Origin of the sequence: Candidatus Enterococcus wittei (assembly GCF_002140175.1) — a bacterium.
In the GTDB taxonomy this organism is placed as follows: Bacteria; Bacillota; Bacilli; order Lactobacillales; family Enterococcaceae; genus Enterococcus_B; species Enterococcus_B wittei.
The window spans coordinates 528,826-630,971 of the sequence record NZ_NGMO01000002.1 but is presented as its reverse complement, the minus strand read 5'-3'; the positions used below and the strand labels follow the sequence as shown (position 1 = coordinate 630,971).

The window sequence follows — 102,146 nt, the reverse complement described above, 5'->3', positions numbered from 1 at the left end:
GTTATTTATAATTTCGGAATGATTTTGATGAAAAAATCGATTTAATTCTTCTCTAACTAGATACTTGATATATGGAAGATACTTTTAATTAAGAAATAATAATAAAAAGAACTGATTTCTCATGAACTATTTTCACTTTATTACTGCGACTGTTTCTCATCCTCAGTGGTTAAATTCAAGAATTCATCTTTAACTTTACGCCCGTTTCTTTAATAAATCGGGAGGGTTTCAGTTTCCTTTCTCCTTTGAATTGAGGAACACACAAGTACAAACGATTTCTTGCTCTAGTCATTGCTACATAAAAAAGTCGTCGTTCTTCTTCAATCGTAGTTACCGGTTCTATTTTCAGTTCTTCTTCTTGAGTGTCTTTTTTAGATACTGCTCCACTGTAAGGAAGCATCCCTTCGTTACAACCAATAAGGAAAACATTTCTATAGCTTAATCCTTTACTTTTATGAATACTTTGAATACAAAGTGCATCTAACTTTCCTTTACGATAAGCGATCAGCCGAGTTTTAAGTTGTTGAGCAACTGCCTGTATTTCTTTTCTCAACTCATTCAGCTGTACCACAGAACTATACTGTTGAAGTGTTTCGAATAACCATTCTTTATCCCCTTGTTCCAATTCTTTAGCTGGTCTTGGAAGCTCACAATATGTTTCTATCAATTTATTTATAGGTTGATTCACTTGTGAAGCAAAAGGTTTTAAGGCTTCGACAAACGCTTTTATTTCTTTTTCTCGTGCTTTTAGATTAGGTCTTCTAGTAGTTATATAAGTAACAATATCCAATTCTTTATTTTGTTTTGAGAAAAATTGATCACATTCTGTTACCTTTAGATAACAATTGACCATCAACTGTCGAAGCAACTGTTGATACATCTGTTTTTTTTGATTGACTGGCGATTCATACCAACTAATAAATTTTTGATAGAACTGCTGAAAAACTTTTATCCCAAAAATTCCTTCATATTGTGTATCTGCTTCTAACACAAAGGGAATATCTGTCTGAAGCAACTGCTGAACTAATAGTTCTGTTTGGGAAAGAGAACGATATAACACGATGGATTCTTTATATTTTCCCTTTTCTTTGATTAATTGATTGATCTGCTGAATCAACCATTTACTTTCCTCTCGAGTATTTTTAAAAGTCAAGGCTTCTAATATACCTGCTTCTTTTTGTGCAGGAACCATTGCCTTAGGAATACGATCTTCTTTGTTAAAAGTGATCAAGCGATTTGCTCCCTGGACAATAGCTGCACGGGATCGATAATTTGTTAATAAAAAGAGAGTTTCTGTCGGATATATCAATTCAAAATGTTTGATATACGCTGGCTCTGAACCCCTAAAACCATAGATACTTTGATCATCGTCTCCGACGACGATCAGCTTCATTGCTGTATCTTTCGTCATCAAACGGACAATTTCCCATTGAAGTGGATTAGTATCTTGAAATTCATCGATAAATAAATAATCATATTTTTGTCCAACGTATTGTCTAATTTTCTCATTAGCTAAAACCAGTTTTAAATTTTGAAGAACATCATTGAACTCAAACAGATGCTGTAATTGTTTTTGTTCATATAATTCAGTCATCAAAGTGTCCATTCGTTCCGATATCGGTGTACGACCATTCTTTTCAATCTGATCAAATTTCTTTTTAATCAGTGCGATGATTTCTTTTTGAGACAGATTCATGTTCTGCCAATAATCTAACCGTTCTGCAATATTTTTTTCTCCGTATTGATCAAAAGAATATAACTGATATTTTCGAATCAGTTTTTGTAAGACTAAGTTGATTTTATAAGGGGTCTCTTTTGAAAAATCCCCTTGCACACCAACTGTGATCTCGGGAAATTTCCGACATATTTCATGATACAGGCGATAAAAAATACTATGAAATGTTCCTATATGAACGTTCGTTTTTCGTTGACTGAAGTTATCAACTCTTTTTTTTAGTTCATTCGCTGCATTTCGTGTAAAAGTAATCATCAGTATTCGTTCTTCATCTACCTCTTGCTCGGACATTAGATAAACTGCCTTGGCACAAATCGTCTGTGTTTTCCCACTACCCGCACCAGCAATTATTCGCAAATGTTTTTTCATGTCATAAATAATTGCTGCTTTTTGCTCATTATTAAAACGATTGTAGGAACGTTTCTCTAATTTTTTGAAAAACGAATGGTCTTGCTGCTTTTCTACTGGCCATTCTTCTTCTAACAATCCTGGAGCTTCCCCATATGCAGCTTCATAGCTAGCAATGATTTCCTCTTGCAACCGAAAAATTTGTTGAAGTTTTTTATACTTTTTTTCCCAATGGTCGATTTCTCTTTGCAATCGAAGAATCTCTTTTTCATTTTCTTGACTGATCATTTTCCCCATCTTTCTTTTTTATTTATTTTTTTACTCATATGATTTTTCTTAATACTAACAGACCTTTCATAAAAATAAAACGAGTTCCTACTTCATTTAGTTTTCAGAAACTTTCACATATATTTCAAAATTGTGCTAAGATAATAACGAAAAAATTTAAATTAGTTGAAGGTGAAAAAATGCGTACGTCATTTCATGAGGGTCGTACTGTAGGTTTATTATTGACATTTATTGGAGGAGCCATGGATAGCTATACGTATATCCAATACAATACATTTGCCTCTGCACAAACGGGAAACATTATTTTAGCTATTATTCAATCATTTGATCAGGATTGGGTAGGTGTAGGAAAAAAAGTAGCCGCTACTTTTTTCTTTTTCATAGGAATTCTATTGACTAAATTTCTAATTGATTACTTTAGGCGAAAAGAAAAACCATTTTGGCGCTTATTTGTCCTTTACTATGAAGCGCTGATCTTTTTCATTATTGGTTATACAAGCATCCACATACATCCAACCACTGTTACAATCTTAATTGCTTTTACTGCAGCAATCCAATGGGTAGCATTCGATAAAATCAACGGACGCGCTTATACGAATTTATTTACAACGGGGAACTTAAAAGGAGTGGCTACATCCTTATATGCTTATTTAGTTACAAAAGAAAAAAAAGATCTTGAGCATTTCTTTCATTACTTTTCTGTTGTCCTATCTTTTATTGCTGGGGCAATCACTTTAGTTTTTTTCCACTCATTACTCGGTCCACATTCTATTTTGTGTGTTTCTTTCCTATTCTTGATCATAGCAATTGTCCAAAGTATTAAATTATGGCGATTTTATAGTCATACTTCTTTTTTATAAAAATAAGAAAACGAAAAGAGACAGAACAAAATCATCCCGACTTTGGTCTATCTCTTTTCAGAAGCTCCCTTTTTCGATTATCTAGCAAGAAATTCTATTTTTTATGCCTGAAAGTCGGCTTAATAACTGTACTCTCTTACCGCACTTGATTTTCGAACGATAAGTTGCCAGTGCAAATTATCCGCCGTATCATTATCCTCAGCGGCACAATTCAGCACCCGAATCTTCATACTGTTTTCATATATCTTCTCAACTTCCCCTTTCACAGGAGAGTCAAATAAATCTGAAACAAATTCGTGAATTTCTCCTACTGCAAATAAATATTCATTTTCCATTAGATATCCTCCAGTATATTGTGATTTTAGCAATAACCGATCATTTTTTAGTTGTTGAAAGCAGCGTTCAGAAAAAATTGGTATGTTAAGAACTTACTTATTTTCAGTGTCTGCTTCGGACTTACGAAGAAAGTAATAAGTGGGGAAAATGTTTTATTACTTTCTTCTCAAAAATTATTTTTACTATAGTTGTTCCAGCATATACATATAAGAACGTGTCGCTTATAAGTATCTTTTCACCCTTCACAACCACACCTAATTTTTACCACAAAAAATCGAACATAACACAAAAAAATCATAAAAGGTTCTTTTTGCATCAAAACTGTTCATTAAAATAAATAGGGATAGCTGTTATTTCTATATAAATCTTTCCATTACATCTGAAAAATATACCAACACTCCAGAGAATACAAATAAATTGGTCTGTCTCTTATACACATCTAGATGTGTATAAGAGACAGGCGGAGAACAGGATGAAGAAGATATTACCTATATACAAGTCTCTTATACACATCTAGATGTGTATAAGAGACAGGGAGGTACGTATAGATGAAAAACAAAGTGGTCAATAAATTATTAGAAACCTTATTCAGCGGAGAACAGGATGAAGAAGATATTACCTATATACAAGTAAAATTCGCAATTGACGTGTTACTGAACAATCTAGGAAAATTAGCTGTCGTTTTGGTATTTTCTATTATTACCGGTTCATGGGTAGAAACAGGAATGACATTTTTGTCATATATCTGTGTCCGCAGATATGCTTATGGGCTACACTCCGGTTCTGAATTTGCCTGCTTGCTTTGGACATTGCTTTATTTGTGGGGCGTTCCCTTATTGATGAAACATTATCAATTGACTATTTCTTTTCCATGGATAGTCATCCTATTAATTAGTTGCTTTTTTCTATTGCTTCGCTATGGATCACGAGGCACAGCTCTTAATCCCATTGAGCCTGAAAAGCGCCCCCCTTTATTGAAAAAAGCAATCTTTATGTTTCTTTTGTTTGCTACCATTATTTTGTTTTTTTCTAATTCATATTTTTCTACTTACTTTCTTCTCGGGATTGTTTTAGAGATAATGATGTTACTTCCAGTTACGAATTACTTAATGAATATTGGAGGAATTTTTTATGAAAAAAACAATCGTTAAACAATTATCTAGTCTATCTGATTTCTTTGTATCTGGCTGTTGCTTCGGTATGCTCTCAGAGTTTAAAATACCAGAAAAATTAAAAAAATAGTGGATTAATTGTGCTATAATTTGGGAAAACTCAATGGGAGCTGTGCTTATGTTTTTATGGTCCATAGCCTTGCAATATTTAATTTTGACGATGTGTATTTTACTCATTAACCATCAAATAAAAAGTAAATTCTTCTTTTGTATAACTATTTCTTTATCAGCAATTTCACTAGGGTTACTTTATCCATTTATTGGAATTTTCTCTGTGCTTGTTGCAAGCGGTATGTTGACTTTGACATTTTATCTTTTTTCTACTTCACGTCATCGATTGATCTATGCACTACCTTGGGGATTATTGATCCCTCTTTTAGGAGACCATTTGGCAAGTATCGGTGATTTTTTAGTTTTAACATCTTCTGTGATCGAACCAGGCGATACATTACAATATTTCCACCTTGCTTTTTCAGCAATTTTGTCTTCTTTACTGGCATTTTGCTTTAAGAACGCTTTGGATCATTGGTCTCATGCAATCGATCGTCGAATGATCGGCATCAGCGGTTTTTTGATACTAGCAACTTACTATATCATTATTTTTTATACCCGATTTTCAGGTGAAACACCGCGGATCTTAGCTCTCAATACTAGTTTTTTTATGTTGTATTTATGTATAGGTCTTATTATTTTGACTTACTATTGGAAAATAACGAATAAAAAAATGGCTGACCAATTGTTGGAACAGCGCATCCAATTACAACAAGATTACATCAGAGATCTCGAAAAAAATTATCAAGAACTACGGGAATTTAAACATGACTATCAAAATCTACTCTTTTCCATGAATAGTTATATCTCTGAAGGCGATCTTGATGGGTTACGCAAATATTATGATCAAACGATTTTGCCTACACGTGAAATGATGAATCTCTTCCCCGCAAACCTTAGCTTGTTAGACAAAATAAATGTCCCAGAAATAAGAAGCCTTTTGTCATTGAAATTGATGATGGCTCAAGAAAAAGGGATCTCTGTCCAGATAACCATCCCGGATGAAGTGAAGTTAGAGAAAAAATACACTGTTAACTTAGTCAGGATGCTTGGAATCATCCTTGATAACGCAATTGAAGGAGCAGCCATTACTAAAAAGAAAAAAATGGAATTATTGATCTTTAAGAAAAATCGTTCATTAACGATTCGTATTATCAATACGACAACGAATACTTTGCCACTTAGCCAATTAAAACAAAAAGGATTCTCTACCAAACAAAATCCAAAAAACGAAGGGCTAGGTTTGTTCATTCTTGATGAATTAACGAAGGCCAACCCTTACCTTTTTCTTGAAACAGCGATTGAAAATCAGCGGTTCTCTCAAACACTTTATATACAAACCAATTAAAGGAGCATTTATATGATTCCAATTTATATTTGTGAAGATGATACGAAACAACTTGAAGTTATTTCTACAGTTATCAAGAATCGAATCATGATTGAAAATTTGGATAGTTATGTCCATGTCTCAACTTCTGATCCAATTGAACTATTGAATGCAGCTAAAATCCGAACCTCGTCCTTTGGCATTTATTTTCTAGATATCGAGCTCAAGGATAGTGAACTGGATGGTATTGCTATTGGAAAAAGAGTTCGTGATCTTGATCCATTAGGGAAGATCATTTATGTTACTTCACATACCGACCTCTCTATGGCCATCTTAAAAAGCAATATTGAGCCCACAGATTATATTGTGAAAGAAGATATTTTTGATTTAAAAGTGAATGTCGAACAGATTCTAAGTAAAATTTTTGAAGATTTTCAAACGGCTCCATTACAAAAAGACATTTTTAAAATTGAATTTAATGATGAAATCAAATTTTTACCAATCCGAGATATTCAATATTTCTCAACTTCTCCTGAAACCCCACATAAGCTAGAGGTACATTTGACCCATGCACAAATGCAGTTCTATGAAAAAATAAAAGAAATCGAGAAGAAGAACCAACATTTCATCCGCTGTCATAAATCCTACGTGATCAACACTCAAAACATCCGATCAATCAATAAAAAAACACGTGAAATTGTTCTTTCAAATGGTGAGACTATCCCTGCATCCGTCCGTGGATTAAAGAAATTGATTTTTTGACTTTGTATTTCTTCTTCCTATGAGCTATTTCAAAAAAGAAATCCTTCTAGATTTTCTAGGTTTCTTAAAATGAGTACAGTATATCTTCGTATTCAATTTCTAAAAATAAGCTAACGAATCTTAGAAATAGATTTTCCTATTTTCGATATTCGTTGGCTTATTTTTTATGACTTTCTCTGCTACTTTTTTGTCATTTGAGACCAATATTGTTCTAATAAAACGTTAGTTGATCACCTTGATTATTTTCTCCATTTTCCTTGCGTCTTTTTATCCTCTTTCCTTTCCGATCTCCCCATGATTATAAGCAGTTCTCTTACTTTTTATCGGATATAAAATCAGCATAGAATATATTTTATTGACTATTCAGTTGTTTCATTTTCTTTTTACCCCTTATTCCGATTATAATAACAAAAGGACTGTAATATACGTTCGTTTCAATCTACTAGAGTGGATAAACATTCCTTCATCACATTTTATACAATAAACTATAGAAAAGGAGAACTATCGTGGAAAAGAATACCAAAGACTCTTCTCGTTTGATTCAATTTTTAGGCGGGAAAACTTCTTATTATATACTAGGGTTGCTTATCATGATTGCTTTAGTCATTTATTTTTTCCAACAAATTGCTTTTATTTTTAATCCTTTGGTTGTGATTTTCGTTACTACCTTACCACCTGTACTTTTTGCATTGGTTTTGTATTATTTATTGGATCCGTTGATCCAGCGACTGAGTCAGAAACTTTCTCGAAATCTTTCAGTGATTTTAGTGTATGTTTTGATTCTCTTAGTCATCGGGTTAGGAAGTATCTGGTTGATCCCCTTCTTACAACATCAAACAACAACCTTGATCAATCAATTACCCGATTTATTACAAGACTTTCAAAATAGCGTGAAAGGATTCTTAGCACAAACCCCTTTTTCAAATGCATTCAATGACTTTTTTGCTTCAATTGATGATTTGACTTCAAATATCACCTCATTTATTGGAGAATACTGGCAAAGTGGTGCAAAAAGTTTAGGAAACCTTTTTTCAGCTGTCACGACAACTTTTATCACTTTATTTACTGGACCGATCATTGCTTTTTTCCTTTTAAAAAATCCACACAAATTTTATCAGTCTGTCTTAGGGATCATCCCACCAAAGTTTCGTACTGATTTTCGTACTTTGACTAAAATTGCCAATCAGCAACTAGGCGCTTTTTTAAAAGGGCAAATCATTGCTTCGTTCATTTTAGGCACTGTCTATTGGGTTACTTTTTTGTTGATTGGCTTAGAATTTGCAAGTATTCTTGCCATTGCCGCTGGTCTATTATGTATCATTCCTTATATCGGACCTTTTATCGCTTTCTTTCCCGGTTTGATTATTGCCTTTCAAGATTCGACTTTCATGGCGGTTAAATTTGTGATCGTCTGGTTTGTGGTCCAACTATTACATGGTGATTTAGTCATTCCACGTGTCATGGGTGATAGATTACAAATCCATCCGATCACGATTTTAATTGTCTTACTTGTGATGGGTGACCTTTTAGGACTTATGGGCGTGATTTTTGGTATTCCAATTTATACTTTACTCAAACTTTTCATTGTATTCACCTTCAGAAAGTTCAAACAACGCTATAACACCTACTATGGGGATCAAGGAATGTATCAAAAATCAGAGTTCTCGGAAAAAGATTACTTTGAACAAGACAAATAAATGATCATAAAAGTATTCTTGTAACAGAAGGAGGCTGGGACAAGCGTTTAACTCCGAGAAATAAGAAAGAATTCACGAAAATTGCTTTTCGAATTTTTGTGAATTTCAACTTATTTCCGAAGGCGTTGCTTATGCTCTTGCCATTTATATGTATTTAGAGCGTGGAACAAAAGTAAATAATGCTTGTTCCACGCTCGCTTTTTTATAGTTTAACATTTTTCTTATACCATTCGTAAGATTTTTAAGAGTTACCACTCCTAATAAATCAAGAAGTGAAGAGGCCTCTCTTTAACTTCCGGATAAGCTCAACTGAACGTTTTTCATACCTTTATATTCGAAACTGATTAACTTTTTCATAATTTCTGACAAACGGTATTCCCTTAGCTAATCTTCGGCACTAAGTTAATCGTAAAACATGGAAAGCTATTTTCCGATTGACTAACTTATGACTCCCTGTAAAAATACTGCTTTACATAACTTTAGTTTAGCAACAGTCCAAGCGACTGATAGGGTTGTAATTTCAACGTTTTTTGTATGTTTGTAGATGAATAATTATCGATTAATACTTCTGCTTCTAAAAATTCTTCTGGCAAATCGATCGTTGTTTCTGAAGCATAGAAATTAGTGAATACGAGTAACTTTTGTTTATCCAACTGTCTCATGTACGCATAAACTTGCGGATGTTCAGGTTGATAGGCGTGATAATCTCCCAAGGCTACGATTGGATAATTTTTACGTAGTTGGATCAGTTTTTTATAATAAGCTAGAATCGAGTCTTCTTGCATCAATTCATTTTCGACATTGATTTCTTCATGATTTGCTGCAAGTGTCAACCAAGGTTTTCCAGAAGTAAAACCTGATTGTGCTTCTTTCGTCCACTGCATTGGTGTGCGAGAGTTATCTCTTGATTTGGCTTTGATCCGACGAAATGCTTCTTCAGGAGATAGACCTTGTTCTTGCAGTAATTGATAAGCATTTAAACTTTCAACATCTTTGTACTCTGAAATCGAAGTGAAATCTGGGTCGATCATCCCGATTTCTTCTCCCATATAAATATATGGTGTTCCTCGATTTAAATGGATCATCGTCGCAAGCATCATCGCTCCTTGTTTCCGATAAGATCCAATTTCAACAAACCGATTCAATGCACGTGGTTGATCATGATTGTTTAAAAATAGTGCATTCCAACCATTGCCGACACTCATTTCTTCCCCCCATGTATGGAACAGGCGTTTTAATTCTTCAAAATCAAAGGCTGGTGTCGTCCACTTATAACCATTTTCATAGTCAACTTTCAAATGATGGAAATTAAATACCATAGACAATTCATGACGTTCAGGTGCGGTATACAAAATACAATTTTCAATTGTTGTTGAACTCATTTCTCCGACTGTAATAATTTCGGGATCTTGTCCGAATGTTTCTTTGTTTAGCCGCTGTAAATACGTATGTGTAATTGGTTTATCCGTATATTCAGCTTTTCCTTCATTTATTGCATTATTTTTAAGCTCTTCGTCTTTGCCAATTACATTGATGACATCGAATCGGAACCCTTTGACCCCTTTGTCCATCCAGAAACGTACGACTTTAAACAGCTCTTGTTGAACTGCTTCATTACGCCAGTTCAAGTCTGCTTGCGTTTTATCATACAAATGAAGATAATATTTACCTGTATCACCAAAAGGCGCCCAAGCATTTCCACCAAATTTGGATACCCAATCGGTTGGTTCATCTCTTAAAATAAAGAAGTCTTGATAATATTTATCTCCTGCTAACGCTTTTTGAAACCATTCATGCTCAATAGATACATGATTCAAAACCATATCCAACATGAGTTCAATGTTATATTTTTGTGCCTCTGCTACTAGTTCCTCAAAATCCTTCATAGTACCGAATCTTGGATCGATCGCTATGTAGTCGGAAATATCGTATCCATTATCTTTTTGTGGACTTGGGTAAAAGGGATTTAACCAAATCATGTCTACCCCTAGATCATGTAAATAAGGTAGTTTCTCTTTAATTCCTGGTAAATCGCCAACTCCATCTCCATTACTGTCACGAAAAGATTTTGGATAAATTTGATAAATGACTTTTTCCTTAAATGCCATAAGTTTATGCCTCCAGCTAATTTTGTTTTCTGGTTCAACTTATATATACAAGTTACAAATCCCATTATATCGAAAAGGTAAGCGTTTGTAAATCGAGGAGGTAGTCATTTAGGTTAGATCTGCCAAAACATGTCTTATTTAATTATGTTATATTTAAAGGAACCTACTTTTTATCAAGGTAAGTAAAACGCAAAATCGGAGGCCATTTTATGACTTTTTTAAAACGTTCCAAGTTGTTTGCTTCACTCGTTATACTAAGTTTGATCGGAATCACTATTTTTATTTTTTCAAACATCACCTTTATTTTTAAGCCTTTAGAGGCAATCATATCGAGTATTTTTTTACCTATTTTAATTTCTGTTTTTATCTTTTATATCTTTTTACCCATCTACAAACAACTGATTAAATGGGTTCAAACAAGAACACTTGCTGTTACGCTCATGATGTTACTGATCTTTCTATCGGTTTATCTAGTTATTCAGTTCATTCTGCCAATCATCATTTTAGAAGTAAGCAAATTTGTTGGTCAGATTCCACAACTTGTTTATATACTTGCAGAAAATATGGATGGCACCTTGATTGAAGAAAAATTATTACCTTTCATTGATACCTTAGAGTTGAATCAACTGACTCGTCTTATTTTACAACTCGTCTCAGGAGCGACTTCCAGTCTAGTGAATGTCTTTGAAGTCGTTTCACGTTCAGCGATCATCTTATTTACTATCCCATTATTACTTGTTTACATGTTTAAAGATGGAGAAAAAATTCCTGATAGCTTAAACAAAATCGTTCCCAAAAAATATAACCAACTCGTCAATGACTGGTGCCACGACTTTCATTTAGCTGCTTCTACTTACATCAGCGGAAAATTACTGGTTTGTCTATATGTCGGGATTGGTAGCTACTTGTCATTTAAAATACTCGGTCTTCCGAACGCTTTATTGTTAGCTTTGATTTGTGGATTAATGGATATCATTCCTTACTTTGGTCCATTTATTGGTGTGACACCTGCTTTGCTATATGCCATTAGTCAAGATATCAAAACAGCTTTGCTATTGATAATCTTTATCACAGTCATTCAATTTGGTGAATCCTATTTAGTTTCTCCATTAGTTATGAATAAAATGATTCACATTCACCCCATTGTCACTGTCTTTCTTTTACTTATCGCAGGCAACCTGTTTGGACTTTTAGGTATGATTCTTGTGTTACCTACCTATACGATCATCCGCGAAATGATTCGAAGCTTTATCCGTTTCAAACAATCAGAAAGTAAAGCGGCATTATAGTAGGATAGTTAGAAAAAACTAATGGATCAACTCTTAACCTTGAATCAAGCATATTCCAGAAGAGTGTTTCAAAAAAAGTCAGAGGATCTAGAAAATAGGTTTCCCTATTTTTAAGACCTTCTGACTTTTTTCTTAAAATTGAATCCATTGGCTCAATTTCAGATAACTAAATGTCTCTAAAGATGTTTGAGTACCTTTAGTGACTAATTTTCATTACCATTTACTCATTCGATTTCAACGCATCGATCATGTTGATATGCTTCAACTTGAAATGAGTGACGATCATCACGATCACCGTGAATAAGATCGTGAGAATAGCCGATAAAGCGTAAGCCTTCCAAGTGATAACTAATGGGAAAATAACCGTCTCCATAGATGCTTGCTGCAAGATAAAATCTGTTAGCACATAACCGATTCCAAATCCTCCTAAAATCCCTAATAATGTGAAAATGATATTTTCTCGGACGATATACATAGTGACCTCTTTATCAAAAAAGCCCAATACTTTAATCGTCGATAATTCTCGGACACGTTCTGAAATATTGATATTCGTCAAATTATACAAGACGATAAATGCCAGTAATCCCGATAACACAACAAAGATAAGGACTACAGCATCTAAATTTGAAATAGATTCTTCTTGATTAGAAATCTGTGTAGAGATGAAAGAAGTATTTGTTACCGAACCAGTTTTCAATAGCTCCTCCGAAAGTGTTGACTCTTCTTCTTTTGTCATATACTTAGTTTTTACTAAATATGCATTTACGCTAATTTTCTGCTCCGCAATTTTTTGGTAATAAGTTGGACTAATATAAACAAAATTACCTAAATAGTTTTGCAAAATAGTTTCAACTTCCCCAGTTAATTGTTGTTGATCGTCGTCGTATAATAAAATCTTATCGCCTACTGTTAAATCAAACAATTCAGCGGCTTTCTGAGTGATTGCTATCCCAGAATCAGGTAGTTCCAAGGATTGCCCTTCTATTGAAGTAAAGTGAATGAACTGTCCTAATTCTTGCGGTTTTTCTGGGATCATCATAGTCAGACTTTGAGAAGCCTGCCCTTTTTTGCGGAGTTCTACTGTTTGAGTCTCCACTGGTAAGTAATCGGTTATTTTAGACTGATTTGCCAAAACTTTTTCTATTTTATCCTTTGTTGTTTGATCTCCTTGGTTAAGGGATACAATCGCTTGGTAGTCAATGATTGGTCCAAATTGTTTTTTTGAAACTGAACTAAGCGAATCTTTTAGTCCTACCCCAGCGACCATCAAACCAGCGCACCCAGCAATCCCGATAATCGCCATAAACATCCGTGATTTATAACGGAACAAGTTGCGGTAACTGATTTTTTGATTAAAACTCAAGCGAGACCAAAGGGGTGTGATATATTCTAGCAGGATTCTTTTACCAGGCTTTGGTGCCTTTGGCTGTAATAATGCTGCTGGACGTTCTCGTAAATCATTGAATAAGACTAACATGGCTGCACCAAATGCTGCAATGAAAAAAGCACCTGCTGCTTGAATGATCGGTGACCAATCATAAAAAATCACTGCATCCCCAATATCGTAACGTTCATTGGATAGTTCATAAATGATCCTTGGCAGTAAATTTGTTCCTAATATTGTACCTAAAACAATACCAATACCAGAAGCAAGCGAGGCATAAATCGCATATTTTTTAGCGATTTCTAATTTCCCATACCCTAGCGCTTTGAGTGTCCCAATTTCTCTACGATTTTCTTCTACCATGCGAGTCATTGTCGTAAAAGTAATCAATGCAGCAATAAAGAAAAAGAAGACTGGAAATACATTGGCGATAGCAGCTATTCGTTCCGCTAGATCTCCAAATTCTTGAAAGCCAACATTTTCTGATCGTTCTTGGAAAAGATAGGTCGGTTTTTCTAAGCTTTGAAGTTGTTTTTCGCTCTTGGAAATTTTATTTTCCGCCTCAACTAGCGCTTGTTCTTGTTCTGTTAACTGATTTTCTTGTTCCGTTAGTTGGGTTTCTTGTGCTGTAAGAGCAGACATCGCTGCTATTCGTTGGGCTTCAGGTAATTGTAAAAGAGCTGTTTTTTGTTGGTCAATTTGTGTCCTTGCTTCTTCTAAACGACTTTTGGCTGATGTTAATTGTGCTTTTCCCTCGATGATTTCCTGTTTTGCTGGTTTTAATGCTTCTTGACCTTCTTCTTGTAGTTGATCGAGTCGCTGTTGCGGACGATCTTTAAAATCTTTCTCAACAGTCGCTCTATTTTCCTCCATCTGTTCTTGATAGTCGGAATGGTAAGTGTTCATTCCATCTACATTAGAAAAATCCAGATACAAGACTGTTTGAAGATCGGATTTAAAATTTTCCTCTGGTAAATAAACAAAATAGTCAATACTACCATTGCCAATGTTTGCATAACCACGCTCCAAATTATTGATAAATAGCGGGGAACGAACAAAGCCGGTAATCTTGTAATGAGTTTCTTTTAGCTCATCTGAATTGATCGTATAAGTATCACCGATTCGATAACCTTCATTTTTCGCTTTTTCATCTAATACGATGTCACTTTCAGATTTTGGCAATACTCCTTCAACCACAGTTAGTTGATTTTGACGCGCAACTGGATCATATGAAAAAACTTGTATGACCTCATTTTTATCTGCATTTGAATAATAGAGTTGTTTGCCTGTCTCAACCTTAGCATGTGGTATTTTTTGCGCAATATCCACATCTTCTGTTGTCAGTCCGCCAGTTGAAACCACTTGTAAATCTGAAAGATGGCCCTTGGTGACATATTGATCCATTGTCTCTTGCATGACTGGACCAGCTGTTTTTACGCCAACATATAATAAGGTCCCTAATAAGATGATTAATATGATCGCAATGAAGCGGCCTTTGGATTGACGAATCTCACGAAAGCCTGCCTTTAAGTATGTTTTATTTTTCATTGCTACCTCCTACCATACAAGTTCATCGATGGATGAAGGATGCTCATTCAATTCAACCGATCGGACTTTAGCATCGTTGATATGGATGACACGATCTGCAATAGGCGCCAATGCTGAATTATGTGTAATGATCAATACGGTATTGCCATGTACACGACTCGCATTTTGCAATAATTTCAATACTTGTTTCCCTGTTTCAAAATCTAATGCTCCTGTTGGTTCATCACATAATAACAACTTAGGATTTTTAGCAAGCGCTCTTGCAATAGATACTCTTTGTTGTTCCCCACCAGACAACTGTGAAGGGAAATTATTCAAACGGTGTGCTAAGCCAACTTGAGTCAACACTTCCACTGGATCTAAAGCATCTGGCGAAACTTCAGTGGCTAATTCGACATTTTCTTTCGCAGTCAGATTAGGAACTAAATTATAAAACTGAAAGACAAAGCCGACATCCGTTCGTCGATAGGCAGTTAATTGTTTATCGTTAAATGTGGCAATATCTGTTTGATCAATAATAATCTGCCCTTCATCTGGCGTATCCATTCCACCTAAGATATTAAGGACTGTAGATTTTCCTGCACCACTTGGTCCAAGAATAATTACTAATTCCCCTTTTTCGATTGTAAAAGAAATATCGTCATTCGCTGTAATTGTCGTTTCGCCCATTTGATAACGTTTGTATTCGTTTTTTACTTCTACATAGCTCATCTATTTCCCACCTTACGATATTTCTTAGTTTGATCTGTATGATTCATAAGTTCTATTTTACCATTGAATCGTTTTAGACTAAAGCGCTTGTGATCCAGTGCTATACAATGACGAGTCCACGAAATATTCATTTTATACAAGCAGAAATATGAACCAATAAAGGATAATTCCAGACATAAATATTAGTAGACATTGTCTATAAAAGAGCGTCAATCAATTTACTTCCTTGGGTTTTCATGGGAAAATAAAGGCAAGAATGAAATAGGAGTATATCTATGGGAAAGAAAAAAATCACGATTAAAGACGTTGCAAAACATTCAGGCGTTTCGATTGCAACCGTCTCACTCATTTTGAATGGTAATGAGGAGAAATTCAATCCATCAACTGTTCAAAAAGTACTGGCGGCTAAAGAAGAACTTGGGTATCAACCTGATTACTTTGCACGCCAGATGGTCACAAAGAAAACAAAAACGATTGGCGTTCTTGTACCGGACATCACTAATCCTTTTTTTAATACATTGATGCGTGGAATTGAGGACTGTTTATACCAACAACAATTCGTTACTATTTTATGCAATGCGAATTTCAATCACCAAAAAGAAATCGACTATTTGTCTGAGCTAGCCCATCGAGGAGTGGATGGATTTATTATTGCGACTTCTGCTGTCTCGACTAAAACTATTCATGAAAATTTGAAAAAACAAGGAAAACCTTTTATCGTCCTAGACCAAAAAAAAGCCAGTGGATATAGTGATGCCGTCTTGACAGATGATTATCATGGGGGTTATTTAGCAGGAAGTCATTTGCTGAATTTAGGTCATAAAGAAATTGCACTGATCTATCCAGAAAATCCTCCGCAAAATGTTCAGACACGAATGGACGGTTTTAAAGCAGCTTTAGATACTCAACAGATCTCTCATGATCACATTCATTTCTTTCCAACTCATTTTTCAAAACAAGGAGGATACATGATCGTTCCTGCATTACTTGAATCAAAATCAACTGCTGTCTTTGCTTTAAATGACGAATTAGCATTTGGTGTCTATCGAGGATTAGAAGAAAACGGGAAACTGATTCCTCAAGACTATAGTATCATCGGTTATGACAATATCGATATGTGCGAATATATGAAACCTAAGTTAACTACGATTGCTCAACCAATCTTTGAACTTGGTCAGGCTTGTGCAAAATTATTATTACAACGCATCAAGACACCAGATAAACAATGGGAAGAACAACTTCTACCAGTGAAATTAACAGAGCGCGCTTCAACTATGCCTCTACGTTGATAATGTTTCAGACAACCTCTTCATATTATTTATACGTTAAAATTTGCTTGTAGCCTTTTGAACCAGTTGCTCAGTTACCATAAAAAATATATTGTTAGATTTTTTACACACGTTATTTAATAAAACTTTTGAAGATTTTGTTGAACTTTGTTAAACTAAAATTAGTATGCATATTTCAACAATTTTCACCCCCCAAAAATGAAACATCATACGTTATTAATAATGAATGTAATGCTAAATGATTGCTCAATGCTTTTGTCCAAATGTCTTATTGATTGTTCATGGTCAAATAAATCCGATCCATTTTTATTTGTAAGCATAGCTTCGCTGACATGACCTAGTAGCTTTTATAGTTGCTAAGTGGAAAAAGAAAAAAGGAGTATTTCATTATGAAAAAAGCAAAAGCAATCCGCTTATTCGCAGCATCCTGGTTGATTGCACCCACAATTTTATCAACACAGTCTGTTTTTGCTACAACAAAAGCAACTCAGACATCTGAAAGTTCAATTGTTTCTGAAACCCCTTCATCAACAACGAGTTCAAGTGAGCCTACTTCGTCATCCGATTCATCCACTTCGGGCTCTTCTGCTCCAACAGAGGAATCAAATGAAGATACGACGACACGGACGCTCACCATTCATCCAGCACTACGTGGCAAGATCCAGTTACACATTGTGGATGAAACCATCCATCTTCAGACAAAAGAATTTTTAGAAAAAGAACCATTAAAAATTTCAAAAGACGGAAAAGTAGAAGAGCTCAAGGAAGGAACCAAGATAGCTTATACCATCACACCTTCAGCCAATGAGAAATTGATTTCTGTTGAGATCAATGGCGCTCAAGAGGTAGATTATCCCAAGCAAACATTCACTGTTGGGGTTGCTGATTTATCCATGACAGCCGTCTTTGAACCTATGACAAAACCTTCTGTACCGTCTGAACCTGAAGAAGAAACATCAGATTCTTCTGAGCCTTCAACACCAGACACAGAAAAACCAACAAAGCCGGATACCGGAAATAGTGGAAGCCCTGGAACGAATGAGTCAGGTAATTCTTCCAACCAATCAAAACCGCCAGGTTCGACTGGTAGCAGTAATCCAAATAATAACTCTCAAGGATCTTCATCAAGTTCAAATAATCAACATTCAACACCAAATAAAGCAAACAATACAAATCGACCAAATTCAACAAACAACCATTCAAACAAGATTGAAAATCCAAGGGCAGATTCTTCTAAGTTTGTCGTAAAAACACCAATTGAAGCAGATTTGCCAGTCAATACTACAAGTATGCAACGTGCGCTTGTCAAAGAAGCCTATAAATACCTTGGCCGTCCCTACGTTTGGGGTGCAAAAGGACCTTCTACCTTTGATTGTTCTGGATTATCTTATTATGTCTATATGAAAGCAGCAGGACATTATATCGGTGGTTGGACTGGCGAACAACAATATGCAGGTACACAAATCCCTGTGAGTCAAGCACAACCTGGAGATCTTCTTTTCTGGGGACCAGCTTCTGGTGTCACTCACCACGTGGGGATTTATATTGGGAATGGAAAGTTTATCCATGCTCCTCAACCTGGAGATCATGTTCGTATCACTTCTCTTACCAACTATCAGCCGGATTTTGCAGTTCGGGTAGATCTCGATGGTTTACCTATTGCAACTGATTCATTGAAGAATTCATCTATTTTAGATAACCTAAACGATTCATTCCATTTTTCGCAGAATCAGACAACCGATCAATTTTTAAAGAAAGTCGCTGATGATGCGCAAAAGATCGGTCAAAAAGAAGGTATTTATGCTTCTGTCATGATGGCACAAGCTATTTTAGAAAGTGGCTCAGGAAACAGCTTGCTTTCTAGAGAACCAAACTACAATCTTTTTGGAATCAAAGGTACTTATACAGGGAGAAGTATCTCTTTCAATACTTTGGAACAAACATTAAGTGGACAAAGCTACCAGATACGTGCCGCTTTCCGTAAATATCCATCCTATAAAGAAAGTTTGGAAGACTATGCTGAATTGATCAAAAAAGGGTTAGCCTATAATAAAGATTTTTACAAACCAACTTGGAAGTCTGAAACGAAGAACTACAAAGAGGCAACCAAATATCTAGAAGGTCGGTATGCGACAGATCGACAATATTCTAAAAAATTAAATGCCATCATCGAAGCTTATGATCTGACACAATACGATGAACCAAGGAAAGAAAAGAAATTGCAGACAAAAATGACAAAACAATCACTGTCGTTTAAAGTTCCGGTAAACTGGAAAAAGAATGATGTTTCTTTCAACCGTTTTGATTTTTCAAGTTTAACGAAAAGCAACTCCACATCGTTTTATATCTCAGAATTAAAATTCGCTTCTATTTGGGATTTATGGACCTATTTTTCTGCCGGAGAAATTCCACAGACGCTCTCGGTAACTGTAAAACCAACGAATCAGCCACTAGTCAGTACGTTAACGATCGATCGTGTCTTCTGGTTGGATCAATATCTAAATAAGCGCTAAAAGCAACTGGTTTCTCTATAAGTAAAGAAACTAAATATCCATAACTAAAAAAACAATAAGAAAATGCCAATCAAACGTCTCTTACGACATTTTGATTGGCGTTTCCTTTGTAATTTACCCTGAGACTGTTTCAATCCAGCTTCTTCTTCTCATTCACTTCATTGAATGGTCTCTAATCTTTTTTGTTCAATACGATACTTGTATATAACCATGTGGTTAACACATAATAGATAAAATATAAAACAAAGAAAATCAAGAATGGAATCCACAAATCATGGTATGGATCAGTCATCAAGACTTTGAACATTTGTAGCCCAAATAATACATGGATAGCTCCTAGAATACCTGGGGCTAAGAATAAAATACCGATTTCCCGACGAATCGATTGTTTTAAGATCGTTTGTCGCGCACCAATTTTTCCCAACATATCATAACGAATAATATCACTTTTACTTCCTGAAAGGATTTTGAACATCAAACAGCTAGCCAACATCGTCAAAAAGGCGATTCCTAAAAAGAAGCCCATGAATTCAAATCCTGAAAATACACTGTTTATGATTTGATACGAATTGTATTTTTGAGAAAAATCCAGTTCATCATTGTTCAACGAATCATTGTTTGCTTTATTTTCAGTGACTAACTCGCCAATTGGTTCCAAACTATCAGTAAAGTTCTTGACTTGGATCAACTGTAAGGAGGTTTGTGGAAGATCTAATTTTTCAAATTCTTCTTGTGGTAATAATTTGATCACTTTCCCTCTTTGTTCAGGTAGTTCATAGTTACGCAATTCATCTTGATATTCAAGTTGAGCAGCTAATTCTTCTGCAGTTACTTGTTTACTTTTCACTTTTTTCTCAGTAGCAGTCATTTGCTCCGTCACGATGAAAGGATTTGTTTCGAAGTCACTATAATTATAATAAATTGTTTGTTCATCTACTTTTTGATTGTAGACAGCATTCACCACTGGATTGAGTTTCTTTACTTTTTCTTGATCCACCATCTGTGAATTATTCAATACTAAATCATACCTGGAAACCGCATTGGTCAACTCTGAGATTTGATTTCTAAATCCTAATCCTACTGTTAAAGCGCCTAACGCTAAAGCAAATAGCATCGCAACCATGGAGAGCATTTGCGTATAATCACGAATTCGGAAACTTAATTGAGATAGCGTAAAATTATTCAATTTTTTTAGAGAGATTTTTTCACTTTTCTTTAATAGAGAAATGAAAAAAATAATGACAGAATGGAAAATAAAATAAGTTCCAAGGACGATCGTAATTAAGGCGACTACGATTGACAATATTTGATACTTCTCGATATTTGCCATCATATAGTAACCTAGACCGATACATACAATCCCCAAAACGACTTCCAGAAAAAATAAAAACTTGTGCTGCTTCATTTTTGCTGGTGTTTGGTCAGCACGAATCAGTGTTAATATTGGTTTCTTCACGATAGAAAATGCATTCACGAATGCCGCAAGCAAGAATAAAATCACAAAAAACAATAATGTAATCAACAACCCATGCAGATTGAATGGTGTAAAATGTGAGATTTTGATATCCAATTGAGCCACTAATAGTTGATGGACAATCTTTGTCAACCCTATCCCTAGAGCAGAACCAACAAATGTAGCTACGATTCCTACAATCAACGTTTCCGAGAAAATCATTTGAGCGATTTTCCTACCTTTTGCCCCTAACATCATAAACATCGCATAATCTTTTTGCCGCATGGTCATCAAAAATGAATTAGCATAAAGAATATATACAAAGGTGATGATTCCTAACAGAACGGTCCCAAATCTAAAAATCATAACTGTAGCAGCTAATGTTGAATTGTGTTTCAAAAATTCACTATTGCTTGCCATAGATTCAAACATATAAAAAATGGCTGACGCCATCACTAATCCTGAAAATAAAACCACGTAATCTCTTAAACGGCTTTTGATTCCAGTAAGCGATAATTTCCAAAGCATCTAAATCCCCCCTTACTGTTCCAGATTTCCTAGAATGGTCAATATTTCCCGATAAAAAGCTTCACGACTTTGTCCATTCCGTTTGACTCCTTGATGGATCACCCCATCTTTAATAAATAAGATTCGCTGACAATAGCTTGCTGAAAAGGCATCATGAGTGACTAATAGAATGGACACATGATCTTTTGTATTCAACTCTTCCATTGTATCTAACAAATCTTTGGCACTTTTTGAATCTAATGCTCCGGTCGGCTCATCTCCTAATAAAATGGTGGGTTGAGTCACTAATGCTCGTGCAGCTGCTACCCGTTGCTTTTGTCCACCTGAAATTTTAGCTGGATAACTATCTAAAATATGAGTGATCGATAAACGTTCCGCAATCTGGTGCACTTTTTGCTTAATTATTTTAGGCTTTACCCCTTGTAAGGAAAGTGGGACAGCAATGTTTTCTTGGGCAGTTAAATTTTCCAAAAGGTTGAAATCTTGGAAGATAAACCCGATTTCTTTTGCGCGAAAATCAGCTAATTGATTTCCTTTTAACTTTGTTACATCTTCTTGATTGATCTGAATCGTTCCACTTGTTGGTTTGTCTAATGTCGATAAAATATTCAACAATGTCGATTTTCCTGAACCAGATGCACCCATAATACCAATAAATTCACCTTTTTCCACACTGAAACTAATCCCATTCAATGCTTGGGTTTGTTTTTCATTACTTTTCCCATATATTTTTGTTACTTGATTGATTTCAACAATTTTATCCATGATTGATCGTTCCTTTACTTAATTTTTTTTGGGCCGGTTGTGGGATTTCTTTTTCCTTTACTTCTTCATAAGAAGTGACCCCTTTATTTTTATTCCAAATAACTTTCAAATAGGCATTTTTTCTCAATGGTCGATCTTGAAATCCATTAAAATCTATTTGTTTCTCATTGCCTTTTTCATCATAACCAGGCAAATCGTATCGATAGTTAATGATTTCTTGTCCGTTATCAGCTTTGTCGATTTGCTTTTCACCGTCTGTCGTGATCTGAATATAGTAAGGGTCGCCTCCCATGATCTTGTATTCAGCAAATCGATAACCACCAAAGGCAATAATCAAAAAAGCTCCCAATCCCAATAGTAGTTTTTTCATCTTCGTTCCTTCTTTCTTACTCTGATAAAGCCATTATAAAGAAGAAAAACAACAACTGCCTTGTATTCAACTATCAAGTTTCTTTCAATATTGTCATTCGACCTAACAACAAGCAAATAAACCAGTGAATATCCTCTTCATGTATTCTTTTACGTCTCTTTATTAAGTAGAAAAACAAAAAAACACCTATTCCTATATGTTAGGAATAGATGTAAAAAACGCTTTGAGCCAAAAAATAAGATAAAAACCATAAATACATCTGATACACCTTTTTATCTCAGTATCAAAAAACAACTTCTTGAATAACATTTATGAAGTTTATCAAATAGCTACGGACCTGAGCAACAAACAAAAAAATGCAGCTGACTTCCCCGATTTCCCCATCGAGTCTGTCATACTTCTTTTCATTTTATTTTTCTTTCACACTACCTGTGTTGATGATTGGTTGTGTTCCTTTATCGGTAATGATTGACACAAGTAAGTTATTGATCAACTGCACTTTTCGGTCATCCGTAAATGTGATCTCTTGACCGGCTTCGATTTGCTCCAATGCCATTTGCGTCATAGTCACCGCACCTTCGACAATCGTTTGTCTTGCAGAAAGAATCGCTTTTGCTTGTTGACGTTGCAACATGGCACTAGCAATCTCGGTGGCATAAGCTAAATGATTCAGTCTTGTTTCGATGACTTCCACTCCAGCCACTGATAACCGATCTTCTAATTCTTTGGCTAGTTCATCTGAAATAGCTGTAGTATTTCCTCTCAAAGTTAGATCTTCATCGTTAAAGGTGTCATATGGATATTGACTCGCAATATGCCTGATAGCTGTTTCACTTTGAATTTCTACAAAGTCTTGGTAATAGGCAACATCAAAGAGTGCTTTTGCAGTATCCACTACTTTAAAAACTACAACTGCCGAGATTTCGATAGGATTTCCATCTAAATCATTGACCTTTAAAACAGAACTATTGAAATTTCGTACTTTTAACGAGAGATTGATTTTTTGAGACAAAGGAACCGTCATGAACATACCACTTTCTCGTATTGTTCCTATATACTGTCCAAAAAATAAAATGACTTTTGCTTGATTTGGGCTAACAATTGTAATACCACTTGTCAGTAAAATAACTATCATCCATAACAAGATACCTACTACAGAAAGCCCAACCATAAATCTAGACATCCCTAAATAGAAACTATACGCTCCTATTGCCGTTAATATGACTAAGGCGATCACACCTAAATACCCATTCACATAAAAAGCTTTTTTTTCTTTCATTTCATAGGCTCCTAGTTTTTATTTTTCGATACCAATTTTCACTCGATTGTTTTTTTACGAATCCTAGCTAGCGCTCCCTCTAATTCCAATTCCTTATCTTCCGTGATATACCAGCCATTTAGATGCACACCACCGATAGCTTGCGGCAAATATTCCAGACGTGTACGCACCCATTGTTTCGTTTCTGTAAAATAATCTTCCACTAAAATCTCTAAATCCATGCCCGCAGATAGGACAATATTTTCACGAACTGACTTGAACACAAACCGTTCTTTTTCTTCGTCATATTTCAAGATCCCTGTATCTAGAATCGGCAAAGCATAATAATCCAACTCTTTTTTTACCTTTAACAAATGGCTGAATATTTCATTATACACTTGTTCTAATTGACGACCTTCTGAATTCGTTGGATATTCAATTTTTACTCTTTCTTTTTCTGGATCGTAATAACTCTGGCTAAGATCCGTAAGAAAAGTATGTAGTTTCCCCAGTTCATTTTTTAATGCTTCTCGTTTTTCTTCCTCTATTTTCATCCATTTTCTCCCCTATTTCCCCGCATGTGTATTTCTTTCCCACTCTTTTCATTTTACTATATTATGAAAGGTTAGGCGATCAAATTTGACGAGGAGAAGGAAAAAAGCGACTGAGAAAATGAGACCCAGTCGCTCAAAAAACGAATATACATGACACCAGAAGGAAATAATTTAGCAGTAAACCAAAGAAAAAAATTTATTCTAATCCTTCATTATTGCTTCCAAATGATCACTTACCTCAAATATCTTATAAACACTTGGGATACTCACTTTTACTCAACTTCTTCATAATCGTATTCGTTATATTCATCGTTCAACTCATACTCTTCTTCTGTCCCTAAGTAAACGGAACTATTTTGTCCTGTGATCTTGATATTCTTGTTTCCTTGGCTAAAAGAGGTACTTGCTGTTTCTCCGTCATTTTTGTTGATGTAAGAATCTCCGTCTAACTGAATATCTAAACCGATCTTTTCCATATCTTGAAGGGTTAGATGACTATTATTTAGAGCAATTGTAGCTTTTGTTTCATTTTGATCATCGAAATAAATGTTGCTGTCACTTGCTGTAATCGCCAATTGCTCAATCGTTAGTTCATTTAAATTGATATTACCTAACTTATCGTCAGCCTTTAATTGTTCACTCTTCACATCATTGAATGAAATCGAACCACCGTAAGTATTTGTAGTGATTTTTTTACTTGTAAATTCTTCTAAGTTGATGAAACTATTCTTTCCTTCGACTGTCAGCTCAGCTAACTCTAGATCTTGAGGGATCGTGATTGTCAGTCCTGATTCAGGACTATTGAAGTCTACCATTGCAGCAGGAGCCTGCCCATTCGTTGTAACGGTCAATGTTTGATTTTCTACTATAATTTTGGGCTTTTTTGTTTTATCATACGAAGTTTCTACTGAAAAGTTGAGACCACGTTTGATCGTAACGGATTGATTATCCGCTTGAACAATGATCTTATTGACCTTTTCCTCAGAAGAGATCTTCTTCGTTTCTTGAACCATTTCAATAATGCGAGGTCCATTTTCCCACGTAAGACTGGTTTGTGCCCCTAACGCATAACTCACACCAGCTAATAGCCCTCCAACGATCATCAATCCTAAGCCGATTCCTAATATATATTTTAATTTCATGTTTACACCCCGCTATTTGTCGTATGGATGGATCGTTTCGTAATAAAGCGTCTTCCTACCCATTTGACAAAATTCATCATGATCTGAAATAGCCACTTTGTACCCTTTAATAACAATGGGGAGAAAAATACCGCACTTCCAGTAGCTAATAATCCAAGTCCAACAAAAAATAATCCACTAGTAAGAGACTGATTCAAAACGGCAATTCCAGAAATCATTGAAAATAGTCCCGCACCTAAAATACTGATGCAAACAACATAAATACTGATGATCACTGCCACTAGTGCCACAAGAATTCCTATGATCACTGCTATAAATGCTAAAGCTAAAGGAATCAATAAAGGAGTCGCAAATAAACCTAAAACAATCATCCAAATCAAGCGAATTTGTCGTCTTGGATTTGGTCGATCGTCTATTTTCCCAGAATCATCTTGTTCTGAAAAATAGTTGATTTTCAACTTCAAAGCAAATTGTTTGGGTGTTCCATATTCTTCGACAACCTGATCTACAGTTTTATCAGCATCCAAAAAATATTCTTCGTAATATTGGATAATGTCAAAACGATCATCTTCAGGAATTTCTCGAAGCTCGTCGTTTAATTCATTCAAGTATTCATTCATGGGTATTATCCTCCAGTAATCGATTTAAGGAGTCTCGAAAGACGATCCATTCATCAATGATTTCTTCTAATTGTCGACGTCCTTCTTGAGTCAAACGGTAATAGCGGCGATTTCTTCCTTCAAATGGTTCATCATATGTGTCTAAAAAGCCTTCTTTTTTTAATCTTCGCAACACTGGATACATGGTCGATTCACTGACAGATAAACTTTCCTGTACAATTTTTGTCAATGCGTAACCATACATATCTTCTCTGCTCAAAGCCGCTAGAACTGTACCATCAAGTAAAACAGTCGGAACTTGGATATGCATTACTTCACCTTCTTTTGTATAGTGCAATATTTTTAATTCAGTAATATTATATCATATATAATATTACTTGCAATAAAAAAGTATGAATAATGATTGACTTCTTTCTATAAAGATAAATAAGCAAAAGCACTACATAAACGCAAAAGAAATAAGGCGAAGAACCTGAAAATAGAAAAACTATTTCCGCTTTCTCCACCTTATTCTCTAAAAGAAGTCATCTTAACTCTTGATCAACCCTATTTCAAAGCGTCCAAGATCACAACGTTTCTATTCCGATTCCAATTTTTCCAACTGGATAATCACTGTTGTTCCCACTGCTTTGATACTGTTATAGTTGATCTTTCCATTGTGTAGTTCCACTATCTTTTTGACAAGGGATAAGCCTAAGCCATTTCCTACAAATTGACGACTCGTCTCTCCTTGATAAAACTTTTCAAATAATCGTTTTTGAGTCTCTTTATCCATCCCAATACCCGAATCTGTGACTTCCAAAAAAACATGTGTGTGATTTTGGGTAAGGCGAACATCAATTGTTCCATAAGATTGGTTGTACTTTATTGCATTATCCATAATATTCAACCAGACTTGATATAAAAATTCCTCATTACCAAAATAGTTGATGGTATCAAGCTCAATCGTTAACTGAAGGTGTTCTTGTTCCCATTTTGGTTGCAAAAATACGATGACTTCACGAATCTGCTCATCTAAGCGAAACCATTTTTTCTCTAACTGGATACGCTGATTTTCCAACTTGTTTAGTTTGAGTGTATTTTCTGTCAAATGTGAAAGCTGAGTGATACTTTCAATGATTCGTTGCAAAAAAATTTGCCTTTCTTCTTCCGAGATATTCGGTGTTTGTAACAACTGGACGTACCCTTGTATCGTTGCAAGCGGTGTTTTAAATTCATGAGAGACATTTGAAACAAAATCATTTCTCAACGTTTCGATACTACTGAGTTCTTGTACCATCACATTAAAATCTTTATAGAGTTGTTGGACTTCTTCTACTTTTTGCTGTTCATCCATCCGAATCGAAAAATCCCCAGTAGCCACTTTACTCATATTCCTCCGTAAGTCACTGATAGGCTGTAAGATACGTCGCCCGACGAAAATCGAGATCCCCGTACCTACGATCATGCTAAATCCGGCAAATACTACTAATGGATACAAGGTGTGCTGTTCAGAAGGTGGCACTGCTTGGTGTGACAATAAAAATATAAAACCTAAGAAACAAAGCAAGGTGACTAGTATTGAGATAAAAACGATACTAGCAAAGTAGATCCATAACTGTGAAAAAATTTTCTTTCGCATTTATATCACCGCCTTATAGCCTAGTCCTCGAACCGTCATGATTTGAAAATCATCATTTTCAGCAAAACGAGATCTCAAACGTTTGATATGTACATCAATCGTACGCTCCTCTGTATTCGTATCCAATCCCCAGATATCATCCATCAATTGTTGCCGAGTAAAAATCTTATTGGGATATGAAAGTAATTTATACAAAAGCTGAAACTCTTTTTGCGGGAGCAACACCCCTTGACCATTTTCAATCACTTCATACGTTTCTTGATTCAAACAAGTAGTACCAATGACGAGCTGATGACTATGATTGATTTTTGCTCGTCTAAGTAGCGCTTCGACTCGCAAGACCATTTCATTGACATCCACTGGTTTTGTCATGTAATCATCAGTTCCTAGTTGAAATCCTTTCTTTTTATCTTCAAAATCTGCCCTCGCAGTGATGATCAACACAGGAATGTCGATTCCACTATTTCTAAGAGTCCCTAACAATTCATAGCCATCCATCAAAGGCATCATCAAATCAGTAATCATCAAGTCAACATTGATTGTTTCTAATTTCTTCAAAGCTTCTTTTCCATTGGTCACGGTAACGATCGAAAAACCCGCACGTTCTAAGATGGATTGATACAGTAACTTCAAGTGATCGTCATCTTCTACTACTAATATTCGATTCATATTTCCTACTCCTAAACAATCTCTGTTTTTTTAGTTGTTCATATTCCTGTCTCTTATACACATCTAGATGTGTATAAGAAATATCCACAATGATTTTCATGTAATTTTCATATTTTCTCTAATTTCTTGCCTCTATTTTCTTTAACCTATATGATAAGTTTAGTTATTCTAAGAAAAGGAGTTAGCAAATTGAAAAAATATGGCTCATATTTTGTGATATTTATTTTCGCAATTATTTTTATTCTACCAAATATCCTTACCCACAAATTGGTTATCGGAGCAGATGCTCCCTTTCACTACAATCGTTTTTATGATGCTGCACAACAAATCCTTCATGGAGACTTCCATTATTTCCCTTCCATGTATGGTTTTCAACAAAGTGGACGGATCGTCAATGCCGTTTACGGACCTTTATTTTCATATTTTCAAGGGCTAATTGTTTTAGTTGCGAGAAGTTGGTTCCATTATCAAATCCTTTCCAACTTCATCCTCTTTTTGATTTCTGGCTGGTCCATGTTGACCCTTTTAAAATATGTCAATGTCCGTAACTGGGTCAGTGTACCGATTTCTGTTTTATTCATGACTACTTATTCGATCCAATATTGGGCAGTCAATCAAGGCTTCACCAGTTGGGGTACGTGTTTTTATCCATTATGTATGATCCCGATTGTTGATTTTGTCGTTCACAAAAAATTCCCTGTTCTCAAAGTGACTGCTTCCATAGCATTGATGACACAAATCCATTTATTGTCATCTGTGATGTTGGTCTTAATGTACATTCCCTTCTATGGTTATTACTTCTTTACACAAACAGAAAAGGGAAAAGCCCTTATACAATTAGGAAAATCCATTTTGCTTTATTTCGTGTTGACTGCCAATATTTGGGTGGGCATGGCACTTGTTTATAGTGGAAATAAAATCTTGCCACCATTTATCAATAAAGAAATGAGCCAAAAAGCCATCAACCTTGATGGAAGTTATTGGCTGACTTATCCGAAGATTTTTCCTATTGTTTTATTCACTGGTTTTTTACTTTTTATCATGTGGCGTAAAAATGAAGATTTACTTTCAAAATTAGCGTTACGAACTAGTTTAGTCTTTTTTCTTTTATCAACCAGTTTGATTCCTTGGACAACACTCGTAGAAAAAGAAGTACCCTTTGTCAGTTTGATCCAGTTCCCATTTCGTTTTTTTGTACCATTCACTTTGCTTTTCTTACTCTATTTAGCATTGGTCCTCAATCGTTGGGAAGGAAAAAAAGAACTCCGAATGATGGGTGTCTTATTGATCCTGATTTGTTCTGTCCAAACGATCCAAAATCTATACAAGCATCTTGATAAATGGGAAAATGAAACCTTTGTCAGCCGTCATACTTATTTGTTCGATACTCCAGATGAGGCTAGAAAAACTTTTTATAGTAAAGATATGTCAAAAAGTCTTTTTGTTTTCCAAAAGACCACCCCTGACTATTTGCCGATCTACGAAGACACAACCGCAAATAAATATGATCGATACAATGAAGAAATTTTAGAAAATGAAACTACCTTTATCAAATCACATCCGGATGGTCGTTTAAGTATCAAGTGGAAAAATACTGGCGAAGCCACTGTTCATGTACCAGTAATTGTCTATGATCGAACCGTCTTGATGCAAAATGGACAAAAATTAACGAATTATGAATTAACCGATATTGGTACACCAATCATCAAACAACACAATGGAATTAATGAAGTGATTTTATATTACGATTTGCCATTGTATTTCGTCTTTGTTGTCGGTCTAACGATTATCGGCTGGCTTACGTTCTTAGGAATTTATCTCTATCAAAAATTTAGCCCTAAAATAAAGAAAGAACGATTGAACAATTAAAATCAAATGAATTTATCTTGATGGTACTTGAAGTTGCTCTATGCCCTAGAGTGACTTTAAGTACCTTATTTCATTTGATATTTTTTTGAAGAACAGTCGCATTTTTAACATCTACTTATTTTCTGTAACCTATCAAGCCAACCTATTTTTTGCTTTCTATCTTTTTAATTATACAGATTCAAAACAATTATCTTATAGACTTTCTTAGTATTGTGTGCTTACAATATAAGTGACAATAATAAAAAAGGAGGCGTCTTATTGACTGAGAGTATAGTCACCATCTTACATACTCTATCGTACTAAGACCAAATTTCCGGATGAATTACATAGTAATCTTTAACTTAATCGTTTGCTTACTTTTCTTGGTATTATACTTCGCTTTAAAAATCAAAAAAGGAAGGGATTTTGTAGTAAGGCATTCAACGATCAGAAAAACTCTATTTATTTTATTCATAGCTATCAACTTGATCTATCTCTTTGTTCATCTTATGAATCCCTAGATCTTTGTTCACTAAAAAAAGCATTCCACTGTATTTTGTAGTTCCCTCCAAAAAGCTAAATCAAAAATCTAACTTTTTGGGGTCGCTTCATTTCTCAGTGAAATGCTTTTTTAGCTTCTATCTTTTCATCGACCGTCTCTATCTATAAAACGGAGTGCCTTTTTCGTTACACTATCTTTTGGTCATTAGTCCTTATCTCAAAAAATAGAGAAAACTATCTTTTTTGTTTCCTACTTATTTTTTCAGAGTTTAACACAAAATAACCACTTAAGTATGTGAGAGCTACTATTGTCCTAGATATTTTCCAACAGCAATGATTTCCTTCGTACCAGCTGTTCTATCATTTGCTTCTAAAACGAACCCTGAACCATAATCAGCGTTATATACACCTGCACCAATCTTGTGCCCTGCTGAATTATAATCGATACGCTTCCAGTTTGTTCTACTTTCTGAAATATAACGATTCCAGAAATTGTCATAGAATAACTCTTTATTCCCGACCACATCTCCTAACCCATGGGTATATATTTTACCTTGTGCATCTTTCTTATATGGAACATCCGCACTGATGACTTCTTGCAAGTCAACTGAACCTGATGCTTGCCCAGTATAGAATACCCATTTTACCTCAACGGTATGTCCTGGCTTAACATTTATAGACTGTCCAGGAACTGACCAGCTTCTTTGAGTTTCTTTTGTGGTGGATGTAGTAGAACTAAAATCGTATCTAAGTTCTACACTCATATCTGCTCCAGCTAGCAGTGGTAATCCCACTTCAACACTAGTAGTTGTGGACACCCCAGCAGAATTAGTAGTGGAAGTGGTGATTGAGTCGGTATACGTCTCTGTATAAGAAGGCGTACTAAATGTTTGATCTTGATCTGTATTATTATGAAAAATACTTGAATTGACTGTTGTTGATGTGTGGGCCGAATCCATATCATTATTGAGCCCTACCGCATAATTTTCACTCACGAGATTTCTTGGTAAGCAATCATTACCAGAGAGGCTTTCAGAGTCTTCGATATCTCCCCAATGATACATTTGATACGATAGCGCATAGGACATTATCGATATCCGATCAATAATTGTTTGACTTATAGCTTTGCTACTACTTGCACTTGTTGTTACGTCCATTGGTTTTTGTTCGGCAGCTTCTACATTTGTTAGAACCGTGAAGCACGAAAACATTCCTAGTGCCGAACAAAGATAGACCCCCATTTTATTTAACCCTTTTTTCATCCTTTTCCTCCTGAGTCAATCAATATATGTTACTAGTGTAAGAAAATTCAATATCATGAGTAGTTAAATCCCATCTTTTTTTACTAAACCCAATCATAACCATACAATTGTCCCCTCTTGGTGACTAGTAAAGTAAACGAATGAAAGAGTAGAATAATTACTATATCATTTACAAACTACAAAATTATTGTTATTTTTAAATTTTTATAAGTCTTCTATAATTAATAAAAAATAACTTGTTTATAATCCTCAAAATAGGGATTCTCTTACTTTTTCAGTATAACTTATAATATTATCACCCTAAAAAAATTTCCTAAATGTTTGTTTTTTAATCTTTTTCGTCTATTGCTTCTTATTAACCTAACTTAGGTGGTACATCCTATAATTATCGTACTATCCAGTTGTGAAACCGATAAATTTAAAAAAATTAGTTATATTTCAATCTGTATCTTAGGAGAAAAAAAGATTGTAGATTTCTATATTTTATCAAAGTATTTCCATTGGCATAAAAAACATTTATTTGATTGCCCTAGTATTAGCTTTCAATATATATTTTGAATCATTCAATTAACCTAGTCTTAAGAATCCTCCAAGTAATCATTTGCTTCTTGAGTCAATCATTCCATAGTATTTAATCAGCTAACCCAACTAGTCAGAAAAACAACCAAAAGAATTAACCCTGTCTCTTATACACATCTAGATGTGTATAAGAGACAGAACCTATATGATAAGTTTAGTTATTCTAAGAAAAGGAGTTAGCAAATTGAAAAAATATGGCTCATATTTTGTGATATTTATTTTCGCAATTATTTTTATTCTACCAAATATCCTTACCCACAAATTGGTTATCGGAGCAGATGCTCCCTTTCACTACAATCGTTTTTATGATGCTGCACAACAAATCCTTCATGGAGACTTCCATTATTTCCCTTCCATGTATGGTTTTCAACAAAGTGGACGGATCGTCAATGCCGTTTACGGACCTTTATTTTCATATTTTCAAGGGCTAATTGTTTTAGTTGCGAGAAGTTGGTTCCATTATCAAATCCTTTCCAACTTCATCCTCTTTTTGATTTCTGGCTGGTCCATGTTGACCCTTTTAAAATATGTCAATGTCCGTAACTGGGTCAGTGTACCGATTTCTGTTTTATTCATGACTACTTATTCGATCCAATATTGGGCAGTCAATCAAGGCTTCACCAGTTGGGGTACGTGTTTTTATCCATTATGTATGATCCCGATTGTTGATTTTGTCGTTCACAAAAAATTCCCTGTTCTCAAAGTGACTGCTTCCATAGCATTGATGACACAAATCCATTTATTGTCATCTGTGATGTTGGTCTTAATGTACATTCCCTTCTATGGTTATTACTTCTTTACACAAACAGAAAAGGGAAAAGCCCTTATACAATTAGGAAAATCCATTTTGCTTTATTTCGTGTTGACTGCCAATATTTGGGTGGGCATGGCACTTGTTTATAGTGGAAATAAAATCTTGCCACCATTTATCAATAAAGAAATGAGCCAAAAAGCCATCAACCTTGATGGAAGTTATTGGCTGACTTATCCGAAGATTTTTCCTATTGTTTTATTCACTGGTTTTTTACTTTTTATCATGTGGCGTAAAAATGAAGATTTACTTTCAAAATTAGCGTTACGAACTAGTTTAGTCTTTTTTCTTTTATCAACCAGTTTGATTCCTTGGACAACACTCGTAGAAAAAGAAGTACCCTTTGTCAGTTTGATCCAGTTCCCATTTCGTTTTTTTGTACCATTCACTTTGCTTTTCTTACTCTATTTAGCATTGGTCCTCAATCGTTGGGAAGGAAAAAAAGAACTCCGAATGATGGGTGTCTTATTGATCCTGATTTGTTCTGTCCAAACGATCCAAAATCTATACAAGCATCTTGATAAATGGGAAAATGAAACCTTTGTCAGCCGTCATACTTATTTGTTCGATACTCCAGATGAGGCTAGAAAAACTTTTTATAGTAAAGATATGTCAAAAAGTCTTTTTGTTTTCCAAAAGACCACCCCTGACTATTTGCCGATCTACGAAGACACAACCGCAAATAAATATGATCGATACAATGAAGAAATTTTAGAAAATGAAACTACCTTTATCAAATCACATCCGGATGGTCGTTTAAGTATCAAGTGGAAAAATACTGGCGAAGCCACTGTTCATGTACCAGTAATTGTCTATGATCGAACCGTCTTGATGCAAAATGGACAAAAATTAACGAATTATGAATTAACCGATATTGGTACACCAATCATCAAACAACACAATGGAATTAATGAAGTGATTTTATATTACGATTTGCCATTGTATTTCGTCTTTGTTGTCGGTCTAACGATTATCGGCTGGCTTACGTTCTTAGGAATTTATCTCTATCAAAAATTTAGCCCTAAAATAAAGAAAGAACGATTGAACAATTAAAATCAAATGAATTTATCTTGATGGTACTTGAAGTTGCTCTATGCCCTAGAGTGACTTTAAGTACCTTATTTCATTTGATATTTTTTTGAAGAACAGTCGCATTTTTAACATCTACTTATTTTCTGTAACCTATCAAGCCAACCTATTTTTTGCTTTCTATCTTTTTAATTATACAGATTCAAAACAATTATCTTATAGACTTTCTTAGTATTGTGTGCTTACAATATAAGTGACAATAATAAAAAAGGAGGCGTCTTATTGACTGAGAGTATAGTCACCATCTTACATACTCTATCGTACTAAGACCAAATTTCCGGATGAATTACATAGTAATCTTTAACTTAATCGTTTGCTTACTTTTCTTGGTATTATACTTCGCTTTAAAAATCAAAAAAGGAAGGGATTTTGTAGTAAGGCATTCAACGATCAGAAAAACTCTATTTATTTTATTCATAGCTATCAACTTGATCTATCTCTTTGTTCATCTTATGAATCCCTAGATCTTTGTTCACTAAAAAAAGCATTCCACTGTATTTTGTAGTTCCCTCCAAAAAGCTAAATCAAAAATCTAACTTTTTGGGGTCGCTTCATTTCTCAGTGAAATGCTTTTTTAGCTTCTATCTTTTCATCGACCGTCTCTATCTATAAAACGGAGTGCCTTTTTCGTTACACTATCTTTTGGTCATTAGTCCTTATCTCAAAAAATAGAGAAAACTATCTTTTTTGTTTCCTACTTATTTTTTCAGAGTTTAACACAAAATAACCACTTAAGTATGTGAGAGCTACTATTGTCCTAGATATTTTCCAACAGCAATGATTTCCTTCGTACCAGCTGTTCTATCATTTGCTTCTAAAACGAACCCTGAACCATAATCAGCGTTATATACACCTGCACCAATCTTGTGCCCTGCTGAATTATAATCGATACGCTTCCAGTTTGTTCTACTTTCTGAAATATAACGATTCCAGAAATTGTCATAGAATAACTCTTTATTCCCGACCACATCTCCTAACCCATGGGTATATATTTTACCTTGTGCATCTTTCTTATATGGAACATCCGCACTGATGACTTCTTGCAAGTCAACTGAACCTGATGCTTGCCCAGTATAGAATACCCATTTTACCTCAACGGTATGTCCTGGCTTAACATTTATAGACTGTCCAGGAACTGACCAGCTTCTTTGAGTTTCTTTTGTGGTGGATGTAGTAGAACTAAAATCGTATCTAAGTTCTACACTCATATCTGCTCCAGCTAGCAGTGGTAATCCCACTTCAACACTAGTAGTTGTGGACACCCCAGCAGAATTAGTAGTGGAAGTGGTGATTGAGTCGGTATACGTCTCTGTATAAGAAGGCGTACTAAATGTTTGATCTTGATCTGTATTATTATGAAAAATACTTGAATTGACTGTTGTTGATGTGTGGGCCGAATCCATATCATTATTGAGCCCTACCGCATAATTTTCACTCACGAGATTTCTTGGTAAGCAATCATTACCAGAGAGGCTTTCAGAGTCTTCGATATCTCCCCAATGATACATTTGATACGATAGCGCATAGGACATTATCGATATCCGATCAATAATTGTTTGACTTATAGCTTTGCTACTACTTGCACTTGTTGTTACGTCCATTGGTTTTTGTTCGGCAGCTTCTACATTTGTTAGAACCGTGAAGCACGAAAACATTCCTAGTGCCGAACAAAGATAGACCCCCATTTTATTTAACCCTTTTTTCATCCTTTTCCTCCTGAGTCAATCAATATATGTTACTAGTGTAAGAAAATTCAATATCATGAGTAGTTAAATCCCATCTTTTTTTACTAAACCCAATCATAACCATACAATTGTCCCCTCTTGGTGACTAGTAAAGTAAACGAATGAAAGAGTAGAATAATTACTATATCATTTACAAACTACAAAATTATTGTTATTTTTAAATTTTTATAAGTCTTCTATAATTAATAAAAAATAACTTGTTTATAATCCTCAAAATAGGGATTCTCTTACTTTTTCAGTATAACTTATAATATTATCACCCTAAAAAAATTTCCTAAATGTTTGTTTTTTAATCTTTTTCGTCTATTGCTTCTTATTAACCTAACTTAGGTGGTACATCCTATAATTATCGTACTATCCAGTTGTGAAACCGATAAATTTAAAAAAATTAGTTATATTTCAATCTGTATCTTAGGAGAAAAAAAGATTGTAGATTTCTATATTTTATCAAAGTATTTCCATTGGCATAAAAAACATTTATTTGATTGCCCTAGTATTAGCTTTCAATATATATTTTGAATCATTCAATTAACCTAGTCTTAAGAATCCTCCAAGTAATCATTTGCTTCTTGAGTCAATCATTCCATAGTATTTAATCAGCTAACCCAACTAGTCAGAAAAACAACCAAAAGAATTAACCTAAACAAATTTTTGCTTAGATCAACTCTCCTACTATTATCCGTTACTGTGAGAATAAACTAATATAAACTAATTTTTCATCTCTCCTCTTTTAGAACTAAGTATTCTATTCATTCATAGTATTTATTTGATTACAAATATAAAATTCATCCACCCATGTTTAAAGAAAATAAAAACACATTTCTTTTTCCTAACAACGATCCAAAAGAAAGTAAATCTCGTGAATTATGATTACGAATGAATCTTTCTATACTCAACTTCATTAAAAAAAATCAAGTTTGCAAGAAGTGATTTACGTTAAGATAAAAGCATTTCTTTATATAACTAACATCAATTCTACTTCTACTCCAAAATGATCACTCACGATCGATTCGTTCTCCCCATCAAAAATCCGTTGATAAACCTTGACGTCACTAGTGGATGGCACATAGATATAATCAATCCTTAAGGCTTCGATATTATTTTCCCAACCGTCGATTTTTTTCTCAATGGTGGCTGCTGCTGCTTTTTGTTTTGCAGCAATAAATGCATCTTTGATGGGCCATTGACTCTTTTCAATCAGTTGATAGCCTTCACTATCCTCTGGATGATTAAAGTCACCTAATAAAAAGAGAGGTTCACGTGAAGAGGCTAAATAGTTTTGTAATTCTTGCCATTCATAAGCAAATCCTGATGTTGCACTTTTCCACCAAGAAAAATGACAACCAATTATCTGAATCTGTTGTTCATCAATCGTTGTTTTACCCACGATCATCTTGCGAGTCCGATAATTTTCTTTTTCTTTTGTTTCTGAAACCAGTACCGCTTGACTTTTAAGAGGAGTTTTTGACAAAATCGCATTTCCCTCTTGGTAAATATCATAGCCAATATGACTCATTTCCCAACTCCAATAATAAGTTTCTCCACCTTCTGCCAATAGTTGGACTAATTGATAGGCAAAGTTGTCTTCATGGATAGGTGTTTGATTTTCTACTGGACAAAAGAAAGCTAGTTCTTCTGTCAGTAATGTTTCAGATCCCATCAATTGATTGACTTCTTGTAAGGCAATTACATCATATTTTTCTTTCACTATTTTTCCAGCAATTTGTTTTAACTTTTCCAATGGCTCTGTTTCAAGCCAACTATGGGTATTCAATGTCATTAATTTCATAAGTCTCTCCTACTTCATCTCGTCTAAATAAATCAATCAGAGGTTGCGAAACATGTGTTTGATAAGGAGATTGCTTCCTCCTGACACACTGTTATCACAACCTCTGTTTCTACTTATTGATTATAACTTGATTTGACCGATTTCTGTATTCATTTCAGCCATTCCTAATTTCGTAATAGCTACTTCTTTCACTTTATCATCTGTGAAGAGAACCATAACTGTTGTTTCTTTTCCTTGTCTTTTGATTTCTTCAAGGTCCATGAAAGCAAGTTTAGTCCCTGGCATAACCTCTTGGCCTTCTCTGACTGAGATTTCAAATGCAGGCTGAGCCATTTTCACCGTATCGATCCCCATATGGATCAATACTTCCGCCCCTTCTGCTGTTTCCATACCAATTGCATGTTTCGTTGGAAAAATGCTGACGATTTTCCCGGCAATCGGTGCGACGATCGTGCCTTCTGCAGGAATCACTGCAAAACCGTCTCCCATCATCTTTTGTGAAAACACCGGATCATTGACTTGGGCCAATGCGATGACTTCCCCAGTTGCAACAGCATGTATTTCTTTTTCGATACCAAGTGCTTGAGTTGGAGTCTCTTTTTCGATGACCACTTCTTCAATTTGTGGTTCTGGGATCACTACTCCTGATTGAAGCAAATCTTCGATATCGGATTTCAAGACATCAGCTTTAGGTCCGTATACTGCTTGAACACCATTGTCTTTGACGATCAATCCCATTGCTCCTGCTCGTTTCCAAGCATCTTCAGAGCCTACTTTTTCACGATCCACTACACTTACCCGTAGACGTGTCATACACGCATCCACATCTTTGATATTTTCTTTTCCACCAAGCAAGTGGATAATTTGAATGATTTGTTGATCGACTGAGCCAGTATTCGTAGAACTAGTTGTTTCTTGCGTATCATCCGTGTAGTTGCCATTGCGTCCAGGTGTTGCAAAATTGAACTTTTTAATCAAAAAGTTTGCTAAGAAGTAAGTCACTACTCCAAAGAGAATGACACAGATCACAAAGTTGATCAAGTCTCCTCCAAGTCCCGCTTTAATTGCTAAAGGTGTTCGAGTCAACAATTCGATATTGCCAAAAGAATGGACACGTAGAGGCAAGATATCTGCCATCGCAAATGCAGCTCCTTGAATCACCGAATAGATGACATACAACGGCACTGCCGCAAACATAAACATGAATTCCAATGGTTCAGTAACTCCTGTTAAGAAAACGGCTAGAGCTGCTGAAAAATACATGGATTTATATTTTTCTTTTTTATCAGGGTCAACATTGCGATACATGGCATACGCCATCCCCATCAAAATACCAGAAGAACCAATCATTTGTCCGACTTTGAAACGTGCTGGCGTCCAATTATTTAAGACAAATTCATATTGTGAAATATCGCCGGCACCTTTTAGATTCACTAAATCAGTTGCCCAAGCTAACCACAGTGGATCTTGACCGAAGACTTGGGTTCCTGCTTGTGCTCCTGATAAAATCTCATATGTCCCTCCCAATTGGGTATAGTTGATCGGGATCGTCAACATATGATGTAGTCCGAAAGGTAAAAGCAAGCGTTCTAGCGTTCCATATAAGAAAGGAGCTAAAATTGGCGCACTATCTTGTGATTGAGCAATCCATAAACCAAAGTTGTTGATACCAGCTTGAATCACTGGCCAAATTAGTGCCAATAATAAAGCAACAATCGTTGACCATAAAATGACAACAAATGGCACAAAACGTTTTCCATTAAAGAACGAAAGTGCATCAGGTAATTTTCGATAATTATAGTATTTGTTGAACGCCATCGCACCGACAAAACCAGCGATGATCCCTACAAATACCCCCATATTCAATGCTGGCGCTTCCAACACACTAGTAAAGAATCCTTTGACCATGATCTTGGTACCAAACAAGGTGTGCGTAAAGGCATCTTCATTCGCCAACATGTCTGAAGTAACGCCAAAAATTGCTCCTGTGATCCGATTGATCAAGATAAAAGCAATCCCGGCTGCAAATGCACCACCTGCACGTTCTTTTGCCCAACTGCCCCCTATTGCTAATGCAAATAAAAGATGTAAATTCCCAATAATAGCCCAACCAATATTTTCAATCACACCACCTGTAGTAACAAGTGCCGCTAAATCTGGATTGATCAATGGGATCGATTTCCCGATACTGATCATCAACCCTGCCGCTGGCATCACTGCTACCACGACCATTAAAGCCTTTCCAAATTTTTGCCAAAACTCAAAACTAAATAATTTCTTCAACTTCATTCTCTCCTTTACGCAATCGGTTTCGTTAATTAGCATTATAGCTGTAGATTCTTTTTTTGTAAATGCTTTATTTTTGTTTTGTAAAAATAATCCAACGAAATAAACAAATATAAAATCTTCTTAAACAGTGCTTATATAAGAAGTAACTTTTTATTTAAAGTTCACTCAAAAGAAATCTGTATTTTAAAAAATATATTCCTAACTTTTCTATTGACTTGCGCAATCGGTTGCGTTTATTATGAACGTAAGTATTAAATCACTTAGGAGGAGAACAATGAAACAAATCAAACGCTTATTCCAGATTGATCCTTGGAAAATCAGCACCACAACCTTAGATAAAGAAAATTTACGTTTACAAGAATCTTTGACAAGTATCGGTAACGGTTATATGGGGATGCGAGGAAATTTTGAAGAATCTTACTCTGGCGATCACCATCAAGGCACCTATCTTGCAGGGATCTGGTATCCTGATAAGACACGTGTCGGCTGGTGGAAAAATGGCTATCCAGAATATTTCGGTAAAGTCATCAATGCAGTCAATTTCATCGCTATGGATCTATTCATCAACGACCAATTAATTGATCTAGCCTCTTTAGACCCTGAAGACTTCTATTGGGAATTAAACATGAAAAACGGTGTATTGTCTCGTAGTTTTACTATTACAACCGCTTCAAACAAAATCCGTCTATCATTCGAGCGTTTCTTAAGCATCGTCAAAAGTGAAGCCGCTTATATTCGTGTCACCATCGAACTATTGGAAGGTACAGGAACAGTGAAAGTAGTTTCTAAATTAGACGGCAATGTACAAAATGAAGACAGTAACTATGATGAACACTTTTGGAATCAAATCGATCGAGGGACAGCACAAGAAATCGGCTATTTGATGACCCAAACAATTCCCAATCCTTTTGGTATTGAACAATTCACTGTAAGTACAGCGATGCGCCACTTCATCAACGGTGAACGTCTGCTCCCTACTTACGAAGAAGGAACCCTTGCGTTACATGCTGTTTTTTCTAAAGAACTATCCCTGAACGAACCTTTAATCATCGACAAAGAAGTTTTAGTGTTAACAAGTCGTGATGTACCTGAAGCACAACAAATCAGCCAAATCACCTCTGATTTCCAAACATTGAATGCACATTTCGACAAAGCTAAAGAAGAACAAACTAACGCTTGGGCAAAACGTTGGGAACTAGCAGATGTTGTAATTGAAGGAGACGATGAAGCACAACAAGGAATCCGGTTCAATCTTTTCCAATTATTCTCCACCTATTATGGCGAAGATGAACGTTTGAATATCGGACCAAAAGGCTTTACTGGTGAAAAATACGGTGGTGCGACCTACTGGGATACCGAAGCTTACGCCGTTCCTTTATATTTAGCATTAGCAGATCCTAAAGTAACCAAAAACTTATTGAAGTATCGTCATAACCAATTACCACAAGCCATTCATAACGCCCAACAACAAGGGTTAAGAGGGGCTTTGTATCCAATGGTTACTTTCACTGGCGTTGAATGTCATAACGAATGGGAAATCACATTTGAAGAAATCCACCGAAATGGCGCAATCGCTTATGCCATCTATAACTATACCAATTATACAGGTGATACTACTTACTTGAAACAAGAAGGACTGGAAGTCTTGACCGAAATCGCTCGCTTTTGGGCAGATCGTGTCCATTTCTCTAAACGCCACAACAAATACATGATCCATGGTGTCACTGGACCAAATGAATATGAAAATAATATCAATAATAACTGGTACACTAATACGATTGCTACTTGGGTATTACGCTACACTCGTGAAAACTATTTGGCTTTCAAAGAAGAAACAACTGTGGAAATCAGTGATGAAGAATTGGCAAAATGGGCAGATATCACAGAGAACATGTATCTTCCTGTAGATGAAGAGCTAGGTATTTTTGTCCAGCACGATACGTTTTTAGATAAAGACTTGAAGCCAGTTTCTGAACTTCCAGCCAATGAATTACCTTTGAATCAAAAATGGTCTTGGGATAAAATTTTGCGTTCTTGCTTTATCAAACAAGCAGATGTTTTACAAGGTATTTATTTCTTCAACGATTCCTTTACAAAAGAAGAAAAACAACGCAACTTCGATTTCTATGAGCCAATGACCGTTCATGAATCTTCCCTTTCCCCAAGTATCCACGCCATTTTAGCTGCTGAACTCGGCATGGAAGAAAAAGCGGTCGAAATGTATCAGCGAACTGCTCGTCTAGATCTTGATAACTATAATAATGATACAGAAGATGGCTTACACATCACCTCGATGACTGGAAGCTGGTTAGCCATCGTCCAAGGTTTTGCTCAAATGAAAACGGCCCATGAAGAACTTTCCTTTGCACCATTCTTACCAAAAACATGGCAAGCTTATTCCTTCCATATCAACTATCGAGGAAGATTGATCTTCGTTTCTGTATCCAATGAACAAGTAACGTTCAGTTTACTAAACGGCGAAACTTTATCCTTAACGATTTATGGAAATACCGAAGAATTAGCGGATCATCTAGAAATCCCATTGAGAAAGGAAGAGGCGAATGTTTAAAGGTGTCTTATTCGATTTAGATGGTGTAATTACAGATACAGCCGAATTCCATTATCGTGCTTGGAAAAAACTAGGAGAAGAAATCGGTATCTCTATTGATCGTACATTCAACGAACAACTTAAAGGAGTGAGTCGCGAAGATTCGTTAGCTCTCCTCCTTGCATACGGTCATAAAGAAAATGACTATTCAAAAGAAGAATTCACCACATTAGCAAAACAAAAAAATGAGTACTATCTTGAAATGATCCAAGAAATCACCCCAAAAGATGTTTTTCCTGGGATCGTAGAGTTACTCACCGAATTAAAAGAAGCTGGGATCAAAATCGCACTTGCTTCTGCCAGTAAGAACGGTCCGCTTCTCCTATCCAAAATGGCTTTGACTTCCTACTTTGATGCTATTGCTGATCCTGCAAAAGTAGCAAAAGGCAAACCAGCTCCCGATATCTTTTTATTAGCTGCAAAAGAGATCGATGAAGAGGCTTCAGATTGTATTGGTATTGAAGATGCAAAAGCTGGGATACAAGCAATCATCGCAAGTGGGGCTTATCCCGTAGGCGTAGGACGTAAGGAAGATCTAGGGGAGGATGTTCCGATCGTAGCCGATACGACCTCTTTGACACTTGATTTTTTAAAGCAGGTATGGCGAAAAAATGTCTGAACCCAGCATTACTGTCCTCCCCATTTATCAAACAAATTTAAAGAAAATCATACTGAAGAACGACGAGCTAGAAGTCGTTCTTCTCAATTATGGCGCTCGCTTGCATCAAATATTCGCTCCAGATAAACATGGCCATATGGAAAATGTTTTGCTGTCTTATGACAAACTAGAGGATGTGTTGACAGACCAGAGTTATTTTGGTGCCACGGTAGGACCAGTAGCAGGCAGGATCCGTGATGGACTATGGAATGAACAACAGTTAGAAAAAAACAGTGGAAAACATCATATCCATGGTGGTACAAACGGTTGGTCCTTTCAATTTTGGGATGTAGAGATTTTCAAGACACCACAATCTGTGGGAGTCGTCTTCTACCTAAAAGATACCTCTTCTGGATATCCAGGCCCTATCATTACAACAGTAACGTATCGTTTGATAAAAAATAAATTAGAAATGACGACTACAGCCAACAGTCCTGTTGAAACAATCTGTAACCCGACCAATCATGCCTATTTTAATCTCTCTGGTGATGGAAAACGTGATATCGAAACACACCAGTTACAAGTTCAATTAGACAGCATGTTAGAACTAGATCATGAACACTTACCTACTGGTGAACGCATCAAAAGAAAAGCTTTGCCCCTTGATTTCTACAAACCACGTACATTGTCTGAAATTTTGTCTCATTATCCAAAAGGACTTGACGATGTTTTTCTGTTAAGTAATCCTAAACTATCAAAAAACATATTAACGCTGTCAGAAGAAATATCTGGACGTCAACTAGCTATAGCAACTACGAATAAAAGTGTGGTATTATTTTCTACGACTGGATTCGATGCTGATTTTTCGATCAACGGCAAGAAAATGCATTCAAACTACGGCTTAGCCATCGAACCACAAGAAATACCCGATATCGTTCATTTTCCAGCATTTGGCTCAATCAACCTACACCCTGGACAAGAACGAATCAGCCAAACCAATTATGAATTCAGCCAATTATAAAAAAAATGTAGAATCAGGATTTTTCGCTGAATCATAAAAATAGAAAATAACTACTATTTGAACGAGTTTATCCAGTGGATCGTTACATGTCGTGAAAGAAAAGAAAGGTGATTTAAAACTATGGCTATTACAGTGAAAGATGTGGCAAAAAAAGCAGGAGTTGCGACATCGACTGTTTCTCGTGTCATCAATGACCATCCAAGCATTTCAGAAAACACTAAAAAGAAAGTTCGAAGAATCATGGATGAACTTGGCTATGTCCCAAATATCACGGCAAGAAATCTAGGAAAGCGAGTTTCGAGTGCTGTGGGAGTGATTTTGCCACCACTAGATTCAAAAGAGAGAATCGGCAATCCTTTTTATTTAGAAATCATGGAAGCAATCAATGAAGAAGCTCGTCACCATGGAATGACTACCGCCATCGCGACAGCAAAAAATTTTGATGTTTTATTAGAAAACGTCGAACGGATGCACTTACAAAAACAAGTTGACGGCTTTATTCTTGTCTACTCAGATAGTGACGATCCCGTCATTGATTATCTCTATAAAAACAAGATCCCCTTCACTTTGATCGGTCAGCCTTATCATCACGAAAACGAAATTATTTATATCGATAACGATAACCAATTGTTAGGAAAACAAGCAACCGAGTTTTTAATCGAAAACGGCCATGAGAATATCCTCTTCGTTACCAATACGACACATGAAAGCTTGTACTTTGAACGCTATTTTGGCTATCAAAAAGCAATGATGTTAGCAGGACTAGAAGCACACCCTAGCGTGAACCTAGAACAAGCTGAAGATTATCTGATCTTTGATACGACATTGAAAGAAACAAAAGCCACTGCACTAGTCGTCATTGATGATATTTTTGCTTTACGAACTATGCAGCTTGCACAAATGTACGGATACATCATTCCAGATACATTATCCGTCGTCAGTTTCAATAACTCGATTTTTTCAACTTTGACCCATCCTTATTTAACGAGCATCGATATCGATATCTCTGAACTAGGACGAGTCGCTATGCAAAAATTACAAGAATTGATTAATGACGAAGTAAGTAACGGCGTTCGCCTAGTCATCCCCCACCGCTTGATCAAACGAGAAACTGTAGTGGAAAAGAGGTTGTGACAGCAGCCTTTTACTCTAAGCGATAAGAAAGAAAATCAGCTGATAGAACACCATTAGCCAGGTTGTGAAGAAGACGTTCAGCTTCGATTATTAAGACGGAATTTGAGACAATAGACCAGAAAATGCTTCTTCACATCTATTAACCTGCGCTACCATTGTTCGAAGTTGATCTATCTATTCTTTTTTTAATAGTACGCCTTTTGAAAATAAGCCGAAGAATCTCGAAAATATGAAAAAGTATTTTCAGAGTCTCCGACTTATTTTTTATTTTTTTTTGGCAGGTTATATTTAACACTAGATAATGCAATTACATAATAAAACAAAAGTCCATAGATGCCATTAGCAACAAAATTCTTATTCACTATATATTCTATAGTAATCCAAAATGTACTCGCAATTAATCCGAAGATAATTATACTCAAATAAGGGTGCTTTTTTATGATTTTTTTACGATTCATAGTTTGTGAAGTGCTATATAGCAGCAACGATTTTCTCAACATTCAGTCTGTCATTCCCTCACTAGAGCCCACTTTGTAACCATTGTATCGCTCCCACAGGTATTTTACAGAACCTCGCTGAACCAACAACACTTTCATTCACTCCTTTTTAAGTGGATTATAAGTATTACTATAGCATCTAATATAGATTGCTTTTTAAAGGAATCGTAAAATGTCTTTTTGAGATCATAATCGTCTATGTACTATTTATGTTCGCCTACAGCTAAAAGCTTAGATTTTTCCGAAATAAATTTTTATTATTATTAGGAAATTATTGAGAGTACAAAACAACAGGGTATACTTTATTGCTTGCTATAAGCAACAAAAAGTCCCTACTAATAAAAGGAACTTTGAAGTTATTTATTTTTTTTGGATTTCCTGTAAATTGAAAAAGCTTCAAGAAGACTTAAAAACAAAACCGTATAGAAACCAGAACCTATAAAGTCATTATTGAGTAAATATTCAACAGAAATTCCGATAATACTACCTAGCAACAAATTGATCAAAAGGACGAGATAAGGATGTTTTTCGTAGAATAAATCTATTTTAGCTTTCATAGGTTCTCCTTTTGTATTATTTACTCTGTTTTATAAGCAGTGGCCACAGCCCTTCCCGCTCCATTATAACCAGTTCGTTTGTAAAAGCCTACCCAACCATTATGATTTTTATCCCATAGGCGAGCGACTGCATTTCCTGGAGAATTACCATAATTTGTCCAACCAGCTGCAGTTAGAAGATTTCCTATTGCCCAGCCAGGCAAACCAAAGATACCTAAAACAGAACCAATTCCTTTAGAGTAGGCAGTATTTATAGCTCCAGCTGTTACGCCAGTACTTAAAGCAATATGAGTATATTGCCATGCTCCCCATCTTGCAACATTAGCACGAGCTTTTGTTTCCATTTTTACTACCATAAGGTCACCATTCTCGTCTTTTTGTATAGATACATCCAAATTATCGTTGTTAGAATAACTTGTTGTTGTTTTGAGGGTATAATCGTCACCTATTGTCATTTGAAGTTTTAGGAAACAGAATGTATTGCCCAGAAATTATCCTTTAAACGAAAGAGATACAAATCAGCAGTGTCTCTTCGTTTATCAAGCTACGACCAACCAACACTAGCAATCCCAATATCTAAACCAATACTGTATTTAGGCATATGTTTATCCTCTTTTTTTATTTTTATTATCTCATATTTAGCCAATTATACGAAAATATTTTTTAGATTCAATTTCATCTTTTTTCATTTTTTATATTTGTTTGTATTATTTATTATCAACTTATATTTGTTGCTGAAAATTTTTAGCACATTCAAAAAAGGGACAGGCACCATTCTGCCTATCCCTTTAAACAAAAGTAATCAATTTTTCCTCTGCTGATTTTTTGCAGTAAGTAAAACTTTCAAAAAAGTGGAGAATCTCCAAATTGAGACACACAGTCCCCACTCACTTCTTCGATTGATTCTGTGATATTCTCTATTTCTTTTTAAAAAAAAGAGAGTTTCTATTAAATGACTTATTGGAAAATCACAACCAACCGTCTAATCGATGACTTTCGCTAAGAAGTAGCGTTTCTTCCCTTTTCTGATGACCACGAATTTCCCATCAAATTCTTCAGATGGATCGATAACAAAATCCAGATCAGTTATACGTTCCCCATTGATACTGATTGCGCCATTTTTAACATCTTCACGTGCTTGACGTTTCGATGGTTCAATTTTTGTAGCAACGAGTAATTCCACGATGTTTTCAGGAGTACTTGAAATTTCAACATTTGGCATGTTTCCAAACCCTTGTGCAATCTCTGTTGCATTTAGTTCTTTGATATTTCCTGAGAACAAGGCAGCGGTGATTCTTTGTGCTTCTTGTAAAGCTTCTTCACTATGGACAAAACGTGTGACTTCTTCTGCTAGACGACGTTGCGCTTCCCGTTTTTCTGGTTCTGTTTCAACTTTTTGCGCTAATTCATTGATTTCATCTTGGGTTAAGAAAGTGAAGAATTTCAAGTATTTTACCACATCACGGTCATCTTGGTTCAACCAGAATTGGTAAAATTCATAAGGTGAAGTTTTTTCAGGATCTAACCAAATCGCCCCTCCAGCTGTTTTCCCAAATTTCGTTCCATCTGCTTTCAACATCAAAGGAATCGTTAGTCCAAAGGCTTCAGCTTCTGGTCCCACTAACTTGCGGATCAAGTCTAACCCAGCGGTGATATTGCCCCATTGGTCAGCCCCACCAATTTGTAATTGGACATCATAAGTTTTGTGTAAATGTAAAAAGTCGATCGATTGTAAGATTTGGTAAGTAAATTCTGTAAATGAAATCCCAACTTCTAAACGACTTGCAACGATGTCTTTTGCCAACATCGTATTGATATTGAAGTTTTTCCCATAGTCTCGTAAAAATTCCAATAAAGAGATTTTGGATAGCCAGTCGTAGTTATTGACAAAAGTGATATTCGCATCTTTGCCAAAAAGTTTGCGCATTTGATTGGAAAGTGCATCAACATTGTGTTGTACTTGTTCCATTGTTTGCAACACACGTTCTGTGATACGACCACTTGGATCACCGATTGTTCCAGTTCCTCCACCGATCAGAATATAAGGATGATGTCCAGCTAACTGAAATCTTTTCATCATCATAAATGGGATCAAATGTCCGATATGCATGGAGTCACCTGTAGGGTCAACGCCACAATAAAGGGAGATGCTCTTTTCTTCGACTAGTTCACGTAGTCGTTCTTCATTTGTTTGTTGATTAATAGCATCACGCCATGTTAACTCATCAATAATATTCATTCCATTGTCCTCCGTATCTTTTTTATGAAAGCAGGAATCTGCTAGCATGCCTCTTTAATTTTAAAACTAAAACAAAAAAAGTCCCTTGACGATCTTGTCAAGGGACGAATTTACTCGCGGTACCACCCAGTTTATATGTTTCCTAAAAAACATATCACTCAAACATGTAACGCTGTCGCGTGGCTGTGTGCCATAGACTCCTAAAATGTAATTCATGCAAAAGCTTGTACTAGTTCGCAGCATCCACTAGCTTCCTGAAACATTGGCTTCGTCACTACTTCGTTTTATTCCCTGTCTATTTATAATATATAGATGTATCTTCTATCTTAAAGGGCTATTTTTTCTTTGTCAATAAGTATTTCACCCTTTCCCCACCTAAGGTAACAAGAAAATCAGATATCATAACTAAAAGCCAACTAATCAAAAATAAAACAAAAATGCTTTTATCTCCGTATGCTTTCCAATCAAAGTCGAAAAACTTTCTTTTTATCTTTATCTCATGTTTTCTAACATTGTCATGAATAAGATCGCACTGGAAGCCGCACCTGGATCAATATGCCCTTCTGAGCGTTCACCTAAGTAAGAAGCTCGTCCTTTTTTAGCAATCAACCCGCTCGTGTGTTCCTTCGCTTGTTCAATGACTTCTTCCGTTAATCCTTCTTTTTCTAGAGCATCTGCCACGGGGAACCAGACATCTAACATCGTCTTATCCTCTTTTTCTGCTTTACCTCTCGTTTGAATGGCATTTGCGCCTTCACGAATGATTGCTCCTAATTGCGTTTGCGAATCAATGCGTTCAAGTCCTTTTGTTGCTTTCATCATATTCATAAATGCAGAACCATAGAGCGGACCCGAAGCACCTCCAACTTTAGAGATCATTGCCATGGATAGAGTTTTAAAGGTATCGCTGATCGTTTCAGGTTCTTCTTTCTTCATAGCTTCTTCGTAAGCTGTAACTCCTCTTCCCATGTTATTCCCATGATCACCATCACCAATTGGTGTGTCTAAGTCACTGAGATAGGCTTTGTTTTCTTTAATTGCTTCTGTAAAATCAGTCAACCATGCTTGTACTTTCTCTGTTGTCCATTCCATTGTCATTCCATCCTTCACCATGAGATTGTTTCTACGTCGCTTGTCAAAGCGGCTTTCCAAGCAGTATTCGTTAAATCGATAACCGTCAAAGAGATGCCTTGCATATCTAAAGAGGTCATAAAATCACCCACTTTATGGAACGTTACCTCTATACTCTCTTTTTCTAATAACATCAATATGTCATTGATAAAGACAAACTGTTCCATCAAAGGTGTTCCACCCATGCCATTGACTAATACACCGACTTCTTTAGGCTTTTCTGGATATTCACTTAAGATTTTCGTCACTAATTCTTTGGCTAGCATTTTTGATGGATGTAGCTTTTCTCGACGATACCCTGGTTCACCATGTATCCCCACGCCGTATTCAATTTCATCTTCAGCTAACTCAAATCCTGGTTTACCAACTTCCGGTACAGTCGCTGCTCTGAGGGCTACCCCAATCGTTTTGATTTTCGCTACTACTCGATCACCTAATTCTTTTAATTCGGAAAGACTAGCCCCATTCCTAGCAGCGTCTCCAAGGATTTTATGGACGAGGACTGTTCCTGCTACTCCCCTTTTCCCGGCAGTATAGGTACTATTTTCGACTGCAATATCATCATCTACTACTACTTCTTCTACGTCGATTCCATCCATCATTGCCATATCTTTCGCCATTTCAAAGTTCAAGATATCACCAGTATAATTCTTGATGATCAATAGGACACCTTCACCTTTATCCGCTTCTTTGATGGCAGTTTGAATCTGATCAGGGGTTGGCGAAGTAAAGACATCTCCTAAGACAGCCACACTTAACATACCTGTTCCCACAAAGCCAGCATGTGCGGGTTCGTGGCCACTGCCGCCACCAGAAACGAGTCCCACTTGTTCACGTTGATGATTTTTCGCAATAACTCGTGAATCGCCTACCTGATGCACGAGTTCTGGATAACTTTTAACAATACCTGCTAACATTTCTTCAACGATAGTTCCGGGATCATTCATGATTTTTTTCATTTTACTTCCACCCTTCCTTTCCTGCTTGTTGCGCTTCGTCTATGATTTGTTGAGGATTATCCGTATTACCTGCAGTAATAGCTGCCGCAAAAGCGCCTTCAACGATTGGCGCATCAACTAGATAATAATTTTTTTGTTGTTCCTCCGTTAAAAATTCTTTTGCTAACTCTGAATTCATCACCGCACTACCAATATCTGCAAAAACAAAATAGGCAGAAGAATCTGTTTGATTGATCGCATCCACGATTTTCATCGGATCAGAACCCAGACGCCCTTCTTCAATCCCTCCTAGAGATAAAATCTCAACCTCTTCGGATTGTTGCATTTGCTCAATCATCTCTTTAATCCCATCTGTCACTTTTTGACTATGAGAAAGCAACAAAATACTTTTTTTCATCTAGCTTCTCCCCTTGCTTTTAGGAATATTTGTTTTGGTTGCGTTTTCATTTTCGTGTTATACAAATATGATTTTTTCTAAGGTACATTTCCAGTATATAACAACTCATTGGTTTAGTGGAAACAATGCGCTGATATTGTCTATAGTTTTTATTACAAGTCACTGTAAATTGACTATTGGTTAAAGAAATTTGCTATACTTTTCTTAAAGAAAGGAGTGATCAAAATGATCATTACAACTACAAACAATGTAGAGAATCAGACAGTGGCAGCTTACCAAGGAATTGTTTTTGGAGAGGTAATCACTGGTATCAACGTTTTAAAGGATTTGGGTGCTGGATTACGAAATGTATTCGGCGGTAGATCTAAAAGCTATGAAGATGAATTAATGGTTGCTAGAGAAGAAGCCCTAGAAGAAATGACAAAACGCGCACAAGGACTAGGTGCTGATGCAATCATTGGAATGAAGATGGATTATGAAGTTTTAGGTAGTGACAATGGCATGTTGATGGTCACTTGCAGTGGGACAGCTGTCAAATTAGTATAGAGTCAAGGGGCTGGGACAAGCGGTTAACTCCTTCGATTCCGCCATTTATCCGTATTTAGAGCGTGAAACAAGAGTAAATCATACTTTTGTTTCACGCTCCTCTAAAAAAGGGAAGATGTGACTTCACTGACCTTCTTCCCTTTTTAAATAACGATAGTTTCTCCGATCGATTACTTCACTTCACCGATCCTTTCGTTTGCCTTTACGAAAGGATTTGCTTGAATCGTTAATTGTTCTACTGCATCCCCGTTTGTAAACACAACGATCATATCTGTTTTTTTCTCTGCTTTTTCCAACAAAGAAAGGTCCACCTCGGCAATCAATTGCCCTCGGTTGATTTGCTGACCTTCCTTCACGTAAAGTGTGAATGGTTCTCCCATTAACTCTACCGTATTGATCCCCATATGCAACAAGACTTCGATCCCGGTATCCGTTTTTATCCCTAAGGCATGCTTCGTTGGGAAGATATTCATAATCGTCCCGCTGATTGGTGCAAAAATCTCGTTTGTTTCAGGAATGACTGCGTAGCCATCTCCCATCATTTTTTCTGCAAATACTGGATCAGAAACTTCGGTAATTGGAATGAGTCGACCATTTACTGGTGCGTAAAGTGCTAACTCTTTCTTAGACGGATGATTCTCTGATTGATTTTTTACTTCTTTGATCGGAGATTGCATACTTTCTTTTTCATTAGCTATTGAGTATTGCGTTCCTTGATAAAGCTTGATCATTTCATCTGCTACAAATTGAACTTGTGTACCTACGATGACTTGAATATTCGTTTGGTCAATGACCTTGACACCTGGAACACCTGTCCTTTTGATCTTTTCTTGATCAACCAAAGCTGTATCCTTGACTTGCAAACGCAAACGAGTCGTGCAATTATCGATTGTTTGGATATTTTCTTTACCCCCAAGCGCTTCATAAATAGTGGCAGCCATTTGTGAAAAATCACTATTATCAACCGCCACATCCGGCGTTTCTTCCCCATCTACTGTTTCTCTTCCTGGTGTCAGCAAATTGAATTTCTTGATGGCAAAGCGAAACCCAAAATAATAGATTGCAGCAAACACTAATCCTTGAAGTAACAACATCAAGGGATAATTGGCTACAGGGTTTTCTAAAGACAAAAAGTAATCGACAAAACCAGCACTAAAAGCAAACCCAGCTGTCCAATGGAAAAAGGCACTTACTGCTAAGGAAATACCTGTAAATATAGCGTGTAATACATATAAAGGCCACGCTACAAACATAAACGAGAATTCTAAAGGCTCAGTTACGCCGGTAAAAAACGCAGCAAAAGCAGCTGCAAGCATCAAGGATGCTGTTTGTTTTTTCTTTTCGGGGCGTGCGCATTGATAAATCGCTAATGCACCAGCCGGCAATCCGAACATCATCACTGGGAAAAAGCCAGCTTGATACATCCCAGTTTGCCCAATAATCGCTTTCCCATTATCTAAGGCTTGTTGACCTGCTAAAAAATTGCCGATATCGTTGATCCCAGCTACATCAAACCAGAAAACCGAATTCAGCGCATGATGTAATCCAGTTGGTATCAATAACCGATTGAATAAACCATACAACCCAGCACCGACAAATCCTAACTGCGAGATACTTTCACCAAAAGAAACTAAAACATCATACACACTTGGCCAAATAAATAATAAAATTGCGGATATCCCCAACATGCTAAGGGCTGACATGATTGGCACTAATCGCTTCCCACTAAAAAATGACAATGCCATCGGTAATCTCACTTGACTAAATCGGTTATACATTTCAGCTGCGACTAAGCCAGCTATGATCCCCACAAATACATTATTATCCATCGTATTAAACGCTGGATTAACTTCAGTAATATCCCCTAGATGCAGTAACCCTTGGACTGAATCCGCCGCTAAAACAGTTTGCGGGATCAAATAGGCAACTAGTCCAGCCAATGCTGCTGATCCATCTTTGTCTTTTGACATCCCTAAGGCTAGTCCGACTGCGAATAATAAAGCTAAATGGTTTAAAATCGCTAATCCTGCATTCATCAGAAAAGTGGTGCCTGCATTGCTGATCCCCAATCCTACTAACCAATTTGCTATACCAACTAGCAATGATGCAGCTGGTAACACCGCTACTGGAAGCATCAAAGAACGACCCATTCGTTGCATGTATGCTTTCAATTCTTCTTCCTCCTCATATAAACTTTCTGTCATAAGCTAACAGAGCATTTTGTACAATATTTTGAAAACTTTCTAGAAATTATCTAAAAACAACAAAATGAGTATACCACTTTTACATTTAAATGAATAGAAAAAATGGGAAAGTCTTTTAACTTATCTAATACAAGCTATATTTAGCTTCTAATCTAAAAAAAGCACCTAAGTTAAAGGTATACCAATGATGCATTCATCATAAATACCATTTACTATAAAAAAAGAAACACAGCCTAAAAACCCTTCTCTCACTTTCGCCAAGGAATTTCTCCTAAAATATTTTTTACAAAAAAAGCCAAAAAATCCTAAAAGAGTTCATTCTCTAGGATCTTTTGACTTTTATGGGAATTCAAAGAATACTGTTATTACTTCTATCATACGACTTGTTAGAGATCATGACTCTAAATTCGCTTGCCCATGACATAAACACCAATTGCACCGATTAGCAAAGCACCAATCAAAGGCAATCCTAACAAATGATTTTCATTTGTTTTAGGTAGCGTTTTTGCTACTGGAGCTTGTTCTGTTTCTTTATTTTTTTCTGTTGTCATTGTTGTTTCTGTTGGCTTTGGTGTTGCCTGCGCTGTCCTATCACTAGCAGAATGCAAAGTAGCTTTGATACGTTGAATGCTTGCCGATAATTCTTCTTTTTGAGCATCAAAGTCGGCTATCATCGCTTTCGCTTCTTCGGCTTTCCCGTGGATCTCAGCACTAGCTGTAGCAATTTCTCCTTGCGTTTCATCCAACTTGTTGGCGGTAGATGACGCAAACTCGCCTAGTTGTGTTTCTACCTCTGCCGCTCGTTGAGTTGTAGCACCGATTGTCTGCCTAGCTGCTTCCACCTTGGCTTGCGCATTTGCTAGATCTTGGTTGACTTTTTCACGATCCGTGGTCAATTGCCCCTGTAATTCTTGTAATGCTTGATCGATCTTGGCTTGGTTTTCAACTAATTGATGTTCAGCCTCTCCTAATGCTTTTTCTATTTCTTTTCTTCGTTCTTCCAGTGTTTTCAAATCATTCGTTTGTTCTTCTTTGGTTCCAGAAATTTCTGTATTTTCCGAAGAAGTAGGTGTTGTTGCCTCTGAACTCGCTGATCCTGTTGAGTTCGAGGAATCTTGTGTAGCCACAACTGCTGAATCATTAGTTGATAGTGGCATGTCCGTTGTCTCTGCCAATACACCTTGAGAAAGTAAGAAACAACTAGCCATTATCGAGACAAGCATGATTGTCTTTTTCCCCATCCATTTCTTCTCCTCTCTTACTTTTCACTAACTGATCATTATAGTAAAAAAGAGTCAAAACGAACATGCACAATCATCTAAATCTGTCTAAATCTGCTACCTCATCATTTGATATCTGCTGTTGACTTATAGCTTATTCTCAGTTTTCACTGGATAGCTCAATTCTTTTGGTCTAACTGCATGATACAAAGCAAATGCTCCATCTAAATTTTGTACTTTGAATCCAGCTTGTTTTAAGATTCGTTCTGCTAAATAACTACGCAACCCACTATGACAGCTGACGATATAAGATTGTTCTTGATCTAATTCAGATAAACGACACCGCAAATCATTCAATGGAATATGGACGGCACCATCAAAATAGCCATTTGCTAATTCTTTTTCGTTACGAACATCTAATACTTTTTTCCCTTTTGCTAATTCAGTTGGCAAGTCATACCATTGGATAGGGTCACTGAGTCCTTCGATCACATTCATTGCAACATAACCTAACATGTTTACGGGATCTTTGGCAGAACCAAATGGCGGAGCATAAGTTAATTCTAATTCTGGCAAATCAAAGACCGACAAATTCCCTTTGATCGCCGTTGCTAGAATATCGATCCGTTTATCGATCCCTTTTGCACCAACTCCTTGTGCCCCATAGATTTCACCAGTTTTCGGATGGAAAATAAGTTTTAATAGCACTTCTGTTGCATTAGGATAATAGCCAGCATGATCTTTTCCAGATACATGAACCACTTTAAACGAAAGACCAGCTTTTTTCGCTTGACGTTCACTGACACCGGTAGAAGCCGCCGTTGTTCCAAATGCTCGAACTATCGCTGTACCGATACTCCCACGATTTACTCTTGGTAACCCGACGATACAATCCGCAACTTGACGACCTTGACGATTCGCAGGAGAAGCCAGAGAAATCAAAGCTTCTTCTTTCGTCACTTGGTGTTTGACTACGATCGCATCACCAACTGCATAAATAGCTGGATCACTTGTCTGATATTGCTCATTCACAACGATTCCCCCACGCAAACCAAGTTCTAGTCCAGCCATTTCTGCTAAAGTACTATCTGGTTGTACGCCTACCGATAAAATCGTTAAATCAGAGGAAAGAACCTCTCCATTATCTAAATGAAGGAGTTTCCCTCCTTGTTCAAAACTTGTAACGGCTCGATTTGTTAGAACACGTACTTGGTTACGCTCTAATTCTTGTTGCACATATACAGCCATCTCTTCGTCAAGTGTCGGTACTACCTGTGGCGTACGTTCCACAATCGTCACTTCAAGTCCACGCTTTTTCAAGTTTTCTGCCATTTCGATCCCAATAAAGCCAGCACCTATGACTACCGCTCTTTTTGGTTGTTGCATCAATTTCTCCATGATTTCATCAATATTTGGTACATTCCGCACAGTAAATACATTGTCCGCTTCTGCTAATCCTTCCATTGACGGAATAAATGGTTTGGCACCAGGGGAAAGGATCAATGCATCATAATTTTCTTTTCTTAAGGTTCCTTCATGCAATACTTCGACCGCTTTTTCTTCTGGAAAAATCGCTGTTACTTCATGATTCACTCGCACATCTAATTGGAAACGAGCAGCCAAGCTTTCTGGTGTTTGGATCAGTAAATCTTCCCTCTCACCGATCTCTCCTGATAAGTAATAAGGAAGCCCACAATTAGCAAATGATACATAAGGGCCTTTTTCGAAAATAATGATTTCCGCTTCTTCTTTTAAACGACGTAATCGTGTGGCAGCTGACATTCCACCTGCAACGCCTCCTACTATGATCACTTTCATATTATTTTCCTCCAATCGTTGGTCCGACCCACTGATTCATACCACCACGTACATTAATAGCATCATAACCTAACGCTTTCAATTCTTTTGTTGCTTGTTTGCTACGCATGCCCGACTGACAAATCACATATACAGGTTCTTCTTTATTTCCACGGTAACTCGTGACACGATCTAACGGAACGTTTTTTGCTTGTTTGATATGCCCTCCCCGGTATTCGGCAGGTGTTCGCACATCCACCAACTGAATAGAATCCTTTGTTTTCTGCTTTAATTCCTCTGTGGAAATTGATTGGCTAAAATTAAATAGTCCCATTTTTACAGCACCTCGTTTTTATTTTTAAAATACCTTACGGGGTATATTTAACGATAAATAATGTCTGCTGTCAACTAATTAGTTTAGATAGAAACTTTGATTGATCAGATATTTGCAAAAGATACCTATATAGGGTATTATCATAAAAAATACAAAAGGAGGATTTCCTCATGACTATAGATAATAAAACAATTATAAATCGTCTAAAACGTACGGAAGGACAAATACGAGGAATACAAAAGATGATCGATGAAGAAAAGGAGTGTATGGATGTGATCACACAATTAAGCGCCGTTCGCTCAAGTATTGATCGAGTGATGGGCATGATCGTCGCTGAAAATCTTAAAAATTGTTTGGAACATCCTGAAAATAGCCCAGAAGAACAAGCAAAAAGAATGGAACAAGCTATCAATATGATCATCAAGAAATAAGGTAGTGTCTAGCTACTCAGTTCCTATAAATCAGTTAAAAGAGTATGGGACAAACACCCATGAGGGCTTTGGTGCCTTCATAGTTGTTTGTCCCTGCCACTTTTTCCGACTGTTTACTTGTAACTATTCAACTTCTTCACAACCTCGATCAATGGTATCCAACAAATCATAGTCCAAAGAAAGAAATCGTGATATATGAATTTTTTCAGATTCCTTCTTAAAATTCTGGTTTTTCCTGCTTTGTTAGTAGATTTTTGTATTCTAAAATATACAAGATAAAGGATTGTAGCAAACTATAAGTGATTACGATCAAAATCCATTTCAGCCAAACTTCAGAGATCTCTGGAAATAACAATAAGATGACCATTCCTACATAAATCACTGCAGTCGCTAATTTTCCATACCACTTTGCACCGTCTAGTTTCACCTTCCGATGTAAACCAATGATTCCCGCAATGAGCATAAATCCTTCTTTCACTAGGAATAATCCTAAAATCCACCAAATAAACGGTCGTTCCCATGCTAGTGAAACGATCAATACAAGCTGGGTCAGCTTATCTGCCAAAGGATCTAAGACTTTACCGAGTTCAGTGATCTGATGGAATTTCCTAGCAATAAACCCATCTAAAAAATCAGTCACACCTGAAAATAGGATGATCACCCCCGCTGAATAAAATGCTTCATGCACCACAAAATAAAGATACAGAGGCAATAGGATCATTCTAAGAATAGACAGCAGATTGGGGATCGTTTGAATCTCTTTCCACACACTAGGTATTCTTTTCATTTCTTGATCACTCCCTTAGTTCTTATCTTCATCAAGTTAGTACTGAACCAATTTTTTCCACTACTCGTCCTACGTCTCTTTATCGTATTTACTATACAAACTCTTACGCCTGACATTTACTTTCCCTGCTCTTTTTCCCTCTCCGCTTGACGAAGACGTGCTTCTTTTAGTAGTTTTTTATGGGCTTTTTTTGACCCTCGTGCGATATCTTTTTCCCATTTCCTCGTTTTAAAGTCAGTAAATAAACTATCTAAATCGTAACCTACTGGATACAATTCTTCCGCACTTCTTTTAAAAATCACACGTTGTCGATAAATAGGAAGTAGCTGTTCATCTATAAAAATCACTACAGTTTCTTCTCCTAGGTCCTCGAAGACCAAACCTTCTTTTTGGTGTTGTGTGGAGAAAATGCGATCTCCTTTTGAAAAGATTCGTTTTTCTTTTGGTTCGATGAGTGTTCGGTCAATCCGTTGTTTAAATTCACGCTTTTTCATTGGATAGTTTTTATTTGTAAGGTACTGTTGCGCTTGTAAGATCAACTCTTTTGACATTTGCATCTTTTGAGCGATCCATAACGCTTGACTCTCACCAGTTTTGCCTACTTGTAATAGGTATTTGGGTTGCAGTGCTTCTCGATCAAAAGCCATCGCTGCTGGAACAAAGTCTTCATGAGTCTCAGCAAATTGTTTGATTTCTCCATAGTGAGTCGTCGCAACAATCAATGCCCCTTTTTGATACATGGCATCCATGATCGCAATTGCCAATGCTGCACCTTCTGTTGGTTCAGTTCCACTACCGATCTCATCTAGCAAAACCAAAGTATTTCTCTTTACTTTTTGCAAAATCTCAGCGATATTTTGCATATGACCGGAAAAGGTACTTAACGCATTCGCAATATCTTGTTGATCACCAATATCCACAAAAATCTCATCAAATATCGCTAATTCCGTTCCTTTTTCTGCTGGGACTTGTAGCCCGAACATCGCCATCAAAGTCAACAAGCCTACAGTTTTCAATACTACTGTTTTTCCACCCGCATTTGCCCCTGTGATAACAAGTCCCCGATAAGCTGTTCCTAAGTGGAAATCTAACGGCACCGCTTTTTCCAATAATAAAGGATGTTTCCCTTGTTTGATCGTTACACGTTCTGATTTGTTGATCTGCGGCGTAATCCCATTGATTTCTCGACTATACTTTCCACGGGCAAAAATGATGTCTAATACTGTTACCGTTTCAATGATTTGATCGATTGCTTGTTCATTCTCAGCTAATGCCCCTGTTAGAGTAGCTAATACTTGGTACTCTTCTGTTATCTCCTCTGCTTTCAATAGCTGATAGTTCTCATTGGCTTTTGCTACCGCAGTTGGTTCAATGAATACTGTTGTTCCTTTATTCGACTGCTCGATAATCGTACCAGCTACTTTATTTTTATAACTTGCTTTGATAGGGATCGTTGCATGTTCGCCTTTTTGAACGATCATTGCGTCTTGGATCATTTCTTTATTGCTAGGATGTCTTAGGAATTTCATCAGCCGATCTTGGATTTCTTTTTCGACTACTTGTAGCTGTTTTCGCACTTTACGTAAATTTCTCGATGCATCATCTGATACTCGTTGATTATTTATTTGTTGATAAATCAACTCTTCCACATATTGAAGGTCGGGCAGATTTTTACTGTAAGAATACAGTAAAGGCGTCTGATATTGGTTTTTCTCAAAAAAACGTGTGATCATCCGACTGCTACGTAAAAAATCAGCATATTCGATCAATTCTGCTGGCGTTAATACCAGCCCCTTTTTCACTTGGCTCGTTAATCCACCAATTCTAGTCAGACCCATGAAAGGTACATGTTGGTTGCTCTCTAAGATCAAACGAGCTTCTTTAGTTTCAGTCTGTCTTGCTTGTACGGTTTGTAGATTCGAAGGAATCGACATGTCAGCGATCCGTTCTTTCGTATAGTTACCGATAGCTCTGGCAATGACTTCATTTCTGATTTGTTCAAATTGTAATTGTTTGATTGTATGATTCATATTCTCTCCTTTTTTGAAGAGATACCTGCCCCAAATAAATAAAAACCCAAGGATAAAACAAAAGAGCGAAACACGCTTAAATAAGACATGTCCCGCCCTTGGTAAGATACAAAAAGATTGATTTTGACAGGTATCATCTATAAGCACGCCAAATAAGCGAATTGCTTTATTGGCTATTCAACTTACGCTATTAGATACCTACTACACTCATCAAAATACCTCGCTCATTTAGGTTTTATTTATTTTCATCTCCAATATAACAATCCTATAAAAAATTGTCAATCAAAAACAAGAAACCGCTTTTTATGCCATAACGAAAAAACTATCAAAACTGTCACCTTTTTCGATTTTCAAATTAGTAGACTATCGGAGATAATCTACTTATAAAATAAATAGAAAAGAGTGGTTTTATGAAAAAAATAATTGGCGCAATTGCCATCTTACTAGTACTATTTGGCGGCTACAAAGCTTATCAGTATTATGATGAAACATACAATAGCCAAACGGCCTATGCAAAAACACCAGAAGCTATCCCCCCACGAAAAGATGCTGTGGATGCTAACGGTAAAAAAATGTGGGATTGGAAATCCTATAGTTACGAACTGACTTTCGTGACATCAAATGGTCAAAAAATCAAATTACCTTACAGCGTTGAATCAGAAAATCCAACACCTTTTGAACCAAACAGCTACGTCAAAGCAGAAGTTAGTCAAAAGAGAGTCACTTCAGGTCCTACAGCTGTTGCTAAAGAAACCGTGCCTGAGAATATTTTAAGTAAGCTACAATAAAAACGACAGCCAAGCTCCTTTATTACTACCCTTGTGCAAAGATGATAGGAACACACTGCTGTTTCACTATTGTAAAATCAAGCTATGAAGTCTTGAAATCACAAAAATATAGAAAGCTATTTTTGTTGTACTTACATTTTCTTCTAATGTCCTATTTTCATATTGCTTGGTAAACAACATTTCATGCCCTCTACTATGCACATAAGAAAAAAATCAAATCCAATCTCAACTATTTTTAATTTTTATTGATCGTCGACCATGCAGTGCCTAGATATCACAAGCACAATAAAAAGACCATCGCAGAACAGATAAATCTGTTTTACGATGGTCTCAGTAGATCAAATCAACAGGTTGCTTTTTAAGCTTTGAGATTGGGTTTTACATACTCACTTCATTTCAATTGATTTTAGTAAAATAGGACTCAAACCATCAATGTATACATACCTACTGCTACGACAGCGCCAACCATTGGTGCGATGACTGGTACCCATGAATAGCTCCAGTCTGAATCTCCTTTGTTCGCAATTGGCAAAATAGCATGCGCGATACGTGGTCCTAAGTCACGAGCTGGGTTGATGGCATATCCGGTAGGTCCACCTAAAGATAGACCGATGGCTAAGATCAAGCCACCTACAGCAAAGACATTAGTTCCATCTGCAAATGCAGTTTGGCCGAATGCCAGTAAGCCTAGGACTAATACGAATGTGCCAATGACTTCAGTAATAAAGTTGGCTGGATAATTACGAATTGCGGGTCCTGTAGCAAATGTTCCTAAAATCGCGCCTTGATCTTTTGTTGCTTGCCAGTGAGGCAGATAAGATAACCAGACAAGGACAGCTCCTACGATTGCGCCTAAAAGTTGTGCGATGATAAAGGGCACGACTAAGTTCCAACCGATTCCACCAGTCATTGCCATACCTAGCGTTACTGCTGGGTTTAAGTGTGCTGGTCCCATAAATCCTGAAATATAAACAGCCATTGTAACCGCTAAGGCCCAACCAAAGGCAATGACGATCCAACCAGATGCGTGCGCTTTACTTTTATTCAAATTAACCGCCGCACACACGCCGTCTCCTAAAAGGATCAAGATCATTGTTCCAATAAACTCACCCATTATTTGGGTCATATCTGCATTCATTTAATTTGCCCCTTTCAGTTCACGCAAATCTGATTCAGCAATCAATTTTTCTAATTGTTTGCTTTGATGTTCTTTTTCTTCTGTTGACCATTCAAGATATTCAGCAATCGCATCGATGATTGGTTGTTTGATTTCGTCTAATTGATCTCTTTCAAAAAGCATATGGTTCGTTCGACGGATCAAATAATCACCTGGTGCCAAGACCATTTCTTCTTCTAAGGCATAGCGTAAACGTGCGGATTCAGCTAGTGTCAATCCAGGATATGGTTTCATTTCTTTAGCTAATTCAAAGATTCGTTTTGCATTTGTTCCGTAGAAGTCGGCAATATAGGTCGCATCTTCTTCACTTAAGCCAGCTTCGATCCCGATTTGGGCAAATTCACGGACCATTTCTTCTTGTTTTGTTGGATCAAAATCGCCACCAGAAACAGGATATTTTTTCGAATCGATTTCTTTTGTTTCTACACCATATTCGTCTTTTAGCAATTGGCGGATCAGCTTCATTGCTCCTTCTGCCATTTTACGGTAATCGGTGATTTTCCCTCCTGATAAAGTCACTAATCCATCGGGTTCTCGTTCTAGTGAACTACCACGAGAAACAGTAGATGGTGCTTTTTCATCCCGACTATTTTCTAAATGATTCAAGACGTCTTCTACTTCCACACGAGATACTTTGTTTTCTTTATACTCTGTCACCGTATCTACGACTTTACGGAAACTCTTATCGGAAATTGAACCATTATCTCCACCATTGTAGTCTGAACCAGAATTTCCAATCAAAAGTGGACGTAGACCAGCCCAACTTGATTCAATATCTGCCAGTGTAATATTTGCTTCTGGATAACGATGGTTAATGACTTCTAATAGGTAATCCACATCTTCTTGTGTTACTTTAGGATCAGTAAAATCGCCTTGATAATCTGTATCTGTTGTACCAAAATAAGTTTTGTTTTCACGAGGAATGGCAAAGACCATCCGTCCGTCTTGTTTGCCAGTATCAAAATAAGTTGGTTGTGGAACTGGTAATTTCTTAGCATCTACCACTAAATGAATTCCTTTTGTAGGACGCATTTTTGGTGAGATTGCTCGTTTGAAATTCAAGTTACGGATTTTATCGACCCATGGACCACTTGTGTTGATCACGATTTTGGCACGAATTTCAATCACTTCATCGCTTAACAGATCACGAGCTTTAACCCCAACGATCTTGTCCCCGTCATAGATAAATCCGGTAGCTTTCATTTTACTGACTAAATATGCCCCATCTTCTGCTGCTTTTTTGATGTTGTCGATGACTAAACGAGCATCATTGTTACGGAAATCCAGATAAACACCGGCACCTTTTAAACCTTCTTTTTTCAAGAATGGTTCACGTTTTAATACTTCTTCAGGCGTGAGTGTATAATTCTCATATTTCGTTCCAGTCACATTTGCTAACTTATCATAAAGATCCATGGCTACTTTGACAGAGAACATATTAAACGTGGTTGCCCCTTCACCTTCATAGATTGGCAACAACATTGGATCTGGCTTAGGGATATGAGGAGCAATACTTTGAACTACCGCACGTTCACCTACTGTATCAGCCACTACTTCTACATCAAATGTTTTTAAATAACGAATCCCTCCATGGACTAATTTAGTGGAGCGTGAAGAAGTCCCTTCAGCAAAATCCTGCATGTCGATCAAACCTGTTTTGATGCCTGATGCTGCCGCTTGGATCGCCACACCTGCACCGGTAATTCCACCGCCGATAATCAAAAGATCTAATTCTTCTTGTTTCATGTGGTTAATATTTTCTTGTCTTGTTGTTTTTGAAAACATATTCGTGTTCCTCCCTTTACTCAAATGCTTGAGTGGCAGTTACTGCTTTTTTCCAACCACTATATAGTTTTTCTCTTCGTTCTTCCGGCATTTCTACTTCGAAGATTTTACCTGCTTCATAAAACTCACGGATTTCATCGGTATCTTTCCAATAGCCCACCGCTAATCCTGCTAAAAAGGCTGCACCTAAAGCAGTTGTCTCAAGGTTTTCAGCACGTTGGATCGGAACATTCAAGATATCTGTCTGAAATTGCATCAAGTACTCATTGTTTGCTGCACCACCGTCTACTTTTAGTACTGGAATACTGATCCCTGTATCATCTTGCATCGTATCAATAATGTCACGTACTTGGTAAGCAATGGACTGTAAAGTTGCTTTAATGATATCTTCTTTTGTTGTTCCACGAGTCAAACCAAACATTGCGCCTCGAGCTTCTTGATCCCAATAAGGGGCACCTAGACCTACGAATGCTGGAACTACGTACACTTCATCATCACTGGTAGAGCGTTTTGCTGCTTCTTCAGAATCACTGGCTTTTTGCAGCATTTGTAAGCCATCACGCAACCATTGAATCGAAGATCCGGCAACAAAAATACTTCCTTCAAGCGCATAATAAACCTTTCCATTTATTCCGTAACCAATTGTTGTCAATAAATTATTTTTAGATAATTGCGGTTTTTCACCGGTATTCATGACGATAAATGAACCCGTTCCATAAGTGTTTTTGACCATTCCTGGCTCAAATGCCATTTGTCCAAACAATGCGGCTTGTTGGTCTCCTGCCATCCCTGATATAGGTGCTTCACTACCATAAAAATGATAGCCTTGTGTATAGCCATAAACTTCTGAGTTTGAAGTTACTTTAGGTAACATGACACGAGGGATATTCAACAAATCTAAAATTTCTTGATCCCAGTCAAGATTGTGGATATTGAATAACATCGTTCGACTAGCATTCGAGTAATCGGTGACATGTGCTTGTCCATCTGTCAGTTTCCAAACAAGCCATGAATCAATGGTTCCAAACATGAGCTCCCCTTTTTCAGCTCGTTCTTGGGCGCCTTCTACATGATCTAAGATCCAACGAATCTTTGTGGCAGAAAAATACGCATCAATGACTAACCCTGTTTTTTCGTGGAAAAATTCTTGATGACCTTCTTCTTTGAGTTTATTCGCGATGTCTGCAGATTGTCGTGATTGCCAAACAACGGCATGATAGATTGGTCGCCCAGTATCTTTTTCCCAGATAACTGTTGTCTCACGTTGATTAGTGATCCCAATACCAGCAATTTGAGTCGGTTTGATACCTGATTCAATGAACGCTCCTGCAATCACTGATTGCACAGAATTCCAAATTTCATTTGCATCATGTTCTACCCAACTTTCTCTTGGGAAATATTGTGTGAATTCTTTTTGAGAGCTACCGATATGACGCCCTTTCTTATCAAAAATGATTGCACGTGAGCTCGTTGTTCCTTGGTCAATCGCCATGATATACGTTGATTCTGTCATTGTCATTTCCTCCTATATTTGCAAACGCTTTCTTTATCTGCTTTTATCTTACACCTATTTATTTTAAAGAAACTGTCAAAAAAAATATGAATTCTCATTTTTTTTGACAGTTTTCTAATTTTTAGCTTTTATTTCTCCTTCGATTTTTTGCTTTAGCCTTAATATATCAAAGCTTGAAGCAAATTCGGAAAGGTAGTAATAATTTTGACCTGATCGCTCGTGATTGAATGTAATGATTAGGTCATAAGTTTTTTCAGGTTGTATCTCTTCAATTTCAACGCCACTGATCCCCTTTAATTCTCTGATCAGAAATTGTTGAAATGCCACTCGACAGATTGGCAAAGTATGGAGATCGATACCTACAGATACCTTTTTTTCAATATAAAAGTCGATCATCATTAAAATATTGGCGTATTGACTCATTAAATGATCGAGCATGGTTTCTGTCAATTGTTTTTCGGGTAATTGCTCAATTGTTGTTTTCTTTAGAAGATCTAGTAATTGACTGAGGGAATCTCCTAACATTCGCTGCTGTTGAGTCAGCAAGTGTGGTTGATCATAGATCGTGATATGTCCCTGAAAGAAATACAATTCATTATTGATCTGAGCTAACTGATAACCGACAGCCTTCTCTTCCTTTATTTTCAAGCGTCTAGGCCGATAATGCCATAACATCGTTTCTCGGATATACGTATCCAAGATGGCAGTTGGTAATTTTTTACTACGTGTCAGATCATATTGATAAAAAGTTTCTTCTTCTAACACAGCAAATGAAACTAGAAAACTATAAAAGAGCATCGTCTCATACGAAGTGATATCAGCGGCTGTCCTACTAAGATATAAAGAAATCACAGAATCAATAGCTTGATACAATCGATCCTTTTGGTAGAGCGTCTTTTTTTCTTTTAATATTGAGAATTTCTTCTTATCAGACAAGAGTCGTTTTCTGGTAATCCCTAACCAAGAAGCAATTTTTATCGAAGCTTCAGAGGATATCGTTGTTTTCAACACTCGCTCTAACCCTAAGATCAATGGACGTTTTTCAGGTGTCTCTTGAATATATGTGGGTCGTTGTGATTCCGGTAAAAACTGAAATAGCGAATAATAAAAATATCTGATCTGTAATTCTTCGCCATCTAACTGACCATTTTTGATTTTCAAAGAAAATTCTTTCAACAGCCGGTTCAATTCTTTGAATTTTCTAAAGACAGAAGATTCACTTATATTAAATACTGTTGCCAAACGGACACTAGACACTTGTTGATGTTCAAGTAAGTAGCATAAAATCCGAAATTTCAAGCTTTGTTGAACAAGGAACAATGTGATTTTTTCTAAGCTCATCGTATCATCTAACACTAAAATCGCCTGAAATTCATTTTTTTGAATATCTACCTTCTTTTTCATCATTGCTCCAATGAGCGCAATGTCTTCGATATACTGATCAAAAGCAGATTTTGAAAGTTTGACGTGTTCTCTTAACTCATTGATGGAGGCAGAACCTCCGTTTAAAACTAACGTACGAATGATTTCTATTTGCATTTGTTCTTTTTTATCCAAGAGTTCTTCAAGTTTCATTGAACGAATCAACCGCCTTTACAAGTGATACGGGAGTCCGAAATTCAGGCTGAAAGAACAATTCATGTGCCTCTAGTTGTGCCAAAGTCCAACCTTCCTCTATCGCAAATGTAAGTTGATCAAGAAAATGAAAATTGGTTGCTTTACTGTAACACTGCGCACCGATCAATTGACCTTTCTCATCACACAAAATTTTGATTTTGACTACTTCTTGATTCATGGCAGAAGCACGTGTCGTAAAGAAATATTTCATGATTTTGTGCGGATAAAAAATACTTTCTTCCTCTGTCAATCCTACACTACCAAAAAAGTACCCAAACCATCGATTCCCAATTGGACGATAGGTACCTAAGTCTTTCGTAGGGGTACCACTAATATTTTTACTGGCGATATTAGCCGTGCGGATAGCATTGTTCACTAAAGAAACATACATTTTCTCGTCTGTTGGGCGAAAAGACACTTGGATCGCATCCCCTATCGCAAAAATCGCTGGATGAGAGGTTTGAAGGTAGTCATTGACCCAAATCGTTCCGTCATCATTTAATCGCAAATGATCTTCCCAGATGTGATTATCAGGTTTCGTATGATTTGCTAGAAGAATCAGGTCATAAGTGTCCTTTCTTTGTTCTGTAACTAATTGAACAGGTTCATCTTCTGTTATCTGTTGGACTTGTTCATTTAAAAATAAAGAAACTCTGTGCTTTTTTAGTTCATTGACTAACGGAACAACCATTTCTGGATCGAAATAACGAAATAAAAGAGTTGGCTGACTTTCATAAAGATGAACTTCCTTGGTTCCATCAGATAAGCCTTCCACTAATTCCAACCCTACTTGCCCTCCACCAACCACTGCGATTTTCTTTGACTCTACGATTTTTTGATACAATGCTTCCGTTCCTGTTTGATCTTTTATCCTCCGTATCGACTCATTCACTATAGTATTTCCGCTGAATTGTTGATTCGAACCGGTAGCAATCACTAAATAATCAAAAAACAGCGCTTCACCATTTTTCAACTGAACTTGTTTTGAGTCTCCATTTAAAGAGACAACCTCGGTACTCGTTCGAACCTCAATATGATGATCGTTGATCAACTGCTCTTTGGTGATCCAGTAGCACTCTTCTTCATTGTGTAGTTTTCCTTTCAAGAATAAATTGACACTACTTGGAATAAACCCAACCCGTTCTTGCTTTTCAAGCAAAACAATCTCACTTGCCGGACACTCTCTTCGCAACGAAACAGCCGTCTGAATCCCCGCAAATGATCCACCAATAATCACTACCCTCATGTATCTCCCTCTTTTCTACCTCTTATTGGTAGAGTATCATTTCTTAGAAAACGTTTCAAATAGAAAGAAGGTTGTGACAGTAGCGTTTTGATCTGAACATTAAGACAGAAAATTGAAAAATAGGTCCTCATATTTTACAATTTTTTGGCTTAATGTCAAAGATCAGCTAATGGAACACCGTGGATAAGGTTGTGACAGCAGCGTTTTGATCTGAGCATTAAGACAGAAAATTGAAAAATAGTTCCGAGTATTCATCCTTTAATAAAAAAACTACTTTTCTCCCTATTTATTTAGTAAGTAAAAGGAGAGAGAATTACTCTACCAAAAAAGCCGAAACTCTCCAAAATAGTTTAAGCTACTTTAGGAGAGTCCGGCTGTTTTCAATTGGTTACTTTTTTACTGTGGCTGATTCGGATTAATTTGATGAAGTTTTTCCACTAAAGTTCGATGTTCTCTTGGCCCTGTTGATTCTGGCGCTTTATCTAATTGTTTGATCATTGCCAATTCTTCCTTTGTTAGGTGAAAATCGAAGATGTTGAGATTTTCTTTCATTCGATCGACATGAACAGATTTAGGAATTGTAATGATTCCTAACTGTGTCTGCCAACGTAAAATGATCTGTGGCACACTTTTGTTGTATTTTTGAGCCAATTTCTGTAAGACTGGTTCTTCAAAAATCTGCTCTTTCCCTTGATTGAATGGACTCCAAGCTTCGGTGGCAACATCAAAATAGGCTGCCGTTTCACGTTGAAGTGTTTGCTGACGATAAGGATGTTGTTCGATTTGATTGACTACTGGTTTGATCCGATTGTTCAAGATTAAGTCAGTTAAGCGACCGGTAGAAAAATTGGAGACACCAATCGCTTTTACTTTCTCATCTTCGTACAATTCTTCCATTGCCCGCCAAGCACCATAATAATCATTATAGGGTTGATGGATTAAAAATAGATCAATATAATCCACTGCTAATTTCTGCAAAGAACGTTCGTAGGCTTTGTAGGCTCCTTCATACGAAGCATCAGTGACCCATAATTTCGTTGTGAGGGTGATTTCTTCTCTGGGGATACCACTTTTTTTGATGGCTCGACCAACTGCTTCTTCATTATAATAAACAGCTGCTGTATCAATCAGACGGTAGCCAGCATTCAAAGCTTCCAACACTACCTTTTCACATTCTTCTTGATCCCATATTTGATAAACACCAAATCCCAGTATCGGGATGGTTAATCCGTTGTTCAGTGTCCGTGTCTCCATCTATAACATCCTTTCTGATACGAGGATTATTTAGTCAATGCGCTAACAACTTCTTTCCCTAGTAGCTGAGCTGATTGAGGATTTTGGCCTGTAAGTAGCCGTCCATCTACATGAACCACTTCTGAAAAAGCTTTGCCTGCTTGATAATCAGCACCCTTTTCTTTCAGAGAATCCTCTGTCAAAAATGGAACAGCATCAGTTGTTCCATTCAGCTCTTCTTCTTCATTACTAAACCCTGTCACTGTACGTCCTGTTAAGATAGATTGTCCTGTTTCATCAACTACAGGTAAAAGTCCTACAACACCATGACAAACCGCAGAAACGATCCCATTATTTCGATAAATAGTCGAAGCAATTTCACCTAATTTTTCAGAACCTGGAAAATCCCACATTGTGCCATGACCACCAGCATAATAGATGGCTGCGTAATCATCGGGATTCACTTCATCTGGACGTAAAGTATTTCCTAATGCATGATTGCGAAAGTCTTCGTCTTGATAATAAGTCCAATCAATATCATCCATGTCGATCACACTTTTTGGTTCTAAAGGAACATACCCTCCATTTGGACTGACAAAATCAGCCTTTATTTCATTTTTGACTAAAACATCATAAAAGTGTGTCAATTCACTTAACCATAATCCTGTTGGTCGCTTGATATCTGCATATTTCTCTACGTTTGTTAAAACCACTAAAACTTTCATTCCATCCTCTTCCTCCTATATGTTAATCGTTGATTGGTAACGTCTGTCTAAAAAATTATACAACGGATTCGGTAAATATAGTTCTTTATACGCTTCTGCGAATGGTTTGGTCACAAATTTATCATCTTGATTTTCTAATAACTTGATTGCCCATTCTGGATCCACAAGCATTTGCTGTCCGATTGCGACTAATTCTGCATGTGCTAAAACTTGTTGTACATCGTGTCGGTTGCGGACATTACCTACACCGACTAGAGGGATTTTCCCTTGAATTGCTTCATGGACATACTCAAGAATAGATTTTTGATCGTAAGTGTCAGAGCGTGCGACACGATCATACGTATTTAAAGAAACGTGAAGGTAATCTAGAGTCGTTTCACGTAATTGTTCCAACAACCACAAAGTATCTTCAAAACGAATCCCTGGTGTTTCAAATTCTTCTGGAGAAAAACGGTAGCCAACAATAAAAGGTTTTTTCGCATAAGTCTTCACTGATTGAAAGACAGTCTTCAATAATTCTTCAATAAAGTGATACCGTTTTTCTAAAGTGCCACCCCATTGATCTTCACGTCGATTCGAATGCGGTGAAAAAAATTGTTGAATCAAATACGTATTGGCCCCATGTAATTCAATCCCATCAAACCCTGCTTCAATGGCTCTTCTTGTGGCTTCCCCGAAAGCTCGGATCGTTTCAGTCACTTCTTCTTCGCTTAAAGCACGAGGAGTTTCTGCATCTGGACGTTCTGCTGGAACAGCGCTAGCCGAGACAGGTTGTTCACCCGATAGAGTGGCGCGATTCGTCATACGTCCCCCGTGGAAGATTTGGATGATCGCTTTTGCACCTTGTCCTTGAATTGCTTGAGCTAACTCACTTAGTCGAGGAATCATCTCATCATGTGCGATGCTTAATTCACCCGGCCATCCCTTACCGATATCCTGAACATTCGCAGCCCCGGTAATGACTGCCCCTAAACCCTTGGAACGTTTCGCGTAGTATTCGATTTCATCTTGTGTGACTACGCCATTGAAAAAGCTAAGCTGTGTTGTCATTGGTGACAACATTAAACGATTTTTCAAGGTAATACCTGAACGGAATGTGATTGATTCATTAAAATTTGGCATTGCTCTTCCTCCATTACGATTTACTTTTTGTAAATGTTTCTTATGATAATTAAAACATACATTTAGTTGTACATGCAAACGTCATGCGTAAAAAATTTTATTTTTTTTGTAATTTAGTCGTTGCTTCATTGAGTTCTTTTGCTAATTGTTCACTTACATCTGTACCTAAAACAGTCTTATATGCTTGATGAAGTTCATCCCAACTACTGTCGATTTCTTTCACAAATCCACGTCCTACATCCGTTAAATAAACGAGAGATAACCGCCCTTCTGTGACTGTTTTGACGTACCCTTTATATTCTAATTTTTCCACAAAACGGGCAATGGTTGAAGGAGCCGCATATAACATTTTAGCAATCTCTTTTTGTGGGATGCCTTCTTTTTCTCTTAAAATCAACAAAATAAAGCCATAAGTTGGCGCAAGTCCTGTTTTCTTGAAAGCTTCATCGGCTAATTTATTCAATACTCGATCTAATTTTTTCACACTAAAAAACAAACATTCTTCTAATGATCGTTCCACTGATTTCCCCATTTTTACACCTCCTGTTAGCGTACATATCATATTATGTTTTCTACGATTTGTCAAAAAGGATAGTTATTTCATAAAGATGGCTTTTGGTCACTTTCTTAAATACAATCTTTCAGACTAAGGGAAGAAATAGAAACAAATGAACTATCAAAGCGCTGATAAACGGTGTGCCAATAGTTGATCCAAAGTGTAAGAACAAGAGGCTGGGACAGGAGTGGTTAACTCTGAGAAATAAGAATGAGTTGCTCTGATTTCGCCGTTTATACGTATTTAGAGCGTGAAACAAGAGTAAATCATACTTTTGTCCCACGCTCTTTCTCACTACTTAGATCAAAACGTTGTGATCACAACCTTGATAAACGGTATTTTATTTGCTGCTTCTTGCTATTAAAAACAAAACTCGTAAAAAGAAAAAACTGATTTCTCAAAGGTCATTTTAAGTCCATTTCTGACAAGCTCATTCACAACCTAAGATATCCCGTCTTAACAATCAAAACAACATACTTTTGTTCCCTGTTTCTGGTTTAAACTTTATGTCCTTAAAACAAAGGCTTCATAAGGACATAACTTCACTTCCCCAGTTGGTAATTCTATTTGATAGTTTGATAGAATAACTTCCTTTGCTTCACGTGGAACAGTCAACTGATTTTCTTCTTCTGAAACATTGCAGACAATCAACCAACGTTCTTGACCAAGTGTACGGTAATAAGCAAAAACATCTGGAGGCGTTTCAGTGAGTAACTCATAATCTCCCCAAACAACGATTTCATTCTTTTTACGAAGTTCTATCAACTGTTTGTACATATGAAAAACCGATTCTTTATCGGCCATTGCTTGCTTTGCATTGATTCTGGGATAATTAGGGTTGACAGGAAGCCAAGGGTTGCCTGTTGTAAACCCTGCATGGGCTGTCTCATCCCATTGCATAGGTGTTCGTGCATTGTCTCTTCCCTTGGCATTAATCGAACGCAAAATCTCTGATTCACTGTAACCTAAAGATCGTCGCTCATGATACATATTGATGCTTTCAATATCTGCCACTTCCGAGATATCATGAATTAGATGATTCGTCATTCCTAGCTCTTCCCCTTGGTAGATATATGGGGTTCCCTTCATCAAGTGCAATAAGATAGCAAACATTTTTGCGCTTTCTACACGATATTCTTGATCATTGCCCCAACGAGAAACGATTCTTGGCAGATCATGGTTATTCCAAAATAGGCTATTCCAGCCTTCTTCACCTAACGAAGTTTGCCATTTTGATAACACTTGTTTTAACTCTGGGACAGCCATTGGCTTCAGATCCCACTTTGCTTTTCCTTCTTCCTGATCTAAGCTCATGTGTTCAAACTGAAAAATCATAGATAGTTCTTTACGTTTTGGATCGGAATAAAGTTTAGCGATTTCTGTTGTGGCTCCCCACGTTTCTCCGACTGTCATCAGATCTTTATCGCCAAATGTCGCACGATTCATTTCTTGCAAATAATCATGTAATTTGGGGCCATTGTTCGTAATTTCTTTGTCGGGAACTTTCCCAATTGTATCGATAACATCCATTCGAAATCCACCGATCCCTTTATCGATCCAAAAATTCATCATTTGATATACTTCTTGCCGCACAATTTCATTTTCCCAATTCAAATCTGGTTGTTTTTTACTATATAAATGCAAGTAGTATTGACCTGTTGTTTCATCTAATTCCCAAGCAGGTCCGCTAAATATCGAGCGCAACTGATTAGGCACGTCTCCCTTCACAGGATCTCGCCAAATATAGTAGTCTCGGTAAGGATTATCTTTACTTTTACGTGCTTCGATAAACCACCGATGCTCATCCGAGGTATGATTGACAACGAGGTCTAAAATAATCTTAATCCCACATTTCTTAGCTTCAGCAATCAATTTTTCCATCTCTACCATTGTACCGAATTCTGCCATGATTGCCTCATAATCGCTAATGTCATAACCATTATCATCATTTGGTGATTGATACACAGGAGAAAGCCAGATCGTATCGATCCCTAAGTATTCTAAATAATCCAATCGTGAGATGATCCCTTTTAGATCGCCGATCCCATCGCCATTCGTATCCTGAAAACTACGTGGATAGACTTGATATACAACTGATTGATGCCACCATTTTTTTTCCATAGTTCCCTCCAATTTATGAATTCTTTCACTCAACACTGAAATTGTAACGCTTTCAAAACCGAGAGTAAACAATGATTTTTGAGGGGAAAACACGGCTAAGATCGAAAAGCTTGTCAACTTGCGTTTTTGAGACAAAGACTAGGGGAATGTTACCGATAACAATAATTAAGTAACAAAGTAGGCGAAAGTGAACGAACTTACAGAAGTATCTAGAATACAAAATCAACTTTCCTTTTTCATTTTTTCAGTGATTTATCCAAGAACCATAGTTGCTATCATATTCTCCAATTGTTTTCCTTGAAGATAGTTTATTCAATCCCCATTATCATTGAATTCCAAAAAGTGTTCCTACTGTTAGTTTTAGATTCAAAACCTTTCCTCAAAAAATTGTACAAAAAATAAGCCGACGAATCTCGAAAACAGAAAGAACGATTTTCGAATTCTTCGACTTATTTAACAGGATTACATCATCCAAATGATCTATTTTTTAGCTGACATTTAAAATCCACATAAATCCAATAAAAACAAAGAAAAGCACATACATAATCGGTGAAACTTCTTTTCCTCTTTTAGCTGCTAACATAGTGATCGGATAGAAAATAAAACCTAAGGCAATCCCATCTGAAATACTATAAGTCAGCGGCATACCGATCAAGATCAAGAAAGCAGGAATAGCAATTTCCATCTTGCCCCATTCGATTTGACGTAAAGATTGTGCCATCAACACACCCACCAAAATCAACGCAGGTGCAGTTACTTGGGAGGTTACTACAGATAATAACGGAGAAAAGAACAACCCGAATAAAAATAAGATTCCTGTTGTAATAGCCGTCAGCCCAGAACGTCCACCAACTGCAATCCCAGCAGAAGATTCAACAAAGGCCCCTACTGGTGATGTTCCTAATAATGAACCTGCCAACATAGCTGTAGAATCAGAAGCTAATGCTTTCCCTACACGAGGCATTTTATTATTTTGCATAAAACCAGCTTGATTCGCAAGACCGACTAAAGTTCCTGCAGTATCAAAAAATGTGACTAGTAAGAACGTCAAGACAACGACCCACATTTGTAACGTGTTGATATCCCCAACATGCTTCAAAGCCACTAGAAAAGTTGGTTTTAAACTTGGAGCTGCTGAAACGATCTGGGACGGAATAGGAATCAGTCCTGTCACCAACCCAAGTATTGTGGTGGCTGCCATCCCGATAAAGATCCCACCAGGAATACGACGTACCATCAAAATCGCTGTAACTACTAGACCAAAAATAGTTAACCACGTAGAGCCGACTGTCAAAGAACCTAGACCAACCAGTGTCGATTCATTTGAAACGATAATGCCGCCTTCACTTAACCCTAAAAAGGCAATAAATAATCCAATTCCACCAGATATGGCAAATTTCAAATCTGTCGGGATCGCGTCAATGATCATTTCCCGTAATTTAAAAATCGTGATTAAAATAAAAATCAGTGAAGCAACAAATACTCCAGCTAAAGCAGTCTCCCAAGGTATACCCATCCCTAAACAAACAGAGTAGGCAAAAAATGCATTGATTCCCAGCGCTGGTGCCGTCCCGATCGGATAACGTGCTAATACCCCCATCAAAATACATCCGATCGCACTAGCGAGTGCTGTCGCAGTAAACACGGCTCCTTCATCCATACCAGATGCACCAAGTACTGTCGGATTAACAAATAAAATATATGCCATAGAAATAAATGTAGTGAATCCTGCTAAGATCTCGCGTCTGACAGTTGTATTCAGTGTTTCAATCTCGAAGTAGGAAAGTATCTTTTCTTTCATTCTTCATCCCCCTAAAACCGAACATTTATCAAAAAGTTCTTTGAATTTAGTTTTATTAATAAAACAACGTGTTTAATATTATCCCAAATAAGGATATAAGTAAACAAAAAATTCAGATTTTGATTAAAATCCGAACATTCAAACATATTTATTCTACTTGTTCAGATAGAGATTCTCTAAAAGAATGATTGAGTGCCAACGGATTAGTCTTCCGCTCATCTAGCCAGTACTCTACTTTATTTGAAATCCAACTCATTTATTTAAAAAATAAAGTGCTATTTTTCAGTGATGGAGAGTTTCGTTTACCTACTTTTATTCCTGGGTTATAAATTGCCGGCCTTGCCAATGACAAAATAATTTCCTTCTGGATCAGAAAAGTTAAAGGTGAGTAGTCCATTGTTCTCGATCATTTCACCAGCCGTTTCAATTTTTTCATATAAAGCTTCAAATTCTTTCGTAAAGAAAATGATCGATGGAGGTGGTCCTAAGACTTCAGGAGAAAATCGTTGAACAAAAGCCTTGGGAAAGATAGCCAATTCAAATTCTTTTGATAGACGTAAGACGATGCTGTGATCTCCTTGTGGCAATTCGATAGTCTCAACAGTTTCAGCACCAAGTTGCTCGATAAAAAATTGACTGATCTTTAGCACATCTTCTGCATAAAGCATCACACGAGATTTGTAGAACATTCATAACCCCTCCTCTAATTAAAAGCTGAGTTTCATTATATCATGAAAGCGGAATCGACTCTATTTAGCTCCATCAAGGAAAGGAGATATTTTTTATGAACGTTGTACCTCTCGCTAATTTCTATCTTTTATCTGCAGTTTTTATTAATTAGCCGAGAACACCCGTGATTTCAATCATGGGATGAATCGGCTTCAGTTGTGACCTAGCTTTAGCTAGGTTAAACAACTGACAAATATAAACAAAATAATACAAAAACACCTTACTGTTATTGATTTTGTAGAAATACACATATTAAAATAATCATGAGGTGTTTTTGTATGTCAAAAGTTCATTATGGGCGTGGCTACGTCTATTCTATTCAATATCATCTTGTTTGGTGTATAAAATATCGACAGGATGTTTTGTATGACCAGATAGACATTGATATCAAACAGTTATTGAATCAAATCGCTGATGATAATAATATAAAAATTATTGAAATGGAATCAGACAAAGACCCTATCCATTTACTGATTGAGTGTACTCCTCAACACTATATCCCTAGTATTGTTAAAGCTTTTAAAGGTGTATCCGCTAGTCTCTTATTAAAAAAACATCCTGAACTTAAACAACGTTTTTGGGGTGGACATCTTTGGAATCCAAGTTACTTTGTAGCTACTGTTAGCGAAAATACAGAAGAACAAATTAGGATATATAGACAAAATCAGAAAAAGAAATGAGGTGAATCCGTATGTTACCACATAAAGCTTATAAATTTAGAATCTATCCAAATCAAGAACAAAAAATATTGATTGTTAAAACTATTGGTTGTTCAAGATTTGTCTATAATTATTTTTTGAACTTGTGGAATCATGAATATACGACTACTGGGAAAGGATTATCTTATCATTCTTGTTCTGCTATGCTTCCACAAATGAAAAAAAATGTAGAAACAATTTGGTTAAAAGAAGTTGACAGTATTGCGATTCAATCATCATTGAAAAATCTTTCTGATTCCTTTTCTCGATTCTTTAAAAAGCAGAATAAACGACCACGATTTAAAAGTAAGAAGAATCCTATCCAAAGCTATACAACTAAAAATGTAAATAATAGTATTGAAATTATAAATAATTTTGTGAAACTACCTAAGTTAGGTCTTGTTAAGTTTGCGAAAAGTCAAGAGCCCAAAGGGCGAATCTTACATGCTACTATTCGAAAAAATCCAAGTGGTAAATTCTTTGTTTCTATTCTTTGTGAAGAAGAAGTTTACAAACTCCCTCAAATGAATGCTGCAATTGGTATTGACTTGGGTATTACTAATTTTGCGATTCTTTCTGATGGTCAAAAAATGGATAATCATCGATTCACTTCTAAAATGGAAAAGAAACTAAAACGTGAACAAAGAAAATTGTCTAGACGTGCTTTGTTAGCCAATCAAAAAGGTAAAAATATTTTTGAAGCGAAGAACTATCAAAAGCAAAAAGTGGCTCGATTACACGAAAAAGTAATGAACCAACGTACTGATTTTTTAAATAAACTCAGTACAGACATTATCAAAAACCACGATATTATCTGTATTGAAGACTTAAATACAAAAGGTATGTTGCGTAACCATAAATTGGCAAAAAGTATTTCTGATGTTTCCTGGTCAAGTTTTGTGTCTAAGTTACAATACAAGGCTGACTGGTATGGACGAGAAATCATTAAAGTTGATAGGTGGTTTCCATCTAGTCAAATTTGTTCCAAATGCGGACATAAAGATGGCAAGAAATCTCTTGAAATTCGAGAATGGACTTGTCCTATTTGTCATACTCATCATGATCGAGATATCAATGCTAGTATTCGTGACTTTAGTCATGAGAGGTTCAATTATATGGCTTTCTTATAAAAGTATTTGGCAACCATATAAGAGATCCCCATAATCAAAACCAACCAAGCCATGGCTCCCCAAATTTCTCTTCCTACACTTTGGTCAGCAAGCAATCGGCGAATGCTATCTACAATAGGTGTCACTGGTTGATTTTCCGCAAAAACTTTTACAACGACAGGCATAGTATCCGTTGGTACAAAAGCTGAACTTAAAAATGGTAGGAAAATCAATGGATACGATAGAAGCGTTGAACCGGTCATGGTTTTGGCTGAAATCCCTGGAATGACCATAAGCCAAGTCAATGACAAGATGGTCAACAACAGAATCCCTAAGACTGCCAACCAATTAACAAGTCCTGCACTTGAACGAAAACCTAACAAAAATGCGACGAAGAAAACAACGATTAAAGAAATAAAATTACCAATGATCGAAGTAAGGACATGTCCCCATAAAAAGGAAGCTGGCCGAATCGGCATCGATTTCATTCGTGCAAACATGCCTTTTTGTTTATCTTCATACAGACGATAGCCAACATAGGAAACTCCAGAAGCCACTGTCATCAATAATATCCCTGGTAAAAGATAATTGATATACGTTGTGTGATCACTGATGGAAAGTCTCAAAGCTCCACCAAACACATAAACAAAAAGCAGTAAGAAACAGATAGGCATCACGGCAGTGGTAATGATCGTATCAGCGGATCGGGTAATATGTTTCATGGTTCGATTAAATAAAATCAACGTATCTCTTAGCATGTTAGATTCCTTCCTTATTATGAATGATGGCCAAGAAGATTTCTTCTAAACTTGGCTGCTTTTCTACGTACTCTACTTTGGGACTTGGAAATAGTTTTTTTAATTCTTCGATCCGGCCTGTGCTAAGAATGATACCATTATGTAAAATAGCGATACGATCAGCTAATTTTTCTGCTTCATCTAGATACTGAGTGGTGAGAAAAAAAGTCGTGCCATCGGCTGCTAGTTCCACAATCATCTGGTAAATTTCTTGTCGGGCTTCTGGGTCCAAACCAGTCGTAGGTTCATCTAAGAAAATCAAATCTGGTTTGCCAATCAAGGACATCCCGATATCGATTCTTCGCTTCATTCCACCAGAATAAGTCCCTACCGGTTTATCTGCCGCTTCTTCTAAACTAACTTTTTTCAACATTTCATCTGCAACAACCTTTGGCTCTTTTTCTCTACGAAGTTTTGCGATCAATTCGAGATTTTCTCGCCCAGTCAAAATCTCATCCACGGCTGTAAATTGACCTGTTAAGGAAATAGACTGACGCACATTTCCAGCTTCTTTTTCGACATCAAACCCGTTGATACTTGCTTTTCCTGCATCCATTTTTTCTAATGTAGCAAGGATGGAGATCAACGTCGTTTTCCCTGCGCCATTACTCCCTAGTAAAGCAAAAATTTCCCCTTTCTCTACTTGAAGATCGATCCCTTTTAGCACTTCTTTTTCTTTGAAGGCTTTTTTTACTCCCTGAACTTCTAGAATATTCATCCTACTTCCCATCTTTCTTTAAAGATTTCTCTACATTTTTTGACGCTTTTTTCTTAGCATCATCTAACCATGATTGGGTCTGGATAGAGCGACGATAGTTTTCAGCAAATTCACCGACATCTTCTCCAATATAATCTAATACAGGGATGTCACTAGCTGCTCCTTCTTCCAAAAAATCAATCAAGTCATAAATTCCATGAACTGTATCCATCCCACTACCTGCGGAAAAGCTAAAAAGATAATTTTGAATCTCCTTATAGACGATTCGATAGTCTTCCGGTAATGCTTTGACTCGTTTCATTTGAAGCCTCCAAGTCTTTTTATCCTCTAATTGTTTTTTGATAAAATCCATTGCTGACATCTTTATTTCCCTCCCAGTTTCTTTTGAATTTTTTTGTTCATTTTTTCTTTTTTCTTATCTTCTCTCTTCGTCATCCAAGTCGGGATCTCCGATTCTTTACCAAATCTTTGTGCAAAATCTAGGAAATCGTCACCTGCAAATTCTTTGGCAGAGATCCCTTCTGCTACAGCTTCGTCTAGCACATCAACCAAATGATAAACAGCTTGCATCACATCTAATCCATCAAATCCTCCATAACTTGCCATAAGATAGTCATGGACAGATTGAAAAAGTGTTTGATAGTCTGCTGGCATTTTTTCTACTCTAGCGACTTGTGTCTGATACTCTTTTTTTGTTCTTTCAAATATTTCAAATTCCAGTATTCTTTTTTAATCATTTTTATTCTCCTTTGCAAAGTTTTCTTTCAGTTCTTCTAACTTTCCTGAGAAAAAATCCCATCTTTCCCAAAATTCTTTGCGCTCTTCTTCCCCACGTTCGTTTAAACGATAAAATTTCCGCATAGGCCCTAAATCACTTTTTTTCTTTTCTACTGTCACTAATTCTTTTTTCTCTAAACGAATGAGGATGGTATAAACCGTTCCTTCCACAATCTCTTCAAAGCCCAGTTCTTGGAGGGTACGAGTAATCTCATAACCATATGTTTCTTTATTAGAGATAATTTCAAGAACGATTCCTTCTAAAACACCCTTGAACATCTCAGTCATATTTTTCATTCTTGACTTCCTTTCTCTATCGTTAACTATTCTGTATTACTAACTACCACTACATAGTATTACAATATAGAGTTCACGTCAACTACTTTGTAAAACAAAGTAGTCAATGCCACTTTATTTCTATTAGTGCCATGATTAATCACTTTTCACTCAGTACAAACATATATATCTTTTACAGTAACAAGATATAGCTGAACATCCAATTACGGCGAAAGTTGCTAATGTTCTTACAACTGATTCTCTACAACAATGCAAAATACCGCAAAACATTTTTTCATGTTTTACGGTATTCTTTGTTGATCGCTCTATTATATTGCCAGCCCCATATTCTATGATTGTTTTAAGTGATGATCCATTTCAACTGTGGCTCTTCTGTGCATGTCAGATGCATGGTAGTCCTAGAATGACTACGCGTTTTTTTGAGCTAATCTTTATTTTCTTTTGTTCGGGTATCTTTGCACTAAACGAAATAAATAGTCGATAAACAAAGCAAGTAATAAAAATATACCATAACGAATACCTAGAGACATGTTTCCAAAAAATAAGCGACTAGCTAATTCAAATAAAAAAAAGGTGATAGTTAAATAAATAAATCTCGCACTCTTGAAAAAATCCAATTGAACTTCCCCCTTGATTTACTGACTACGCCAACTAATGATTGCCCATACATAACCATTGACACCCCATTTCCAGCCCGGTTGCTTATTAAACCTTACAATCAGTCCGCGACTCGTATTGATATTTGCTCCTACCGTCCCTACTGCTATTCCTAACCAACCTGCTATGTATTTTCCAATCGTTGCAAACCCCACATACTTTAAAGTGGTGGCAATATAAGAATTCATATATACATCTCTTGTTTCATTATTTACAAAAAAATCTTAGTAGCACCTGCCCGTGAGAGATGCCCCTCATCAAATTGGGCTTGCTGAATTTCTTCTTCACTAAAAATGTCATAAGGATCATATCCTTCACGCTTTAAGATGTCGATCAATTGTTCCATAGATAAATTTGCTAGTTGTGCTAATTCCTGTTCTTCCAGCTCTGTGACCTGTGGCTCAATGTGTTCTACACTCTGTCGCTCACTAGTAGTGGCATAACCAATAGTAGGGCTGTCTCTTATACACATCTAGATGTGTATAAGAGACAGTAGTAGGGCTTCCGATTGACCCTAATAAAATCATACTCATACAAGTAATTCCTATTTTTCTACTAATATTTTCCATATGTTTCTCCTATAATATTTTTATAATATTACTTTATGATAAAAATATAAGTTCTTTTCAAAAAATAATAAGCGGCTCTTTTAAACACATAAGTGACTTTAAATACATTATTTGCCATCTTTTTTGCCAATAAGAATATTCTTATCTTTTGTAACAACAAAGAGACTGGAACAGAATCGGTTAACTCTGGGAAATAAGAAGGATTTCACGAAAATTGCTTTTCAAATTTCTGTGAATGTCCGCTTATTCTCGAAAGAGTTGCTTCTGCTCCCACCGTTTATATGTATTTAGAGCGTGAAACAACAGTAAATCATACTTTTGTCTCACGCTCTTTGTTGATTTATTTAATTGTGATACCACGTTCGAGACTTTAGTAAATCGTGCTTTCTCAGTTCATATTTTATGTTATGTCAAAAAAACACAATACGTAAGTAGTTATTTATTCAGAATACGGTTTGTCGATTCTAAATGTTTTTTTATATACTTTTTTAAAGATAAAAAGATGTTTTTGACCGTTCCTCCAAGGAGCTGACTAATCTACAAGTTCTGCTTCTGGCTGTTCCTTCGTCAATGTTTGTCTGATGCTTGTTACATCAAATGCTTCATTGATTTTTTCTTGCAATGCTTCCATCGCTTTTTCCCCACGCATGGCTTGTTCCTCATTGATTGATTCGATCACTAGTACTGCTTGTTTCGTTTCTTCCGTCAACATTGTTCGTTGTGCTTCTCGCCAATTAAAACAGCGACAAATCGCCCCTTCTTCGTCGTAATAAATAATTTCTTCCGGTAATGCAGGAGCATCTGTTTCTGCACCTAAAGGTAAGAAATTTTCTCCGCCTTGGGCTTTCCCTAAATGAAGATCCCCTTTAATTTTTTCCAAGTCTTCTCCTCCACAAGGAACCCCAAACCGTAAAGAAATACTATTATAGATATCTACAAGTGGGTTGATGGGAAAGAATTCCCGATTTTGGTTAGCCCTTTTTAACAAGGCTTCGATTGAAGAACGTGCACCTTTTTTGGTTTTGAATTTAGAGAAGGCTTGGCGCCATTGAGCAATCACTTCATTTTGACTAAAGTTCTCTTCAGTCAAATAACTTCTTGCTTCCTTCGCTGACTGATTCAGTAATTCGTGATACTGTGTTTCTTTGGATTCTACTCGATGATTATCAATACCTTCAACTGTTAAAATTTCAATTTTTGCATCTGGAAAAACTTCCCAAAAGGTTGGATCTACGATAATTTTTTTCATTTATTTCACCTCATATAAATTTTTCACTAAAATATGGTCTGTTTGTGCATCATCACCCATATAAAAAATATGTTCCCCTTGGCGGATAAAACCATGTTTACGATAAAAGTTTTGGGCAGGCTGATTATGTTCCCAAACGCCTAGCCAAGTAGCTTGCTTTTTCTTTTCTTTCGCTTGTTGCAATGCCCATTCCATTAGTTGCGTCCCAATTCCTTTTGCTTTGAACAAAGGTCTAACATAAATACGTTCCACTTCTAAGAAAGTATCAGGCATTTCTTCCGACTGGGCAGTTCCAGTATTAAGCTTTAGGTAACCAGCCACTTGATCTTCATAAATTGCCCAGAAAAAATCGGATTCGGGATGTGTTAATTCATGTCTCAAACGATTCAACTCATAAGCTTGTGAAAGATAAGCTTCCATATGTTTTTTTGTGTTATATGGTCCAAATGTATCCGTATATGTTTCTATACTTACTGCTTGAAGCAGCTCAACTTCAGAAGGCTCAATACTTTTAATCACTAGTTTCCCCACAACGACATTCCCCTCAATAAATTCTTTTATTCCCTTTTTTTACAAAATTCCAATCTTCACTAACATTTTTTCTTACTTGTTTTAAAAGCAGTAGGAGCTGATCAATTTCTTGGTCGGACAATCCTGCCAGAGCTACTTGTGTTGAGTGCTGGTGTTCCCTCATGATCAGTGGATAAAGTGACTCTCCTTTTTCTGTTGGATATAACTTTTTATTTTTCTTATTTTGTTGATCTGTTACACGTGTGATCAAGCCGTTTTGTTCTAACTTTTTGATTGCCCGTGCTGTAGTTGTTCGATCAACTTTGATCAATTCTGCTACCTTTTCTTGGATGATTCCTGGATTTTCACAAATACGAACTAAATAAAGATACTGACCTCTTGTCAGCGCCACTTCTTTAAATTCGATATTGCTGATTGAATCTAATGCTCGCGCAATCATCCCAATTTCTCTTAAAATCTCTGTCATCTATTCTCTCCTTTAGTGATAATTCTATTGTACTATTTTTAGTTGCATTTGCAACAAAAAACTCATTCGACATAAGGAAGATTTTCTCTTTCTAAAATCATTAATTGCTCCTCTGTCGTTCGTTTTTCAGATAATCTAGGTAAGTCTTCTAGTGAGAAAAAGCCACTGCTTGAAGTTTCGATATTTTCAATAAAAGAACCATCTAAGACAGAACACGAAAAAACAAGCTTATAATACTGAAAAACTTGAGGAACATCTTTGCGCAGATCTGTATCAAAAACAGCTAACAGGCGATCTACAGTCACGGTTAACCCTGTTTCTTCTTTTACTTCTTTTTGGATATTTTCTTTCGGGGAACGACCGATTTCTGCAAAGCCTCCTGGAAGCGCCCATTCTTTTGTCTGTTTATCTTCAATCAATAAAACTTTTCCCTCTTTTTTGATATAAGCTCGCACATCTACTTTAGGGGTAGGATAACCTTCTTCTTTCTCCAGTGAAAAAGTGATTTTCTTTTTGATTTCATCCTGATCTTGGCTCAACAAGGATAAAGAAATCGATTTCATTTCTTCGTAACGTTCTTGGTCAAACGGATCTTTAGCATAGTACAATCCGGCTTCAGCTATTGCTAAAAGGCGTTTATATTGTTCAAAACTTGTTTTGATATTGTCCACTCCTTCCGCATACTTCGTTTCCTATCAATAATAGGGTATCATGATCTACTGGAATAGGCGAAAAAAAGGGGTATGATATAATGACGTAAAAGAAGGAGGGATAGGATGTACTCACTCATGCAAAAAATCATTACTGAAAAAGACTTGCGTCGACAAATCTCTTTAGTCGAGTTGCTCTTAAACCATCCAAAAATCACAGTCAATGAGCTTGCTGAATCCACTCATTCAACGGATCGAACGATTTTTTCTGATCTGCAAGTCATTCGGGGCCAGTTACCAAATGGGTGGGAGATTGCGAGTGACCAATCAGGTATTCGTTTATTAAATGAGCAAAACTTGTTAGCCAACGATTTATGGGAATTATTTTTAAAACAATCCATCAGTGTCCAACTAATCAAAGAATTATTGTTTACCAAAGAACTATCGATTCCTGATTTTTTATCTACTAATGGTCTTTCTTATGAAACATTGAAAAGACATACAAATAAAGTAAATCGACAGTTGGCACATTATGAATTAAAGATTCAATTAACGAAATACACTGGAACATTGAATGGTTCAGAGAATTCTATTCGTCTGTTTTACCATCGCTTGCTCATGCCTTTTACGCATAATAATTATTTCTTTGAAGATTACTCCATTCATGAGTCCCATTATTTTCGTTTTTTAAAACGACTAAATCAAATCAACTTTGCTGTAGAAACAGAAGAGATTTTTGGTATTTGTTGGTTTTTCATCAATACGATCCGTGCAAAAGCTGATTGTCGTATCGAACATCCTTTTTTTGATACAAGCGATCCCTTATATATCCTTTATGCTTCTGAACTAAAAAAACTCTATCAACTAGAAGGCGTTTATTTAAAACATGAAGAACTTGCTTTTGCCTTTTTCTGTTTCTTAGAAAGTTGGAATTACAATAACCACTATCAAAAAGAGATTTCTGACATCATTCAAAATTATCCATTTTCCAGTGATATCAAAGAATTTGCAACGCTATTAGCTCATTTATTGGACTTAGAAGATTTAAAAAAAACAAAATTAGTGGATAACCTTATTCTGTTATTGTTGAAATATCATGAATCACCCGTTTTAATGGAACAAGTCACTTTGCAATATCGTTATTACTTAGAAGAATATGAGCACCAATACACACAGTTATACCCCTTCAAACAAGAGCTATTAGCGAAATTAAAAAAATACTTACCGATCCAAAACGACGATTACTTTTTACACGTACTCTCACTACTTATTCAACAAGCAATTTTAGCAGTTAACCCAAGCAAATTAAAAGTTTATTTCTTCTTTCAAGGAGAACCATCTTGGAAAGCTTTTTTACAACAAGAATTAAATGACTACTTGGGTAAACGTGTCCAGTTAGTTCCAGTCGAACTTTCTCAACTTTCTGACATTACATTCCAGAAAAACGACTTGTTCGTTTCCAACACCCCACTCGACCAAGTCCCGATCCCAATCATCTACATCTCTACCATCCCCACTAAAAATGAGCTGGATCAACTAACCGAGCTCACCATTAGAAGTTATTTATAAGGTTGTGACAGAAGCGCTTTGACCCGAGTATTAAGAAAAAATCTCAGAAAATAGCTGTTCATATTTTTTGAGATTTTGACTTAATACCGAGGGGCAGCTACTGGAACACCGTGAATAAGGTTGTGACAGGAGTAATTTTCACTAGTCATCATGATCACTCAATCATAAGGTAAACAAAATTCTCTGCTTTCTATCTAATTAATGTGGTTTTGCTGTTGAAATACCATCGACAAGATTGTGACAACACAGTTTCTCTTAAGCAGTAAACTAGAAAATATTAAAATATGCAACAAGGCAGATTTTGAGAAAATTTCTTTTCATTCAAAATCTGCCTTATTATTTATGGAACTGGTCTTACATTTTGATCAATTCATTCTAATTATCTATAGATTAACTACCTACCATCGCTGCTTGCGCTTTTCTCTTAAAAAATCCTTTACTGATTCTCTTTTCTATCTCAACGATGATGAACAATAAGAAAACATTGGCGAAGATTGGTAGCTGTTGTCCAAATGTCAAACTAGTCGTTTCGATGACTCGTTGAGCAAATGGGAGGTAAATCACACTCATCTGTAGAATAAACAAGATACCTAGTGAAAGGAACAGAAACTTATTCTGGAAGAATGTTTTATTCAATGATGGGTCCAATTGCTCCCGACAATTGATCATGTAAACTGCTTGAGCTGCTACAATATTCTGTAAAAGAATCGTTTGTTGCAGGGCTTGGCCTTCAAACCGCATTGCCAACCAATAAGCAGGGATAATGATCAATAGTGAGACATAGAAGATCCTAAAGACGTTATACTTCGTAAGAATCCCTTGATTAGGATCTCTTGGCGGACGTTTCATGGTATCTTTTCCTGCTTGTTCAAAACCTAAGGCATAAGATAATGTAATCGTCGTCACCATGTTGACCCACAAAATTTGCACTGGTGTCAAAGGTAATGGTTGATTTACAAGCAAGGCCCAAATAACGACTAAACCTTGTGCTAAAGAGGTTGGTAAGAAAAAGCTGATGGTTTTTTGAAGATTATCTAAAATTCTTCTTCCTTCTTTCACTGCTTTGGCAATGGTATGGAAATTATCATCTCCTAAGACCATATCAGCCGCTTGTTTACTCACTTCACTGCCTTTGATCCCCATTGCGATCCCAACATCTGCTCGTTTCAACGCTGGTGCATCATTCACGCCGTCTCCGGTCATCCCAACGATCTCACCATTTTCTTGTAAAGCCTCAACGATTCGTAATTTATGTTCCGGTGTTGTCCGTGCAAAGACATCCACTGTTACAACTTTTTCAGCTAACTCTTCATCAGATAGTCGATCTAAATCGATACCTTCTAATGCGTTAGATGTATGTTCCAAACCAATCTGATTGGCAATCGCTTGAGCAGTCTCTTTGTGATCCCCAGTGATCATCTTGACAGAGATTCCTGCTTGCTGACATTCTCTGACAGCTTTTATGGCACTTTCTTTCGGTGGATCAATGATTCCTGCAATACCTGCATAAGTCAGTTGTGTCAATTGATCATGATCGAGTTCTTGTGTCAAAGGTACTTTTTTGTAAGCAAAACCTAAGACTCGCTGACCTTTTTTCGCTAGTTTCGATGCTTCATCTTCCCATTTGCTTCTTTCTGCTTGAGATAAAGAAGATCTCGATAATAAAACCTCTGGAGCTCCTTTGACAAAAATGATGGCATGGTCCTGTTCTTCATGCATCGTTGCCATATACTTGTAACTTGAATTAAAAGGCAATTTGTCTTTCACTTGTTTCAATGGAAGACTTTTTGTCTCTGCATAGCGCAGTAAAGCGATCTCTGTGGGATTGCCACTTAATTCTTTCAAGTTCTGATTATTTTTCGTTTGAGATTCTTGACAATTCTTCATAATCGCTAATAATTGATCTTCATCTTCTGTTACTGTTTCCACGACAGTCATTTCATTCTTTGTCAACGTGCCAGTTTTATCCGAACAAATCACTGTCATCGATCCTAATGTTTCAACCGAAGGTAACCCTTTGATAATTGCTTGTTCGTTTGCCATTTCATTGACTCCCATTGAAAGAATCATTGTCAAAACAGCTGGCAATCCTTCAGGAATCATCGAAACGACCAAAGCAATGATCGTTGAAAATAGAAAGTTCCATTCCAGTCCGTATCTGAAAGATGTAAAGAAAATGAGAAACAAACTCAAGAAGACAATCCCTCTAAAAATCTGTTTGTTCAATTGATGGATCTTGCGGACCAAAGGAGTCGTTTGTTGCTGGACAGATTGGAGTGCTTGATTGATCTTACCGATCTCTGTCGTATCTCCTGTTTCGACAACGACACCCATAGCAGTCCCCGTTTGAACCAATGTACCAGAAAAAGCCATGTTTTTTTGATCTCCTGCTCCTAAATCTTCTATCAATTGCTCACTTATTTTCTCAACAGCCACTGATTCCCCAGTTAAAGCAGCTTCTTCAATCATCAAGTCATGTGTCTCCATCAAACGGATATCAGCTGGTACGATATCCCCTGCTTTTAAACTAATAATGTCTCCAGACACGAGTTCCTTTGCTTGAACTACTTTCTTTATCCCCTCAGAAAAAACAATTGCTTCTTGTCCCATTAAACTCTTCAAGCCATTCAATGACTCTTCTGCTTTTCTCTCCTGCCAGTATCCTACAAAACTGTTGATGATCACAACCAGTAAAATGATACTTCCTTCAATATAATCACCAGTCACAAATTTCAATGCCGAAGCAACCAACAATATAATCATTAGCAAATCTGTAAAATGCTTCAAAAACTTACGAAGCGGGCTAATTTTCTTTTTTACTTCAATCTCATTATACCCTTGTTTTTCCAAGCGACTGGTACGTTCTTTAGCTGAAAGACCTTCTTTTACTGTTTGAAGCTTGACCAATACTTGTTCTACTGTCTCTTTGTACCATGTCATAGCAATCCCTCCTACGTTTAAATGTTTTGATACTTTTATTATACGGAGAAGTGTGTATTTCTCTTGTCGATTTTTTCAGACTTCCATGAAATAATTAATGTAATTTAAAAATCAAAAATAATAGAATAGGATACTTTTGCTTTAGAATTCAGACAAATAATCCCTTTATGTATTTGTTCATTATCTAAAAAAATAGTGCCTTCAAAAAAATCGAGGCCTTCGTGCATAATAACTCTTGTGCACGATAGCCCCGACTTATTGCTTAATATTAGACATGTATTTATTAATGCGTTTGATTGTTATTCTTCCACATCACCAAGTCCGATCTCTTTATTTAAAAAATAAGAAATGATTGTACGGATCACAACTAACGCTGCTAATTGAAAAATATCTTGTAATGTTGGTTTGATAATAGATTCAATAATCCCAGCAGAGATTAGTACTTCAAGGCTTAATAAGATATATCCACCGAGCATTTTTTTGATTCCATTGTTCTGATGGATTCGTTCATTCTGCTTTCTCGCATGATTGACTGAATCTTTGAAAAAATCCTTGATCGATAATCCCACACCCCAGAGCAAGATTGCAATAGCAAAAACATCCAGTGTTAAAACTAGCCATTCTAGATAAGGCGAAAGCACCTCAATCCAACTAATCTCCATTAAACTTCCCCTCTTTCATGCGTTCCTTGTCCGGCAATTTCCAGATTCAAGAAATAGGAAATGATCGTCCGAATAATAATGATCAATGCTAGTTTTAAAATATCTGTCCATGTTGGTCTGATCACTGACTCAATGATATCCGCTACGACTAATACTTCTAAACTCAATAAAATATAACTGGCTAGTAATTTTCGTACATCTGCATTTCGCCGATTTCGTTTTGCATACTCTTTTTTTATTGGTCTTTCTGTCAGTAGGTTTTTCAAGACTAGAAACACCCCTACCAGTAACACCAAAATGGAAAAAATATTCAAAATCGCAATCAGCCACTCCAACCCACGAATCAATGTTTCATTAAACATCCCATCCACCTCTTTTTCTCTACCCTCATGTTACTAGGACAAATCTGATTCGTCCACTATCTTAAAGCCTCTATACAATTCAACTCGTTTATGAGTACTTTATTTTGACAGTTTTTTTATGTTCGTAAACTCATAATAAAATTCAATTCATTAATAATATTGCTTGTTCGATAATAAATTTTAGTTCCTTATTATCATTAGAGATACAGACAATAACAGAACATAAAAAAGATAGAAAGTTCAACAGAAGATACCTGTTGAACCATTGTGCTGTCTTTTGTCTTCATACATGATAAAGAGGAGCTAGACATTACTTGATCAACGTTGTGGGGCTAATGTTTTCAAATTTTTGTTTACTTGTTGGTTAGCTATCATTGAGTTGATTTCAGTGCTTCTTCTTGTACCAGTGAATGCAAGATTTGAAAAACTATTATTTATAGTAGGCTTCGTTGCCCCCTTGCCTACTTGTTGATCGGAAGTGACTTGAGTTATATTTTCGTTTTCAATATTCGTGATTACAAGATTTAAGTCCCTTCGCTTCGATACAGTCTTTGGAAGTTTCGTTCTTACTTGCTGATTGAAGTTATATGGATGGATACTGCGGCTATTTTCGGTATTCGTGTTTACAAGGCTATAAAAAATTTGATTTGCTTCACTCTCCGTAATTTCCGTGATCGTTGATACTACCTCTCTCTTATCTCTATTGCCACTTCCGCTAGTTGCTGTACTTGTCAAGTCAGGAGGATACGTTGATTGTTCTTGCGTCTGATTTGTTATATCGGGAAGGTATATTGGTTGTTCTTGATCCTTATTCAATTCAGAAACGTACACAAGGCCAGCACTACCGTATATATACTTTAACGCTGAAAAAGCAAACAGCAATCCATCCCCTAAAAGTTTCTCATCACTGCTTCTAGTTACACGACGCACACCTTCGAAATTTCTTCCTTCCGCAAAATCACGGATAATTACCGTCAACATCTCGGCATCAATCATTTGTATATTAACCCGCAACAAATCATTTCTTTCCGATTCCTTCCACACGGTTTTTCGTGATAGTTTCGGTTTCTTTTGTTCAAATGCTATTTGTATCACAAAATCATAAAAACCATCCGTTTTAATGATTTCCGACTTTCTTTTCTCGTATTCTTCTAAAATCACTTTTCCACTTTTTAAATCACCTTTAACTCTAGTATATTTCATGAAATCTGTTGTAGCAGTAACAATATGAGTGGATTCATGAATGATCACTTGATTTATAATTAGTTTTACTTCTACATCAGGGAAGAAAATCGGATTTAAATGGAACGCATCCGCCAAAAAAACGATTCGGCATTCTGGATCATTTGGGAGTACTGCACCTGTACTTTCTATAAATTCCTCATAGAGAGAGTAATATTTTTGTGTTCCTTTTTTCTTAACTAAATCAGTGGATGCGATCAAAATATTCTCAAAACCCCAGTCTGCTGTTTTTTGAAGGAATTCTACCCCTTTTTTGGATGTAGAGGCCAATCTATTTACAGCTTCCAATAATATAGGTTCTGGATTTCCTACCTCCTCCAGTCTAAACATTTTGATTAAATATTGGCCTTGCGGGGTTCCTGCAATTCTTCCTTCTGTTAATAAATCTTCACACACGCCTAATGCCGTTTCAAAATAACCTAGCGCTTTCTTATAATCTGTAGCCAAATCTTTCAGAAACGGTTTGAGGAAATTTGGCGCCTTATTTAAATCAAGAGTATTATATATTCGAAAGTCATATGGCGACTTTTTCGATTTTCGAGGTAAGGATTCAATAATTCCTTCCAAAATAGCCTCTTTAATCTCCTTTTCATTTTTATAGACAATAGCTCTCGCTTCTGGGATAAACTTAGTTATTGGATCCATGGGAACAGTATCATCTACAGTTCTTCTTATGACTAACCCCTCAGTTTCCATAGTTTTGACATTTCTAAATTCATTCCATTCCTCTGCTCTTCCTGGTGAATCTGGCAAGGTTCTATATTTGGGAAGTTTCACTTTCTGTTGTACTTTGTCTAAACTTACCTTAAGACGAAACTCTCCGATTTCAGGATCAAATATCAATACTATTGTCGGTGCATTCACATCTTTTTTCACTAAATGATATTTATTCCCATTCTTGTTCAATTGAATCAAGGGTATATAGTGATCATAGATCTTGATGTAAGATCTTCCTGAAGCATGCCACATCAATCCTCTTTCATCTGGAGCAGAAAGAACACTGACATCCTTTATTGATTCGAACTCATCAATTTTCTTCATCACTTTGTCTGCTAACCCTTTTGATACAAAGACAAAAGGTGCTACGTCAAAATACCATTCTTTCCCATTGAAATTCACAGGATAAATCTTCTCACCATCCACTACATCATAGCGTACACCATGACCTTCAATTGCCGTTTCTCTCACAGGGATCGTAAACTTGTTCATTGTAATGAAATGCTTGGTTTCTTTTCCAGTTTCTGAAACAGACAGGACTTCACCACTGCCATAGATTTTGGGGTTCACATTTGGTTCAACTGCAAAAATCTGATCTGGGTCAATTTCTTTCGTTAAACGATTGATCAGCGCTTTTTGTTCTTCCGTAAATGAGACAGGACCAGAAACTCTCTCTAAACGATCTCCCTTCAACACTAAGGAGCCCCCATAGACAGATCTAGTTTCCAACTCTGTTACTCGCCGATAGGACTCATCTTCCATCCGTTTAACAAGCACTTCTAGGTCATTTCCTGGTAATTTTGCTCTTACCATGTCATTAGGCAAAGAGGGTAATTCCTTCACTAAATTTGCCATTCTTTCCAAAAGTTGTTTAACCTTCTTTCCCACCCAAACATCATTTTTAAAATCGATTAACCCCCTGATAATAAATTTACTCCCATCCATCACGGCTTCGATTCCTGGATCGATATATTGTCTAATATTTGTTAGAACCGACTTGATTTCATATCCCTTTGGAAGAAAGCGTCCTCCTTGACGGATCGCATTTCTGATCCCTCCTGTCGCCATACTTTTTGCCATCCCTAAGGCAAATCTAGTACTAAGGGAAGTTACTTGTCCTAAGACTGGCATCAAAAGAACGACATCGATGATACAAGAAGGAGCCGCTCCAGCGAAATCTTGCTCGATGAGTCCTGTCACACAATCGTAAAAAGGAATGAAGTGCTTGGCAACATCCCACACCTGGTCACTGATGGATTGATCATTGCCGGATTTATAGAGTTGCTCATACAGAGTATCACTATGTTTCCGACTGAACGCATCAATCAAAGGTTGCGTTTCCTCTCCTTGCGGTAACTTCTTGCTCTTGTCCATACGAGTAATAAATCTAAAGTACCGTTTTCCTATTCGAACCCTAGTGCCTTCTTTTTTATACCTTTGATTCCAAATCTCTTTATGATTTAGTAGCCCATATTTAAAATAGGCTAAAAGATCTTTATCCACTCGATAAAAAGTATAGGCTCCTCCATCCAATTTTTTTAAGGCATACCATCGCTCTTCATTTTTTTTGATGGCTACAAACAAATCGGTTTGATCTAACTTAAGTTCATTCAGAAGGGCAAAAGGTATAGAGTCTTTAAATGGGGAGCTAGAAGAAGTATGCTCGATATGTTCCAACTCGGCAGAGGCCTCATAAAGTTCTGTTTCAAGAGAGAAAATAAACTCTCGTTCTTTAAGGTCGAATCCTTTCAGCGCAAATTCAATCAGTTTTTGATCCAATGGATAAAAAGTATCTGATACAGCCTTGGTCAATCCAGTATACCATTCTTCTAAATTAGGTGGGGTAAACTTATTGTAACAAGGTCCCAGCCCATTGAGATAATTTTGTGTCAATGCGTGAAGGGTGTAGGATTTTAACCCAGCATCAAGGCATTTCTGAGCCACTACTTCCGCTAACGCCTGTTTCCGTCGCCAGGCAAGTGCTTCTTTTTGATAAGCTGTAAAAAGGTCATAGAGTGTGTCTTGATGTTCTTTTAGTTGTAAATAGCCATTTTGATGATACTCAATAAAAGTGCTAAGAGCCACTTCATAATAGTCACCTTTTTCCAACGCTTTCCGTAATAGATCTGGATCTAACTGAGCAACCGCCAGCAATGCAGGAAAGATCGTATAACGTAGTTCTTCCACCCTTTTTATGCCATTTTTACTAATTTCATCCCAAACAAACGTACCGAACGTTTGGATTTCTGCTTGATTGAATTGTGTTTGAATGCCTGCATCTGCTAATAACTTTGCTCCTGTTAGCTGCATCAAGGAGTCATAGTTAGAAATCGGTAACTCATCGGCCAACGTACTTGTCTCAAGAAAATAATTTGGCAATGCATCTTTGAGTAACAGGAACCATAACTTTTTAATAATTGGTTTCTCATCTTCAGAATATTTTAGAATATGTAAAGTAAGAAGTCCTCCCTCTCTCAAATCTTCAACCTCAAATAGTTTTCTGAGACTGCCGATGGTAAATTTAGAAGGATCGGGAGAATCAAGGATCTGCTTAACCATATATCCTTCGATCGAACTTCCTAATACGTTCTCAGATACCCATTTCATGATGGTTAATTTCGCATCCTTATCGGAAATGGTTTCTTTTCCTTCACTTCCATAAAGTTTCAATTCTTTCAGGATCACTTTAGCTAAGGACTGGAGCTTGCTAAAGCTGAGTACCATTTCCCCTCGTTCTTCTGTAAACCATTTTCCCATTGCAAAAAGGATATTTTCTATGGTCGAGTCCCCTTTTAGTACCCCTTCTTGTCGGAAAAACTGTGCCACTTGAATCCTCATGTTTTTATCACGCCAATCAAGCGCTTCATACTTAGGTTTCTGTATCTCGCTAGCAGCTGGTATAGTTGTTGTTTCTATTTCTTGTGTTGTTTGTATTGTCTGTATTTCTTGTGTTACATGAGTTGTTTGGTTCGTTTGAATTGTCTCTTCTTTCGGTGGTTCAGTAGAAGTCAAAGTAGGCGCTTCCTCTTCAGTAGTATCCAGTAGCCATTTTGTAAAGATTGCTAGTGCTTTCTCCTTCGAAATCACTGCATCCTCTTTTTTTCCAAGGATGACATTCGCTAACATTTTTACTTTCGTGAAATCGGTCGTCTCTTTTCCTTCCACTTCCTTAATTGCCCATCTCGCCGCTTTTACTACTAATTCATTGGGTTTGGACACATTCACCTCGATATTCTTTTCCCCTAAGAAGGCAACGATTTTTTTTAGGAGTTCCTCTTTTTGTTCCTCTGTCAGATTACTTAAGCTGACTTCCATGGCTTTGTTATCTCTTTCTCTGGGGCGACCCGCCTTATTTTCACGAGTAAATGCCTCAACCCTTTCTTTTTTCTCTTCATTCACTTCAATCGCATTAATTTCAATGGCTTCAAACGTATTCGGATCTTTATAGGAATACCCCATTTGTGCATTGTTATTTTCCCATTGCAGTAAGAGATAGCGTATCTCTTTCACTGTCAGCTCTTTTTCTTCTAGCCCATATGCTTTTTGCAGAAGTTGGGCGACTTGTTTTTCTCTTACCAGAATCGCCTCATAGGTGATTCCTTCAAATATCCACTTTTGCATCCCTCGAACCAATTCGCTGGCAGATTGATCTTTGAGAGCAACTTTTTGTTCAAGCAGGAATTTCCGAATGAGTTCATTTACGGCTGATGTTTTCTCACGCTTCTCGAAAAGCGTACGATGATAATAGATGGTTTGGAGGGGCTGATCCTTAGAGATCGTGGGCGTGCGATCATGGATAAAATCTGCGTAGATTTGTTGGCTTTCTTTTTTTTGTTCTTTAAGACGGAACACCGATGGAGCCTCTGCTTTGGATGATTGGTGATGGATCGTTGTATAAGTGATTTCTTGGTACGTATACCCTTCTAATAAAGTATTAGCCTTCCATTGATTCAATATCGCTTGTACCTTGATAGACGACAGAAACTCCCCAAACCTAAAGTCCTCCATCCCATAAGCCTTTAGTAGGAAAGAGGCTAAAAATTGTTTTCTTTCAGATGCGTTAGAAGCGCTATTGGTACTTTCTTTTTCGAGCCATTGTCGTGTGGCTTTTTCTAATTCATCACTAGAGCTTTCTTTGATCGCAATGCCTTCCTTCGTAAAGAACTCTTGCATTTTTTTATTGACAGCACTCGTTTCATTTCGCTTTTGAAAAAGAACGAGATGGTAATAAAAAATCGGTAGAGGCTCTGCATAACGTGTCGCAGGAACCACATTTTTCGCCACGTTCCCCACGATTTTATGAACGAGTTCTAAGTCTGAATCGACAACAGTATCTGGTACTCTTTTCATCTCACTATTTTCTGTGAGGGTCTCATTACGAAATTGGCTTTCATCTAAAGAAGATTGTTTGAGTTCAATAAAGGTATAGTCTTTAAACACATTGTTGTTTTCCCATTGCAGAACTGTGTTGACAGCCTCCGTCGCTGTAAGATTGCAACGAATGCCATACCCTTCTAGAATGATTGGAGCCAACTGTTCCTTCCTTGCTAAAATCTCTACGTCTGTTTGTTCATCATTCACCCATTCATGGGCAACAACAGCGGTTGGCTGATAAGGCAAATAGTCACTCCAATCTTCCTGTTTATCTAGAAACTGGTCGACTGCTTCATTGGCCTTATCTGTTTCATTCCGTTTTTGATAAAGCGTAAAATCATACCAAAAAGGGACGAGGGGTTCGTAGATGGACAGCGTCAAAGGTTGCTTATCAAAGTAATCCCCGTGCATTTTGTTCACGGTTTTTGCTATTTCTGAAGGGAGTACGCCGTAAGAATGTAGTCTAGTTTCAGAAGTTGTTTCCATTAGTTCACTGTTTGTGATGTCTACGGATCCACTAAACTGGATAGGACCAAACGTATAGTCTTTGAAAATATTATTGTTGCGCCATTGCAGGAAAATAGCGTTGGCTTGAAAATCAGACAGCGTTTGACTAGTTAGCCCCGAAGAGGTAAGAATCAGTTCGGCAATTTCTATGATTCTGGTTTTTTCGATTCCCTTTCCTTCTTTCCTTATCCATCCCTCGATAGCCGTAATCAATTGAAGCGGAGATAAGCCGTCACAGGGGACTTTTTGGGTACAGAGAAATTTTTTTATTTCATTGTTGACATGTTGAGTTTCATTTTGCTTTTCATATACCTCCAACGCTCCATCATACCAGTGAGCAGGCAACTTCTCTGAGGTTGGAACAGGAGTGGGTTTCCCCTCTAAAAAAGCAGTGATAATACTATTTATTTTCTCCATGAAATCGGCATACATTTTTTCATAAGTATTCGGATTTTGAGAGGCAGGAATGGATTCTTTGTCAGCGTTTTTGTCAATAGGCAGTTCTGTCGTTAGATTAGGCTGAGCTTTATTTAACCCTACAGTCATACTTGACTGTGAGATTTTAATTCCTTCTCCTTTTTTTAATCGAATCACAGGTGTTGTCGTACTTGACTGATTTTCATTCAATGAGGCAGTTGTTTCCGTAGGTATTTGCTTGGGTTCATTAAATTGATACCCTTTGAAGATATTATTGTTGCGCCATTGTTGGATAATCGCCGATGCTCGATCCTCGGATACCTCTTGTCCAGTGAGTTCCGAAGAGCTAAGAATAACTTCAGCAACTTCTTTACTTCTGGTTATCTTCTTCTCCTGTCCTTCTTTCCATACCCACCAATATAGCGCATTAATCAATTGAAGAGGAGATAAGCCGTCACAGGGTTCTTTTTGATTACAAAGAAATTCTTTGACTTTATCATTGACATGGTCTGTTGCATTCCGCTTTTTATACACCTCCGCATCATCCATGAAAAGTGGTAACTTCTCAGAGATTGGTACAGGAGAAGATTTCCCAGCAAAAAAAGCGGTAATGATACTATTTATTTTTAATGCATCCGCCGACAATTTGACAGAAGTACTCGAGGATGGCGTGGTAGAAAATGATGCCATTTCCACTTGGTCCTTCACAGAAATTGTTTCAATAGGTAGTTCTGTCACAGAGCTTGATTGTTTTTCAGTTATCGATGTGGGCGTATTGGTCAGAGGGGCATTTAATGAGTCAGTTATTTCAGCATTCATTAGATGCTTCTCTTTAAAATCATAGCTTTTAAAAATATTATTGTCTCGCCATTGCAGGATAACAGCTTCTGCCTCCGAGGCTGTCAGTTTTTTAGGCTGGAGTCCAGAAGCCTTCCAAATTATCTCGGCGATTTTTTTCTTTCTAGTTCGAGAGAGCTTCGCGTCTCTTTTTTCTGTCCAATGTCTTATTTTTACATACAAAGTTTGTCCTGACATCTCTTGACACAGTTGCTTTTTCTTACACATAAAAGCTTTCAATTCTTTATTCACTTTCCCGAGTTGATCACGATTTTCAAAAATCTCTGATTCATACCAGAAAAATGGCAAATTTGACGGGATCGTTTCACGCAATAATTTAACAACCGAATTGCCTTGAATATATGTTTGAATGACTTTTTCTATTTTTACTTGTGTTTCTTTCGAAATAACTCCAGAATATTGCAACTGTGGTTCATCCTTCGTTGATGGTAATGGTGTAGTCGATGTCATTGCACTCATCTGGGTGTTTGCGTCATCGGGTGCGAGTGTTTCAGTCCTCTCTTCGGTCGTCACTACAGTTGTTAATTCAGTCATCATGAGTTCTTCTAAAATGGTTTGTTGCGATTCTTTTGGGGTTGTTTGTTGTCGATCTTCAAACGTGTAATCTTGAAAGATATTATTAGTTCTCCATTGTAAGATGATCCTTGTTGCCTTAGTATATTTCACCTCTATATTCTGAAGTTCTAAAGCTTTTCGAATGATCATAGCAAGATTTTTTCTTCTGTCCCTTTTAGTTTCCAGACCATCTTTTTCTTCCCAATTCTTCACGGCATCAAGTAATTTTACTCCTGATAGTCCGTCACATGGAACTCCTTGCTTACATAAATAATCTTTGACTTTTTGATTGACCCCTTGTATTTTATGACGCAATTGAAACGTTTCAAGATCAAACCAAAAAGAAGGTAAAGGAACGGTCTTCGATTCACTAGAAGGCCGATGTTCCAGATACGCATTCATAATTCGCTTGATTTTGGCGACCGTTTCTGTCGGGATTTTTGTGTAAGATTCCACAATCATTTCTTCATAATCAATCGAAGGAATAGCTGCATAATCAATCGAAGGAACAACTGCCGCTTCAGCCCCTAAATATGAAAATACATCGAAATTAAACTGTTGGATATACCCATCCACCCTGCCATAAAAATCTGCCGCCAGATGCCAAAATGGAGACAAAAAACTTTCTTCTCCAAGGGACAATTTAGGTGTAGCTTTCCCTACCAATTGTGAAATCATTTCTGGGGATAGTTCCTGAAGATTATTTTTTTTCTTTTTCTTCTTTTTTTGCGAAGTCTGGATTGGGAGCGAATTTTCCGTTGGAGGAGTGGTCATTGAAATTGATCGGTTCTTTTCTAGTTGGCGGTGATTGGGCATTTGTTCTCCATAGTTTACCGAAAAGGTACTCAGTAACCAATCAGTAAAATCCAACATCCACGAACCCCTTGCTTCATTTTGTTCTTGAGTAGGAGCCGCGTGTTCGTGTTGGGAAAAGAACTGGTAAAACAGATCAGTTAGTCCCTTCCAAAACGTTTCTGTCACTTGATTACGTACATCATTGGGAATATCTATGGACTCATTATGTATGTTTTCATAAGCAGCTTGAAAGGATTTACTTAGTTTTTGAGCTGCCTCTTCCGCAGAAAAAGGAGAGGTTCCGTGATCTGTCATAGTGATCATGCCGGGAGGTGAAAAAAGATTGCTTTCTTGTTTCATTCCTTGATCATTTTGTCTCTCTGCTTGACCGACTGCTTTTTGACAAATGGTTTGAAAACTCGTTTGTTCCACACTTTCTCCTGCGACGATATAGGTATTCACCTGATCCGTCCTTCTCGTGGTGGTACAATTCATTAGTTGGTAAAGGGCATGGACTTTCTGGTGAACAGAAATACTTAATTCATGCGCGATTTTCGCTACGTCGATGATCTCCTGTGTAGACGTTGTCTGATTACGGAACGTTTGGTTGGCAAAAAGAGGACTGGCACTGATAAGCGGTGAGGTGATTGATGTTGACTGATGAGGCAGGGTATGGGGCGTATTAAAGGACTGGATTCGCCCACGATTGATGGTGGAGGTTGAAACAAAGGAATGGATTCTCGTCTGATTCCCGTCTCTTCTCACATCAATTCGTGTGTTCGCTTCAAATGCTGGCGCATTTTTTTTGATGACTGTCTGTTGTTCAGGAGGATCGACTAATCGTGCGTTTTGGCAGATACTGTATAAATAAAGGAAGCCATCTAATGTCAATAAACTATCGGGGGCTAGTGTTTGTCCCGTATTATTGGCAATATAATTTAACTTCGCTTGGTCATTTCCTGATTTATTCTTGTCATTTCGTTTGTTGTTTTCTTTTCCAATCGCTTCTCTAGAGTTAGCTTGTGATAACCTTATCTTCTTTGTCATCTTAACTTTCTGTGGCATCTTGTTCACTCCTTCATTAAAATTAATTATAGAACTAATTCGTTGTATAAGTGTTCATTTGATAACATCTTTACGTCACCAATCAAACTGCTACGAATGACTCCAACAACTCCACATAATTATTCAAAAGTGACAGTTCTTTCATGCAAAAAGCAACCGTTCATCAAACTAGAAAAACAAGAAACAGAAAAAAATACACTAAAATCGCTCCCCCCACCTAGCTACGGTTAGTTCCTACCTTCTGTGAAAATCTTGAACCTCCTATTTTCGGATCCAATTTTATATACATTATATAACAAAAAAAATCAAAAATCAGCACAGGATTTATAACTATACCAATTATAAAATAAA

The 102,146-nt window shown here is 36.7% G+C and carries 78 protein-coding genes and 1 other annotated feature; of the genes, 20 read left to right on the top strand and 58 right to left on the bottom strand.

Annotation, left to right across the window (positions count from 1 at the left end):
- Window positions 1-175: 175 nt before the first annotated feature.
- On the bottom strand, window positions 176-2,380 hold the full coding sequence (locus tag A5844_RS07115) for an ATP-dependent helicase (protein WP_086284507.1): 2,205 nt from the start codon (window positions 2,378-2,380) through the stop codon (window positions 176-178).
- 170 nt (window positions 2,381-2,550) lie between these two features.
- On the opposite strand from A5844_RS07115, the gene A5844_RS07110 reads away from it, so the two are divergent.
- A complete protein-coding gene (locus tag A5844_RS07110) occupies window positions 2,551-3,231 on the top strand; it encodes a YoaK family protein (protein ID WP_086284506.1) in 681 nt (226 codons plus the stop codon).
- 119 nt (window positions 3,232-3,350) lie between these two features.
- Here A5844_RS07110 and A5844_RS07105 read toward each other — a convergent pair whose 3' ends face one another.
- Entirely contained in the window at window positions 3,351-3,566 is a 216-nt protein-coding gene (locus A5844_RS07105; protein WP_086284505.1) for a hypothetical protein, read from the bottom strand.
- Window positions 3,567-4,115: 549 nt separating this feature from the next.
- Here A5844_RS07105 and A5844_RS07100 point away from each other — a divergent pair.
- The 4 genes from A5844_RS07100 to A5844_RS07085 all read left to right on the top strand — a co-directional run bounded on the left by A5844_RS07100 (window position 4,116) and on the right by A5844_RS07085 (window position 8,576).
- Entirely contained in the window at window positions 4,116-4,718 is a 603-nt protein-coding gene (locus A5844_RS07100; RefSeq protein WP_086284504.1) for an accessory gene regulator B family protein, read from the top strand.
- A gap of 139 nt (window positions 4,719-4,857) precedes the next feature.
- Entirely contained in the window at window positions 4,858-6,138 is a 1,281-nt protein-coding gene (locus A5844_RS07095) for a sensor histidine kinase (protein ID WP_086284503.1), read from the top strand.
- Between the two features lie 12 nt (window positions 6,139-6,150).
- Window positions 6,151-6,879, top strand: coding sequence for a LytR/AlgR family response regulator transcription factor (locus tag A5844_RS07090; protein WP_086284502.1), 729 nt, complete (start codon window positions 6,151-6,153; stop codon window positions 6,877-6,879).
- Between the two features lie 506 nt (window positions 6,880-7,385).
- Window positions 7,386-8,576, top strand: coding sequence for an AI-2E family transporter (locus A5844_RS07085; protein WP_086284501.1), 1,191 nt, complete (start codon window positions 7,386-7,388; stop codon window positions 8,574-8,576).
- Window positions 8,577-9,055: 479 nt separating this feature from the next.
- Here A5844_RS07085 and treC read toward each other — a convergent pair whose 3' ends face one another.
- A complete protein-coding gene (gene treC, locus A5844_RS07080; protein ID WP_086284500.1) occupies window positions 9,056-10,684 on the bottom strand; it encodes an alpha,alpha-phosphotrehalase in 1,629 nt (542 codons plus the stop codon).
- A gap of 209 nt (window positions 10,685-10,893) precedes the next feature.
- On the opposite strand from treC, the gene A5844_RS07075 reads away from it, so the two are divergent.
- The gene (locus A5844_RS07075) at window positions 10,894-11,973 is read left to right on the top strand and encodes an AI-2E family transporter (RefSeq protein WP_086284499.1); all 1,080 of its coding nucleotides are present in this window, start codon (window positions 10,894-10,896) and stop codon (window positions 11,971-11,973) included.
- A gap of 220 nt (window positions 11,974-12,193) precedes the next feature.
- Here A5844_RS07075 and A5844_RS07070 read toward each other — a convergent pair whose 3' ends face one another.
- Both A5844_RS07070 and A5844_RS07065 read right to left on the bottom strand, forming a co-directional pair.
- Window positions 12,194-14,905, bottom strand: a complete 2,712-nt coding sequence (locus A5844_RS07070; RefSeq protein WP_086284498.1) for an ABC transporter permease — start codon at window positions 14,903-14,905, stop codon at window positions 12,194-12,196.
- Window positions 14,906-14,914: 9 nt separating this feature from the next.
- Window positions 14,915-15,616 carry an ABC transporter ATP-binding protein gene (locus A5844_RS07065; RefSeq protein ID WP_086284497.1) on the bottom strand — a complete coding sequence of 234 codons (702 nt, stop codon included), beginning with the start codon at window positions 15,614-15,616 and terminating at the stop codon, window positions 14,915-14,917.
- 275 nt (window positions 15,617-15,891) lie between these two features.
- On the opposite strand from A5844_RS07065, the gene rbsR reads away from it, so the two are divergent.
- Together rbsR and A5844_RS07055 are read left to right on the top strand one after the other, a co-directional pair.
- A complete protein-coding gene (gene rbsR / locus A5844_RS07060; RefSeq protein ID WP_086284496.1) occupies window positions 15,892-16,905 on the top strand; it encodes a ribose utilization transcriptional repressor RbsR in 1,014 nt (337 codons plus the stop codon).
- Window positions 16,906-17,294: 389 nt separating this feature from the next.
- Window positions 17,295-19,418, top strand: a complete 2,124-nt coding sequence (locus tag A5844_RS07055; protein WP_086284495.1) for a glucosaminidase domain-containing protein — start codon at window positions 17,295-17,297, stop codon at window positions 19,416-19,418.
- Between the two features lie 172 nt (window positions 19,419-19,590).
- Here A5844_RS07055 and A5844_RS07050 read toward each other — a convergent pair whose 3' ends face one another.
- The 10 genes from A5844_RS07050 to A5844_RS07005 form a co-directional block, all read right to left on the bottom strand.
- On the bottom strand, window positions 19,591-21,399 hold the full coding sequence (locus tag A5844_RS07050; protein ID WP_086284494.1) for an FtsX-like permease family protein: 1,809 nt from the start codon (window positions 21,397-21,399) through the stop codon (window positions 19,591-19,593).
- A gap of 12 nt (window positions 21,400-21,411) precedes the next feature.
- The gene (locus A5844_RS07045) at window positions 21,412-22,164 is read right to left on the bottom strand and encodes an ABC transporter ATP-binding protein (protein ID WP_086284493.1); all 753 of its coding nucleotides are present in this window, start codon (window positions 22,162-22,164) and stop codon (window positions 21,412-21,414) included.
- Window positions 22,157-22,534 (bottom strand): YxeA family protein, encoded by a 378-nt coding sequence (locus A5844_RS07040; RefSeq protein WP_086284492.1) that lies wholly within the window; start codon window positions 22,532-22,534, stop codon window positions 22,157-22,159. The genes A5844_RS07045 and A5844_RS07040 overlap by 8 nt, the downstream gene beginning before the upstream one ends.
- Window positions 22,535-22,943: 409 nt before the next feature.
- Complete coding sequence (locus A5844_RS07035; RefSeq protein WP_086284491.1) at window positions 22,944-23,813, bottom strand: SPFH domain-containing protein; 870 nt, start codon at window positions 23,811-23,813, stop codon at window positions 22,944-22,946.
- 38 nt (window positions 23,814-23,851) lie between these two features.
- Window positions 23,852-24,346: a DUF5348 domain-containing protein gene (locus A5844_RS07030; RefSeq protein WP_086284490.1), complete on the bottom strand. Its 495-nt coding sequence runs from the start codon at window positions 24,344-24,346 to the stop codon at window positions 23,852-23,854.
- Between the two features lie 272 nt (window positions 24,347-24,618).
- Window positions 24,619-25,488, bottom strand: a complete 870-nt coding sequence (locus tag A5844_RS07025; protein ID WP_086284489.1) for a DUF4097 family beta strand repeat-containing protein — start codon at window positions 25,486-25,488, stop codon at window positions 24,619-24,621.
- A 2-nt stretch (window positions 25,489-25,490) separates the two neighbouring features.
- Window positions 25,491-26,108, bottom strand: a complete 618-nt coding sequence (locus A5844_RS07020) for a DUF1700 domain-containing protein (RefSeq protein ID WP_086284488.1) — start codon at window positions 26,106-26,108, stop codon at window positions 25,491-25,493.
- Window positions 26,101-26,418 (bottom strand): PadR family transcriptional regulator, encoded by a 318-nt coding sequence (locus A5844_RS07015; RefSeq protein ID WP_086284487.1) that lies wholly within the window; start codon window positions 26,416-26,418, stop codon window positions 26,101-26,103. Before A5844_RS07015 ends, A5844_RS07020 begins: the two co-directional genes overlap by 8 nt.
- Window positions 26,419-26,685: 267 nt before the next feature.
- Window positions 26,686-27,729, bottom strand: a complete 1,044-nt coding sequence (locus A5844_RS07010) for a HAMP domain-containing sensor histidine kinase (RefSeq protein WP_086284486.1) — start codon at window positions 27,727-27,729, stop codon at window positions 26,686-26,688.
- A complete protein-coding gene (locus tag A5844_RS07005) occupies window positions 27,730-28,398 on the bottom strand; it encodes a response regulator transcription factor (RefSeq protein WP_086284485.1) in 669 nt (222 codons plus the stop codon).
- 150 nt (window positions 28,399-28,548) lie between these two features.
- Here A5844_RS07005 and A5844_RS07000 point away from each other — a divergent pair, with 150 nt between their 5' ends.
- Window positions 28,549-30,267, top strand: a complete 1,719-nt coding sequence (locus A5844_RS07000) for a putative glycosyltransferase family protein (protein WP_179190556.1) — start codon at window positions 28,549-28,551, stop codon at window positions 30,265-30,267.
- A 785-nt stretch (window positions 30,268-31,052) separates the two neighbouring features.
- Here the strand turns inward: A5844_RS07000 and A5844_RS06995 are convergent.
- Complete coding sequence (locus tag A5844_RS06995; RefSeq protein WP_086284483.1) at window positions 31,053-32,009, bottom strand: ETX/MTX2 family pore-forming toxin; 957 nt, start codon at window positions 32,007-32,009, stop codon at window positions 31,053-31,055.
- Between the two features lie 724 nt (window positions 32,010-32,733).
- Here A5844_RS06995 and A5844_RS06990 point away from each other — a divergent pair.
- Window positions 32,734-34,452, top strand: coding sequence for a putative glycosyltransferase family protein (locus A5844_RS06990; protein WP_179190556.1), 1,719 nt, complete (start codon window positions 32,734-32,736; stop codon window positions 34,450-34,452).
- 785 nt (window positions 34,453-35,237) lie between these two features.
- Here the strand turns inward: A5844_RS06990 and A5844_RS06985 are convergent.
- The 3 genes from A5844_RS06985 to A5844_RS06975 all read right to left on the bottom strand — a co-directional run bounded on the left by A5844_RS06985 (window position 35,238) and on the right by A5844_RS06975 (window position 40,305).
- On the bottom strand, window positions 35,238-36,194 hold the full coding sequence (locus tag A5844_RS06985; RefSeq protein ID WP_086284483.1) for an ETX/MTX2 family pore-forming toxin: 957 nt from the start codon (window positions 36,192-36,194) through the stop codon (window positions 35,238-35,240).
- A gap of 994 nt (window positions 36,195-37,188) precedes the next feature.
- On the bottom strand, window positions 37,189-38,022 hold the full coding sequence (locus tag A5844_RS06980; protein ID WP_086284482.1) for an endonuclease/exonuclease/phosphatase family protein: 834 nt from the start codon (window positions 38,020-38,022) through the stop codon (window positions 37,189-37,191).
- A gap of 120 nt (window positions 38,023-38,142) precedes the next feature.
- Window positions 38,143-40,305 carry a PTS transporter subunit IIBC gene (locus A5844_RS06975; RefSeq protein ID WP_086284481.1) on the bottom strand — a complete coding sequence of 721 codons (2,163 nt, stop codon included), beginning with the start codon at window positions 40,303-40,305 and terminating at the stop codon, window positions 38,143-38,145.
- A 280-nt stretch (window positions 40,306-40,585) separates the two neighbouring features.
- Here A5844_RS06975 and mdxK point away from each other — a divergent pair, with 280 nt between their 5' ends.
- From mdxK to A5844_RS06955, 4 genes are all read left to right on the top strand, one after another.
- Window positions 40,586-42,880, top strand: coding sequence for a maltose phosphorylase MdxK (mdxK, locus tag A5844_RS06970; protein WP_086284480.1), 2,295 nt, complete (start codon window positions 40,586-40,588; stop codon window positions 42,878-42,880).
- Complete coding sequence (gene pgmB, locus A5844_RS06965) at window positions 42,873-43,538, top strand: beta-phosphoglucomutase (protein ID WP_086284479.1); 666 nt, start codon at window positions 42,873-42,875, stop codon at window positions 43,536-43,538. The genes mdxK and pgmB overlap by 8 nt, the downstream gene beginning before the upstream one ends.
- Window positions 43,531-44,538, top strand: a complete 1,008-nt coding sequence (locus tag A5844_RS06960) for an aldose epimerase family protein (protein WP_086284478.1) — start codon at window positions 43,531-43,533, stop codon at window positions 44,536-44,538. Before pgmB ends, A5844_RS06960 begins: the two co-directional genes overlap by 8 nt.
- A 120-nt stretch (window positions 44,539-44,658) precedes the next feature.
- Window positions 44,659-45,672: a LacI family DNA-binding transcriptional regulator gene (locus A5844_RS06955; RefSeq protein ID WP_086284477.1), complete on the top strand. Its 1,014-nt coding sequence runs from the start codon at window positions 44,659-44,661 to the stop codon at window positions 45,670-45,672.
- 853 nt (window positions 45,673-46,525) lie between these two features.
- Here A5844_RS06955 and A5844_RS06945 read toward each other — a convergent pair.
- From A5844_RS06945 to dhaM, 6 genes are all read right to left on the bottom strand, one after another.
- Window positions 46,526-46,726, bottom strand: a complete 201-nt coding sequence (locus A5844_RS06945) for a hypothetical protein (RefSeq protein ID WP_086284475.1) — start codon at window positions 46,724-46,726, stop codon at window positions 46,526-46,528.
- A gap of 20 nt (window positions 46,727-46,746) precedes the next feature.
- A complete protein-coding gene (locus A5844_RS06940) occupies window positions 46,747-47,082 on the bottom strand; it encodes a hypothetical protein (protein ID WP_086284474.1) in 336 nt (111 codons plus the stop codon).
- 626 nt (window positions 47,083-47,708) lie between these two features.
- Window positions 47,709-48,965 carry a tyrosine--tRNA ligase gene (gene tyrS / locus A5844_RS06935; RefSeq protein WP_086284473.1) on the bottom strand — a complete coding sequence of 419 codons (1,257 nt, stop codon included), beginning with the start codon at window positions 48,963-48,965 and terminating at the stop codon, window positions 47,709-47,711.
- A gap of 97 nt (window positions 48,966-49,062) precedes the next feature.
- Window positions 49,063-49,266, bottom strand: a binding site (T-box leader).
- Between the two features lie 191 nt (window positions 49,267-49,457).
- Window positions 49,458-50,057, bottom strand: coding sequence for a dihydroxyacetone kinase subunit DhaL (dhaL, locus tag A5844_RS06930; protein ID WP_086284472.1), 600 nt, complete (start codon window positions 50,055-50,057; stop codon window positions 49,458-49,460).
- Window positions 50,058-50,071: 14 nt separating this feature from the next.
- Window positions 50,072-51,055, bottom strand: a complete 984-nt coding sequence (gene dhaK, locus A5844_RS06925; protein ID WP_086284471.1) for a dihydroxyacetone kinase subunit DhaK — start codon at window positions 51,053-51,055, stop codon at window positions 50,072-50,074.
- A gap of 1 nt (window position 51,056) precedes the next feature.
- Entirely contained in the window at window positions 51,057-51,452 is a 396-nt protein-coding gene (dhaM, locus tag A5844_RS06920; protein ID WP_086284470.1) for a dihydroxyacetone kinase phosphoryl donor subunit DhaM, read from the bottom strand.
- 225 nt (window positions 51,453-51,677) lie between these two features.
- Between dhaM and A5844_RS06915 the strand changes: the two genes are divergently transcribed.
- Window positions 51,678-51,998, top strand: coding sequence for a heavy metal-binding domain-containing protein (locus tag A5844_RS06915; RefSeq protein ID WP_086284469.1), 321 nt, complete (start codon window positions 51,678-51,680; stop codon window positions 51,996-51,998).
- Between the two features lie 170 nt (window positions 51,999-52,168).
- Here A5844_RS06915 and nagE read toward each other — a convergent pair whose 3' ends face one another.
- From nagE to A5844_RS06895, 4 genes are all read right to left on the bottom strand, one after another.
- Window positions 52,169-54,169: an N-acetylglucosamine-specific PTS transporter subunit IIBC gene (gene nagE / locus A5844_RS06910; protein ID WP_086284468.1), complete on the bottom strand. Its 2,001-nt coding sequence runs from the start codon at window positions 54,167-54,169 to the stop codon at window positions 52,169-52,171.
- Window positions 54,170-54,603: 434 nt separating this feature from the next.
- On the bottom strand, window positions 54,604-55,443 hold the full coding sequence (locus A5844_RS06905; protein ID WP_086284467.1) for an LPXTG cell wall anchor domain-containing protein: 840 nt from the start codon (window positions 55,441-55,443) through the stop codon (window positions 54,604-54,606).
- Window positions 55,444-55,569: 126 nt separating this feature from the next.
- On the bottom strand, window positions 55,570-57,240 hold the full coding sequence (locus A5844_RS06900) for an FAD-dependent oxidoreductase (RefSeq protein ID WP_086284466.1): 1,671 nt from the start codon (window positions 57,238-57,240) through the stop codon (window positions 55,570-55,572).
- Between the two features lies 1 nt (window position 57,241).
- Window positions 57,242-57,553, bottom strand: coding sequence for a rhodanese-like domain-containing protein (locus A5844_RS06895; RefSeq protein ID WP_086284465.1), 312 nt, complete (start codon window positions 57,551-57,553; stop codon window positions 57,242-57,244).
- Window positions 57,554-57,723: 170 nt separating this feature from the next.
- Here A5844_RS06895 and A5844_RS06890 point away from each other — a divergent pair, with 170 nt between their 5' ends.
- On the top strand, window positions 57,724-57,984 hold the full coding sequence (locus A5844_RS06890) for a metal-sensitive transcriptional regulator (RefSeq protein ID WP_086284464.1): 261 nt from the start codon (window positions 57,724-57,726) through the stop codon (window positions 57,982-57,984).
- A gap of 217 nt (window positions 57,985-58,201) precedes the next feature.
- On the opposite strand, the gene A5844_RS06885 is transcribed toward A5844_RS06890, so the two are convergent.
- Entirely contained in the window at window positions 58,202-58,771 is a 570-nt protein-coding gene (locus A5844_RS06885; protein WP_086284463.1) for a CDP-alcohol phosphatidyltransferase family protein, read from the bottom strand.
- A 116-nt stretch (window positions 58,772-58,887) separates the two neighbouring features.
- The gene (locus A5844_RS06880; protein WP_086284462.1) at window positions 58,888-60,801 is read right to left on the bottom strand and encodes an endonuclease MutS2; all 1,914 of its coding nucleotides are present in this window, start codon (window positions 60,799-60,801) and stop codon (window positions 58,888-58,890) included.
- A gap of 410 nt (window positions 60,802-61,211) precedes the next feature.
- Between A5844_RS06880 and A5844_RS06875 the strand changes: the two genes are divergently transcribed.
- On the top strand, window positions 61,212-61,589 hold the full coding sequence (locus A5844_RS06875; protein WP_086284461.1) for a DUF1093 domain-containing protein: 378 nt from the start codon (window positions 61,212-61,214) through the stop codon (window positions 61,587-61,589).
- Between the two features lie 421 nt (window positions 61,590-62,010).
- Here A5844_RS06875 and A5844_RS06870 read toward each other — a convergent pair whose 3' ends face one another.
- The 12 genes from A5844_RS06870 to A5844_RS06815 form a co-directional block, all read right to left on the bottom strand.
- The gene (locus A5844_RS06870) at window positions 62,011-62,727 is read right to left on the bottom strand and encodes an MIP/aquaporin family protein (protein ID WP_086284460.1); all 717 of its coding nucleotides are present in this window, start codon (window positions 62,725-62,727) and stop codon (window positions 62,011-62,013) included.
- Window positions 62,728-64,551, bottom strand: a complete 1,824-nt coding sequence (gene glpO, locus A5844_RS06865) for a type 1 glycerol-3-phosphate oxidase (RefSeq protein ID WP_086284459.1) — start codon at window positions 64,549-64,551, stop codon at window positions 62,728-62,730. It lies immediately after the preceding gene.
- Between the two features lie 16 nt (window positions 64,552-64,567).
- Window positions 64,568-66,064 carry a glycerol kinase GlpK gene (gene glpK / locus A5844_RS06860; RefSeq protein ID WP_086284458.1) on the bottom strand — a complete coding sequence of 499 codons (1,497 nt, stop codon included), beginning with the start codon at window positions 66,062-66,064 and terminating at the stop codon, window positions 64,568-64,570.
- Window positions 66,065-66,178: 114 nt separating this feature from the next.
- Window positions 66,179-67,639 carry an AcpB/EbpR/MafR family transcriptional regulator gene (locus tag A5844_RS06855; protein ID WP_086284457.1) on the bottom strand — a complete coding sequence of 487 codons (1,461 nt, stop codon included), beginning with the start codon at window positions 67,637-67,639 and terminating at the stop codon, window positions 66,179-66,181.
- Entirely contained in the window at window positions 67,629-68,927 is a 1,299-nt protein-coding gene (locus tag A5844_RS06850; RefSeq protein ID WP_086284456.1) for an NAD(P)/FAD-dependent oxidoreductase, read from the bottom strand. Before A5844_RS06850 ends, A5844_RS06855 begins: the two co-directional genes overlap by 11 nt.
- Before the next feature lie 396 nt (window positions 68,928-69,323).
- The gene (locus tag A5844_RS06845; RefSeq protein WP_086284455.1) at window positions 69,324-70,181 is read right to left on the bottom strand and encodes an aldo/keto reductase; all 858 of its coding nucleotides are present in this window, start codon (window positions 70,179-70,181) and stop codon (window positions 69,324-69,326) included.
- A 26-nt stretch (window positions 70,182-70,207) separates the two neighbouring features.
- Complete coding sequence (locus A5844_RS06840) at window positions 70,208-70,885, bottom strand: type 1 glutamine amidotransferase domain-containing protein (protein ID WP_086284454.1); 678 nt, start codon at window positions 70,883-70,885, stop codon at window positions 70,208-70,210.
- 15 nt (window positions 70,886-70,900) lie between these two features.
- Window positions 70,901-72,007, bottom strand: coding sequence for an NADH-dependent flavin oxidoreductase (locus tag A5844_RS06835; RefSeq protein WP_086284453.1), 1,107 nt, complete (start codon window positions 72,005-72,007; stop codon window positions 70,901-70,903).
- Window positions 72,008-72,104: 97 nt separating this feature from the next.
- Window positions 72,105-72,539, bottom strand: coding sequence for a MarR family winged helix-turn-helix transcriptional regulator (locus A5844_RS06830; protein ID WP_086284452.1), 435 nt, complete (start codon window positions 72,537-72,539; stop codon window positions 72,105-72,107).
- A gap of 528 nt (window positions 72,540-73,067) precedes the next feature.
- Window positions 73,068-74,684 (bottom strand): glycoside hydrolase family 13 protein, encoded by a 1,617-nt coding sequence (locus A5844_RS06825; protein WP_086284451.1) that lies wholly within the window; start codon window positions 74,682-74,684, stop codon window positions 73,068-73,070.
- 487 nt (window positions 74,685-75,171) lie between these two features.
- Window positions 75,172-76,485 (bottom strand): NCS2 family permease, encoded by a 1,314-nt coding sequence (locus A5844_RS06820; protein ID WP_086284450.1) that lies wholly within the window; start codon window positions 76,483-76,485, stop codon window positions 75,172-75,174.
- Between the two features lie 323 nt (window positions 76,486-76,808).
- A complete protein-coding gene (locus A5844_RS06815; protein WP_086284449.1) occupies window positions 76,809-77,174 on the bottom strand; it encodes a VOC family protein in 366 nt (121 codons plus the stop codon).
- 318 nt (window positions 77,175-77,492) lie between these two features.
- Here A5844_RS06815 and tnpA point away from each other — a divergent pair, with 318 nt between their 5' ends.
- Window positions 77,493-77,894, top strand: coding sequence for an IS200/IS605 family transposase (gene tnpA / locus A5844_RS06810; RefSeq protein WP_086284448.1), 402 nt, complete (start codon window positions 77,493-77,495; stop codon window positions 77,892-77,894).
- 11 nt (window positions 77,895-77,905) lie between these two features.
- The gene (gene tnpB / locus A5844_RS06805) at window positions 77,906-79,042 is read left to right on the top strand and encodes an IS200/IS605 family element RNA-guided endonuclease TnpB (RefSeq protein WP_086284447.1); all 1,137 of its coding nucleotides are present in this window, start codon (window positions 77,906-77,908) and stop codon (window positions 79,040-79,042) included.
- On the opposite strand, the gene A5844_RS06800 is transcribed toward tnpB, so the two are convergent.
- The 11 genes from A5844_RS06800 to A5844_RS06740 all read right to left on the bottom strand — a co-directional run bounded on the left by A5844_RS06800 (window position 79,024) and on the right by A5844_RS06740 (window position 85,744).
- Window positions 79,024-79,779 carry an ABC transporter permease gene (locus tag A5844_RS06800; protein ID WP_086284446.1) on the bottom strand — a complete coding sequence of 252 codons (756 nt, stop codon included), beginning with the start codon at window positions 79,777-79,779 and terminating at the stop codon, window positions 79,024-79,026. The genes tnpB and A5844_RS06800 overlap by 19 nt on opposite strands.
- Window position 79,780: 1 nt before the next feature.
- Window positions 79,781-80,536, bottom strand: coding sequence for an ABC transporter ATP-binding protein (locus A5844_RS06795; RefSeq protein ID WP_086284445.1), 756 nt, complete (start codon window positions 80,534-80,536; stop codon window positions 79,781-79,783).
- Between the two features lies 1 nt (window position 80,537).
- A complete protein-coding gene (locus A5844_RS06790) occupies window positions 80,538-80,897 on the bottom strand; it encodes a DUF1048 domain-containing protein (RefSeq protein ID WP_086284444.1) in 360 nt (119 codons plus the stop codon).
- A gap of 2 nt (window positions 80,898-80,899) precedes the next feature.
- Window positions 80,900-81,244 carry a DUF1048 domain-containing protein gene (locus A5844_RS06785; protein WP_256924538.1) on the bottom strand — a complete coding sequence of 115 codons (345 nt, stop codon included), beginning with the start codon at window positions 81,242-81,244 and terminating at the stop codon, window positions 80,900-80,902.
- Window positions 81,245-81,265: 21 nt separating this feature from the next.
- On the bottom strand, window positions 81,266-81,610 hold the full coding sequence (locus A5844_RS06780; RefSeq protein ID WP_086284442.1) for a PadR family transcriptional regulator: 345 nt from the start codon (window positions 81,608-81,610) through the stop codon (window positions 81,266-81,268).
- A gap of 635 nt (window positions 81,611-82,245) precedes the next feature.
- The gene (locus A5844_RS06770) at window positions 82,246-82,455 is read right to left on the bottom strand and encodes a hypothetical protein (RefSeq protein WP_086284440.1); all 210 of its coding nucleotides are present in this window, start codon (window positions 82,453-82,455) and stop codon (window positions 82,246-82,248) included.
- A 23-nt stretch (window positions 82,456-82,478) separates the two neighbouring features.
- On the bottom strand, window positions 82,479-82,739 hold the full coding sequence (locus A5844_RS06765; RefSeq protein ID WP_086284439.1) for a hypothetical protein: 261 nt from the start codon (window positions 82,737-82,739) through the stop codon (window positions 82,479-82,481).
- Between the two features lie 629 nt (window positions 82,740-83,368).
- The gene (locus tag A5844_RS06755) at window positions 83,369-84,085 is read right to left on the bottom strand and encodes a B3/B4 domain-containing protein (protein WP_086284437.1); all 717 of its coding nucleotides are present in this window, start codon (window positions 84,083-84,085) and stop codon (window positions 83,369-83,371) included.
- Complete coding sequence (locus tag A5844_RS06750; RefSeq protein WP_086284436.1) at window positions 84,086-84,616, bottom strand: GNAT family N-acetyltransferase; 531 nt, start codon at window positions 84,614-84,616, stop codon at window positions 84,086-84,088.
- Between the two features lie 13 nt (window positions 84,617-84,629).
- A complete protein-coding gene (locus A5844_RS06745) occupies window positions 84,630-85,082 on the bottom strand; it encodes a MarR family winged helix-turn-helix transcriptional regulator (protein WP_086284435.1) in 453 nt (150 codons plus the stop codon).
- A 62-nt stretch (window positions 85,083-85,144) separates the two neighbouring features.
- Entirely contained in the window at window positions 85,145-85,744 is a 600-nt protein-coding gene (locus A5844_RS06740; RefSeq protein WP_086284684.1) for an NUDIX hydrolase N-terminal domain-containing protein, read from the bottom strand.
- A 114-nt stretch (window positions 85,745-85,858) separates the two neighbouring features.
- Between A5844_RS06740 and mafR the strand changes: the two genes are divergently transcribed.
- A complete protein-coding gene (mafR, locus tag A5844_RS06735) occupies window positions 85,859-87,301 on the top strand; it encodes a global transcriptional activator MafR (RefSeq protein ID WP_086284434.1) in 1,443 nt (480 codons plus the stop codon).
- Window positions 87,302-87,691: 390 nt separating this feature from the next.
- Here the strand turns inward: mafR and A5844_RS06730 are convergent, their stop codons facing one another.
- The 4 genes from A5844_RS06730 to A5844_RS06715 form a co-directional block, all read right to left on the bottom strand.
- The gene (locus A5844_RS06730) at window positions 87,692-90,241 is read right to left on the bottom strand and encodes an HAD-IC family P-type ATPase (RefSeq protein ID WP_086284433.1); all 2,550 of its coding nucleotides are present in this window, start codon (window positions 90,239-90,241) and stop codon (window positions 87,692-87,694) included.
- Between the two features lie 299 nt (window positions 90,242-90,540).
- The gene (locus A5844_RS06725; protein WP_086284432.1) at window positions 90,541-90,903 is read right to left on the bottom strand and encodes a DUF1622 domain-containing protein; all 363 of its coding nucleotides are present in this window, start codon (window positions 90,901-90,903) and stop codon (window positions 90,541-90,543) included.
- Window positions 90,903-91,265 (bottom strand): DUF1622 domain-containing protein, encoded by a 363-nt coding sequence (locus tag A5844_RS06720; protein ID WP_086284431.1) that lies wholly within the window; start codon window positions 91,263-91,265, stop codon window positions 90,903-90,905. Before A5844_RS06720 ends, A5844_RS06725 begins: the two co-directional genes overlap by 1 nt.
- A gap of 318 nt (window positions 91,266-91,583) precedes the next feature.
- Entirely contained in the window at window positions 91,584-101,795 is a 10,212-nt protein-coding gene (locus A5844_RS06715) for a QWxxN domain (RefSeq protein ID WP_086284430.1), read from the bottom strand.
- Between the last annotated feature and the right edge of the window lie 351 nt (window positions 101,796-102,146).

Coding starts and splice junctions, on each gene's coding strand:
- A5844_RS06890 (WP_086284464.1), top strand. CDS start 57,724: ATGACTATAGATAATAAAACAATTATAAATCGTCTAAAACGTACGGAA.
- A5844_RS07110 (WP_086284506.1), top strand. CDS start 2,551: ATGCGTACGTCATTTCATGAGGGTCGTACTGTAGGTTTATTATTGACA.
- A5844_RS06940 (WP_086284474.1), bottom strand. CDS start 47,082: ATGGTAGTAAAAATGGAAACAAAAGCTCGTGCTAATGTTGCAAGATGG.
- A5844_RS07040 (WP_086284492.1), bottom strand. CDS start 22,534: ATGAAAAAACTACTATTGGGATTGGGAGCTTTTTTGATTATTGCCTTT.
- A5844_RS07065 (WP_086284497.1), bottom strand. CDS start 15,616: ATGAGCTATGTAGAAGTAAAAAACGAATACAAACGTTATCAAATGGGC.
- A5844_RS06870 (WP_086284460.1), bottom strand. CDS start 62,727: ATGAATGCAGATATGACCCAAATAATGGGTGAGTTTATTGGAACAATG.
- A5844_RS07105 (WP_086284505.1), bottom strand. CDS start 3,566: ATGGAAAATGAATATTTATTTGCAGTAGGAGAAATTCACGAATTTGTT.
- tnpA (WP_086284448.1), top strand. CDS start 77,493: ATGTCAAAAGTTCATTATGGGCGTGGCTACGTCTATTCTATTCAATAT.
- pgmB (WP_086284479.1), top strand. CDS start 42,873: ATGTTTAAAGGTGTCTTATTCGATTTAGATGGTGTAATTACAGATACA.
- A5844_RS07095 (WP_086284503.1), top strand. CDS start 4,858: ATGTTTTTATGGTCCATAGCCTTGCAATATTTAATTTTGACGATGTGT.
- rbsR (WP_086284496.1), top strand. CDS start 15,892: ATGGGAAAGAAAAAAATCACGATTAAAGACGTTGCAAAACATTCAGGC.
- A5844_RS07050 (WP_086284494.1), bottom strand. CDS start 21,399: ATGCTTTGGAAATTATCGCTTACTGGAATCAAAAGCCGTTTAAGAGAT.
- A5844_RS06905 (WP_086284467.1), bottom strand. CDS start 55,443: ATGGGGAAAAAGACAATCATGCTTGTCTCGATAATGGCTAGTTGTTTC.
- A5844_RS06730 (WP_086284433.1), bottom strand. CDS start 90,241: ATGACATGGTACAAAGAGACAGTAGAACAAGTATTGGTCAAGCTTCAA.
- A5844_RS06855 (WP_086284457.1), bottom strand. CDS start 67,639: ATGAAACTTGAAGAACTCTTGGATAAAAAAGAACAAATGCAAATAGAA.
- A5844_RS07090 (WP_086284502.1), top strand. CDS start 6,151: ATGATTCCAATTTATATTTGTGAAGATGATACGAAACAACTTGAAGTT.
- tnpB (WP_086284447.1), top strand. CDS start 77,906: ATGTTACCACATAAAGCTTATAAATTTAGAATCTATCCAAATCAAGAA.
- A5844_RS06915 (WP_086284469.1), top strand. CDS start 51,678: ATGATCATTACAACTACAAACAATGTAGAGAATCAGACAGTGGCAGCT.
- A5844_RS06830 (WP_086284452.1), bottom strand. CDS start 72,539: ATGGGGAAATCAGTGGAACGATCATTAGAAGAATGTTTGTTTTTTAGT.
- A5844_RS07030 (WP_086284490.1), bottom strand. CDS start 24,346: ATGAAAATAGAGGAAGAAAAACGAGAAGCATTAAAAAATGAACTGGGG.
- A5844_RS06790 (WP_086284444.1), bottom strand. CDS start 80,897: ATGTCAGCAATGGATTTTATCAAAAAACAATTAGAGGATAAAAAGACT.
- A5844_RS06770 (WP_086284440.1), bottom strand. CDS start 82,455: ATGAATTCTTATATTGCCACCACTTTAAAGTATGTGGGGTTTGCAACG.
- A5844_RS06880 (WP_086284462.1), bottom strand. CDS start 60,801: ATGAATCATACAATCAAACAATTACAATTTGAACAAATCAGAAATGAA.
- A5844_RS06725 (WP_086284432.1), bottom strand. CDS start 90,903: ATGGAGATTAGTTGGATTGAGGTGCTTTCGCCTTATCTAGAATGGCTA.
- A5844_RS07025 (WP_086284489.1), bottom strand. CDS start 25,488: ATGAAATTAAAATATATATTAGGAATCGGCTTAGGATTGATGATCGTT.
- A5844_RS06960 (WP_086284478.1), top strand. CDS start 43,531: ATGTCTGAACCCAGCATTACTGTCCTCCCCATTTATCAAACAAATTTA.
- A5844_RS06800 (WP_086284446.1), bottom strand. CDS start 79,779: ATGCTAAGAGATACGTTGATTTTATTTAATCGAACCATGAAACATATT.
- A5844_RS06840 (WP_086284454.1), bottom strand. CDS start 70,885: ATGAAAGTTTTAGTGGTTTTAACAAACGTAGAGAAATATGCAGATATC.
- dhaL (WP_086284472.1), bottom strand. CDS start 50,057: ATGGAATGGACAACAGAGAAAGTACAAGCATGGTTGACTGATTTTACA.
- A5844_RS07020 (WP_086284488.1), bottom strand. CDS start 26,108: ATGAATGAATACTTGAATGAATTAAACGACGAGCTTCGAGAAATTCCT.
- mdxK (WP_086284480.1), top strand. CDS start 40,586: ATGAAACAAATCAAACGCTTATTCCAGATTGATCCTTGGAAAATCAGC.
- A5844_RS06795 (WP_086284445.1), bottom strand. CDS start 80,536: ATGAATATTCTAGAAGTTCAGGGAGTAAAAAAAGCCTTCAAAGAAAAA.
- A5844_RS07015 (WP_086284487.1), bottom strand. CDS start 26,418: ATGCATATCCAAGTTCCGACTGTTTTACTTGATGGTACAGTTCTAGCG.
- A5844_RS07045 (WP_086284493.1), bottom strand. CDS start 22,164: ATGGATAAAATTGTTGAAATCAATCAAGTAACAAAAATATATGGGAAA.
- dhaK (WP_086284471.1), bottom strand. CDS start 51,055: ATGAAAAAAATCATGAATGATCCCGGAACTATCGTTGAAGAAATGTTA.
- A5844_RS07100 (WP_086284504.1), top strand. CDS start 4,116: ATGAAAAACAAAGTGGTCAATAAATTATTAGAAACCTTATTCAGCGGA.
- A5844_RS06895 (WP_086284465.1), bottom strand. CDS start 57,553: ATGGGACTATTTAATTTTAGCCAATCAATTTCCACAGAGGAATTAAAG.
- A5844_RS06850 (WP_086284456.1), bottom strand. CDS start 68,927: ATGAGGGTAGTGATTATTGGTGGATCATTTGCGGGGATTCAGACGGCT.
- A5844_RS06715 (WP_086284430.1), bottom strand. CDS start 101,795: ATGCCACAGAAAGTTAAGATGACAAAGAAGATAAGGTTATCACAAGCT.
- A5844_RS06980 (WP_086284482.1), bottom strand. CDS start 38,022: ATGAAATTAATGACATTGAATACCCATAGTTGGCTTGAAACAGAGCCA.
- A5844_RS06765 (WP_086284439.1), bottom strand. CDS start 82,739: ATGTGTATAAGAGACAGCCCTACTATTGGTTATGCCACTACTAGTGAG.
- A5844_RS06825 (WP_086284451.1), bottom strand. CDS start 74,684: ATGGAAAAAAAATGGTGGCATCAATCAGTTGTATATCAAGTCTATCCA.
- A5844_RS07010 (WP_086284486.1), bottom strand. CDS start 27,729: ATGCGAAAGAAAATTTTTTCACAGTTATGGATCTACTTTGCTAGTATC.
- A5844_RS06820 (WP_086284450.1), bottom strand. CDS start 76,485: ATGAAAGAAAAGATACTTTCCTACTTCGAGATTGAAACACTGAATACA.
- A5844_RS07005 (WP_086284485.1), bottom strand. CDS start 28,398: ATGAATCGAATATTAGTAGTAGAAGATGACGATCACTTGAAGTTACTG.
- A5844_RS06995 (WP_086284483.1), bottom strand. CDS start 32,009: ATGAAAAAAGGGTTAAATAAAATGGGGGTCTATCTTTGTTCGGCACTA.
- mafR (WP_086284434.1), top strand. CDS start 85,859: ATGTACTCACTCATGCAAAAAATCATTACTGAAAAAGACTTGCGTCGA.
- A5844_RS06875 (WP_086284461.1), top strand. CDS start 61,212: ATGAAAAAAATAATTGGCGCAATTGCCATCTTACTAGTACTATTTGGC.
- A5844_RS06990 (WP_179190556.1), top strand. CDS start 32,734: ATGATAAGTTTAGTTATTCTAAGAAAAGGAGTTAGCAAATTGAAAAAA.
- glpK (WP_086284458.1), bottom strand. CDS start 66,064: ATGACAGAATCAACGTATATCATGGCGATTGACCAAGGAACAACGAGC.
- tyrS (WP_086284473.1), bottom strand. CDS start 48,965: ATGAATATTATTGATGAGTTAACATGGCGTGATGCTATTAATCAACAA.
- A5844_RS06835 (WP_086284453.1), bottom strand. CDS start 72,007: ATGCCAAATTTTAATGAATCAATCACATTCCGTTCAGGTATTACCTTG.
- A5844_RS07035 (WP_086284491.1), bottom strand. CDS start 23,813: ATGAAAGAAAAAAAAGCTTTTTATGTGAATGGGTATTTAGGTGTGATC.
- A5844_RS06955 (WP_086284477.1), top strand. CDS start 44,659: ATGGCTATTACAGTGAAAGATGTGGCAAAAAAAGCAGGAGTTGCGACA.
- A5844_RS06900 (WP_086284466.1), bottom strand. CDS start 57,240: ATGAAAGTGATCATAGTAGGAGGCGTTGCAGGTGGAATGTCAGCTGCC.
- A5844_RS07070 (WP_086284498.1), bottom strand. CDS start 14,905: ATGAAAAATAAAACATACTTAAAGGCAGGCTTTCGTGAGATTCGTCAA.
- A5844_RS06845 (WP_086284455.1), bottom strand. CDS start 70,181: ATGGAGACACGGACACTGAACAACGGATTAACCATCCCGATACTGGGA.
- A5844_RS07000 (WP_179190556.1), top strand. CDS start 28,549: ATGATAAGTTTAGTTATTCTAAGAAAAGGAGTTAGCAAATTGAAAAAA.
- treC (WP_086284500.1), bottom strand. CDS start 10,684: ATGGCATTTAAGGAAAAAGTCATTTATCAAATTTATCCAAAATCTTTT.
- A5844_RS06885 (WP_086284463.1), bottom strand. CDS start 58,771: ATGAAAAGAATACCTAGTGTGTGGAAAGAGATTCAAACGATCCCCAAT.
- A5844_RS07055 (WP_086284495.1), top strand. CDS start 17,295: ATGAAAAAAGCAAAAGCAATCCGCTTATTCGCAGCATCCTGGTTGATT.
- A5844_RS06780 (WP_086284442.1), bottom strand. CDS start 81,610: ATGAAAAATATGACTGAGATGTTCAAGGGTGTTTTAGAAGGAATCGTT.
- A5844_RS06985 (WP_086284483.1), bottom strand. CDS start 36,194: ATGAAAAAAGGGTTAAATAAAATGGGGGTCTATCTTTGTTCGGCACTA.
- A5844_RS06720 (WP_086284431.1), bottom strand. CDS start 91,265: ATGTTTAATGAAACATTGATTCGTGGGTTGGAGTGGCTGATTGCGATT.
- dhaM (WP_086284470.1), bottom strand. CDS start 51,452: ATGAAAAAAAGTATTTTGTTGCTTTCTCATAGTCAAAAAGTGACAGAT.
- A5844_RS06755 (WP_086284437.1), bottom strand. CDS start 84,085: ATGAAAAAAATTATCGTAGATCCAACCTTTTGGGAAGTTTTTCCAGAT.
- A5844_RS07115 (WP_086284507.1), bottom strand. CDS start 2,380: ATGGGGAAAATGATCAGTCAAGAAAATGAAAAAGAGATTCTTCGATTG.
- A5844_RS06745 (WP_086284435.1), bottom strand. CDS start 85,082: ATGACAGAGATTTTAAGAGAAATTGGGATGATTGCGCGAGCATTAGAT.
- A5844_RS07075 (WP_086284499.1), top strand. CDS start 10,894: ATGACTTTTTTAAAACGTTCCAAGTTGTTTGCTTCACTCGTTATACTA.
- A5844_RS06945 (WP_086284475.1), bottom strand. CDS start 46,726: ATGAAAGCTAAAATAGATTTATTCTACGAAAAACATCCTTATCTCGTC.
- A5844_RS06815 (WP_086284449.1), bottom strand. CDS start 77,174: ATGTTCTACAAATCTCGTGTGATGCTTTATGCAGAAGATGTGCTAAAG.
- glpO (WP_086284459.1), bottom strand. CDS start 64,551: ATGTTTTCAAAAACAACAAGACAAGAAAATATTAACCACATGAAACAA.